At 62.2% G+C, this 110,261-nt stretch carries 106 protein-coding genes, 9 tRNA genes and 1 riboswitch (1 of these 116 only partly in view); of the genes, 60 read left to right on the forward strand and 55 right to left on the reverse strand.

What is annotated here, in order from left to right:
• The first annotated feature begins 32 nt into the window (after positions 1 to 32).
• The 3 genes from MM194_RS02660 to mdtD all read left to right on the forward strand — a co-directional run bounded on the left by MM194_RS02660 (position 33) and on the right by mdtD (position 4,153).
• Positions 33 to 1,439, forward strand: a complete 1,407-nt coding sequence (locus MM194_RS02660) for a D-arabinono-1,4-lactone oxidase (RefSeq protein WP_241342574.1) — start codon at positions 33 to 35, stop codon at positions 1,437 to 1,439.
• A 124-nt stretch (positions 1,440 to 1,563) separates the two neighbouring features.
• Positions 1,564 to 2,691, forward strand: a complete 1,128-nt coding sequence (locus tag MM194_RS02665) for a GTP-binding protein (protein WP_241342575.1) — start codon at positions 1,564 to 1,566, stop codon at positions 2,689 to 2,691.
• Positions 2,692 to 2,752: 61 nt separating this feature from the next.
• Positions 2,753 to 4,153, forward strand: a complete 1,401-nt coding sequence (gene mdtD, locus MM194_RS02670; protein ID WP_241342576.1) for a multidrug transporter subunit MdtD — start codon at positions 2,753 to 2,755, stop codon at positions 4,151 to 4,153.
• Positions 4,154 to 4,195: 42 nt separating this feature from the next.
• Here mdtD and MM194_RS02675 read toward each other — a convergent pair whose 3' ends face one another.
• The 3 genes from MM194_RS02675 to folB form a co-directional block, all read right to left on the reverse strand.
• Positions 4,196 to 4,684, reverse strand: a complete 489-nt coding sequence (locus MM194_RS02675) for a YbaK/EbsC family protein (RefSeq protein WP_033129496.1) — start codon at positions 4,682 to 4,684, stop codon at positions 4,196 to 4,198.
• 118 nt (positions 4,685 to 4,802) lie between these two features.
• Positions 4,803 to 5,312, reverse strand: coding sequence for a 2-amino-4-hydroxy-6-hydroxymethyldihydropteridine diphosphokinase (folK, locus tag MM194_RS02680; protein WP_241342577.1), 510 nt, complete (start codon positions 5,310 to 5,312; stop codon positions 4,803 to 4,805).
• A 43-nt stretch (positions 5,313 to 5,355) separates the two neighbouring features.
• Positions 5,356 to 5,727, reverse strand: coding sequence for a dihydroneopterin aldolase (gene folB, locus MM194_RS02685; RefSeq protein WP_033129494.1), 372 nt, complete (start codon positions 5,725 to 5,727; stop codon positions 5,356 to 5,358).
• Positions 5,728 to 5,898: 171 nt separating this feature from the next.
• Here folB and plsY point away from each other — a divergent pair, with 171 nt between their 5' ends.
• The 5 genes from plsY (at position 5,899) to MM194_RS02710 (ending at position 7,012) form a co-directional block, all read left to right on the forward strand.
• Positions 5,899 to 6,561, forward strand: a complete 663-nt coding sequence (gene plsY, locus MM194_RS02690; RefSeq protein ID WP_033129493.1) for a glycerol-3-phosphate 1-O-acyltransferase PlsY — start codon at positions 5,899 to 5,901, stop codon at positions 6,559 to 6,561.
• A gap of 47 nt (positions 6,562 to 6,608) precedes the next feature.
• Positions 6,609 to 6,684, forward strand: a tRNA-Phe gene (locus MM194_RS02695).
• A 52-nt stretch (positions 6,685 to 6,736) separates the two neighbouring features.
• Positions 6,737 to 6,812, forward strand: a tRNA-Thr gene (locus MM194_RS02700).
• 3 nt (positions 6,813 to 6,815) lie between these two features.
• Positions 6,816 to 6,891 (forward strand) — tRNA-Phe (locus MM194_RS02705).
• A gap of 45 nt (positions 6,892 to 6,936) precedes the next feature.
• Positions 6,937 to 7,012, forward strand: a tRNA-Asn gene (locus MM194_RS02710).
• 332 nt (positions 7,013 to 7,344) lie between these two features.
• Here MM194_RS02710 and MM194_RS02715 read toward each other — a convergent pair.
• Entirely contained in the window at positions 7,345 to 7,677 is a 333-nt protein-coding gene (locus MM194_RS02715; RefSeq protein ID WP_033129492.1) for a hypothetical protein, read from the reverse strand.
• Between the two features lie 526 nt (positions 7,678 to 8,203).
• Here MM194_RS02715 and ompA (MM194_RS02720) point away from each other — a divergent pair.
• The 3 genes from ompA (MM194_RS02720) (at position 8,204) to MM194_RS02730 (ending at position 11,890) form a co-directional block, all read left to right on the forward strand.
• Complete coding sequence (gene ompA / locus MM194_RS02720; protein WP_033129491.1) at positions 8,204 to 9,226, forward strand: porin OmpA; 1,023 nt, start codon at positions 8,204 to 8,206, stop codon at positions 9,224 to 9,226.
• Between the two features lie 375 nt (positions 9,227 to 9,601).
• Positions 9,602 to 10,945, forward strand: a complete 1,344-nt coding sequence (locus tag MM194_RS02725; RefSeq protein WP_241342578.1) for a potassium channel family protein — start codon at positions 9,602 to 9,604, stop codon at positions 10,943 to 10,945.
• A gap of 348 nt (positions 10,946 to 11,293) precedes the next feature.
• Positions 11,294 to 11,890, forward strand: coding sequence for a Yip1 family protein (locus tag MM194_RS02730; RefSeq protein WP_033129489.1), 597 nt, complete (start codon positions 11,294 to 11,296; stop codon positions 11,888 to 11,890).
• Positions 11,891 to 11,996: 106 nt separating this feature from the next.
• Here the strand turns inward: MM194_RS02730 and MM194_RS02735 are convergent, their stop codons facing one another.
• From MM194_RS02735 to treR, 4 genes are all read right to left on the reverse strand, one after another.
• Positions 11,997 to 12,554, reverse strand: coding sequence for a sugar O-acetyltransferase (locus MM194_RS02735; RefSeq protein WP_241342730.1), 558 nt, complete (start codon positions 12,552 to 12,554; stop codon positions 11,997 to 11,999).
• Between the two features lie 84 nt (positions 12,555 to 12,638).
• A complete protein-coding gene (gene treC / locus MM194_RS02740; RefSeq protein ID WP_241342579.1) occupies positions 12,639 to 14,300 on the reverse strand; it encodes an alpha,alpha-phosphotrehalase in 1,662 nt (553 codons plus the stop codon).
• Between the two features lie 95 nt (positions 14,301 to 14,395).
• Positions 14,396 to 15,826 carry a PTS trehalose transporter subunit IIBC gene (gene treB, locus MM194_RS02745; protein WP_033129486.1) on the reverse strand — a complete coding sequence of 477 codons (1,431 nt, stop codon included), beginning with the start codon at positions 15,824 to 15,826 and terminating at the stop codon, positions 14,396 to 14,398.
• Between the two features lie 191 nt (positions 15,827 to 16,017).
• A complete protein-coding gene (gene treR / locus MM194_RS02750; protein ID WP_033129485.1) occupies positions 16,018 to 16,965 on the reverse strand; it encodes a trehalose operon repressor TreR in 948 nt (315 codons plus the stop codon).
• A gap of 129 nt (positions 16,966 to 17,094) precedes the next feature.
• On the opposite strand from treR, the gene MM194_RS02755 reads away from it, so the two are divergent.
• Positions 17,095 to 18,045, forward strand: coding sequence for an AEC family transporter (locus MM194_RS02755; RefSeq protein ID WP_241342580.1), 951 nt, complete (start codon positions 17,095 to 17,097; stop codon positions 18,043 to 18,045).
• A gap of 4 nt (positions 18,046 to 18,049) precedes the next feature.
• Here MM194_RS02755 and MM194_RS02760 read toward each other — a convergent pair whose 3' ends face one another.
• The gene (locus MM194_RS02760; protein WP_241342581.1) at positions 18,050 to 19,345 is read right to left on the reverse strand and encodes a PTS transporter subunit EIIC; all 1,296 of its coding nucleotides are present in this window, start codon (positions 19,343 to 19,345) and stop codon (positions 18,050 to 18,052) included.
• A 264-nt stretch (positions 19,346 to 19,609) separates the two neighbouring features.
• On the opposite strand from MM194_RS02760, the gene MM194_RS02765 reads away from it, so the two are divergent.
• The 9 genes from MM194_RS02765 to ansB all read left to right on the forward strand — a co-directional run bounded on the left by MM194_RS02765 (position 19,610) and on the right by ansB (position 27,922).
• On the forward strand, positions 19,610 to 19,915 hold the full coding sequence (locus MM194_RS02765; RefSeq protein ID WP_033129482.1) for a PTS sugar transporter subunit IIB: 306 nt from the start codon (positions 19,610 to 19,612) through the stop codon (positions 19,913 to 19,915).
• A gap of 40 nt (positions 19,916 to 19,955) precedes the next feature.
• Positions 19,956 to 21,284 (forward strand): PTS sugar transporter subunit IIC, encoded by a 1,329-nt coding sequence (locus MM194_RS02770; RefSeq protein WP_033129481.1) that lies wholly within the window; start codon positions 19,956 to 19,958, stop codon positions 21,282 to 21,284.
• Between the two features lie 54 nt (positions 21,285 to 21,338).
• A complete protein-coding gene (locus MM194_RS02775; protein ID WP_033129480.1) occupies positions 21,339 to 22,724 on the forward strand; it encodes a glycoside hydrolase family 1 protein in 1,386 nt (461 codons plus the stop codon).
• A gap of 66 nt (positions 22,725 to 22,790) precedes the next feature.
• Entirely contained in the window at positions 22,791 to 23,102 is a 312-nt protein-coding gene (chbA, locus tag MM194_RS02780) for a PTS N,N'-diacetylchitobiose transporter subunit IIA (protein ID WP_033129479.1), read from the forward strand.
• Between the two features lie 11 nt (positions 23,103 to 23,113).
• On the forward strand, positions 23,114 to 24,043 hold the full coding sequence (locus MM194_RS02785) for an ROK family protein (RefSeq protein ID WP_033129478.1): 930 nt from the start codon (positions 23,114 to 23,116) through the stop codon (positions 24,041 to 24,043).
• Positions 24,044 to 24,243: 200 nt separating this feature from the next.
• Positions 24,244 to 25,383, forward strand: a complete 1,140-nt coding sequence (locus MM194_RS02790) for a carbohydrate porin (protein ID WP_241342582.1) — start codon at positions 24,244 to 24,246, stop codon at positions 25,381 to 25,383.
• A gap of 130 nt (positions 25,384 to 25,513) precedes the next feature.
• Positions 25,514 to 26,476, forward strand: coding sequence for a LacI family DNA-binding transcriptional regulator (locus MM194_RS02795; protein ID WP_033129476.1), 963 nt, complete (start codon positions 25,514 to 25,516; stop codon positions 26,474 to 26,476).
• A 64-nt stretch (positions 26,477 to 26,540) separates the two neighbouring features.
• Entirely contained in the window at positions 26,541 to 26,735 is a 195-nt protein-coding gene (locus MM194_RS02800; protein ID WP_033129475.1) for a heavy metal-associated domain-containing protein, read from the forward strand.
• Positions 26,736 to 26,863: 128 nt separating this feature from the next.
• A complete protein-coding gene (ansB, locus tag MM194_RS02805) occupies positions 26,864 to 27,922 on the forward strand; it encodes an L-asparaginase 2 (RefSeq protein WP_241342583.1) in 1,059 nt (352 codons plus the stop codon).
• Between the two features lie 100 nt (positions 27,923 to 28,022).
• Here ansB and MM194_RS02810 read toward each other — a convergent pair whose 3' ends face one another.
• The gene (locus MM194_RS02810) at positions 28,023 to 29,009 is read right to left on the reverse strand and encodes a sodium:calcium antiporter (RefSeq protein WP_241342584.1); all 987 of its coding nucleotides are present in this window, start codon (positions 29,007 to 29,009) and stop codon (positions 28,023 to 28,025) included.
• Between the two features lie 89 nt (positions 29,010 to 29,098).
• A riboswitch (yybP-ykoY riboswitch) is annotated at positions 29,099 to 29,207 on the reverse strand.
• A 170-nt stretch (positions 29,208 to 29,377) separates the two neighbouring features.
• Here MM194_RS02810 and MM194_RS02815 point away from each other — a divergent pair.
• Complete coding sequence (locus tag MM194_RS02815) at positions 29,378 to 29,965, forward strand: superinfection exclusion B family protein (protein WP_033129473.1); 588 nt, start codon at positions 29,378 to 29,380, stop codon at positions 29,963 to 29,965.
• 66 nt (positions 29,966 to 30,031) lie between these two features.
• Here MM194_RS02815 and MM194_RS02820 read toward each other — a convergent pair whose 3' ends face one another.
• The 4 genes from MM194_RS02820 to MM194_RS02835 all read right to left on the reverse strand — a co-directional run bounded on the left by MM194_RS02820 (position 30,032) and on the right by MM194_RS02835 (position 33,733).
• Positions 30,032 to 30,490, reverse strand: coding sequence for a methylglyoxal synthase (locus MM194_RS02820; protein WP_033129472.1), 459 nt, complete (start codon positions 30,488 to 30,490; stop codon positions 30,032 to 30,034).
• A gap of 88 nt (positions 30,491 to 30,578) precedes the next feature.
• A complete protein-coding gene (locus MM194_RS02825) occupies positions 30,579 to 32,684 on the reverse strand; it encodes a DUF885 domain-containing protein (RefSeq protein ID WP_241342586.1) in 2,106 nt (701 codons plus the stop codon).
• 202 nt (positions 32,685 to 32,886) lie between these two features.
• Positions 32,887 to 33,366, reverse strand: coding sequence for a bacterioferritin (gene bfr, locus MM194_RS02830; protein ID WP_042641191.1), 480 nt, complete (start codon positions 33,364 to 33,366; stop codon positions 32,887 to 32,889).
• A 160-nt stretch (positions 33,367 to 33,526) separates the two neighbouring features.
• Complete coding sequence (locus MM194_RS02835) at positions 33,527 to 33,733, reverse strand: bacterioferritin-associated ferredoxin (protein WP_241342588.1); 207 nt, start codon at positions 33,731 to 33,733, stop codon at positions 33,527 to 33,529.
• Between the two features lie 138 nt (positions 33,734 to 33,871).
• Here MM194_RS02835 and MM194_RS02840 point away from each other — a divergent pair, with 138 nt between their 5' ends.
• The 6 genes from MM194_RS02840 (at position 33,872) to MM194_RS02865 (ending at position 40,738) form a co-directional block, all read left to right on the forward strand.
• On the forward strand, positions 33,872 to 34,186 hold the full coding sequence (locus MM194_RS02840; RefSeq protein ID WP_033129469.1) for an HlyU family transcriptional regulator: 315 nt from the start codon (positions 33,872 to 33,874) through the stop codon (positions 34,184 to 34,186).
• On the forward strand, positions 34,183 to 36,255 hold the full coding sequence (locus MM194_RS02845; protein ID WP_241342590.1) for a GNAT family N-acetyltransferase: 2,073 nt from the start codon (positions 34,183 to 34,185) through the stop codon (positions 36,253 to 36,255). Before MM194_RS02840 ends, MM194_RS02845 begins: the two co-directional genes overlap by 4 nt.
• 254 nt (positions 36,256 to 36,509) lie before the next feature.
• Entirely contained in the window at positions 36,510 to 37,694 is a 1,185-nt protein-coding gene (gene coxB / locus MM194_RS02850; protein WP_277605015.1) for a cytochrome c oxidase subunit II, read from the forward strand.
• Positions 37,695 to 37,703: 9 nt separating this feature from the next.
• Entirely contained in the window at positions 37,704 to 39,290 is a 1,587-nt protein-coding gene (gene ctaD / locus MM194_RS02855; RefSeq protein WP_033129467.1) for a cytochrome c oxidase subunit I, read from the forward strand.
• 9 nt (positions 39,291 to 39,299) lie between these two features.
• Entirely contained in the window at positions 39,300 to 39,854 is a 555-nt protein-coding gene (locus MM194_RS02860) for a cytochrome c oxidase assembly protein (RefSeq protein WP_218389122.1), read from the forward strand.
• Positions 39,855 to 39,856: 2 nt separating this feature from the next.
• Positions 39,857 to 40,738 carry a cytochrome c oxidase subunit 3 gene (locus tag MM194_RS02865; RefSeq protein ID WP_241342594.1) on the forward strand — a complete coding sequence of 294 codons (882 nt, stop codon included), beginning with the start codon at positions 39,857 to 39,859 and terminating at the stop codon, positions 40,736 to 40,738.
• Between the two features lie 3 nt (positions 40,739 to 40,741).
• Here the strand turns inward: MM194_RS02865 and MM194_RS02870 are convergent, their stop codons facing one another.
• Positions 40,742 to 40,951, reverse strand: a complete 210-nt coding sequence (locus tag MM194_RS02870; RefSeq protein WP_218291548.1) for a DUF2909 family protein — start codon at positions 40,949 to 40,951, stop codon at positions 40,742 to 40,744.
• Positions 40,952 to 40,978: 27 nt separating this feature from the next.
• Here MM194_RS02870 and MM194_RS02875 point away from each other — a divergent pair, with 27 nt between their 5' ends.
• From MM194_RS02875 to cyoE, 4 genes are all read left to right on the forward strand, one after another.
• Entirely contained in the window at positions 40,979 to 41,695 is a 717-nt protein-coding gene (locus MM194_RS02875) for an SURF1 family protein (protein WP_241342596.1), read from the forward strand.
• Complete coding sequence (locus MM194_RS02880) at positions 41,692 to 42,180, forward strand: hypothetical protein (protein WP_241342597.1); 489 nt, start codon at positions 41,692 to 41,694, stop codon at positions 42,178 to 42,180. The genes MM194_RS02875 and MM194_RS02880 overlap by 4 nt, the downstream gene beginning before the upstream one ends.
• A gap of 79 nt (positions 42,181 to 42,259) precedes the next feature.
• Positions 42,260 to 43,270: a COX15/CtaA family protein gene (locus tag MM194_RS02885; protein ID WP_241342599.1), complete on the forward strand. Its 1,011-nt coding sequence runs from the start codon at positions 42,260 to 42,262 to the stop codon at positions 43,268 to 43,270.
• A complete protein-coding gene (gene cyoE, locus MM194_RS02890; RefSeq protein ID WP_241342601.1) occupies positions 43,267 to 44,172 on the forward strand; it encodes a heme o synthase in 906 nt (301 codons plus the stop codon). The genes MM194_RS02885 and cyoE overlap by 4 nt, the downstream gene beginning before the upstream one ends.
• A 97-nt stretch (positions 44,173 to 44,269) precedes the next feature.
• On the opposite strand, the gene MM194_RS02895 is transcribed toward cyoE, so the two are convergent.
• The 7 genes from MM194_RS02895 to nhaC all read right to left on the reverse strand — a co-directional run bounded on the left by MM194_RS02895 (position 44,270) and on the right by nhaC (position 52,483).
• Entirely contained in the window at positions 44,270 to 45,700 is a 1,431-nt protein-coding gene (locus MM194_RS02895) for a gamma-aminobutyraldehyde dehydrogenase (protein ID WP_241342602.1), read from the reverse strand.
• 28 nt (positions 45,701 to 45,728) lie between these two features.
• Positions 45,729 to 46,562: an ABC transporter permease gene (locus MM194_RS02900; protein WP_197720908.1), complete on the reverse strand. Its 834-nt coding sequence runs from the start codon at positions 46,560 to 46,562 to the stop codon at positions 45,729 to 45,731.
• A complete protein-coding gene (locus tag MM194_RS02905) occupies positions 46,552 to 47,520 on the reverse strand; it encodes an ABC transporter permease (RefSeq protein WP_033129458.1) in 969 nt (322 codons plus the stop codon). Before MM194_RS02905 ends, MM194_RS02900 begins: the two co-directional genes overlap by 11 nt.
• Positions 47,517 to 48,530, reverse strand: a complete 1,014-nt coding sequence (locus MM194_RS02910) for an ABC transporter ATP-binding protein (protein WP_033129457.1) — start codon at positions 48,528 to 48,530, stop codon at positions 47,517 to 47,519. Before MM194_RS02910 ends, MM194_RS02905 begins: the two co-directional genes overlap by 4 nt.
• Before the next feature lie 184 nt (positions 48,531 to 48,714).
• The gene (locus MM194_RS02915; protein WP_033129456.1) at positions 48,715 to 49,860 is read right to left on the reverse strand and encodes an ABC transporter substrate-binding protein; all 1,146 of its coding nucleotides are present in this window, start codon (positions 49,858 to 49,860) and stop codon (positions 48,715 to 48,717) included.
• 186 nt (positions 49,861 to 50,046) lie between these two features.
• Positions 50,047 to 50,970, reverse strand: a complete 924-nt coding sequence (locus MM194_RS02920) for a LysR family transcriptional regulator (RefSeq protein ID WP_033129455.1) — start codon at positions 50,968 to 50,970, stop codon at positions 50,047 to 50,049.
• A gap of 103 nt (positions 50,971 to 51,073) precedes the next feature.
• Positions 51,074 to 52,483 (reverse strand): Na+/H+ antiporter NhaC, encoded by a 1,410-nt coding sequence (nhaC, locus tag MM194_RS02925; RefSeq protein WP_241342604.1) that lies wholly within the window; start codon positions 52,481 to 52,483, stop codon positions 51,074 to 51,076.
• Between the two features lie 302 nt (positions 52,484 to 52,785).
• Between nhaC and MM194_RS02930 the strand changes: the two genes are divergently transcribed.
• A complete protein-coding gene (locus MM194_RS02930; RefSeq protein WP_241342606.1) occupies positions 52,786 to 52,995 on the forward strand; it encodes a hypothetical protein in 210 nt (69 codons plus the stop codon).
• A 14-nt stretch (positions 52,996 to 53,009) separates the two neighbouring features.
• Here MM194_RS02930 and MM194_RS02935 read toward each other — a convergent pair whose 3' ends face one another.
• The 9 genes from MM194_RS02935 to rsmC form a co-directional block, all read right to left on the reverse strand.
• Positions 53,010 to 53,276 carry a late competence development ComFB family protein gene (locus MM194_RS02935; protein WP_033129453.1) on the reverse strand — a complete coding sequence of 89 codons (267 nt, stop codon included), beginning with the start codon at positions 53,274 to 53,276 and terminating at the stop codon, positions 53,010 to 53,012.
• Between the two features lie 102 nt (positions 53,277 to 53,378).
• Positions 53,379 to 53,464: transfer RNA gene (locus MM194_RS02940), tRNA-Leu, on the reverse strand.
• 73 nt (positions 53,465 to 53,537) lie between these two features.
• A tRNA-Leu gene (locus MM194_RS02945) sits at positions 53,538 to 53,623 on the reverse strand.
• Between the two features lie 47 nt (positions 53,624 to 53,670).
• A tRNA-Leu gene (locus tag MM194_RS02950) sits at positions 53,671 to 53,756 on the reverse strand.
• Positions 53,757 to 53,801: 45 nt separating this feature from the next.
• Positions 53,802 to 53,887: transfer RNA gene (locus MM194_RS02955), tRNA-Leu, on the reverse strand.
• Positions 53,888 to 53,940: 53 nt separating this feature from the next.
• Positions 53,941 to 54,026 (reverse strand) — tRNA-Leu (locus MM194_RS02960).
• A gap of 116 nt (positions 54,027 to 54,142) precedes the next feature.
• Positions 54,143 to 55,603: a glycogen synthase GlgA gene (glgA, locus tag MM194_RS02965; RefSeq protein WP_241342608.1), complete on the reverse strand. Its 1,461-nt coding sequence runs from the start codon at positions 55,601 to 55,603 to the stop codon at positions 54,143 to 54,145.
• Complete coding sequence (glgC, locus tag MM194_RS02970) at positions 55,593 to 56,843, reverse strand: glucose-1-phosphate adenylyltransferase (protein ID WP_277605016.1); 1,251 nt, start codon at positions 56,841 to 56,843, stop codon at positions 55,593 to 55,595. The genes glgA and glgC overlap by 11 nt, the downstream gene beginning before the upstream one ends.
• Positions 56,844 to 56,949: 106 nt before the next feature.
• Positions 56,950 to 57,978 (reverse strand): 16S rRNA (guanine(1207)-N(2))-methyltransferase RsmC, encoded by a 1,029-nt coding sequence (gene rsmC / locus MM194_RS02975; RefSeq protein ID WP_033128950.1) that lies wholly within the window; start codon positions 57,976 to 57,978, stop codon positions 56,950 to 56,952.
• Positions 57,979 to 58,254: 276 nt separating this feature from the next.
• Here rsmC and dapA point away from each other — a divergent pair, with 276 nt between their 5' ends.
• The 3 genes from dapA to MM194_RS02990 all read left to right on the forward strand — a co-directional run bounded on the left by dapA (position 58,255) and on the right by MM194_RS02990 (position 61,601).
• Positions 58,255 to 59,127 carry a 4-hydroxy-tetrahydrodipicolinate synthase gene (gene dapA / locus MM194_RS02980; RefSeq protein WP_033128949.1) on the forward strand — a complete coding sequence of 291 codons (873 nt, stop codon included), beginning with the start codon at positions 58,255 to 58,257 and terminating at the stop codon, positions 59,125 to 59,127.
• A gap of 95 nt (positions 59,128 to 59,222) precedes the next feature.
• Positions 59,223 to 60,863 (forward strand): diguanylate cyclase, encoded by a 1,641-nt coding sequence (locus tag MM194_RS02985; protein ID WP_241342611.1) that lies wholly within the window; start codon positions 59,223 to 59,225, stop codon positions 60,861 to 60,863.
• A gap of 147 nt (positions 60,864 to 61,010) precedes the next feature.
• Positions 61,011 to 61,601, forward strand: a complete 591-nt coding sequence (locus MM194_RS02990; protein ID WP_241342612.1) for a beta-phosphoglucomutase family hydrolase — start codon at positions 61,011 to 61,013, stop codon at positions 61,599 to 61,601.
• Between the two features lie 131 nt (positions 61,602 to 61,732).
• On the opposite strand, the gene hfq is transcribed toward MM194_RS02990, so the two are convergent.
• On the reverse strand, positions 61,733 to 62,092 hold the full coding sequence (gene hfq, locus MM194_RS02995; protein ID WP_033128946.1) for an RNA chaperone Hfq: 360 nt from the start codon (positions 62,090 to 62,092) through the stop codon (positions 61,733 to 61,735).
• A gap of 180 nt (positions 62,093 to 62,272) precedes the next feature.
• On the opposite strand from hfq, the gene MM194_RS03000 reads away from it, so the two are divergent.
• The 3 genes from MM194_RS03000 to MM194_RS03010 are packed head-to-tail and all read left to right on the forward strand — an operon-like array spanning position 62,273 to position 65,752.
• The gene (locus tag MM194_RS03000; protein ID WP_033128965.1) at positions 62,273 to 63,544 is read left to right on the forward strand and encodes a paraquat-inducible protein A; all 1,272 of its coding nucleotides are present in this window, start codon (positions 62,273 to 62,275) and stop codon (positions 63,542 to 63,544) included.
• Complete coding sequence (gene pqiB / locus MM194_RS03005; RefSeq protein ID WP_033128945.1) at positions 63,537 to 65,183, forward strand: intermembrane transport protein PqiB; 1,647 nt, start codon at positions 63,537 to 63,539, stop codon at positions 65,181 to 65,183. The genes MM194_RS03000 and pqiB overlap by 8 nt, the downstream gene beginning before the upstream one ends.
• Positions 65,183 to 65,752, forward strand: a complete 570-nt coding sequence (locus tag MM194_RS03010; protein ID WP_033128944.1) for an ABC-type transport auxiliary lipoprotein family protein — start codon at positions 65,183 to 65,185, stop codon at positions 65,750 to 65,752. The genes pqiB and MM194_RS03010 overlap by 1 nt, the downstream gene beginning before the upstream one ends.
• A gap of 64 nt (positions 65,753 to 65,816) precedes the next feature.
• Here the strand turns inward: MM194_RS03010 and ompA (MM194_RS03015) are convergent, their stop codons facing one another.
• Positions 65,817 to 66,848: a porin OmpA gene (gene ompA / locus MM194_RS03015; protein WP_033128943.1), complete on the reverse strand. Its 1,032-nt coding sequence runs from the start codon at positions 66,846 to 66,848 to the stop codon at positions 65,817 to 65,819.
• Positions 66,849 to 67,132: 284 nt separating this feature from the next.
• Complete coding sequence (locus tag MM194_RS03020) at positions 67,133 to 68,140, reverse strand: SGNH/GDSL hydrolase family protein (protein ID WP_241342613.1); 1,008 nt, start codon at positions 68,138 to 68,140, stop codon at positions 67,133 to 67,135.
• A 243-nt stretch (positions 68,141 to 68,383) separates the two neighbouring features.
• Here MM194_RS03020 and MM194_RS03025 point away from each other — a divergent pair, with 243 nt between their 5' ends.
• Positions 68,384 to 68,764, forward strand: coding sequence for a NirD/YgiW/YdeI family stress tolerance protein (locus MM194_RS03025; RefSeq protein WP_033128941.1), 381 nt, complete (start codon positions 68,384 to 68,386; stop codon positions 68,762 to 68,764).
• Between the two features lie 74 nt (positions 68,765 to 68,838).
• On the opposite strand, the gene mltC is transcribed toward MM194_RS03025, so the two are convergent.
• The 5 genes from mltC to MM194_RS03050 form a co-directional block, all read right to left on the reverse strand.
• Complete coding sequence (gene mltC, locus MM194_RS03030; RefSeq protein ID WP_033128940.1) at positions 68,839 to 69,939, reverse strand: membrane-bound lytic murein transglycosylase MltC; 1,101 nt, start codon at positions 69,937 to 69,939, stop codon at positions 68,839 to 68,841.
• Between the two features lie 250 nt (positions 69,940 to 70,189).
• Positions 70,190 to 70,462, reverse strand: coding sequence for an oxidative damage protection protein (locus MM194_RS03035; protein WP_033128939.1), 273 nt, complete (start codon positions 70,460 to 70,462; stop codon positions 70,190 to 70,192).
• Positions 70,463 to 70,483: 21 nt separating this feature from the next.
• Complete coding sequence (mutY, locus tag MM194_RS03040; RefSeq protein WP_033128938.1) at positions 70,484 to 71,545, reverse strand: A/G-specific adenine glycosylase; 1,062 nt, start codon at positions 71,543 to 71,545, stop codon at positions 70,484 to 70,486.
• 87 nt (positions 71,546 to 71,632) lie between these two features.
• Positions 71,633 to 72,322, reverse strand: coding sequence for a GspB family T2SS assembly factor variant ExeB (gene exeB, locus MM194_RS03045; RefSeq protein ID WP_033128937.1), 690 nt, complete (start codon positions 72,320 to 72,322; stop codon positions 71,633 to 71,635).
• Complete coding sequence (locus MM194_RS03050; protein WP_241342614.1) at positions 72,322 to 73,965, reverse strand: ExeA family protein; 1,644 nt, start codon at positions 73,963 to 73,965, stop codon at positions 72,322 to 72,324. Before MM194_RS03050 ends, exeB begins: the two co-directional genes overlap by 1 nt.
• A 290-nt stretch (positions 73,966 to 74,255) precedes the next feature.
• On the opposite strand from MM194_RS03050, the gene MM194_RS03055 reads away from it, so the two are divergent.
• Positions 74,256 to 75,494: a multifunctional CCA addition/repair protein gene (locus tag MM194_RS03055; RefSeq protein ID WP_241342615.1), complete on the forward strand. Its 1,239-nt coding sequence runs from the start codon at positions 74,256 to 74,258 to the stop codon at positions 75,492 to 75,494.
• A 74-nt stretch (positions 75,495 to 75,568) separates the two neighbouring features.
• On the opposite strand, the gene MM194_RS03060 is transcribed toward MM194_RS03055, so the two are convergent.
• Positions 75,569 to 76,834 (reverse strand): inorganic phosphate transporter, encoded by a 1,266-nt coding sequence (locus MM194_RS03060; protein WP_033128934.1) that lies wholly within the window; start codon positions 76,832 to 76,834, stop codon positions 75,569 to 75,571.
• Between the two features lie 25 nt (positions 76,835 to 76,859).
• On the reverse strand, positions 76,860 to 77,540 hold the full coding sequence (locus MM194_RS03065) for a TIGR00153 family protein (protein WP_033128933.1): 681 nt from the start codon (positions 77,538 to 77,540) through the stop codon (positions 76,860 to 76,862).
• A gap of 168 nt (positions 77,541 to 77,708) precedes the next feature.
• On the opposite strand from MM194_RS03065, the gene MM194_RS03070 reads away from it, so the two are divergent.
• On the forward strand, positions 77,709 to 78,662 hold the full coding sequence (locus MM194_RS03070) for a CYTH domain-containing protein (RefSeq protein ID WP_347006475.1): 954 nt from the start codon (positions 77,709 to 77,711) through the stop codon (positions 78,660 to 78,662).
• A gap of 83 nt (positions 78,663 to 78,745) precedes the next feature.
• Here MM194_RS03070 and MM194_RS03075 read toward each other — a convergent pair whose 3' ends face one another.
• From MM194_RS03075 to hslR, 8 genes are all read right to left on the reverse strand, one after another.
• Positions 78,746 to 79,216 (reverse strand): glycine zipper 2TM domain-containing protein, encoded by a 471-nt coding sequence (locus tag MM194_RS03075; RefSeq protein ID WP_033128931.1) that lies wholly within the window; start codon positions 79,214 to 79,216, stop codon positions 78,746 to 78,748.
• A 131-nt stretch (positions 79,217 to 79,347) separates the two neighbouring features.
• A complete protein-coding gene (locus MM194_RS03080) occupies positions 79,348 to 79,800 on the reverse strand; it encodes a GNAT family N-acetyltransferase (RefSeq protein WP_033128930.1) in 453 nt (150 codons plus the stop codon).
• A gap of 92 nt (positions 79,801 to 79,892) precedes the next feature.
• On the reverse strand, positions 79,893 to 80,288 hold the full coding sequence (locus MM194_RS03085) for a nitrous oxide-stimulated promoter family protein (RefSeq protein ID WP_033128964.1): 396 nt from the start codon (positions 80,286 to 80,288) through the stop codon (positions 79,893 to 79,895).
• Between the two features lie 111 nt (positions 80,289 to 80,399).
• Positions 80,400 to 82,202, reverse strand: a complete 1,803-nt coding sequence (locus MM194_RS03090; protein ID WP_241342617.1) for an aminopeptidase P family protein — start codon at positions 82,200 to 82,202, stop codon at positions 80,400 to 80,402.
• 33 nt (positions 82,203 to 82,235) lie between these two features.
• Complete coding sequence (locus MM194_RS03095; protein WP_033128928.1) at positions 82,236 to 82,901, reverse strand: GntR family transcriptional regulator; 666 nt, start codon at positions 82,899 to 82,901, stop codon at positions 82,236 to 82,238.
• Positions 82,902 to 83,074: 173 nt separating this feature from the next.
• Entirely contained in the window at positions 83,075 to 84,700 is a 1,626-nt protein-coding gene (pckA, locus tag MM194_RS03100) for a phosphoenolpyruvate carboxykinase (ATP) (RefSeq protein ID WP_241342618.1), read from the reverse strand.
• A 149-nt stretch (positions 84,701 to 84,849) separates the two neighbouring features.
• Positions 84,850 to 85,734 carry an Hsp33 family molecular chaperone HslO gene (gene hslO / locus MM194_RS03105; RefSeq protein WP_033128926.1) on the reverse strand — a complete coding sequence of 295 codons (885 nt, stop codon included), beginning with the start codon at positions 85,732 to 85,734 and terminating at the stop codon, positions 84,850 to 84,852.
• Between the two features lie 107 nt (positions 85,735 to 85,841).
• A complete protein-coding gene (gene hslR / locus MM194_RS03110) occupies positions 85,842 to 86,240 on the reverse strand; it encodes a ribosome-associated heat shock protein Hsp15 (RefSeq protein ID WP_033128925.1) in 399 nt (132 codons plus the stop codon).
• A gap of 214 nt (positions 86,241 to 86,454) precedes the next feature.
• Between hslR and exeC the strand changes: the two genes are divergently transcribed.
• From exeC to exeN, 12 genes are all read left to right on the forward strand, one after another.
• Positions 86,455 to 87,312 carry a GspC family type II secretion system variant ExeC gene (gene exeC / locus MM194_RS03115; RefSeq protein ID WP_274518479.1) on the forward strand — a complete coding sequence of 286 codons (858 nt, stop codon included), beginning with the start codon at positions 86,455 to 86,457 and terminating at the stop codon, positions 87,310 to 87,312.
• 21 nt (positions 87,313 to 87,333) lie between these two features.
• Positions 87,334 to 89,403, forward strand: a complete 2,070-nt coding sequence (gene exeD / locus MM194_RS03120; RefSeq protein ID WP_033128923.1) for a GspD family T2SS secretin variant ExeD — start codon at positions 87,334 to 87,336, stop codon at positions 89,401 to 89,403.
• Complete coding sequence (gene exeE, locus MM194_RS03125) at positions 89,403 to 90,908, forward strand: GspE family T2SS ATPase variant ExeE (RefSeq protein WP_033128922.1); 1,506 nt, start codon at positions 89,403 to 89,405, stop codon at positions 90,906 to 90,908. Before exeD ends, exeE begins: the two co-directional genes overlap by 1 nt.
• 1 nt (position 90,909) lies before the next feature.
• Entirely contained in the window at positions 90,910 to 92,130 is a 1,221-nt protein-coding gene (exeF, locus tag MM194_RS03130) for a GspF family T2SS innner membrane protein variant ExeF (protein ID WP_033128921.1), read from the forward strand.
• Positions 92,131 to 92,315: 185 nt separating this feature from the next.
• Positions 92,316 to 92,747, forward strand: a complete 432-nt coding sequence (exeG, locus tag MM194_RS03135) for a GspG family T2SS major pseudopilin variant ExeG (protein WP_033128920.1) — start codon at positions 92,316 to 92,318, stop codon at positions 92,745 to 92,747.
• Positions 92,748 to 92,794: 47 nt separating this feature from the next.
• A complete protein-coding gene (gene exeH / locus MM194_RS03140; protein WP_033128919.1) occupies positions 92,795 to 93,352 on the forward strand; it encodes a GspH family T2SS minor pseudopilin variant ExeH in 558 nt (185 codons plus the stop codon).
• A gap of 20 nt (positions 93,353 to 93,372) precedes the next feature.
• Positions 93,373 to 93,732 (forward strand): GspI family T2SS minor pseudopilin variant ExeI, encoded by a 360-nt coding sequence (gene exeI / locus MM194_RS03145; RefSeq protein ID WP_033128963.1) that lies wholly within the window; start codon positions 93,373 to 93,375, stop codon positions 93,730 to 93,732.
• Positions 93,733 to 93,776: 44 nt separating this feature from the next.
• Positions 93,777 to 94,484 carry a type II secretion system minor pseudopilin GspJ gene (gene gspJ, locus MM194_RS03150; RefSeq protein WP_274518478.1) on the forward strand — a complete coding sequence of 236 codons (708 nt, stop codon included), beginning with the start codon at positions 93,777 to 93,779 and terminating at the stop codon, positions 94,482 to 94,484.
• 89 nt (positions 94,485 to 94,573) lie between these two features.
• Entirely contained in the window at positions 94,574 to 95,584 is a 1,011-nt protein-coding gene (gene exeK, locus MM194_RS03155; protein ID WP_241342619.1) for a GspK family T2SS minor pseudopilin variant ExeK, read from the forward strand.
• 116 nt (positions 95,585 to 95,700) lie between these two features.
• A complete protein-coding gene (gene exeL, locus MM194_RS03160; RefSeq protein WP_152598965.1) occupies positions 95,701 to 96,885 on the forward strand; it encodes a GspL family type II secretion system protein ExeL in 1,185 nt (394 codons plus the stop codon).
• Positions 96,882 to 97,373, forward strand: coding sequence for a GspM family type II secretion system protein ExeM (gene exeM / locus MM194_RS03165; protein WP_033128916.1), 492 nt, complete (start codon positions 96,882 to 96,884; stop codon positions 97,371 to 97,373). The genes exeL and exeM overlap by 4 nt, the downstream gene beginning before the upstream one ends.
• Positions 97,370 to 98,128 carry a GspN family type II secretion system protein ExeN gene (gene exeN / locus MM194_RS03170; RefSeq protein ID WP_241342621.1) on the forward strand — a complete coding sequence of 253 codons (759 nt, stop codon included), beginning with the start codon at positions 97,370 to 97,372 and terminating at the stop codon, positions 98,126 to 98,128. Before exeM ends, exeN begins: the two co-directional genes overlap by 4 nt.
• A 45-nt stretch (positions 98,129 to 98,173) precedes the next feature.
• On the opposite strand, the gene MM194_RS03175 is transcribed toward exeN, so the two are convergent.
• The gene (locus MM194_RS03175) at positions 98,174 to 99,016 is read right to left on the reverse strand and encodes a helix-turn-helix transcriptional regulator (RefSeq protein ID WP_241342623.1); all 843 of its coding nucleotides are present in this window, start codon (positions 99,014 to 99,016) and stop codon (positions 98,174 to 98,176) included.
• A 146-nt stretch (positions 99,017 to 99,162) separates the two neighbouring features.
• On the opposite strand from MM194_RS03175, the gene tyrS reads away from it, so the two are divergent.
• The 4 genes from tyrS (at position 99,163) to MM194_RS03195 (ending at position 103,773) form a co-directional block, all read left to right on the forward strand.
• A complete protein-coding gene (gene tyrS, locus MM194_RS03180; protein WP_033128913.1) occupies positions 99,163 to 100,428 on the forward strand; it encodes a tyrosine--tRNA ligase in 1,266 nt (421 codons plus the stop codon).
• Between the two features lie 199 nt (positions 100,429 to 100,627).
• Positions 100,628 to 101,236: an ADP compounds hydrolase NudE gene (gene nudE, locus MM194_RS03185; RefSeq protein WP_033128912.1), complete on the forward strand. Its 609-nt coding sequence runs from the start codon at positions 100,628 to 100,630 to the stop codon at positions 101,234 to 101,236.
• 43 nt (positions 101,237 to 101,279) lie between these two features.
• Positions 101,280 to 102,092, forward strand: a complete 813-nt coding sequence (cysQ, locus tag MM194_RS03190) for a 3'(2'),5'-bisphosphate nucleotidase CysQ (protein WP_033128911.1) — start codon at positions 101,280 to 101,282, stop codon at positions 102,090 to 102,092.
• Between the two features lie 412 nt (positions 102,093 to 102,504).
• Positions 102,505 to 103,773: an aromatic amino acid transport family protein gene (locus MM194_RS03195; protein ID WP_241342625.1), complete on the forward strand. Its 1,269-nt coding sequence runs from the start codon at positions 102,505 to 102,507 to the stop codon at positions 103,771 to 103,773.
• 68 nt (positions 103,774 to 103,841) lie between these two features.
• On the opposite strand, the gene MM194_RS03200 is transcribed toward MM194_RS03195, so the two are convergent.
• From MM194_RS03200 to metJ, 3 genes are all read right to left on the reverse strand, one after another.
• The gene (locus tag MM194_RS03200) at positions 103,842 to 104,180 is read right to left on the reverse strand and encodes a tRNA-binding protein (protein WP_218291589.1); all 339 of its coding nucleotides are present in this window, start codon (positions 104,178 to 104,180) and stop codon (positions 103,842 to 103,844) included.
• 79 nt (positions 104,181 to 104,259) lie between these two features.
• Positions 104,260 to 105,018, reverse strand: coding sequence for an AraC family transcriptional regulator (locus MM194_RS03205; protein ID WP_241342627.1), 759 nt, complete (start codon positions 105,016 to 105,018; stop codon positions 104,260 to 104,262).
• 34 nt (positions 105,019 to 105,052) lie between these two features.
• Entirely contained in the window at positions 105,053 to 105,376 is a 324-nt protein-coding gene (metJ, locus tag MM194_RS03210) for a met regulon transcriptional regulator MetJ (protein ID WP_033128908.1), read from the reverse strand.
• Positions 105,377 to 105,597: 221 nt separating this feature from the next.
• On the opposite strand from metJ, the gene metB reads away from it, so the two are divergent.
• Together metB and MM194_RS03220 are read left to right on the forward strand one after the other, a co-directional pair.
• Positions 105,598 to 106,767 (forward strand): cystathionine gamma-synthase, encoded by a 1,170-nt coding sequence (gene metB, locus MM194_RS03215; RefSeq protein ID WP_241342628.1) that lies wholly within the window; start codon positions 105,598 to 105,600, stop codon positions 106,765 to 106,767.
• Between the two features lie 106 nt (positions 106,768 to 106,873).
• Entirely contained in the window at positions 106,874 to 109,327 is a 2,454-nt protein-coding gene (locus MM194_RS03220; protein WP_241342629.1) for a bifunctional aspartate kinase/homoserine dehydrogenase II, read from the forward strand.
• Positions 109,328 to 109,394: 67 nt separating this feature from the next.
• Here MM194_RS03220 and MM194_RS03225 read toward each other — a convergent pair whose 3' ends face one another.
• Positions 109,395 to 110,084, reverse strand: a complete 690-nt coding sequence (locus MM194_RS03225) for an LrgB family protein (RefSeq protein WP_241342631.1) — start codon at positions 110,082 to 110,084, stop codon at positions 109,395 to 109,397.
• Positions 110,077 to 110,261: the end of a CidA/LrgA family protein gene (locus MM194_RS03230; RefSeq protein WP_241342632.1), read on the reverse strand. 217 nt of this gene lie beyond the right edge of the window; the window shows 185 of its 402 coding nt (coding positions 218-402); its start codon lies beyond the right edge, outside the window; the stop codon is at positions 110,077 to 110,079. The genes MM194_RS03225 and MM194_RS03230 overlap by 8 nt, the downstream gene beginning before the upstream one ends.

The following is a 110,261-nucleotide window of genomic DNA, read 5'->3' on the forward strand; positions in this document are numbered from 1 at the left end:
GCCGCTCATTTAGAAGTCAGATGAGGCGCGGTATGACGGTCAAGTTCCAGGCATTTCACAGCATCAAGGCGATTGGCAATCGGGAGGTGCTGTTCAACTGGTCCAGGACCAACCCCCTCGGCGCCCTGGATCAGGTGTGGCGCCCGAAGAATCGCGACGAGCTGCAGGCGCTGCTGCGGGAGTACCCGGCGCGCAAGCTGCGGCTGATAGGCTCGGGCCTCTCCTTCGAACCCATTCACAGCGTCTATGCCGAGGGCAGTCAGGCGCTGCTGGTGGACTTGCACCATCTGCGCGGCCAACTGGCGAAAACCGCCGATACCGTCACCTACCAGGCGGGCACGCCCCTCGATACCGTCTATGGGGATCTCATCGCCATGGATAGGATGCTGCCTGCATCCCCCGGCGTCATCGGCATCCAGACCCTGGGGGGCGCGCTCAGCACCGGCACCCACGGTCAGGGGCTGCACCAGTCCTCCCTGTGCGATGCGGTGGAAGCCCTGACGGTGATGCTGGCCAATGGGGACATCATTGAAGTGGATCGCACCGATCCGCGCTTCGGCGCCTTCGTGATGGGCATGGGCATGCTCGGCGTGCTGCTCGACGTGCGCCTTCGCACAGTGCCAAACCGCATCATGCGCTGCACCAAGTTCACCACCGACTACCCCTTCCTGCTGGAACACAACGAGCGGCTCAACCGCGAACACGGCTTCGTGAAGAGCTGGTGGTTCGCCTGGACCGGCGAGAGCCACATCTGGCTGGTGGATCCCGCCTCCGAGGAGGAGGTGGTCCGCTACCGCGCCGGGGGCAGCGAGCCACTGCTGCTGGAGGAGGGCGTTGACGGCGCCATTAACACCGCACTCAATGACACCATAGACGCCACCCTGCAGAAGATGGCGCGGGACACCAAGGACGAGGCGCGGGCCGGCGAGCATTTCGAGACGGTGCGCCGTTTCAAGGACGCCTCTGACTTAGTGGGCAACGTCTACCAGATCCTCTGCAAGGGGATACCGGCGCCCCAGATCAACTGCGAGGTGGCGGTGCCCCTCGAGCGCATGCAGGAGGCCCTCGAGATCCTGCAGCACTGGCAGGAGCGCAACCCGGGAGCGCTGCATTACCCCTTCATATTGCGCTGCACCGGCCCCTCCGAGGCCTGGCTTAGCGCCGCCTATGGCAAGTCGGTGTGCTGGATAGGGTTCCTGGTCTATCTGGCGGCGGACGGCACCTTCGTGGGCGGCTCCATGGAGCAGATGCGCGAGCTGCAGCAACTGCTGGTGCCGCTGGGCGGTACGCCGCATTTTGGCAAGCACCTGGCGATGGATCTCTACGACTTCCCGGCCCTGCTGCCGCGCTGGCACGACTTCCTGGCCTTGAAGCGCGAACTCGACCCCCATGGCCGCTTCGAAAACCGCTGGCTCGGCGAGCTGTTCGCCAACCGGTGAGGATGGCCTCTTGGAAAGGGGCTATATTTTTTGCTCCCTTCTCCCCTGGTGGGAGAAGGGCTGGGGATGAGGGGGAAGATATAGCCTCTTCAAGCCCCATGACGACAGGCTCTAAGGATTTGACATGACCGACCCGCAAGATACCCGCATCCCAGTGACCCTGCTGACCGGCTTTCTAGGCAGCGGCAAGACCACCTTGCTCAACCACTGGGTCAAGCAGCCGGAGCTCGGCGAGTGCGCCGTGCTGATCAACGAGTTCGGCTCGGTGGGGCTGGATCATCACCTGGTGCAGCAGGTGGACGAGCAGGTGGTGCTGCTCGATTCCGGCTGCATCTGCTGCTCGGTGCAGGGCTCCCTGGTGGAGGCGTTGCAGGGGCTCTTTATGAAGGCCATTCAACGGAAAATTAAGCCGTTCAAGAGACTCATCATCGAGACCACGGGCCTGGCGGATCCCGCGCCTGTGCTCTTTACCCTGAAGGAAGAGGGCTTCATCGCACAGCGCTACCGCTTCGATGGCACAGTGACAGTGGTGGATGCCGGTCATATCGAGCAGCAGCTGGCGGCTCAGTATGAAGCGGTGAAACAGGTGGCGCTGGCGGATCTGCTGGTGGTGAGCAAGGGGGATCTGGTGGACGCCGACACCCTGAACCGGGTGGAAGCCCAACTCGCCAGCCTGAATCCTGCCGCTCCCATCCAGCTCGTCGCCAACGGCGAGCTGTCGCCGGCGGTGCTGGAGAAGCTCGGCGCCTACAACGAGGCGGCGGGGCGCGACGTGCGCCAGCTGCTGGCCTGGCTGCGCACCGAGTCACCCCGGCAGGGGCTGGCATCTCCCATGCAGCCGAAGATGCAGCCCTTTGCCGCCAAGGTGGGCACGGCCGCACCGACTCATTTCGAGCATGGCAACATAGAGAGCTTCTCCCTGCGCATCGGCGAGCCGCTCAAGCCGTCCCGTCTGCTGGCCGCCATCGATGCAGTGCAGGGGCAGTATGGCGACGCCCTGCTGCGCCTCAAGGGGATCTTGCAGCTGGAGGGAGAGAGCCAGCCCGTGGTGATCCACGGGGTGCACGGCCAGCTCTATCCGTTGCAGGCGCTGGGAGACTGGCCCGAGGGCAAGGCCCAGTCCCGGCTGGTGTTTATCGTCAAGTGCCAGGATAGAAGCGGGATAGAGTCCCTGTTCCTCGAGACCCTCAAGGCCCCGGAGCCCAGTCTGGAAGAACAGCTCAGGGCCATGCTCGGCCAGCCGGATGCCTGATATCCTGATATGACCCGCTCTGATGCGGGTCTCTTTTTAGGTCAAGAGGAGGTGGTTGCTTATGTCCGATAGTTCACCGATGGTTACCCCGGCCCAGCGCAAGTGGCTGCCCTTGCTGACCGCGGTCGGCTTCTTCATGCAGACCCTCGATGGCACCATACTCAACACCGCACTGCCCAGCATGGCGGCGGCGCTGGGAGAGAGCCCGCTGCAGATGCAGTCGGTGGTCATCGCCTACATGCTGACGGTGGCGTTGCTGATCCCGGCCTCCGGCTGGCTGGCGGACAGATTCGGCACCCGCCGCGTCTATCTGGCCGCGATCCTGCTGTTCACTCTGGGGTCCCTGGCCTGCGCCGCCGCCAGCACCCTGCCCATGCTGGTGGCCGCACGGGTGCTGCAGGGGGTGGGTGGTGCGCTGCTGATGCCCATAGGGCGTCTTGCGGTGCTGCGGGTCTACAGCAAGCACGATCTGCTGCGGGTGATGTCGTTTGTCACCATCCCGGGCCTGCTGGGGCCGCTGCTCGGTCCGGCACTCGGGGGCTGGCTGGTGGAGGTGGCGAGCTGGCACTGGGTATTTCTCATCAACCTGCCGGTGGGTTTGATCGGTTTCATCGCCAGCTGGAGTTTCATGCCGGACCTGCGACAACACACCGCCAAGTTCGACTGGCAGGGTTTCGTGCTATTCAGTGCCGGTATGGTGTTGGTGTCCGTCGGTTTGCAGGGGTTGGGAGAGCATAGTATATCGACTGGCTGGGCCTTGTTTGCCGTCTTGTTCGGTCTCGCCGCCATGGCGAGCTACTGGCTCTATGCCGCCAATGCTGAGCAACCCCTGTTCAGTCTGGCCCTGTTCAAGACCTCGACCTTCGCCATCGGCATCTGGGGCAACCTGTTTGCGCGCCTCGGCAGCGGCGCCATGCCCTTCCTGACTCCGCTATTCCTGCAGCTGGGGCTGGGCTTCTCCCCGAGCAAGGCGGGGATGACCATGATCCCGACCGTGATCGGCGCCATGCTGACCAAGACGCTGGTGAACAAGCTGATCCCGCGCATCGGCTATCGCCGCATCCTGATCGGCAATACCCTGGCGCTGGGGGTGATGATCGCCAGCTTCTACTTCATCGACAACCAGGTGCCCCACGGAGTGCTGCTGGTCTGGCTGGCGGTATTTGGCGCCATCAACTCCCTGCAATTCTCCGCCATGAATACCCTCACCTTGCAGGATCTGAGCTCGGAGCATGCCAGCAGCGGTAACGGCCTGCTGTCGGTGGTGATGCAGCTCTCCATGAGCCTGGGGGTGGCCATCGCCGCCAGCCTGCTCGGGCTCTTCTCCGCCGGTCAGCCGATGGAGGAGAGCGAGCGCTGGCTCGGCGGTTTCCACCTCACCTACCTGTGCATCGGACTGATGTCCATGCTGGCGGCGCTGATCTTCGCCCAGCTGGCCAAGCAGGATAAGAGGAACGCCTAGGCTCCTCGACTCGGGTCAGGCAGGACAAGGGCAGTCTGCCGATCAGGGCTGTGCGCCCGGCAGGTAGCTGACCTGGCAGGGCAGTTGCGCCAGCACCTCGGCCAGATGAGCGGTGCTCAGCAGGAAGGTCTGCTCCGGGTGGCCCGGCGTCCAGGTGAAGGCCGCATGCGCCAGCAGGGCAGGGTCCACCAGCAGCGGTATGTCGGCGCGGGGGAGGAAGGGGCAGACGGCGCCCGGCAGGCAGCCAATCTCGGCCTGCATCTCCTCGGGAGTGCAGATGGAGGGTTTGGCGCCGAGGCTGGCCTTGACCGCCTTGTTGTCCAGCCGCCCGTCCCTGTGGGTCAGCAGCAGGGCGAAGCGGCCATCCTTGAACCTGAGAAACAGGGTCTTGCTGAACTCGGCCTGCCAGCCGAGGCGGGCCTTGACCTTCTCGTCGGTGGCGTAATCCAGAATGGGTTCGTGTTGATAACGCTGGTGGGGCAGCTCGGCCAGCAGCCGGCAGTTGAAGTCGTGGATGGTATCGAGTGGCATTGTGCTCTCCTGTGTCAGGCCCATATTGCCAGCCGCGTTGACTCGGGCCCAATCACCTTTTGATGGCGGATAAGCGGACGGCAGATAAACAACGAGGGCCCCTGTGGGCCCTCGTCGATCAATGATGCTGCAACTCGCAGGCTTTCCACTGGAAGGGTATGGGGCAAAGCTGCTGGGAGGCCTTGTCATAACACCGCCACAGCTCGCCCAGGGAGCGGCCATCGGTGGGATGGCGAAGCTCAGGCGCCAGCTCCGCCAGCGGCCAGAGCACGAAGGCGTTGGTGAGGATCTCGCCACGGGGCAGGGCGACCGGGCGCTCGCAGACCAGATCCCCGTAGAGCAGCAGGTCCAGGTCCAGGGTGCGCGGGGCGAACTTCTTGGCATCCGGCTCACGACCGTGGGCGAACTCCATGGCCCGCAGCCGTTGGCACAGGGTCGAGAGCGGCAGCGTCGTGTCGGCGCCCACCACCAGGTTGTAGAAGGGGCGGCCGGCAAAGCCCACCGCCTCGCTCTCGAACACCCGGGAGACCTCAAGCTCGCCGAATTCGGCCTGCAGGGCATCGAGCCCGGCCCGGATGTGGCGCTCCCGCTCGATATTGGATCCCAGGCTGATGTAGATGCGGATCATGCCATCACCTCCGAGACCCAGCCACCGTGGGTGTGAATGCCCATCACTGGGCGCTCGCGACCGGCGTGCGATGACGCAGGATCTCGACGCCGACACCGGCGGCGTTGGGCACGGCGCCCGGCTTGGTCAGCACCACCCTGACCCATTGCACTCGCTCGTCGGCCAGCACCAGGGCCGCGACCTGTTCGGCCATGGTCTCGACCAGCTCGACTATGGTACTGGCTGCGTGATCACAGATCTTGCGGGAGAGAGTGGCGTAATCCAGCGCCAGATTGATATCGTCGGTTGCGGCGGCGGGGCGGTTGTCAAAGCCCATCTCGAGATCGAAACAGAGCTTCTGGCGAATGCCTTTCTCCCACTCATATACCCCTATGGTGGTCAAAACCTCGAGTCCGCGAATAAACACCTTGTCCATGACAGTACTTCTTCTTTACTCTTGATGGGCTGTTAACACAGCGCAGGGATGCAGGTCTGGCAAGCAGATTGCCGCTGGCAACCGGGTTGGGTGACACGTTTTCGGGCAATCCCAAGCCGGAGAATGTGGCCCGCATCATACCCCATTCATATCGTGGTAAAAACGACCAAGATGACGGCCCTGACGATTTTGATGATTATTCTGGCCTATCTGGGCGGCTCGCTGTCCAGTGCCGTGCTGGTTTCCCGCATCACGGGCCTGCCGGATCCCCGTGACCACGGCTCCCACAATCCGGGGGCGACCAATGTGCTGCGCCTCGGTGGCCGGATGGCGGCGCTGATCGTCCTGCTGCTTGACGTGCTCAAGGGCATGGCCCCCGTCTATCTCGCCTGGTTTTTGCAGATCAAACCCGTTTACCTCGGCTTCATCGGGGTGGCCGCCTGCCTCGGTCACATGTATCCCCTCTTCTTCCACTTCCGGGGCGGCAAGGGCGTCGCCACGGCGCTCGGCACCATGCTGCCCATCGGCTTCGCCATGGGGGGCGCGGTGATCGCGACCTGGTTGCTGGTGCTGCTGGTGAGCGGCTATTCGTCGCTGGCCTCCATCGTTACCGTGCTGCTGACGCCACTCTTCACCTATCTGCTCAAGCCGGAATATACCCTGCCGGTGTCGTTGCTCTCCTGCCTCATTCTGATCCGCCATCACGAGAACATTACCCGCTTGCTGAAGGGGGAAGAGTCCCGGGTCTGGGGCAGGCGGAGGGCGGCTTCTGCGACGGAAGTGCCCAAAATGAGTGATGCTGCGCAAAAAAGAGACGAACGAGACGAAAAGTAAAATTTCCCGTTGACCACCTGCCTTAAAATCCGTTTAATAGCGCCCACGCCCAGATAGCTCAGTCGGTAGAGCAGGGGATTGAAAATCCCCGTGTCGGCGGTTCGATTCCGTCTCTGGGCACCAAGTTTTGGTGCCATGAAATAAAAGTTTGTTCATGCACAGTAGGTTAAAGTGTGCCGGCTTAGCTCAGTAGGTAGAGCAACTGACTTGTAATCAGTAGGTCACCAGTTCGATTCCGGTAGCCGGCACCATTAGCCCAGATAGCTCAGTCGGTAGAGCAGGGGATTGAAAATCCCCGTGTCGGCGGTTCGATTCCGTCTCTGGGCACCAAATAAAGGATGATGAGATAGCGATATCTGGTCTCCGAAGTACAATTCCTCCTTAGTTCAGTCGGTAGAACGGCGGACTGTTAATCCGTATGTCACTGGTTCAAGTCCAGTAGGAGGAGCCAATATAAAAGCCCAGCTGCAAAGCTGGGCTTTTTCTTTGTCTGTTTTTCACTGTCATGTGATCCGGATACCAGTCTATCGGGCGTGATGGCGATATATCCTGCCCCATCCCCGGTGGCAGCTGTCGGCTGTCGAGGCGTTCAGTGGCATGTTTCTGACTGTGCTCTTACTCGCGGGATATATGTCAAAGACCAGGCAATATTCATTGCCGTTCAAGTGCTCGCCGAGCCCCGGAACAGGTCTCTTTTTGCTGAATACCAGCATCGAAAGCCGACGCCTCACCGGTCGGGCAAGATCTTCCGGCCATCCTCTGTTGTGCTTCTATCGGGTGCCGTCAGGTCGCCGGAGTGATGCCCTGTATCTTGAGCCAGAACCTCTCCTGACAGGGGTTGTGGAACAGCTTGCGTGGCGGTGTGATGGGCATCGGGCTGGTGATGACCCGATAGCTGATCCAGCATTCGGCACACAGTTGCCGGGAAGGGGCATCGTCCTGCTCGGTCTGGCGAGAGATGATGACCCCATTGGCAAACCAATAGGTCGTTTGCTGGTGCCGGATCAGGGTGCCGCTCTCATCGTTCTCGTTATATTGCTCACGCTGCTGGCGGGTGATGGTGATTGGCACCGGCTGTTGATGAATGGCCTTGATATAGGTAATGAGCTGGTTCATGGCTGCTGCTTCGAATGCGGGCCTGTGAATACGCGAGCTTAGCGCGCGCAGCCGGGGGCAGCAATCCCGAGAGGGGACGGGAAGATGGGTTGGGGATCGAATCGGGCAATGGACTCTGGAATAGCTACCGGGATGATGGTGTCCCGGGAATTCAGTATTAATGGTATGTCTCCTCCTTGGTTCAGTCGGCAGCACGGCGGGCCGTTAATCCGTATATCACGGGTTTCAATCCAGCAGGAGGTGTCATAAAAAGGACCCTGGCCGCAAGACAAGGGTCCTTTTTATTGGGGCGAATATCAGATGGCTATTCACGCAGTTGCCACCATCAATATGGCAGAGCATAAGAAGCCCACTATCGAGCAAAAACGTTTGCTTGTTCGAAGCAGAGAAATGCATGAAAAAACAACAGTAAAATGAATGGAAAATAGTTCTTTGCTTAAGCTCCCGTACATGATTTCGCCTATAGAATGACGGCCATTCATAACAAGGGCGAGATGCCCACAATGCTATCGACGAGGCTATAACGATGAACTTAAGACTGAAACCTGTTTGGATTGCACTGGCACTGGCAAGCACCGCGGCTCAGGCTGCCGACGACATCTATTTCGGTGCCGGTATCGGTGCGACTCACTTCAACGGCCTGAACAAGATCGAAGGCGTAGAGAGCGGTACCGAAGACGCGTTTGCCGGTAATCTGTTCATGGGTTACAACTTCAACGAAACTTTCGGTGCCGAACTGGGTTATCAGTACGCCGGTCGTGGCAACACCAATAGTGGTATCAACAACAACGCTTACGAGAGCCAGGGTGGCACCCTGTCCGGTATCGCTCGTCTGCCGCTGGGTGAAGATTTCTCCCTGTTCGGTGAAGCCGGCGCCTACTGGGGTCATACCCATGGTCTGGGCGTAAGCGATTCCCGCGTATCCCCGATGGCAGGTGTGGGTTTGACCTACAAGCTGAACGATGCTTGGGATCTGCAGGCGCGCTACCGCTACATGTGGGACGTGGCCGATCTGACCAGCGACACCGGTATGCAGTACGAAGGCGACCAGAGCGTTGCTACCCTGGAAGCGGTATACCACCCGTTCCGCACCTCCTACGTGGCCCCGGTTGCCGCTCCGGTTGTTGAAGAAGCCCCGGCTCCTGTGGTTGTTGAGAAGAACTTTGCCCTGAACTCCGACGTGCTGTTTGCCTTTGGCAAGGCGGATCTGAAGCCGGAAGGGGTTGAAGCCCTGAATGGAATGTATCAGCAAATCGTTGAATTCCAGCCCAAAGATGGCAGCGCTGTCGTCGTCGGTTACACCGACCGCATCGGTTCTGAGGCTTACAACCAGCAACTGTCCGAGGCGCGTGCTCGCACCGTCGCCGACTTCCTGGTGAGCAAGGGTCTGGCTGCCAGCAAGATCTCCATCGAAGGTCGTGGCGAAGCCAACCCGGTGACCGGTAGCCAGTGCGATGGCATCACTGCCAAGGATCAGCTGGTCTCCTGCCTGTCCCCGGATCGTCGTGTCGAAGTCCGCGTCTCTGGCGTACAGGAAGTGCAGCAATAATCTGACTCTGTTCAGATGATGCAAAGAGGGGATGCCATGGCATCCCCTCTTGCTTTTTCGCCTTTCCGATCCGGGTCTGGTACAGGGGCTGGAATGGTACTTGCCTGGGCTGGGTTACCCAAACGACCGGAGGTTTTGGCCCTGGTCATCTGGTGTTCATTCTCTGCCCTTTCGGCGCCAAACTGTCGCTGTTCTCCCTTTTATATATTCCCTGTCAGTGACTTAGCTTATGCTTCTCGCCTAGTATGGTGGCGTGACGGACGTCTACAGTGCCGTTTCCCCTGCATCAGGCCAGCCAAACAGGCCAAGGCTTTCAGCACCATGACCCTCTCTTTGACCATGCCTGTCAGGACCTATTTGCTATCGAGGTAATGTATGAATGCAACCGAGCTTTGGCAGCTTTCCCCCGAGCAGTTCAATGCGTGGCGCCGGGAGAATGACTACCCGCATATCTGGGAGCTGCTGGTGACTTCGTTGCCCCATTTCGACGACTGGATGGCCGAGCAAAAAGTCGACAGGCAGGTGATCTTCCAGATAGGGATCGCTCGCTTCATCAGTTCACGTTGCGTGCTCAGCCTCTGCGTCTACATGAGCGATGACAAGACAAGGTTGTACGAGACCGCCTCAAGTGCGCTGGAGTCCCTGCGCAAGAGCGGCCTTATCCGCTCCGAATCGCGCTTCGAGCCTTACCTCATGTGGCTGACCGGCAAGTATGGGAAGGAAGCCGCCAAGCGGGTGCAGAGCCTGTTGTCAGTCACCGAAAACAACAAGGGAGAGGCGCAGGTGCTCGGCAAGCACCGCCTGCTCAATATCGGTGGCATCGAGCTCAAGAGCCCCATCATCTCCGGCCGCCTGCTCGATTTCACCTGCCTCGACGAACTCTCCCTGGATGGCGCCATCAACAACTCCAAGGTCTATCTGTGGCACTGCTCGGCCAAGGGCGTGCGGATAAACGGCGGTGTGATTGGTCTGGATCTGTTCGATTCCCTGCTGTGGGATCACAGGGCCTGGGCCAAGAAGCGGGAGCTGGCGCTGGAAGACGGGGTGTTCCAGGACTTCACCATAGAGTGCGAGGAGATACGATTTCACTCCTCCCGGGCGGTGCTGCAGAACTTCAATGTGAGTGCCAAGAGCTTCGATGCCACCATGGAGCACACCAATCTGGACAAGGTACAGGTCGTCTATAACGAGAATGGCCGGATCGATCACAGTGAAGCCAGCAAGCTGTACCGCAACGCCAAGCGCATCTTCTCCAGCGTGGGGGATACCGTCGATGCCGGTGAGTGTTACTACAAAGAGAAGCTGCATGAGATGAAGTCGCTGGCGAGCCCGCGGGAGCTGTTCAAGGAGCGCTGGCTGCGGGGCGGCATCTTGCGAAAAGGCGTGCTCTCCCTGCTGTGCTATCTCAAGTGTGGCTCCAAGTTCATCAGCTTCATCACCTGGGGCTTTGGCGAGCGGCCGATCAGAAGCCTGCTGCTGTCGATGCTGGTGATCATGCTGGCGACCCTGACCTATTTTCTGACGCCGGAGTCGGTCACCCATGGCCATCTCGGTCGCTCCCTCTACTTCAGCATCGTGACCTTCGTGACGCTCGGCTATGGGGATATCTCCCAGACCTCGTCGCCACTTCAACTGTTGTCGGCCATCGAAGCGTTTTGCGGCATGTTCCTGACCGGTCTCTTCCTGGCGGGCTTTGCCTCAAAGACCAAGCAGTATTGATGAGCACGCCGACTCTGCTGGTGTCCGCAAGGCGCCGGCCCTGAGGCGGGTGGGGCATAGCCCTGAGCCGGCGAAGGTAGGAGAAGATAATGGACGTTTGGTTCCACCATGGGGGGAAGCCCGGCGTACGACAATAGTTCCAAAGCCCGGCCTGCCGGGCTTTGTTGTTTCTGCGCTTCCCACACCCTTCCTTGACGCATGGGGTCTGGTGCGACTTTATTTAAAGCTATCAGCCAGGGGCGATGGATGGCCTGCCGGGCGATGCAAGAGAACAGACAAAAGAGAACAGACAGAGGAGCGAGAGCGGTACAGGAAGATCCACAATTCAAGCTGAGAAGGAATAACGCTATGATATTAAATCACTTATGGGGATTGTATGCCCATCCTCACACCGAATGGCATACCATAGACGAGAGACACGACAGTTTTAGAAACAGTCTGACTCATATCCTGATCGTGGCCCTTATCCCATCCGTCTGTGCCTACTACTCCGCCGTGCATATCGGCTGGAGCATTGGCGTCGGCGAGCCCATCACCCTGACCGCCAACAGCGCCTTCGTGTTGTCGGTGGCCATGTATCTCGCCCTCATCGTCGGCGTGTTCGCCCTCTCTTATCTGGTGCACTGGATGGGTCATACCTTCGGCTCGGATCCCAGCTACACGACGGCGCTGGAGCTCGCGGCCTATACCTCGACCCCGCTGTTCATGGTCGGCTTCTCCGCTTTCTTCCCGCACCTCTGGTTCGTGATGATCATCGGCCTCATCGGGCTCAGCTATTCGGTCTATCTGCTCTATATAGGTGTGCCTATCCTGATGCACATCCCCAAGGAGCAGGGCTTCATCTATGCGAGCTCTGTGGTCACGGTCGGCCTGGTGCTGCTGGTCTGCGTGCTGGCGACCACGGCCGTCTTGTGGGGCTCGGGTTTTGGCCCGGTGTTTACCTAGGCCGCCGGGATCCCTGCTCCATTCGGACTGATTAGCAGAAACAACAAAGGCGCCTCGATGGCGCCTTCTTTTATTCCTGTATTTCACCATTTTATGGTTGATTAATCTATTGCGTGCCCGCCAGTTCCTCGGCGGTCATGGGTCGCAGGACCTTGCAGGGGTTGCCGACGGCGACCACGTTGGCCGGAATGTCCCTGGTCACCACAGAGCCTGCGCCGATCACGCTGTTATCCCCTATGGTGACGCCCGGGCAGATGACGGTGCTGCCGCCAATCCAGACGTTGTTGCCGATGCGCACCGGCTGGCCAAACTCGACCCCGGCCACGCGCGGGACCACCGCCACCGGGTGGGCGGCGGTGTAGATCTGCACCCCGGGCGCCAGCAGCACATTGTCGCCGATATGCACCTCGCACACGTCGAGGATGGTGCAGTTGACGTTGGCGTAGAAGTTTTCCCCCAGATGGATGTTGGCGCCGTAGTCGCAGAAGAAGGGCGGGTTGATGGCGCAGCAGGTGCCACGGCTGCCAAGCAATTCTCGCAGCAGGGCATCGCGCTCTGGCTTCTCCTGCCACTGGGTGTTGAAGCTGTGGTAGAGGGCGCGGCAGCGCTCCCGCGCCGCCCTGAGCTCGGGATCGGCCGCGTCATAGGGCTGGCCCGCCACCATCTTGTGCCACTCGACCCCGCGCTCTTTCTTCTGCGCCGTGGCGCTCTGCTGGCGGGTCGCTGCGTTTGTCGTTGCTTCAGTCATCTATTCCACCAACCAGATCAGGGATTCGTAGGGACGCAATATGCAAGAGCGCGGTTGGGCCGGGCCGTCCGGGTAGTTGCCAAGCAACAGGCGTCCCTTGCCTGCCTGCATGCCGGCGGGCAGGGCAAAGTCCACTTTCTCGCCGTAGACGTTGCTCACTACCAGCAGGGTCTGACCGTCGGCACGGCGGGCATAGGCCCAGATCTGCTCATGCCCCGCCAGCAGCTCCTGATAATCCCCTTGCGTGAAAATGGGGTAATCCTTGCGCAGGCGAATCAAATCCCGATAGTGCCAGAACACCGAGTTCGGGTCGGCCAGCGCCGCCTCGGCATTGATCGCCGGGTAGTTGGCGGCAGGCTTGAGCCAGGGGGTGCCTGTCGTGAACCCGGCGTTGGGGGCCGCACTCCACTGCATGGGAGTGCGGGAGTTGTCCCGCGACTTGGCGGCCAGGATGGCGAGGATCTCGGCCTCGCTCATGCCCTCGCGCTGTTTGATGGCGAAGATGTTGCGGCTCTCCACATCCTGGTAGTCGTCGATGCTGCCATAGCCCGGGTTGGTCATGCCGATCTCTTCCCCCTGATAGATGTAGGGGGTGCCTTGCAGGCCGTGCAGCGTGCTGGCCAGCATCTTGGCGGCAACAACCCTGTGCTCGCCCTCGTCACCGAAGCGGGAGACGATGCGCGGCTGATCGTGGTTGCACCAGAACAGCGCGGACCAGGCCTTGCTGTGCATGCCGCTCTGCCAGTGGTCGAAGATGCGCTTGAGCTCGAGGAAATCAAACGGTGCCTTGGTCCACTTGTCGCCGTTCGGGTAGTCGACCTTGAGGTGATGAAAGTTGAACACCATGGAGAGCTCGGAGCCATCGAGAGCGCCATAGCGCTGGCAGTTTTCCAGCGAGGTGGAGGACATCTCCCCCACCGTCATGGCACCCACCGGGGCGAACACGTCGCGGCTGATGTCCTGCAGGAACTCGTGGATGCGGGGCCCGTCGGTATAGAAACGGCGGCCATCGCCCCTGTCATCGTTCGGGAAGCGCTGATCCTTGGAGATGAGGTTGATGACGTCGAGGCGGAAACCGTCGACGCCCTTCTTCGCCCAGAAGTGGATCACCTGCTTCACTTCTGCCCGCACCGCCGGGTTCTCCCAGTTCAGATCCGCCTGTTCGCGGGCGAACAGATGCAGATAGTACTGGCCGGTCGCGGTATCCAGTTCCCAGGCGCTGCCGCCGAATTTGGAGATCCAGTTGTTCGGCACACCGCCATCCACCGGATCCTTCCAGATGTAGTAGTCGCGGTAGGGGCTGTTTTTATCCCCGAGGGCGGACTGGAACCAGGCGTGCTCGGTGGAGGTGTGGTTGACGACGATGTCCATCACGATGCGGATGCCGCGCTCATGGGCGGCCGCCAGCAGGGCCTCGAAATCGGCCATGGTGCCGTAGGCGGGGTCGATATTCAGGTAGTCGGCGATGTCGTAGCCGTTGTCCACCTGGGGGGACACATACACCGGGGTCAGCCAGAGGGCATCGACCCCCAGGGTCTTGAGATAGTCGAGGCGGGCCATGATCCCCTTGAGATCGCCGGTGCCACGGGCGCCGGAGTCCTGAAAGCTTTTGGGGTAGATCTGGTAAATCACAGCGCTCTGCCACCAGGGTGTCTGTTTCATGGTCGGGTCGCTCATCTTGTTGAAACAGGCCTTGGGTTGAACAAGGCCAATAAAAAGAGCGGAGCCTGGGCTCCGCCTAAGTACTTTTGGAACTGTCAGGCGGCGGTCAGCTCCAGCTTGCCAGCGGCCTGTTGACGCTTGTAGAGCACCAGGGTCAGCACCATGGGCACGACGATGGCCACCAGCATGGCGATGGAGTAGATGCCCCAGAATTCCGGCTTGATGGTGAGGATGCCCGGCAAGCCACCCACCCCGATACCGTTTGACATGACATGGGCGAAGCCACAGATGAGGGCCGCACAGCTCGAGCCGATCATGGCGCACAGCATGGGGAACTTGTACTTGAGGTTGACGCCGTACATGGCCGGCTCGGTCACGCCGAGATAGGCGGAGATGGCGGCCGGGATGGAGATCTCGCGCTCGTTCTCCTTGCGGCTGATCAGGATGATGCCGAGCACGGCAGACGCCTGGGCGATGTTGGACAGTGCGATCAGCGGCCAGATCGGGGTGCCACCGATGTCCTTCATCAACTGCAGATCCACGGCATTCGTCGTGTGGTGGATGCCGGTGATGACCAGGGGCGCGTAGAAGAAGCCGAAGATAGCAGAACCAATGGGGGCGAAATCGCCGGTCATGGCGGCTCTGGCTGCATAACCCACGCCTTCACCAATCCAGCGACCGAACGGGCCAATCAGGGTGTGAGCCAGGATGACGGTCACTATGAGGGCAACAAACGGCACTATGACCATGTAGAGATAGGCCGGGATGATGCGTCTGAGGTTGGTTTCGAGCCAGGCCAGCACCACACCCGCGAGGATGGAGGGAATGACCTGAGCCTGGTAACCCACCTTCTGGATGGTAAAGAGCCCGAAGTCCCAGACATCGGGTACGGCGCCGCCGATGCCATAAGCATTCATCAACTGCGGCGACACCAGGGTGATCCCCAGCACTATCCCCAGGATCTCGGAACCGCCCATCTTCTTCACGGTAGACCAGCAGACGCCGACCGGCAGGAAGTGGAAGATGGCCTCACCGATCAGCCAGAGGAAGGAGTGAACTCCCGCCCAGAATTGGCTGATCTCGACGAGGGTGTGGGTACCATCATCGAACATCTTGATGTCGCCGATGACGTTACGGAAACCCAGGAGCAGACCACCGGTGATGATGGCGGGCAGCAGCGGGACGAAGATCTCCGCCATGTGGGAGATGGCGCGCTCCAGCGGGTTCATGTTCTTGCGGGCGGCCTGCTTGGCGGCATCTTTGCTCGCACCGCTGACACCGATCTCCTCGGTGAGCGCCTTGTACCACTGATCGACCTCGTTGCCGATGACCACCTGGAACTGGCCGCCCTGGGTGAAGCTTCCCTTCACCGCCGGTATGGCCTCGATGGCCTTGGGGTCTGCCTTGGCCGGGTCATTGAGCACGAAGCGCAGCCGGGTCAGGCAGTGGCTGACGGTCGCGATGTTCTCCTTGCCACCGATCTTGTCGATAAGTTGGGCCAGATGTTGTGCGTTGATCTTGGACATGAGTCTTCCCTCTGTGACTCCAGTGAGTTTGGTATGCATCACCCTGCAGGGCCAATCTGCCGACCCGAGTGTTCTTGGTATAGTTCCTATTTAGCATGCTACCAATTCTTCCCGATCAAAATGGGAACGTTCCCATTTCGTGGTGAATATCACAAAACGGGTGAATTTTGCTCAATGCGCAGTGATGGGGCTCACAGCAGCTGACAGGGGGCTATGGTGGCCTGCGGCGATCGGTTTTGCTCGATCTGGCCGAGCAGCTGGCGGGCGGCCTGTTCACCCGCGCCCTTGTAGCCGAGATCCAGGCTGAGGGCGTTGGGGAAGAGGAAGGTCAACAGGGGGTTGTTGCCAAGGCCGGTCACCAACACCTCGCTGCGCCCTTGTTCTTGCAGGTATTTGGCCGCGCCCATGGCGAGGGTATCGCTGGCACAGACCAGCGCCTGGGTGCTTGGGGTGAGCAGCTCGGCCGCCAGTCGATAGCCGCTCTGCAGGCTGAGATCCCCCAGCGCCGTGCGCGCCCTCAGTCCCCGCTCTGCGCAATGGGCCAGATAGGCATCGAGCCGGCGCTGGCCGGTGGTGAGATCCGAGGTATCGACCCCCAAATAGGCGATATCGCTGGCGCCGCGCTTCTCCAACTGGGCCAGCATGGTATGCACGGCGCCGGCGTCATCGAAGCAGACCGAGGAGAAGCCCGGATGCTCCCGCGCCATCAGCACCAGCTTCTCCTTGCAGGGGGCCATGGTGGCGTAATCGAGATCGTTGAAGGCGAACAGTATGATGCCGTCCACCCCGCGCCGCTCCAGCACGGCCAGGTGTTCGCTCACCTTGGCGGGGGAAAACTTGCTCTCCATCAGCACGGCGTCGTAGCCATGGCGGTAGAGGGTCTCCAGCATGCCGCGCACCGCCTGGTTCTCCGAGCTGGAGTCGAGTCGGGAGACGATGATGCCCACCACCTGCTGGCTCTGGCTGCGCATGGCCCGTGCCGACTTGCTCGGCACGAAACCGTGCTCGGCAATGATCTGCTCCACCCGCTCCCGGGTCTGGGACTTGACCTTGGGATCCTGATTGAGCACCCGGGAGACGGTCGACTTGCCGACGCCCGAGAGGCGGGCGATGTCGAGGATGGTCAGTTTCTTTTCCATATCGGGTGCTCAGGCAGGGAATTGACCACATTGTTGTGATTAACCCCTGTGAATACAAGCCCATGACGCTAGAATGGCCTCTTCATTCCGGCTGGCGGCCTGCCGCTCGCTTCGCACAGGACGCGCATCATGGATCTGTTGGCAAGTCTGCACTTCTCCCTCTCCATCACAGGCCCCATCTGCATGGTGCTGCTGCTCGGGATCTGGCTCAAGCGCCTCGGCCTGTTGCCGGACAGCTTCGTCGAATCCGCCTCGCGGCTGGTGTTCCAGGTCACCCTGCCGGCCCTGCTGTTTCTGAGCATGGTGCGCACCGATTTCTCCACCATGCCGAGCCCCTGGCTCATCCTCTACGGCCTGCTGGGCACCCTGGCAGGTTTTCTGGTACTCGAGCTGCTGGCGGCCCGTTTCATCAGCGAGCAGAAACTGCGCGGCATCTTCGTGCAGGGCAGTTTTCGCGGCAACATGGGGATCATGGGGCTGGCCTATGTGCAAAACGCCTATGGACCCGAGGGGATCGGCGCCGCGGCCCTGCTGGTGGGGGCAGTGACAGTGCTCTACAACATTCTCGCCGTCATCACCCTCACCCGCAGCCTGGGGGGCGGGCGGGGGATCAGGCCCATCCTGAAGGGGATCGTCAAAAACCCCCTCATCATCGCCATCCTCTCGGCGCTGCCATTCGGTCTGCTTGGCATAGAGCTGCCGCAGCTGGTCATCAACACCGGCAACTATTTCGCCAACATGACGCTGCCACTGGCCCTGCTCTGCACCGGGGCCAGCCTGAACCTCAAGGCCCTGCGAGGCGGTGCCACCCTGACCGGCTGGGCCACCGCGAACCGGCTGTTCTGCATCCCCGTGTTGCTGGTGACGGGAGCCTGGGCGCTCGGTTTCAGCACCCAGGCCCTCGGCATTCTGTTTCTCATCAGCTCCACCCCGACGGCGGCCGCCAGCTATGTGATGACCCGCGCCATGGGCGGCGACAGCGTGCTGGCTGCGAACATCATCGCCACTACCACCCTCGGCTCGCTGGTGAGCACCAGCTTGGGGGCCGCGCTGATGAACTATCTCGGGCTGATGGGATAGTTCTTCAGCCCAGCCGCTCGCGCTCCTGCTCCAGCACCATCTTCTCGTGGGCCAGGAAGAAGGGGCGGTAGAGCACATAGCCGTTGAGGATGCAGACCAGGCTCATCAGGCCGTTGTTCCAGCTGCCGTTCGCCGCCCAGGCGGCACCGAGCGGTGAGGGCATGGACCAGGGCAGCAGGGCGATGAACCTGTCGAGAAAGCCCCACTGGGTCAGCTGCCAGGCGATCACCGCATTGATCAGCGGAACGCCGATAAAGGGCAGGAAAAACAGCGGGTTCATTATGATGGGGAAGCCGAACAGCAGGGGCTCGTTGATGTTGAACATGGAGGGAATGAAGCCCAGTTTGCCCACCGACTGGATGGAGTGGCAGCGGCTGCGCATGGCCATAAACACCAGCGGCAGCGTGGTTCCAATGCCCCCGATCAGCAGGTAATAGTCCCAGAATCCCTGCAGGAAGATGTGGGGCAGGGGCTCCCCCGCCATCAGCGCCGCCTGGTTGGCACTCACCCCGGCCATCCAGAAGGGGGACAGCAGACCGGTCACTATCAGGGCGCCGTGGATCCCCATGAACCAGAGCAGATGGGCGATCAGCAGGGTGATCAGCAGGGCGGGCAGGGTGTCGGCCCCCACGATCAGGGGCCGGAACAGGGCGGCCATGAAGTCCGGCAGACTGATCCCGAACTGCTGTTGCAGCCAGAGTCGCAGCAGGCTCAGCGAAAGCATGGTGAACAGCAGCGGCACTATCAGCTGAAAGCCCCGCCTCGTCATCACCGGCACCTCCTCCGGCATCTTGATATACCAGCCACGACGATAGAAGAAGCGGGTCACCTCCACCGAATAGAACGCCATCAGCAGGGCCGTGAAGATCCCGGCCCCCCCTAGATAGCCAAACACCCCGGGTTGCAGCGACCGGAAGTCGATCAGCATCAGAAACGCCATGCAGCCCCCCAGGCCGCACAGCCGCTCCGGCATCTCATAGGCCTTGGCGAGGCTGGAGGCCGAGCCAAAGGCGATGATCAGCGCCACCAGCCCCAGAGTGTGGGAATAGACCGGAAACAGAAAAGGGTGCAGCTCCCGCGCCAGCCAGTGCAGCCACTGCCCGAAGGCGTGCGGGGTATCGGGAGATATGGGGGGAAACAGTATGGGTACCAGCAGGCTGCCGACGATGACAAAGGGCATGGCCAACTGAAAACCATCCCGTAACGAGAGCACATGGCGACTGCGGGTCAGCCAATTGGCAAACGGTACCATGCGCTGCTCAATCATGCCGACCAGCATTGCCATCCATTGCAGGTTCATCACTCTATTTTCCGTCCTTTTTCGCTTTTCATCCCCTGTCATCCCGGGGCTTTGGCTCCATTCTGACGATTTTGCTGCTCCGTTTCCGTAATATCCGCGACCATTTTGCCATTTCATTACTTCGCTCACACTTCCAGCCGCTCTTGACCGGAAATTACCGATCCCGCTCACACATCAATGGATGAATTGTGGAAACCGGTTTCCAATTTAAATCCGTTCGATCAAGAATGCCCCGTCCGTTACGAACCCCTGGAGAATCGGGAAATGAAAAAGATCATGTTGTGCTGCTCCTCTGGCATGTCCACCAGTCTGCTGGTCAAGAAGATGAAAGAGGAAGCGGACAAGCGGGGATTGAGCGCAGAGATACAGGCCTTCGGGGCGGCAGAGTTCGATCTGCAGATGCCGCACTACCAGGTCGTGCTGCTGGGGCCCCAGGTCAAATACATGCAGGCCGAGTTGCAGCAGCGGGCAGCCGCCCACGGCGTACCGGTCGACACCATCAACATGATGGATTACGGCATGCAACGGGGTGACAAGGTCCTCGACCACGCCCTCACTCTGATCGGCTGATGCGCAGACACCTACCAGTGAAAGTCACAAGGAAACCTTCATGAACACCCTTTACGAACGCTTTGTCAGTACCATAGAAAACCGGGTCAGCCCGCTGGCCGGGCGGATTGGCCAGCAAAAATATGTGCAGGCAATCCGTGATGGCTTCATCGCCGCCTTGCCCTTCATGATCGTCGGCAGCTTCATGCTGGTGTTCATCTTTCCCCCCTTCTCACCCCAGACCCAGTGGGGCTTCGCCCGCGCCTGGCTCGACTTCTCGGCCACCTATCAACCCCAGCTGCTATTGCCGTTCCAGCTGAGCATGGGGCTGATGACCCTGTTCATCTCGGTGGGGATCGGGGCCAGCCTGGCCCGCCAGAACGGGCTGGATCCGGTCACCACCGGTCTGCTCTGCCTGATGTCCTTCATGCTGGTGGCCGCGCCGGTCAAGGATGGTGCCATCTCCATGCAGTACTTCTCCGGCCAGGGGATCTTCACGGCCCTGATCACCGCCATCTATGCGGCCGAGGTCTACGCCTTCCTCAAGCGCAACAACATCACCATCAAGCTGCCGCCCCAGGTGCCGACCGGCGTCGCCCGCTCCTTTGAGGTGCTGATCCCGGTGCTGGTGATCATCTTGACCCTGCATCCCCTCAACCTGTTGCTGGAAAACACCACCGGCATGATCTTGCCGGAAGCCATCATGTCTCTGGTCAAGCCGCTGGTGGCTGCGTCCGATTCCCTGCCTGCCATGCTGCTGGCGGTACTGGTGTGCCAGGTGCTCTGGTTCGCCGGGATCCACGGTGCCCTGATCGTCACCGGCATCATGAATCCGTTCTGGATGGCCAACCTGGCCAACAACCAGGCCGCAATGGCGGCGGGTGAGGCACTGCCCCACATCTTCCTGCAGGGTTTCTGGGATCACTACCTGCTGATCGGTGGCGTCGGCTCCACCCTGCCGCTGGCCTTCCTGCTGCTGCGTAGCAAGGCGGCGCACCTGAGATCCATCGGCAAGATGGGCGTGGTGCCGGGCCTGTTCAACATCAACGAACCTATCCTGTTCGGTGCCCCCATCGTCATGAACCCGGTCTTCTTCCTGCCCTTCATCCTGGTGCCCATGATCAACGCCACTCTGGCCTGGTTTGCCCTGGACTTCGGCCTGGTGGAGCGGGTGGTGTCCCTCACCCCCTGGACCACGCCTGGGCCCATCGGTGCCTCCTGGGCCGCCAACTGGGCCATCAGCCCCATGGTGCTGAGCCTGCTGTGCATGTGCTCCGCCGCGGCCATGTACTACCCCTTCCTGAAAGCCTATGAGCGCACCCTGCTCAAACAGGAAGAGCAAGCCGACCGCGTGGAAGCGCGTCCGCTGGCGGCTGCCACCAGCCGTTGATTGTCTGCCGGGGCCGCCTGGCGGCCTCTCTTTTCAAGCCTGGAGTAACAACAGATGCAATACCGTTTTCCTGAACAGTTCTGGTGGGGCAGTGCCTCGTCCGCCGCCCAGGCGGAAGGCGCCAGCCAGCAAGGGGGCAAGGCGCCCACCATCTGGGATCACTGGTTCGAGCAGTCCCCCAATCGCTTCCACCAGCAGATTGGGCCGGCGCAGACGTCCGGTTTCTACCAGCATTTTCGCGACGACATCCGCCTGCTGCGCCAGCTCGGCCACAACAGTTTCCGCACCTCCATCGCCTGGTCGCGGCTGATCCCGGCGGGACGGGGAGAGCCGAACCCGGAGGCCGTCGCCTTCTATGACGCCATGATCGATGAGCTGGTGGCAGCAGGAGTAGAGCCCTTCATCTGCCTGTTCCACTTCGACATGCCCATGAGCATGCAGGAGCTGGGTGGCTGGGAGAGCCGGGAAGTGGTCGCCGCCTACGCCGCGTTCGCCGAGACCTGCTTCAAGTTGTTCGGTCACAAGGTCAAGCACTGGTTCACCTTCAACGAGCCGATCGTGCCGGTGGAGGGGGGCTACCTCTACGACTTCCACTATCCGAACGTGGTGGATTTTCGCCGCGCCGCCACCGTGGCCTACCACACCATGCTGGCGCACGCCACGGCGGTGCAGCGTTACCGCCTGCTCGGCCAGGATGGCCAGATCGGCATCATCCTGAACCTGACCCCCTCCTATCCGCGCTCGCAACATCCGGCGGATCTGAAGGCGGCCAACATCGCCGATCTGATGTTCAACCGCAGCTTCCTGGATCCGGCGGTCAAGGGGGAATACCCGGCCGAGCTGGTGGCGCTGCTCGAGGAGTATGACCAGTTGCCGGCCTGCGAGCCGGGGGACAAGGCCCTGCTGGCGGCCGGCAAGATCGACCTGCTGGGGGTCAACTACTACCAGCCGCGCCGGATCAAGGCGCGCAGCAACGCGGTCAACCCCGCCAGCCCCTTCATGCCGGAGTGGTTCTTCGATTACTACGAGATGCCGGGCCGCAAGATGAACCCGCACCGGGGCTGGGAGATCTACGAGCAGGGGGTCTACGACATCCTCACCAACCTGCGCGACCACTACGGCAACATCCCGAGCTACATCTCGGAGAACGGCATGGGGGTCGAGGGGGAGGCCAGGTTCAAGGGCGAGGATGGCCAGATCCAGGATGACTACCGTATCGGCTTCATCCGGGATCACCTCATCTGGCTGCACAAGGCGCTGGAAGAGGGCTGCCAGTGCCGGGGCTATCACCTCTGGACCTTCATCGACAACTGGTCCTGGAGCAATGCCTACAAGAATCGCTACGGCTTCGTCGAGCTGGAGCTGGAGAGCCAGACCCGGCGCATCAAGAAGAGCGGTCAGTGGTTCGCCACCGCAGCCCGCGAGAATGGCTTCGACTGATTATTCCGTCAGACCCGTATAGAGCGCGCGCCGGCCCAGGGCCGGCGCCATCACCAAGGAGTGTGTATGTTCGATCTGGAAGAGACAGTCATGGGTCTCATCATCAACGCCGGCATGAGCCGCAGCCTCTGCTTCGAGGCGCTGCGCCAGGCCAGAGTCGGCCAGTTTGCCGAGGCCGACGATCTGCTGCGCCAGGCCGCCGAGGCCGCCAATGCCGCCCATGCCGTGCAGACCCGGCTGATCGAGGCGGATGAGGGGGAGGGCAAGATCCCGGTCAAGCTGATCCTGGTACACGCCCAGGATCACCTGATGACCGCCATGCTCGCCCGGGAGCTGGTCACCGAGCTCATCGAGCTGCACCGCAAGCTGGCCGCCTGAGGGACACCATCATGTTGCGACTCGGACTCGACATCGGGGGCACCAAGATAGAGGCACAACTGCTCGATGATGAAGGCGTCAGCCTGCTGCGCAAGCGCATCCCGACCCCGACCACGGGTTACGCCGACTTCCTGGCCGCCATCACCCAGCTGGTGGAGGGCATACGCCAGGAGCTGGATCGACCCTTCAGCATCGGCATCGGATTGCCCGGGGCGGTCAGCCCGCAGACCGGTCGCATCAAGAATGCCAACTGCCTGTTTCTCAACGGTCAGGATCTCGAGGGCGATCTGATGCGGGCGCTGGGTCAGCCGGTTGCCATCGCCAATGACGCCGACTGCTTCACCCTGTCGGAGGCCGTCGACGGGGCCGGTGAGGCAGGGCGACTGGTGTTCGGCATCATACTCGGCACCGGCTGCGGCGGGGGGCTGGTGGTCAACCGCCAGCTCATGGTCGGCCCCAACGCCATCACCGGGGAGTGGGGTCACAACCCTTTGCCCGGCTACGATCCGGCCCTGGATGGCCCGGCTCAACCCTGTTACTGCGGCCGCCACAACTGCATAGAACGGTTCGTCTCCGGTACCGGTTTCAGCGCCCGCTTCAACCAGGCCCATGGGGTGAGCATGAGCACCCCGGAGATCATGGCGGCGGCGGCGCTGGGCAACCCCGAGGCCCACACCCACTACAGGCACTTCATCGGCGCCCTCGGCCGCAGCGTGGCCAGCCTGATCAACGTGCTGGATCCGGATGTCATCGTGTTTGGCGGCGGTCTCTCCAACCTCGATGCCCTCTATCGGGAGCTGCCAGCGGCGCTGGAGCCTTATCTGTTCTCGGATCGCTGCATCACCCGACTGCTGCCCGCCCGCTATGGGGACAGCAGCGGGGTGCGGGGCGCCGCCTGGTTGCCTAGCTGCAGCGAAGGAGTCGCGACATGGGCCCTCTGATCCCCGGCCGAAGGGAAAGGCGTCGATGCCCGCCCTGAGTTAGCACGCGGGCAGGGCCCCGCCCACCCGCACCCCCCATGTTCCTGGTCTCACATTGCCCTGCGATGGGGAAAAGGCATGCCCGAATTTGCCCTCTCTTCGGAGAGACAAATAAATAAACGCTTATATATCAAAATCATAAAACTCAAGGAATGATAATAATGAAACTGACGAACCTGTCCGCCCAGCTGATCGCCATCCTGGCCCTGAGCACTCCTTTCATGGCCAATGCCGTGGTGGAGACCAACACGGACTTTGGGCGCCTGAGCCTGGGGGGCGATGCGGAGATCAACCTCAATGCCTCCAACACCACCCGTGGCAACGTGCTGGGTCAGACCAGCGAGACCCGCAGCGACCGCTGGGACGAGGACGGTCGCCTGCTGCTGAACTTCCAGGGAGTGCGGGAGCTGGAGGATGGTCGCTACGGCCAGATCCAGATCCAGCCCACCATAGGCACCAACGGCGGCGCCGGTGCCGATGATGCTTATCTGGGCTTCGGTCAGCGCAGCAACTGGGGCATGAAGGTCGGTCGCTTCGAGGCCTATGACATGTTCCCGCTGGGTCAGGACATCTTCGTCGAGCATTCAGGGGACAGTGCCAACGATCTCTACTCCGACGGCAACGGTTACGTCTACATGCTGAAGGAAGGGCGCGGCCGGGCGGGCAAGGGGGGTCAGCTGCTGCTGAACAAGGAGACCGGCAACTGGTATCTGGAGCTCTCCAGCCTGATCGGGGATCGCACCAACCTGTTCGCCGGTCAGCAGTACCATGGCTATGCGCTGACCAAGGCCAAAGACTCCATCATGGTGCGTCCGGTCGTCGCCTGGAAGGGAGAGAACCTGAAGGTCGCGCTGGGGGCCGAGGGCAACGTGATCAACGACGCCATCGTGACCAATGACGATGTCTCCGTGTCCGATCGCATGGGCTACGGCATCACCACCAGTTGGACCCAGGATGCCCTGGTCATCAACGCCAACGCGGCCCGCATGGATGCCGAAGATGAAACCGATACCACCCTCGGCGCCAACCTCATCTGGCACAATGCCGGTCTGGGCTACATCTACGCCATCAACGACATCAGCAGCGCCAACCTGAACAACAACAGCGCCGACTTCAGCAAGATGATCGGCAAGCACAGCATCAACACCGTCTACGCCTCCTACAAGATCCCCAATGTGCTGGATCTGAGCAACTTCGACATCTATCTGGGGGCCTACTGGTCGCAGCTGAATGTCGACAGCAGCGAGGTGGACAACATCGACCGTTACGGTGGCCGCGTACGCTTCAAGTACTTCTTCTGAGTTGCAAGCCTGCATGACAGAGGGGAGCCCGGGCTCCCCTTTTCCGTCGGCGCAACGAGGCAACCCTTACCGGCCGGCATCGGCTTGTGCTAGGATGGAAACCTGTTAACCGGTTACCGTTGATGAAGCCATGGCCAATATTACCGACGTATCGCGTCTCGCGAATGTATCCAAAGCCACCGTTTCCCGCGTCCTGAGCGGCTCGCGCGGAGTGCGTGAGGAGAGCCGGCTGGCCGTGCTGCAGGCGGCGGAGCAGCTGAATTTTCGTCCCAATGCGACCGCCCGCTCCCTCGCCACCCAGGCGACCGATTGCATCGGCGTCATCCTCTCTCCCCAGCTGGGGGGACACCTTGCCAGCATGCTGCCCCTGATCGACGGCTTCCTCACCGGGGCCGGCAAGAGCATGCTGGTGCGTTTCGCCGAAGGGCTGGCCCAACAGCAGCAAGCGGTCGACGAGTTGCTGGGAGGGCGCTGCGATGGGGTGCTGGTGATCGGCGCCAAGCAGGCGCTGCAGGCGGATGACAGGCTGATCCAGCTCGATGGCGTCAGCGACTCGGACAATCTCAATCTCTGCTATGACCTGACCTTCGCCACCGAGAGCGCCTGTCGTTTCCTGCTCGGCAAGGGGCACCGCCAGCTGGTGTTGATGCTCGACGACAAACACTCTCCGGCCGGGAAGCATGCCATTCAGGGTTATCAGCAGGCGCTGCAGCAGCAGTCGCTGCCCTACAACGGTCAGCTGGTGATCGATGGCACCGGCAACCAGCAGGCCCTGCTCGGCCTGCTCAACCGCTATCTGCCTTTCACCGCGCTGGTGGTTCAGCACGATACCCTGGCCGCCGAGGCCATGCGGCTGCTGCGGGAGTTCAATCTCAACATCCCCCAGGATGTCTCCGTCATCAGCCTGGAGGGATCCCCGCTGGCGGATCAGCTGACGCCGCCGCTCACCTGCATCGAATACCCGAGCGAGCGGCTGGCGCAGGAGTGCGTGCGTCTGCTGCAGGCGCAGCTGGCCCAGAGCCTGCTTCCTGCCGACGAGCAGCTGAAGTTTCACGGTCGCCTCATAGTGCGTGAATCCGTGGTGGCGCGTTGAGGCTTGACCTTGCCGCTGGCGGCAGCTTTAGGCTGAGATCACACCCACAGAGAGGAGAGCAATCATGACTATCGAACTCACCGTATCCGGCATGTCTTGTGGTGGCTGCGCCGCCAGCCTGCAGAAGGCGCTGCTGGCCCAGAGCGCCGTCACCCAGGCCAGTGTCGATTTCGATAGCCGCAAGGCCGTGGTCGAGAGCGAGCTGAGCAAGGCCGAGATCGTCGCCCTGATCGAGGCCAAGGGCTTCTCGGTAGAGTGAACTAACACCATAGAGGTAAAAAACAGACTAATATTCTGTTTACTTGTTTTTAATGGTGAGAGTGATCACTTAAATTCGGTTTAAAAAGAATAAAAATGCTGCAATCAACCATCCAGAAGGATTGCAGCATGACCCTCCCTATCCGCAAGACCCTGCTCGCCACCGTACTCGGCCTGACCCTCTCCCCCCTGGCGATGGCGCTGCCCAGCGTGCACATCCTGGCGACCGGCGGCACCATCGCCGGGGCGGGTCAGTCTGCGACCCAGTCCAACTACGAGGCCGGCAAGGTGGCCATCGAGACCCTGATTGCCGCCGTGCCCGAGATGAAGAACGTGGCCGAGGTGCAGGGGGAGCAGGTGGTCAAGATTGGCTCCCAGGATATGAACGACGAGGTGTGGCTCAAGCTGGCCAAACGGGTGAATGAGCTGCTGGCCAAGGATGACGTGGATGGCATCGTCATCACCCACGGCACCGACACCATGGAAGAGACCGCCTACTTCCTGAACCTCACCGTCAAGAGCGACAAGCCGGTGGTGCTGGTTGGCGCCATGCGTCCCTCCACCGCCATGAGTGCCGACGGTCCGCTGAATCTCTACAACGCCGTGGTCACCGCCTCGGATCCGAGCTCCAAGGGCCGTGGCGTCATGGTCGCCATGAACGACACCGTGCTGGATGCCCGTGACGTCACCAAGACCAACACCACCGGGGTGCAGACCTTCGCGGCCCCGAACTTCGGCCCGCTCGGCTATATCCACAACGGCAAGATCGACTACCAGCGCAGCCCGGCTCGCCTGCACACCAGCAAGACCCCGTTCGACGTGAGCAAGCTCGACAAGCTGCCCCAGGTGGGCATCGTCTACAACTATGCCAACGCCAGCGATCTGCCGGCCAAGGCCCTGGTGGATGCCAAGTTTGACGGCATCGTCAGCGCCGGGGTGGGCAACGGCAATCTCTACCACAGCCTGTTCGATACCCTGGCCAAGGCGAGCGAGGACGGCATCCGGGTGGTGCGCTCTGCCCGCGTGCCGACCGGCGCCACCACCCTGGACGCCGAGATCGACGACGCCAAGTACGGCTTCGTGGCCGCAGGCACCCTGAACCCGCAGAAGGCGCGCATCCTGCTGATGCTCTCCCTGACCCAGAGCAAGGATCCCAAGCAGATCCAGCGCTGGTTCAAGGAGTTTTGATCCCGGGGCTCAGGGGCTGACATAACCCCATGAAAATAAACAAGGGCAGGATCTCATCCTGCCCTTTCTCATGGCGTCATGCACACAAACCAGCGTGCCCTCAGCTCACCCCCAGCCAGCCACAGAAAGCGAGATAGATAAGCCCCACCCAGGCCAGCCTGGCCGCCGTCATCCTCCCCCGGCGAAAGCCCCACCACAGCAACACCACCGCCAGCAGGGTCACCAGCGAGGAGACCAGCATGGTGCTGTCCAGCAGCCAGGGGGTGAACAGCAGGCAGAACGCCTTGGGAATGGTGCCCTGGATCATCATGGCGCCGGAGATGTTGGCCAGCGCCAGCCGGTTCTTGCCCTGGCGCACCCAGATCAGCACGTTCATCAGCTCCGGCATCTCGGTCGCCACCGGACTCAGCAACAGGGCCGCCAAGGCGGGGGAGAGGCCGAGCAGTTCGCCCATGCTCTCCAGCTGATGAACAAAGAGTTGAGCCGCCAGCGTCACCGCCAGCAGCGCCCCCAGGGTCTGCAGCAACACCTTGCCGCGCGCCGGGATCCTGGCCCCGGGATCCAGCTTGAGGGGGGCCGGCAACGAGACCTCATGGCTGTCGGTCTGCCTCAGCTCACGCCGCACATAGACCAGATAGATCAGCACGAACAGCGGCGCCAGCCAGGCCTTGCCGGTGAGGGTCACCATGCCGAGCGCCACCGCCACCAGGAAGATGCCGGCAAACCAGCGTTGATCCCGGCCTATGGCGCGTTGTACCTCGTTATCTATGACCCTCTGGTCAGGGTTCAGGCAGAGCAGCAGGGTCAGGCCGACGGCGGCATAACCCAGGGTGGAGAGCACCAGCGGACCGCCGAGGGCGGCGCCTATCCCGATCTGTTGCTGAGCAGAGGTATCCCCCATCAGCAGGGCGCTCAGGGTGACGATGCACTCCGGCAACGCCGTGCCGAGGGCGGCAAGCAGGGAGCCGGTGGCGCTCTGGGATAATTTGAGGTGATGACCGGTCCACTCGATGCCGTTGACGAAATATTCGCAGGCGAGATAGATGGTGACGGCGGAGAGCAGGAACAACAGCAGGGTGATCGGCATGATGGGCAACCGCCAGGCGAGCAGAACAACCGATGGACCCGATACGGCTCGCCTGGCTGGCTAGCATATCGAGGCCAAAGGTCTTGCAGAGCGATAGATGCTATCGCCGCTCATGCCATGGATCGGCAGATCCAAGAATGTTGACATGAGCCCTGCCCGGATCACGGGCGGGTTGCTACTCCCCAATGACAGTGCAGGTTTTTTACCAACCCGGTGGCCGTCTCACAAGGGAAATTAATAATAATGGGATCAACAAGTTGTAAGGGGATGTAACGCCCGGTCTGTTTCCTTGCCCACCTTAGCTGCGCATTGGCACAGCGATTGCTATCAGCTGAGTACTGTCCACAATGCTCTGGGAAGGATGAACGATGAAACGGTGGATCCAACATTTCTATCAGCTGAACCGCCTCAACTGGCTCATGGTCTGGTTGCTGCTCTGCTGCAGCATCATCTTGCTGTTTCCGGCCGGCCTGATGAAGGGGGCCGTCAGCCAGTGGGCCACGGTACATGCCGCCTGGCTCGGGGTTGGCATGCTGATCGCCATCTCCTACTTCTGCAGCCAGGGTTTCCTGATCGCCTGGGAGTGGGCCTGTGACGAGTGGCAGTCCCGCCGTCAGCAGGGGCTGCTGGCCCAGATGATCGGCTTCCTCGATTTCAACGAGAAGGCGGTGCTGCGCGAGTTCGTGCTGCAGCGTAAAAGCGTCATAAACTTGCCGATCACCGAGCCCGCCGTCAAAAACCTGATGGATGCCGGGGTGCTGACCTATGCCTACGGCAAGCCGGTGCGTGAGAAAGAGGACGAGAACCAGATCCGCGCCCTGATGATCGCCCTGCCGGCGCGGCCGCTGCTCACCTACAAGGTGTTGGGGCTCTCCCGTGGCAAGATGAGCGACGAGCAGGTGGAGCAGATCATGAACGCCAGGCCCAAGTTCGCCCAGAAGAGCCTCCAGCGCTAAGCCTGTCGTCATCCTGAAATAAACAGAGCCGGACTATGTGTCCGGCTCTTTGCTGTCTGGCGCTGGTTACTCGGTGCGTGCCTTGAGGTAACCGGCGTAGTCCGGCACCTGTATGCTGAAGGCGCGCTGCATGTGCGGGCTGTCCATGATGAAGTCTGCGGTCGCCTCGTTGGTGGCGACCGGGATGTTCCACACCGCCGCCAGACGCAACAGCGCCTTCACATCCGGATCGTGGGCCGCGGCATTGAGGGGATCCCAGAAGAAGATCATCACGTCGATCTTGCCCTCGGCGATCAGGGCGCCGAGCTGCTGGTCGCCGCCCATGGGGCCGGAGAAGAGGCAGGTGATGGGCAACTGTGCCTGTTTGCCGAGCAGGGTGCCCGTGGTGCCGGTCGCATAGAGGTGGTGGAGCTTGAGCTCCTCCTTGCGGCGCAGCACCCAGTTCAGCAAGGGGGTTTTCATGTTGTCGTGAGCCACCAGGGCAACCCGCTTGTGGGGGGCCATCTCACGTGCAATCAGTTCCATGGAAGTCTTCCGTAGCAATGTGAAGGAAATTGAGTCGTATCCTAATCGAAAGCGGCGCCCGCTGCCTTGCCGGGCGCCGTATCTGTGATCACTTCGACTCTTCTATCCACTGCCGGTTCTTCTGCTCCAGCACCGAGATGGGCAGCATGCCGTATTCCAGCACCTGGTGGTGGAAGGCCTTGAGATCGAAACTGCCGCCCAGGGCCTGCTCGGCGGATTCCCGCATCCGGATCAGGGCCAGCTGACCCGCCTTGTAGGAGGTGGCTTGGCCGGTGTAGGCCATGTAGCGCGGCACCTCCGAGCTGATGTCTCCCGCCCCCAGCGCCGAGTTCTCCTGCATGTAGCCGATGGCCCTGTCGTGGCTCCAGCCATACCAGTGGATGCCGGTGTCCACCACCAGTCGCATGGCTCTGAGCATCTCCTCGTTGAGGCGACCGAAGTACTGCAGCTGGTTGTTGAAGGCGGGGGAGCCCTCGACCTTCACATCCCCCACCGCAGGGTCGTAGAGACCGCGCCCCTGATAGAGCCCCAAGTCGTGATCCGCCAGATACTCGGTGTAGAGCGCCCAGCCTTCCGCATAGGCGGTGTAGGAGGCGTTCGCCACGTACAGCGGGAAGTCGGGATCCTTGGCCGCCAGCTCCTGGGCTATGGTGATCTGGAAGTGGTGGCCGGGCGCCCCCTCGTGGGCCAGCAAGGTGCTGATGTTCCAGCTCTGCAGGCCATAGGGGTAGTAGGTGTTGAGGAAGAACTGCCCCTTGCGACCGGTCTGGGGATTGCCATCCTGATACCAGGCGACCCCGCCGTAGGGCGCATCCCCGTAGGCGACGGGCACCACCTCGTAATCCAGCTTGGGAATGGTGCGCTCGGCATCGAAGAAGTCCGGCAGCACCAGCGCCGCCTTGCTCTTGAAGGCGTTGTACTCCCGCAGCGCCCGCTCATGCTCGGCCAGCGCCTGTTGCTGCGGCTCGCTCAGCGCAGCCCCGGCCGCGTTGCCCGGATTGAGGCCGGCAGACCAGGCCGACAGCGGATTCTGGTAGAAGAAGCCCGGCTCGTTCAGATAGCGGAAGAAGGCGTAGATCTGGCCGCTCTGCTTGCTCTTGGCCACCTCCTCGCTGTCGCACTGGCCGACGGTGTGGCACACCTTGACCATGGCGCCGAAGATCCGATCCACCTCGCTCAGCCCCAGCTCATGCACCTCCTCCGGCGTCATGTTGGTGGTGCTGTGTTTCTTCAGCAGCCAGCGGTACCAGTCGCGACCATCCGTCATGCCGCAGAAGCCGTCGTCGCACTCACCGCTGCCCAGGCGTACCGCATAGGCACCGCCATGCCGATAATCCAGATAGTCCCGCAGCGCCAGATAGCGGCCGTTGATGCTGTCCAGCACCCCCTTGTAGTCGGTGCGCAGCGCCTCGTCGGCCTCCCCCGGCAGTTGTTGCCAGCCGAGATAGGCGCCGGCGATCGCCTCGCCATCCAGCTTGCTGTTCAGCTGGGTCAGCAGCCTGTCCACCAGCTCACCCGGCAGGGTGTTGCCCCGGGCGCTGCCCAGTTCGAACTGGTGCTTCACCTCGGCCAGATAGGCGTCATAGGCCTTGAGCCAGGTCAGATGCTCCTGATACCAGGCCAGGGGGGCCGTCGCCGCCCGCGCCTGAGTGTCCAGCGCAGGCGCCGTGGCCGTGCGGTCGAGATCCCGCCGCCAGGCGGCATCACCCGGCGCCGCCCTATCTGCCGAGCTCTGCTCGAAATAGTCGAAGCCGCTGCCGACGGTGCGGGCGGCCCTGCCACTGGCGGGGGCTGCGCCGACCTCATCGGCCAGATCCACCACCCGGTTGCGGAAGTGATGGATGGGGATCTGGGATTGGGGCAGCCCATAACCTTCCAGGTTGATCCGCAGATCCCAGCGGATCATGTCGTAGAACAGCCGATCCCGTTCGCTCAGTACGGCGGGATCCAGTGCATCCAGCCGCTTGAGCAGGGAGGCGTCGAGCGCCTTGCGCTTTGCAATGCTCTGTTCATCGATGGCGAAGCCGTAGGGATCCAGAGCCTGGCTCTCGCGCAGGGCCTCGTCCATGGTTTGCATCAGGGTCGCCTTGGTGGCGACGGGATCCGCAGGTGCCTTGGAGCTGTTGTCGTTGCAGGCGGTGAGGGAGAAGGCGATGGCGCAACCCAGCGCCACCTTGTCGAGTGAGAAGTGCATGGTTTAGTCCTTTAATGCCTTGTTATTATGAGTCCCATTAAGGGGCTCCAATAGTGCACCGTCAGACCGCCGCCTTTTGCGACTCACTTAACAAAAATAGCGTTGAATTTCATATGGATAAGCCTGATGAAAAGCTATGCGTTCAAAGATGAAAAAACCCGCCGGAGCGGGTTGGGAAGCGGGTGTCTCACGGCATAACTATTCAGGATGATGCCGAGTGCAGCTGGGATTGCTGATAGTTTTCCAGACCGATGCGTTCGATGAGATCGAGCTGGGTTTCCAGCCAGTCCACGTGTTCTTCCTCGTCTTCCAGGATCTCCTGGAACAGGTCACGGCTGACGTAATCATGGACGGATTCGGCATAGGTGATGGCCACTTTCAGGTCGGGAATGGCATCCATTTCCAACGAAAGATCGCAACGCAGCATCTCCTCTACCGTCTCACCGATGCGCAACTTGCCCAGATCCTGCAAGTTGGGCAGTCCTTCCAGAAACAGCACCCGCTTGACCAGTTCGTCGGCATGTTTCATCTCATCGATGGACTCATGGTATTCCTTGTGCCCGAGCCCCTTGAGGCCCCAGTCATCGTAGATACGGGCATGCAGGAAGTATTGGTTGATGGCAACCAGCTCATTGGCCAGCACCTTGTTGAGGTGGGCAATGATCTTGGGATCTCCTTTCATCGACATTACTCCTTATGTTCGTGCCTGCGGCTATGTGAGCCTGAGGCATCGATCACTAGAGCTTAGTCCAGAAAGATGACCATAAGAGGGCCGACGATTTCGCTCGCCTGAGGGTGCGGGGAGCCCGTGAGGGATCTGCGTAGAAAATCAAATCGCGGTATCAGGCCACTTCGTAATAGAGCGGTTCCTGATCCGATTCCACCTTGTCGAGTTCGGCGGCGATGACCTCCATGGTCATGCGTACACACTTGCCGCATTGGGCACCCACTTCCAGCGACTGTTTCAGTTGACGGAACTCGGTCTTGCCTGCCTGTACCGCCTTGCGGATCTGGGTATCTGTGATGCCGCGGCACAAACACACGTACATAATTCTGACCTCATGCTGGATTGAGATGAAATCTAAATGAGAACCGTTCGCAATGCAAATAACGATTAGGAATAAGCTCACCCGCTTGCCAGCCACTCACCCCTTGGGGACAATGCTCCCATCAGAGAGGAGACTATTATGCTCAAGAAACTGTTCAGCACCCTGTTCAAAGGCCAGCCGACACCTGTTATCGAGGTGACCCCGACCGAATACGCCGGTTATCTCATCTACCCCGAACCCATGGCGGAAGGGGGGCAATACCGGCTGGCGGGCCGCATCACCAAGGAAGTGGATGGCGCCCTGCAGACCCACCGCTTCATCCGCTCCGATCTGTTCGCGAGCCCGGCCGATGCCGAGCGTTTCATGGTGCAGAAGGCGCATACCTTCATCGATCAGATGGGGGTGCGCATGTTCGAGCCCCGCGTCAAATCCGGCGACCACGGCGCCTCATGACCCCCGTCGAGTCGAGCACCCTGCGCCTAGCGCTCGCCCATGGTGGCGAGCGGCGTCTGATCTGGCTGGAAGGGGTGGAGGCGGATTGCATCGCCCGGGCCGAGCCCCTGCTCGGGGAGGCTGTCTTCTGGCTGGGGGAGGGGCCTGAGCGGTACGCCCCCTTGCCGGCCGCCAAGGCGTTGCAGCGGCTGGGTCAGGAGTGCGACACGCTCGTGCTAAACGCATTCAGCGGCTTTCATCCCGATGCCTTCGGCGCCTTGGCTGGCACGCTGCGCGCCGGCGGTCTGCTGTTGCTGCTGACACCGCCCCGAGCGCAGTGGCCCACTTATCCGGATCCGGACCGGCTGCGGCTGGTGGCCCAGCCGGAGGATGCGGGCCGGGCGGGGCACGGCTTTATCGCCCGGCTGGTGCGGTTGCTGGCGGGGGATCCTGCACTCTCCCTGAGTCCGCCGACCGGGGTGGAACCTTGGCTGCCTCTGGGACCCGGCCGGCCACTCAGTGCCGATCAGGCTCATGCCCTGCCCGCGATCCACAAGGTGTTGCATGGTCATCGCGGCCGCCCGCTGGTGCTCAGCGCCGATCGTGGCCGCGGCAAGAGCGCCCTGCTCGGCCTCGCCGCCGCCGATTTGCTGCGTCAGGATCCCGCCCTGCAGATAGTGGTCACGGCCCCGTCCCAGGCCACGGTCGCGACCCTGTTTGCCCATGCCGCCGAGGCGCTGGCGAGCACGCCTGAGCGGCTGGCCGGGCTGAGCTATGTGTCACCGGACCGGCTGGTACAGGGCAATCTTCAGCCGGCGCTGCTGCTGGTGGACGAGGCTGCCGCCATCCCGACCCCGCTGCTTGAGGCCATGCTGGCTCGCCACAGCCGCATCGTCTTCGCGACCACGGAGCACGGCTATGAGGGCACGGGACGCGGCTTTCATCTGCGTTTCAAGCGGGTACTGGATCGGCAGACCCCGGATTGGCAGGAGCTACACCTGGCCGAACCCATTCGCTGGAGCCAGCACGATCCGCTGGAGCCACTGGTATTCCGCCTGCTCGGCCTCAATGCCGAGGTTCTGCCACCACCACCCCCGACGGCGCCAGGCTGGCGGCAGATCGGGCAAGACAAGCTGGCGGAGGATGAGGCGCTGCTCGATCAGGTATTCGGCCTGCTGGTGCTGGCCCACTACCAGACCAGCCCGAGCGATCTCAGATCCCTGCTGGAGAGCCCGGATCTCGACATCCACCTGCTGGAGCAAGAGCAGAGCCTGCTCGGGGTCGCGCTGGTGGCACGGGAAGGCAACATAGCGCCGGCGCTGGCCCGCGATATCTGGGCCGGGCGGCGACGACCCCGGGGTCATTTGTTGCCTCAGTCCCTGCTCGCCCACGCCGGGTTCACCACGGCGGGTGAGCGTAGCTACGCCAGGGTGATGCGCATCGCCATCCACCCGTTGCTGCATCGCCACGGGCTGGGCTCCTTGCTGCTGGGCAAGCTGGAGGCTCATTACCGCGCACTGGGGCTCGATTATCTGGGTTCCGCCTTTTCCGCCAGTACCGACTTGCTCCCGTTCTGGCGCAAGGCGGGGCTGAGGGTGCTGCGCATCGGCCTGCAACGGGACGCGGCCAGCGGCAGCCATGCGGCCCTGCTGCTCAAGCCACTGAAAACGGCGCTGGAACCGGAGCTGGCCGGATGGCGACGGCGCTTTGTGCGCCAGCTGCCGACCCTGCTGGCGGGAGAGCTCAGGGGGCTGGACACCGAGCTGATCTGGCAATGTCTGAGCGGGGATATGGTCACCGATGTGGCCGAGCCGGATGAGTTTGAGCACCAGGAGCTGATGTGCTTTGCCCATCATCACAAGCCGTTCGAGCTGTGTCAGTCCAGCCTGCAACGCTGGCTGGCTGCCCGGGTGGCCGCACTGGATGAGCTGGTGCCCGGCGAGCGCCGGCTGCTGATCGCCAGCATCTGGCAATATGCCCCCTGGTCTGAGCTGGCCAGGGCGCTGAAACTGGCGGGCAAGCCTGCCCTGATCAAGTCCCTGAGGACCCTGGTGGCCCGGTTGCTGGACGGGGGCGAGGACAGGGGCTGAGGCAGGAGGGGACGGCCCGGGTCGGCAAACCGTCATGGTGAGTCAGCATAGATAAACAAGGGGCGCCATGCGCCCCTTGTTTATCTGCCACTCTTCAAGAGCGCGGCTCACCATCAGATTCGATGAAAATCGCTCTGATGAGTCCATCCTGATCGGCCTCATTTTGGCTTTTTCGGAATATGGACTAATACTTGATTGTGAAAGTGATTTTAATAAATGCATTATTTTCAGATGGTTAGTTATGTCAGCGGTTAATGCTCACCATCTTTTCTAGCGTGCACAGGGAGTGCCATGTGGGAAAAAATGCAATTAACCATGGTGCATGGCTGATATGTCTCGCTGGCGGCAGTGTTTCCGCCAGCGAAATAACATTCAACATGACGCGCGGGGCCACCGCTATCAGTCAGCGGGTCTATGACCTGCACATGACCATCTTCTATATCTGCTGTCTGATCGGGCTGCTCGTGTTCGGGGCCATGCTCTGGTCCATTATCCATCATCGGAAATCCCGTGGCGCCAAGGCCGCCCAATTCCATGAGAGTACCCGCATCGAATTGCTATGGACCGCCATTCCCGTGCTGATATTGGTGGCGATGGCCGCCCCAGCCACCTCGACCCTGTTGAAGATGGAAGATACCTCCAAGGCCGACTTGACCGTGCTCATCACAGGATCTCAATGGAAATGGCATTACAAATATCTCGAGCACCCGGTGGAGTTTTATTCCCTGCTGGCCACCAGCAAGAAACAGATCTCGGGTGAACAGCCCAAGAGCGACACCTATTTGCTGGAGGTCGACCACCCCTTGGTATTGCCCGTCGGCAAGAAAATCAGATTCCTGATGACCTCGGATGATGTCATTCATTCCTGGTGGGTGCCCGCCTTCGCGGTGAAGAAGGATGCCAATCCGGGCTACATCAATGAGTCCTGGACCAGGATAGATAGACCCGGTACCTATCGGGGGCAGTGTGCTGAGCTATGCGGCAAGGATCATGGCTTCATGCCCATAGTGGTGGTGGCAAAATCGGCCGAAGAGTTTGATGGCTGGATTGCCAAGACTGCAGATGATCAGGCTGCCGCCAAGGCCCAGCAGCAAGACCTGGCCAGTCAAACCATGACCCTGCCACAGGCCATGGAGCTGGGGGAGAAGGTATTCCTGGGTCACTGCGCCGCCTGCCATCAGCCCGCGGGTACCGGCTTGCCTGGCATCTTCCCCGCGCTGAAGGGCAGCAAGATCACCACCTTGGCTGATAACCGGGCCCAGCACCTGAACCTGGTCCTGCATGGCAAGAGCGGGACGGCGATGCAACCCTTCGGCAAGCAGCTCACGGTCCAGGAGCTTGCCGCCGTGGTGACCTATGAACGCAATGCCTGGGGCAACAATACCGGTGACCTCATTCAGGCTGCCGATGTGCAGTCCCTTCTGAAAAATGACAAGTGAGGAGCCGGCATGAGTGATGGAATCACGGATACCCTGCACGCAGACCACTCCCACCGGCCGGCATCGGGGCTGAGGCGCTGGCTCTATACCACGAACCACAAAGATATCGGCACCCTCTACCTGCTCTTCGCCCTGGCCATGTTCTTCACCGGCGGCACCATGGCCATGGTGATCCGGGCCGAGCTGTTCCAGCCTGGGCTGCAACTGGTCGAGCCGCTGTTCTTCAATCAGATGACCACGGTACACGGCCTCATCATGGTCTTTGGTGCCGTGATGCCGGCCTTCACCGGCTTGGCCAACTGGTTGATCCCCATGATGATCGGGGCGCCGGACATGGCGCTGCCCCGGATGAACAACTGGAGTTTCTGGATCCTGCCGTTTGCCTTCCTGATCCTGCTGTCGAGCCTGTTCATGGAGGGCGGCGGCCCCAGTTCGGGCTGGACCTTCTATGCCCCCTTGTCGACCAAATACAGCGGCAACAGCACGGCGCTGTTCGTCTTCGCCATCCATATCATGGGGATCTCATCCATCATGGGGGCCATCAACGTCATCGTCACCATCTTCAATCTGCGGGCGCCGGGCATGGGCTGGATGAAGATGCCGTTGTTTGTCTGGACCTGGCTGATCACGGCCTTCCTGCTCATTGCGGTCATGCCGGTACTGGCGGCGGCGGTGACCATGGTGCTGACGGACAAGTATTTTGGTACCAGCTTCTTCGATGCGGCCGGAGGAGGGGATCCGGTGATGTTCCAGCACATATTCTGGTTCTTTGGCCATCCGGAGGTGTACATCATGATACTGCCGGCCTTTGGCATAGTATCCAGCATCATTCCCACCTTCTCCCGCAAGAAACTGTTTGGCTATCGCTCCATGGTCTATGCCACCAGCAGCATAGCGTTGCTGTCCTTCATGGTCTGGGCTCACCACATGTTTACGACTGGGCTGCCGGTGGTCGCCGAACTGTTCTTCATGTACGCCACCATGCTGATCGCGGTGCCGACCGGGGTGAAGGTATTTAACTGGGTTGCCACCATGTGGCGGGGTTCCCTGACGTTCGAGACCCCCATGCTGTTTGCCATCGCCTTCATTACCCTGTTCACCATAGGGGGCTTCTCGGGGTTGATGCTGGCCATGATCCCGGCCGATTTCCAATATCACGACACCTATTTTGTCGTGGCCCATTTCCATTATGTGTTGGTCACCGGCGCCGTCTTTTCTATCCTGGCCGCGGCTTATTACTGGCTGCCGAAGTGGACGGGGCACATGTATGACGAGCGGCTGGGGCAGTGGCATTTCTGGTGCTCGCTGATCTCGGTCAACATGCTGTTCTTCCCCATGCACTTCGTCGGGCTGGCGGGCATGCCCCGCCGGATCCCCGACTATGCGCTGCAATTTGCTGATTTCAATATGTTTATCAGTATTGGTGGCTTTGCCTTCGGGCTGTCGCAACTGCTCTTCGTCTGGGGCGTGATCAGATGTATCAGGGGGGGAAAGCCAGCCACAGCCCAGGTGTGGGAGGGGGCGGAAGGGCTGGAGTGGACCTTGCCCTCTCCTCCGCCTTACCACAGTTTCAAGACCCCACCAGAAGTGCAGTAGGGAGGCCATATGACACAAGTGAATCACGGTCCCCTGCTCAGGAAACTGGCGCTGGTGATCGTCGTTATGTTCGGTTTTGCCTTTGCCTTGGTGCCGCTCTACGACGTCTTTTGCCGGATCACCGGCCTCAATGGCAAGACAGCCGCCCAGCCAGCCTCGGCCGAGCGTGCGGTGATCGACTCCAAACGCACTGTCCAGGTCGAGTTTCTGGCTCATGCAGACACTCAGATGCCCTGGCAATTCAGCGAGGAGACGAAGCGGCTATCGGTGCGACCGGGCGAGATGATGCAGGTCAACTATCGGGTGTTCAATCCGACCGACCGTACCATGATCGGTCAGGCGGTGCCCTCGGTCTCCCCCGGCCCTGCCGCAGCCTATTTGAAGAAGGTGGAATGTTTCTGTTTTAACCGTCAGGAGTTGCAGGCGGGGGAGAGCAAGTCGATGCCGCTCAAGTTCTATATAGATCCGGCCCTGCCCGAAGATATCAACACCATCACGCTCTCCTATTCGCTCTATGACATCACTCAGTCCAAGCCGGCCCCGGCGCTCGCACAGAGGAAATAATCATGGCCAAGGTGAACCAGCATTATTATGTTCCGGAGCAGAGTCGCTGGCCGATCATGGGTGCCATGGCGCTGTTCCTCCTGGCCTTCGGGGCTGGCCATCTGGTCAATGAAATCGCGAGCAAGCAAGCCGGCGTGGGCCCCTATCTGATGACGGCGGGGGTCGCCCTGCTGGTATACATGCTGTTTGGCTGGTTTCGCCACATCATCCACGAGTCCATGACAGGGTTGTACAGCGCCCAGATGGATCGCTCCTTCCGACAGGGCATGGTCTGGTTCATCTTCTCCGAGGTGATGTTCTTCCTGGCATTTTTCGGGGTGCTGTTTTATGCCCGCCAGCTCGCCATGCCCTGGCTGGATGGGGCAGGCAACAAGGCGATGACGGCCCAGCTGCTGTGGCCGGATTTCTCGGCGCACTGGCCCATGCTCAAGACGCCGGGAGGCACCACGACCCAGGCCATGCCCTGGCATGGGATCCCCCTCGTCAACACCCTGATCCTGCTCAGCTCCTCCGTCACCCTGCTGTTCGCACATATGGGATTGGAGAATGGCAAACGCAGTCGACTCAAGTGGATGTTGCTCGGTACCGTATTGCTCGGGCTGAGCTTCCTGTGGCTGCAAGGTTATGAATACATTCATGCATACCGGGGGCTGGGCCTGAAGTTTGACTCCGGCATCTACGGCAACACCTTCTTCATACTGACCGGGTTCCACGGCCTGCATGTCACCCTAGGGACTGTGTTCCTGCTGATCATCTGGCTGCGGATAGTGCTGAAGGATCATTTTACCGCCGATCGTCACTTCGCCTTCCAGGCCGCCGCCTGGTACTGGCACTTCGTTGACGTGGTCTGGCTCTGCCTCTTCGTATTTGTCTACCTGCTATGAGGCTTAATAGGGGCGAGGATTGGGCTCCAGCCAGCCCATCGCCAGCGAGAGCAGCAGGATGACGACCACCAGCAGGGAGAACAGCACGCGGCGACCCAGTGGGGCCGACATTTTCTGCCCGGCCTGGCCGGTACTCAGCATCAGCCAGAGGGCGTGAAACAGCTGCCCGATGATGAGCAGCAACATGAGCACCAGCACTATCTTGATCAACATGTTAGGGCCCTCCACAAGATGCGCGACATGGCGACATGGCATAAGCAGCGACCGTTCCATCACAGGCGCTGGTTTGTTCTGATATTCACTCTGGTTGTGTCGGCCTGTTTGTGCAAGCTGGCCCTCTGGCAATGGCAGCGGGCGGCCGAGAAGGAGGCCTGGCTAGGGCACGTGGCCACCATGCAGTTAGCAGCACCCTTGACGCTGGCGGAACTGGACTGGCGTCATCCTGAGCGCCTCGATGGGATGCCACTGCGGGGGCGGGTGGCGTGGGTCGCTCCCTATGTGTGGCTGCTGGACAATCAGCTGGTTGAGCAGCAAGTCGGCTATGACGTGATCATCCCGGTGCGTGCCGATGCCCACTCTCCCCTGCTGTTGGTCAATCTGGGCTGGCTGCCGGCCCCTGCCGAGCGGCAACGGCTGCCGCAGCCGGCGATTCCCTCCACCCTCGAACTCGATGGCCTGCTGCGTATCCGGCCCGGCGGCATCTTGCTGGGTCAGAACATCGAGGCCGGCCCCTATCCGAACCGGCTGCAGTCCATCAGGGTGGACGCCCTGAGCCAGGTCGTGGGCTCGCAGCTCGTCGATGCCGTGCTCTATCAGAAGGGTTCCCCGTTCCTCTATCACTACCAACAGAATGTCATGCCGCCGGAGAAGCACAGGGCGTATGCGCTGCAGTGGCTCGGACTGGCGCTGGTGATGCTGGTGGGCGGGCTGGTGCTGACAAGGAGGTTGTCCCCATGAACAGATGGTCAAGATGGAAGGTGCCTGCCCTCTTTGCGCTGGTGATCCTGCTGCCGGTGTTGTTGGCGGCGCTGATCCTGCGCCAGGGCTGGTATGAGCCCGGTACCCGCAGCAAGGGGCAGTGGCTGAGCCGGGACATCTATCTGTTGCAACCGCTTCCCTCGAGCCAGGTCAAATGGCGACTGGTGTATCTGGAGGCCGGGCGCTGTGAGGCCGAATGCCGGCAGGTGCCGGTCTTGATGCAGCGGATCCGGAGTGCCCTTGGCCGCAACCTGGACAAGCTGGCGCTGGTGCAACTGGCCGCCGAGCCCAGACTCGAGACCCGCGCCGAGATGCAAGCGGGGAATTTGATGCTGGTCGACCCACAGGGGTTGGCCATACTGCGCTATGAGGTGCCGGCCAGCACGACCGAGTGGCCGCTGTTTGGCAAGGGCGTGCTGTCGGATCTGCAGCAACTGCTCAAGTATCAGAGAGGCATCGAATGAACATAAAACAGAGGCTGGCATCCTCCACCATCGTTCTGTCAGCTCTGCTACAGCGGCTCAAGTATCAGCGAGGTGTGCAATGAGAGTGCAGAAGATGCTGGTGTCGGCCGCCATCCTCCTGGCGATGCTGGTCATACTGCTCGGCGCCTATACCCGGCTCACCGATGCCGGACTGGCCTGCCCGGACTGGCCCGGTTGCTACGGCTCCCTGGCCATCCCGCGGTCGGCCCATACCGAGCAGGTCGCCATGCTCTACCCGGACAGTCCGCTGGAACCCCACAAGGCGCGCAGCGAGATGGTGCACCGCTATTTTGCCGGGGCTCTGGGTTGCCTCATCACGGCCCTGTTCGTGTTGAGCTGGCGCAGCCGGCCGCGCCTGCGCCATATCGCCGGCGGCTTGCTCCTGCTGGTGATCGGGCAGGCGGCGCTGGGCATGTGGACGGTGACGTTGTCGCTCCATCCTCTGGTGGTGATGAGCCACCTGCTGGGGGGATTCGCGCTGCTGACCCTGCTGTGGCTCTATCGGATGGAGTTGACGAGCGAGAGCCGCCCCGTCCTCTACGGGCAGGGCCTGCCCTGGCTGGGCAATCTGGCCTGCGGCGTGCTGCTGGTGCAGATAGCGCTGGGGGGCTGGACCTCGGCCAACTATGCCGCCATGGCCTGTGTCGATCTGCCGGTCTGCCAGGCGGGCTGGCAGCAGCAGCTGGATTGGCAGGCCGCCTTCCACCTGCCGCTGGGTCATGCCAGCTATGAGTTTGGTGTGCTGGGCAAGGAGGCACGCCAGACAATCCACATCGCCCATCGCCTCGGTGCCCTGATGACGGCCCTGCTGGTCGGCGCCTTCGCGCTGGGGCTGATACGCCAGGGAGCCTCCCTGCGTCCCCTGGGGGGGCTCTTGCTAGCCCTGCTGCTGGTGCAGTTGGTGCTGGGGGTCGCCAACATCCACCTGGCCCTGCCGCTGGCCAACGCCCTCGCCCATAACCTGGTGGCGGCCCATCTGCTGGTGTGCTGCGTGTTGGCGCGCCGGGCTCTTTACAGGATCCCCTTCTCACCGCTGCGCTCGCCCGAGGCGATCAGGAGTCAGACATGAACGACAAGTCATTGAGCAAGAGGGGCGATCCCCGGCTGCTGCGGGACTATTACCAGCTGACCAAGCCCCGGGTGGTGGCCTTGCTGCTGCTAACGGCCTGGGTCGGCATGCTGCTGGCCGAGCCGACGGTCGCCTCGCTGGATCGCATGATGCTGGGCCTGGTGGGAATCGGGTTATTGGCGGCTGCGGCGGCGGCCATGAACCATACCCTGGATCGCGGCATCGACGCCCAGATGCGCAGGACGCGCTGGCGCCCGGTCGCCAGAGGGCGGATCGGGTCGCGGCAGGCGATGACCTTTGCACTCTGGCTGGCCCTGCTGGGCTTTGTCCTGCTCTATTGGGGAGTGAACCCGCTGACCGCCTGGCTGACCCTGGCCAGCCTGTTTGGTTACGCGGTGGTTTACACCCTGTTGCTGAAGCGGGCCACGCCGCAGAACATCGTCATCGGCGGGCTGGCGGGGGCCATGCCGCCTCTGCTGGGCTGGACCAGCATCACAGGGCAGCTCTCGGCCGAGCCCTGGCTGCTGGTGATGATCGTCTTCGCCTGGACGCCGCCCCACTTCTGGTCGCTGGCGATCCACAGGCGCGATGAGTATGCCGGTGCCAACATTCCCATGTTGCCGGTCACCCACGGCATAGAGTTCACCAAGACGGCGATCCTGTTCTACCTGCTGATCCTGAGCCTGATCTGCCTGCTGCCCTACCTGATCGGCATGTCGGGCCTGCTCTACCTGATCGGCAGCCTGATGCTAAACCTGCTGTTCTGCTGGCATGGTTGGTTGCTGAAGTACTCGGAGCGGCCCGGCCAGGCGATGCGCACCTTCCGCTTCTCCATCTACCACCTGATGCTGTTGTTCGGCCTGCTGATCCTGGATCATCACTGGTTATGGCGACTGTCATAAGGAACGGAGGTTGTGCTTGGGGGATGTCGTGCCGAGGGGAGGATGGGAATGCGGATCCATGCAACAAGGCTGGCCCCGGGGCCAGCCTTGTCGTTTGTCAGAGCTTGACCATGATATGGCGCGGCACCGTGTAATCCTCCAGCGCGTAGAGGGAGAGATCCTTGCCGTAGCCGGACATCTTCATGCCGCCGTGGGGCATCTCTGAGCAGAGCATGAAGTGGGTGTTGATCCAGGTGCAGCCATATTGCAGGTGGCTGGCCACCTTGCTGGCGAGGCCGAGATCCCGGGTCCAGACCGAGGAGGCGAGGCCATAGTCCGAGTCGTTGGCCCACTGTACCACCTGCTCGGCGTCGTTGAAGCGGGTCACCGAGACCACGGGGCCGAACACCTCGCGCCGCACTATCTCATCCTCCTGGCGGGCGCCGACGATCAGGGTCGGTTCGAAGAAGAAGCCGTTGCCGGGGCGGATCTTGCCGCCGGCCGTGACCTCCACATGGCCGCTGCCCACCGCCCGCTCCACGAAGCTGGCGACTCTGTTGCGCTGCCTGTCCGAGATGAGCGGCCCCATCTCCACCCCTTCCTCGCGCTGGCTGCCCACCTTGATGGAGGCCACGGCCTCGGTCATGGCGGCGACGAACTTGTCGTAGATCTTGCCCTGGGCATAGATGCGGCAGGCGGCGGTGCAGTCCTGACCGGCGTTGTAGAAGCCGAAGGTGCGAATGCCGGCCACCACGGCCTCCAGATCCGCGTCATCGAAGATGATGACAGGCGCCTTGCCGCCCAGCTCAAGATGGGTGCGCTTCATGGTGCGGGCGGCGCTCTGCAGTATCTTCTGGCCGGTGGCGATATCGCCGGTCAGCGACACCATGCGCACCAGCGGGTGCTCCACCAGCGGCGCCCCCACGCTCTCGCCCCGGCCACAGATGACGTTGATGACGCCGCGCGGGAAGATCTCGCTGGCGAGCTCGGCCAGGCGCAGGGCGGTGAGCGGGGTCTGCTCCGAGGGTTTGAGCACCACGGTATTGCCGGCGGCGAGTACCGGCGCCATCTTCCAGGCGGCCATCATCAACGGGTAGTTCCAGGGCGCTATGCTGCCCACCACGCCGATGGGATCCCGGCGGATCATGCTGGTGTGCCCCTCGATGTATTCCCCGGCCAGCGGCCCTTGCAGGCAGCGAGCCGCCCCGGCGAAGAAGCGGAAGCAGTCCACCACCGCCGGTAGCTCGTCATTGAGCACCGCCAGATAGGGCTTGCCGCAGTTGAGGGATTCGAGCGCCGCGAACTCCTCGGCGTGACGCTCTATGGCGTCGGCGAGGCGCAGCAGCAGGTTGCTGCGTTGGGCCGGGGTGGTGCGGCTCCACTGGGCGAAGGCGCGTTGGGCACCGTTCACCGCCCGGCTGACCTGCTCGAACGAGGCTTCGGGCACCGAGGCGAGCAGCTCACCGGTGGCCGGGTTGAGGATGGGCTCGGCCTGGCCGTCACCGGTGACAAACTGGCCGTCGATCAAGAGTTGGGTAGAGAGCTTCATGTTGCATCCTTGCACAGGCGTTGAGTCATTATTTGCCACTGCCGGCGACGTCCTGGCCGTCGCGGGTGAGGTAGTAGGCAAGCAGAATGGGGATAGTGGTGAAGGCCACTATGATGAGGGCCACCACGTTGGTGACCGGCCGATCGCGGGGGCGGATCAGCTCCTGATACATCCAGATGGGCAGCGTGGTCTGCTGGCCCGCGGTGAAGGTGGTGACTATCACCTCGTCAAAGCTCAGCGCGAACGCCAGCATGCCCCCCGCTAGCAGGGCGGTGGCGAGATTGGGCAGGATCACATAACGCAGGGTCTGGAAGCCGTCGGCGCCGAGGTCCATCGAGGCCTCGATCAGCGACTGGTTGGTGCGGCGAAAACGCGCCAGCGCATTGTTGTAGACCACCACCACGCAGAAGGTGGCGTGGCCGATGACGATGGTCCAGAAGCTGAACGGGATCTCCAGCAGGCCGTAGGCGGAGCGCAGCGCTATGCCGGTGACTATGCCGGGCAGGGCGATGGGCAGCACCAGCAGCAGCGATACCGCCTCCTGGCCGAAGAAACGGCTGCGGGCTATGGCCCCCGCCGCCAGGGTGCCGAGCACCATGGCCGCCAGGGTCGCGAGCCCCGCCACCTCCAGCGACAGCTGGATGGCGCGCCACACATCGGGTCTGTTCAGCGTCACCTCGAACCATTTCAGGGTCAGCCCGGGTGGCGGAAACTGGTAGCTCTTGCTCTCGCTGGTAAAGGCGTAGAGGAAGATGAACAGGATGGGGATATGCAGGAACAGCAGCCCGCCGATGGCGGCGTACTTGAGCAGGCCGGAGGGGCGCTGACCCTGATCCTGATTCATAGAGGGATTAGAGCGCATCGAAGGCTCCCAAGCGCTTGGCGATGGTGAGGTAGATGGCGATGATCAGGATAGGCACCAGCGAGAAGGCGGCGGCGAACGGCAGGTTGCCCGCCGTGCCCTGCTGCATGTAGACCACCTGCCCTATGTACATGGTTGAGTTGCCTATGATGCCGGGGATGATGTAGTCCCCGAGCGTCAGGGAGAAGGTGAAGATGGAACCCGCCACCACGCCCGGCAATGCCAGTGGCAGGATCAGGGTGCGAAAGGTCTGCGCCGGGGTGGCGCCGAGATCGCTGCTCGCCTCCAGCAGGGAGCGCGGGATCCGCTCCACCGCCGCCTGGATCGGCAGGATCATGAAGGGCAGCCAGACGTAGACGAACACGATGAAGGTGCCGAGCCGCGAGAACGACAGGGAGGGGCCGCCGATCATGGGCAGGGAGAGGATGCCGTCCAGCAGCCAGTCCAGCCCCAGGCTGTCCGCCAGCCAGCTGATGACCCCCTCCTTGGCCAGGATCAGCTTCCAGGCATAGACCCGCACCAGGTAGCTGGACCAGAGCGGCAGCATGATGCCGAGATAGAACAGGGCACGGGTCTTGCCGCTGGTGTAGCGCGCCATGTAGTAGGCGATGGGAAAGCCGAGCAGGGCGCAGGCCAGGGTTACGGCAAGCGACATGCCGGCGGTGCGGGCGATGACGTCCAGGTTTTCTGCCCGCAGCAGGGCGACGAAGTTTTGCAGCCCCAGCTCGTGGCGCACCTGGCCGCTGAACTCGTCCAGCCCGAAGAAGGCGTTGGAGAGCAGCATCAGCAGGGAGCCCACATAGATGATGCCGAGCCAGAGCAGGGGTGGGCCGAGCAGTATCCCCAGCAGCAGGCCGGGGCGGCCGTACAGCAGGGTGGAGAGGCGCCGCAACGGGCGGAGTCTGGTGTGGGTGGTGGCGTGGCTCATGGTCAGGCTCGCACTGTGGGGGAGGCTCATGATTGAGCCCCCGTTTCGGCGGTGCTCAGGCGATGGATCGCCTGCTCCGGCCAGCTGAGGCTGACTTGGGCGCCACGGGCCAGGCGGGCCTGCCCCTCGTTGGGGTGATTGACGATGATCTCGAGCTGCTCCCCCAGGTCGACTCTATAGCGCACGAAGGCACCCAGGTATTCCACCTCACGGATCTCGCCGGACCAGCCGGGGCTGCCGGCCTCGCTCAGCCGGATCCGCTCCGGGCGCACCATCATCTGCTGACTGTCGCCGCACAGCCGCCTGGCCTGCTCCCCCTCGAACAGGTTGACGGTGCCGACGAAGCGGGCGACGAAGGGGGTGGCGGGGGCGTCGTAGACCTGATCCGGGGCGGCGATCTGCTCGATCCTGCCCTGGCTGAAGATGCAGATGCGGTCGCTCATGGAGAGCGCCTCCTGCTGATCGTGGGTGACGAAGATGAAGGTGATGCCGAGCTGGCGCTGCAGCGCCTTGAGCTCGAGCTGCATCTGCTCGCGCAGCTTGAGATCCAGCGCCCCCAGCGGCTCGTCCAGCAGCAGGATGCGCGGCTGATTGATGAGGGCACGGGCGATGGCGATGCGCTGGCGCTGACCGCCTGAGAGCTGGCCCGGCCTGCGGTTGCCGACGCCGGGCAGGCGCACCAGCTCCAGCATCTCGTCCACCTTGCGATGGCGCTCCGCCTTGGGCACGCCCCTGATCATCAGGCCGTAACCGATGTTGTCGCGCACATCCATGTTGGGGAAGAGGGCGTAATCCTGGAAGACGGTGTTGAGGTTGCGATCGTAGGGCGGCACCCGGGAGCAGGGCTCGCCGAACAGGCGGATCTCCCCCGTGCTCGGGTATTCGAAGCCGGCGATCATCCGCAGGCAGGTGGTCTTGCCGGAACCGCTTGGGCCCAGCAGGGTAAAGAATTCACCGGAGGGGATCTGGAAGGAGATGTCGTCGACCGCCTTCACCTCGCCGTAGTGGCGGCTGACCCGGTCAAATTGTACGGCTGTCATGGTACATCCTTGTCATCGAACAGGGCCGGGTCTCCACCCGGCCCACAACGGCGTTGTCTCGGCGGGACTCAGCGACCGCCCAGGATGGCGATATAGTCAGACACCCAGCGATAGCGCAGAGGACACGCAGGTGTCCCGCTGCTGGCACAGGGGTACCGATGGATGCCGCCTCGCTCAATCTGCATCAGCGACCACCGAGGATGGCGATATAGTCAGACACCCAGCGGTAGTAGGGGACGCAGGTACCCTGGCTCTTGCACTGGGATACCGGGGTACGCCAGAAGTGCACCCGATCGAAGTTGTCTATACCGTTGGTCTTGCAGCCCCCGGCCCCCAGCAGGGCGTTGCCCTCGCAGGCGGCGGGTACCACGGGCACAGAGCCGAACCAGGAGGCGAGATCTCCCTGCAGCTTGTTGTTGAGGGAGTGTTCCAGCCACTGGTAGGCACAGGTCAGGTTCTTGGCCTCGCTGTGCACCATGCTGGTGTCGGCCCAGCCGGTGACCCCTTCCTTGGGTACAGTGGTGGCGATGGGCTGCTTGTCGGCGATCAGGGTGTTGGCCTGGAACGGCCAGGAGTCCGAGGCGACCACCCCCTCGTTCTTGAAGTCATCGATCTGGACGAAGGCGTCGTGCCAGTAGCGGCCGACCAGCTGACGCTGCTTGCGCAGCAGCTCGAGGGAGGCCTTGTACTGATCCTCGTTCAGCTCGTAGGGGTCCTTGATCCCCAACGCCGGCTGGTGGGTCATCAGATAGAGGGCGGCATCGGCGATGTGGATGGGGCCGTCGAACGCCTGCACCCGACCCTTGTTGGACTTGCCGTCCGGCAGGGTCTGCTCCTCGAACACCAGGCTCCAGGAGTCTGGCGCCTTGGGGAACACCTTGGTGTTGTACATCAGGATGTTGCCGCCCCACTGGTAGGGCACGCCGTAGTGCTTGCCTTCCACCGTGTGCCAGGGGGCGCTCTGCAGGCGGGGATCTATCTTGCCATAGCTCGGGATGAGCGCCAGGTTGAGCGCTTGCACCTTGCCGCCGGCGATGAGGCGCAGGCTGGCGTCGCCGGAGGCGGTCACCAGATCGAAGCCCCCCTCGTTCATCAGGGCCACCATCTCGTCCGAGGTGGCGGCCGTCTTGACGCTGACCTTGCAGCCGGTCTCCTTCTCGAAGCCGGTGACCCAGTCGTAGTTCTTGTCGGTCTCGCCGCGCTCGACATAGCCGGCCCAGGCCACGATGTTGAGCTGGCCTTCACCCTTGCCGAGTTCGGTCGGGGCGGCCTGGGTCTGGCCTGCCAGCAGCGCCGGGATCAGGGCCAGGGTCAGGGGGGTCAGTTTCATCTTGCTCTCCTTGCATCAACTTGAACCATGGCGATGCCACGATGGCATTAACATCCTGTTAACCAGTCATGAGCGTAGGAGAAGCGAGCAGTAATGAGAATTTCAATTTTTAATCGCCCAGGTATCTACTAAATCGATATCGAGTGCAGATGAATCTGAATTTTCGTGGCGTTCGGGGGGATGCTCCTAGCGGGAGGCCGTCTGGCGGGCCCGCAGCCGGCTCTGATCCCGCACTATGTCGATGAATTCACGGGCGGTCCAACTCAGGTGTGAGCCGCGCCGCCACACCAGGCCGATGTCTATGGCGGGGATGGGCTCCTTGATGGCGCGGGCCTCGACCCGCTCCTGTTCCAGCGACCAGGGGCGGTAGGCGAAGTCCGGCAGCAGAGCGGCGCCTAACTGGCTGGCCACCAGGCTGCGCACCGCCTCCACCGAGGCGGTGCGCAGCACTATGCGGGGCTGGATGCCGTAGCGGCGCAGGCCAGAGCCGATGATCTGATCCAGCTGATCGGCGGTGAGGGAGATCATGGGCTCCTCGCTCAGCGCCTTGAGGGAGAGGGTTGATTCGGCGCAGAGGGGGTGGTTGGCGGCGAGCCAGAGCCGCAGCGGCGAGCGGGTCAGCAGCTCGGTATCGAACGCCTCCTGACGGATGGTGCGGTTGGTCATCAGGATCCCCACATCCACCTCGCCGTTGACGATCTGATGCTCGAGAAACGGCTGCTCGTCCTCCTTCACCTCGATGCGCACCGCCGGGAAGGCGCGCCGGAAGCGGCCGAGCGCCTCCGACAGGTAGTAACCGGCCACCAGCGTGGTCACCCCTATGGTGAGTTGGCCCTGATCCTGCTGCGCCACCGCCTTGAGGGACTGGCCCGCCTCCGTCATGGCGCCCAGGATGCGTCTGGCATGGAGCAAGAACTGATGGCCCTGGGCGGTGAGGCTGACGCCACGGGGGTTGCGCTCGAACAGGGCGGCGCCGAGCTCGGTCTCCAGCTCGCGGATGGCGCTGGTGACCGCCGACTGGGAGATGTGCAGCTCGGCGGCGGCGCGGCTCACCGAGAAGCTGTCGGCCACGGCCACGAAATAGCGGATCTGGCGAAAGGTAAAGTTCATCTGGGCATCCTGCCACGAGCGACGAGGTTGGCTGCCAGCTTAACCTCGAATCCCGTCCAAACAAAAGGCGCCCGCAGGCGCCTTTGTCATTGTTTTTGAATGCTTAGCGAGAACTGGCCGCCTCGATCACCGGGATCCGGTTCACCGCCTTGCCCAGGTAGGCGAGGGTGATGGTCACCAGGATGCAGGTGAAGCTGAGCCACATGTAGGGCAGGTAATCCAGGGTCGCCACCCCCAGTACCCCGGCCATGAAGATGCCGTTGTCGCTCCAGGGCACCATGCCGCAGGTGAGGGTGCCACCGAACTCGGCGTTGCGGGAGAGGTTCTTGCGCTCCAGCCCCAGCCGGTCGTAGTTCTTGGCCATGATCTTGGGGGTCAGGATCAGCGACACATACATGGCCGAGCCGAACACGTTGGCCAGGAAGGCGGTGGCTATGGTGTGGCTGGTCAGGCTGCCGACGCTGTTGATGCGCTTCTCGAAGGCGCTGGCGATCACCGCCAGGATGCCGACCTTCTCCAGCAGGCCGCCGAAGCCCAGCCCGAAGATGATGACCGCCACCGAGCCCAGCATGGACTCCATGCCGCCGCGGCCCAAGATGTTGTCGATGAAGTCGACCCCCGAGGTGATGGCGAACGGACTGTAGGCGGAGTGCATGGCCTTGACCGGATCCATGTCCTGGAAGGCGATGGCCCAGACGAGGCCCAGCAGGGCGCCGAAGCTGATCACCGGGAAGGCGGGCTTGCGGTTGGCCAGCAGACCCAGCACCAGTATCACGGGCACTATGGCCAGCGGGGTGATGTTGAACTGCTTGTCGAGCGCCTCCATCACCAGGTTGACCTGCTCCAGGCTGACGTTGCCCGAGTACTGCATGCCGACCAGGGTGAACAGGGCCGCCGTGATGACATAGGAGAACAGGCTGATGGGCAGCATGCCTTTGATGTGCTCCACCACGTCGACGTTGGACATGGTGGAGGCCAGTACCACGGAGTCGGAGAGCGGGGAGAGCTTGTCACCAAAATAGACGCCGGAGAGTACGGCGCCCGCCACCAGTGGCGCAGGCACGCCCAGGCTGTGGCCTATGCCCATCATGGCGATGCCGGCGGTGGCCGCCGAGCCCCAGGAGGTGCCGGTGGCAAGGGAGGTGAGGGAGCAGATGATCAGGGTCGCCAGCAGGAAGATGGACGGGTGTATCACCTTGAGCCCGAAGTAGATGATGCTGGGGACTATGCCGCCCGCGATCCAGGTGCCGACCAGGGCACCGACGGAGACCAGTATCAGGATGGCGCCCATGCCCTTGGCGACACCGTCGACGGCGGCCTGCTCCAGAGATTTGTAATCATGGCCGAGCCGGATGCCGAGTCCCATGATGACGAACCAGGCGATGAACAGTGCCAACTGGATTGGCAAGTCGAGCACGCTGGTGAAGGAGAAGGCCAGGACCAGGAAAATGGCCAGGCAGGCAAACACCTGTGGCATGTTAGGCAGTCGAATGTGGTTATGTTGGTTTTGCATAGATACTTCCTAAACTCTTGCTCGCCAAGGTCGCTCCCTCTCGTCCTGTGGATACATGTATCCCGAGGGGGCAACCCAAAAAGAGGCCGCAATCTACCACAAACTCAGGGTCTAAAATCCCAACACATTTAGCAAAAATGCAGTTTTGATTGATAAAATTACAAATTAGTTGATCTCATGACCCATTTTTGAGTGCCCTGTTTGCCCCGATGAGACATTCGACTCCGATAGAAAAGTCCGATAGCACTATGCTAAAATACAAATGATAATCGTTATCTAATGATGCGAAAGGGATGTTCACCATGATCTGGATAGTGAGGTGCCTGCTGTTGGCGGGCTTGCTGGCGGTGCTGGGCTGGGGTCAGGACAAGGCGTACGGGGTGTGGAGCCTGGGTTTTCTGCTGGCGGCCTGGGTCATGCTGGAACCCCGGCTGAGACCGGCGCTGATCCTGCTGCCCGTCGCCGGCATGACGGGGGTAGTGGCCCTGCTCTGGCAGCAGAACTGGCTGTAGTGGGCGGACTGTCGTCAGCGAGAGGGGACTGCTTGAATCTTGTCGTGGGCCAGGCGCAGTGACTCGATCACCTTCTGTTCCATCTCGGTGCGCTGGGCGTCGCTGGTGAAATAGATCATGTCGACGTTGTGGCGGATGTAGTGGGAGGGGAGCTGGTTCAGGGTCAGGCAGCAGAGATCGGCCAGCTGATGGGACGTCAGCGTCTGCCCCAATCCCTGTTTTTCTATCTCCTTGAGCACCAGCTGTTCATAGAAGTTGTGAATGTCGGTATCCAGGATCATGGGGTCGTCCCTGTGGTGGCGTAGCGTTATCAAGAGCATAGCCATGACGCAGGCAAAAACAAAAGGCCCATAACTCGCGTTATGGGCCTTTCGCATAATAGATGGTGCGAAGAGAGGGACTCGAACCCTCACATCCGTGGGACACTAACACCTGAAGCTAGCGCGTCTACCAATTCCGCCACCTTCGCACACTGTTTTTTTCTCCAGCTTATTTTTAAATGCGGTTGGAACGCATCGCTCTGTTTTTACATGTCAGAATCATGGTGCGAAGAGAGGGACTCGAACCCTCACACCCGGGGGGCACTAACACCTGAAGCTAGCGCGTCTACCAATTCCGCCACCTTCGCACATCTTGGGTTATCAGTCTGGATTTACATGCTGTCTGATAAAAGCATGGTGCGAAGAGAGGGACTCGAACCCTCACATCCGTGGGACACTAACACCTGAAGCTAGCGCGTCTACCAATTCCGCCACCTTCGCACATTGGGTTATCAGTCTGGATTTACATGCTGTCCGATAAAAGCATGGTGCGAAGAGAGGGACTCGAACCCTCACATCCGTGGGACACTAACACCTGAAGCTAGCGCGTCTACCAATTCCGCCACCTTCGCACATTGGGTCATCAATCTTGTTTTACATGCCACCGATGAAGCATGTTGCAGTATGGTGCGAAGAGAGGGACTCGAACCCTCACATCCGTGGGACACTAACACCTGAAGCTAGCGCGTCTACCAATTCCGCCACCTTCGCATCACTGCGGTCGTGGATTCTATAGAGTTTTGGGGGGGCGTCAACAGCCAAAGGGGACTTTTTTCGCTGTTGACGGGTAAGGCCGTATTAAGGGCGCAAAACTTCAGCAATCGGCGTCAAACAGAGGCCAGCGCATCCCGGTACATCTGTTCGTACAGAGGGACGGAGTCCGCCCAGTTGAAACGGGTCTGCATGGCGTTGTGCTGCACCTTGGCGAAACGGGCGGGTTCTTGCAGGTAGTGGAGCAGGCTGCGGCGCATGGCATCGAGCAGGGTGCTGGCGGTGGGATCGTTGAAACAAAAGCCGGTGGCCCGCTCGGGATCGGCATCCCAATCCACCACTGTATCTTTAAGGCCACCGACGGCTCGCACCAGCGGCAGGGTGCCATAGGCCAGGCTGTACATCTGGTTGAGGCCGCAAGGCTCGAACAGGGAAGGCATCAGGAAGAAGTCGGCGCCAGCCTCCACCAGGTGGGCCAGTCGGTCGTCATAGGCGTTGATGAAGGCGAAGCGGTCAGGATGTTGCTGGGCGATGGCCTGCAGCTGGGCGGCAAGAGAGGGATCACCGGATCCCACTATCACCACCTGGACCTGATGCTGCAGGAACTTGTCCAGCACAGGGATCAGCAGGTGAACCCCCTTCTGCTCTGTCAGGCGACATACCATGCCATAGATTGGCAGATCTGCAGCAGGAAGACCTGCCTCTTGCTGCAGGATCTGCTTGCAGACACGCTTGCCGGCCAGGTTTTCGACATCATAGGTGGTCGGCAGCAGGGCATCGGTGGCGGGATCCCAGTCCTGATAGTCGCAGCCGTTGAGGATGCCGCGCAGGTCGCTCGCCCGTTGCTGGAACACGCTGGCCATGCCGTGGGCGCCCAGGTGGGTCAGCAGCTCGCTGGCATAGTTGGGGCTGACCGCATTGATCTTGTCGGCATACAAGACCCCGCACTTGAGCAGGTTGATGTGACCGTAGTCGTAGTTGATACGCTGCTCGTAGTCACCTATCTCCGGCACGGCCCAGAACTGGGCGCGATCGAACACGCCCTGAAAGGCCGCATTGTGGATGCTGATCACCGAGCGGGTGCGCTGGAAAAACGGGTTGCGGGCATGGCGGGTCTTGAGCAGCAGCGGCAGCAAGCCGGTGTGCCAGTCGTTGCAGTGCGCGATGTCGGGAGCAAAGTCGAGCTGCTCGCACGCGTGCAGTGCCGCCGCCGCCAGGAAGGCGAACCGCTCGCCGTTGTCGGGGTAGGCCTGATTGTTCTCGGCATAGAGCTGGGCGCGGTCGAAATACTGTGGACAATCCAGCAGGTAGACGCAGATCCCGTCCAGCTCCAGCTGATGGATGCGATAACTGATGTCGGCCTTGTCCGGCGGGGTAGGCAGCCAGCGCGAGGCGACGAGCTTGGCCTCGTCCCGTCGCTTGAGGGTCTTATAGAAGGGCAGGATGATGCGAACGTCGTGGCCCTCTCGGGCGAGGTACAGCGGCAGGGCCTTGGCCACATCCGCCAGGCCCCCGGTCTTCACCAGCCCCTCAACCTCAGAGGCAACAAACAGGATTTTCAGTGGGTTAATAGCCAACTCTTGCTCCCTTAGGTACCACGACGATACCGCCTTCAGATACGGTAAACCTCTCTCGGTCATGGTCCAGATTCTCACCGATCACGGTGCCGGGTGCAATTTCAACATTTTTATCGATGATGGCGCGTCGAATTGAGCAACCTTCCCCTATTTTTACGTCTCCCAGCAGCACGGACTCACTGATGTGACTGCAGGGGCCTATGTTGCAGCTAAAGCCCAGAATGGAACGCTGGATCTGGCTGCCTTGGATGAAACAACCGCCCGAGATCAAGGAGTTGGCGATCTTGACCTTGCAATCATCGGTGTCGATGAAGGTGGCGGGGGGCAGCGGCGGGTAGTGAGTGTGCAGCGGCCACTTGCGATTGTAGAGGGAGAAGGGGGCATCGTCGGCGACCAGATCCATATGCGCCTGCCAATAAGAGTCCAGCGTCCCCACATCGCGCCAGTAGACGTTGGGCTTTTCGCCCGGGATCCGGTTGCTGCTGTAGTCATAGACGTAGACAGGGGTGCGCGGGTAGAGGCTGGGGATGATGTCCTTGCCAAAATCGTGGCTGGAATTCTCCTCGGCGGCATCCCGTTTCAGCTCGCGATAGAGCGCCTCGGTTTCGAAGATGTAGTTGCCCATGGAGACCAGGGCCTGGGTGGGATCCCCCGGGATGTGTTTGGGGTGCTTGGGCTTTTCTTCAAAACCTATCATCCGCCCTTCCTGATCCACCTCGATCACCCCGAAGGCGCTCGCCTCCTCGATGGGCATGCGCAGAGCGGCGACCGTCATGGCAGCGGCTTTCTGCTTGTGGAAGGTCACCATCTGGCTCACATCCATCTTGTAGATGTGGTCTGAGCCGAAGATGCAGACATGCTCGGGGTCCGAGGTCTCGATGAAGCGCAGGTTCTGGTAGATGGCGTCGGCGGTGCCGTCATACCAGCGCTTGCCCATCCGCATCTGGGCGGGGATGGGATCGATGAAGCGGTCCGTGATGCCGACGATGTTCCAGCCCTTCTTCATGTGCAGATAGAGGGACTGGGACTTGAACTGGGTGAGCACATAAATACGCAGAAAGTCGGCATTGACGAAGTTGTTGAGGACGAAGTCGATCAGGCGGTAACTGCCGCCAAAGGGGACCGAAGGCTTGCTGCGGGTGGTGGTCAGCGGCTGGAGGCGAGTGCCTTCTCCTCCGGCCAGAATCATGGTCAATATGCCTGCCATCGTATTTCTCTCCCTGCGTGAAAAGGCTTTCATGTTGCTGCAAAAAAACACCCCTTAAGGGGTGGTAAACGTTTTCTTGGTACCTTATCAGATCCCGTATGGCACTCTCTACTCGTTTTATTACAACCGTTACATTTATTTACGCTTTGCTCAGATACACCTTGAATTTGGTGTCGCTGCCGATGATCTCGGTCCGTTTGAAGTGAGTGTCCAGTATAGGCTGATATCGCAGGAAGGCGTTGGCGACTATGGTCAGGGCGCCGTTGGCGGTCAGGAATTCGGGGGCCCTTGCCAGGAAGGTTTCGGTGGCGGTGTAGAAGGTCTTGAGCCCGGCATGGAAGGGGGGATTCGAGACAATATGTTGGAATTTTTCAGCCACATTGGAGTAGACGTCGGAGGCATAGACTCGCCCCTGCAGGCCGTTGACTGCCAGGGTGCGGCGGCTGGATTCCAGCGCCAGTGCGCTGATGTCCACCATGCTGACGGTCAGCGCCGGATTACGCTTGGCCAGCACAGAGCCGATGACGCCGGCGCCACAGCCAAAGTCGAGCAGCTTGCCCGCCATGGTTGGCAGGCTGGCCAGCAGCAGCTGGCTGCCGAGATCCAGCCCATCGGCGCTGAATACCCCGGGTAGCGCCATCACGGTCAGCGCCGTTTCGCCGGCCTGGCACTCATAACGGCTGAACCAGGCCTCCAGCTCGAACGGGGCGACCGGCTTGCTGAGCTCGCCGTGATAGAGGGAGCAGCGGCGTGCTGAGTCCCGCTTGATGGGCGGCTCCCCGTAGGGCACCAGCAGCTTGTCGGCGCCGTTGATGCCGCCCCGGTTTTCACCGGCCAGCAGCAGATCGGCTCCCGTTTCCAGCAGGGGGGCCATCATGGCGAGCAGGTATTGCGCCTCGGCCTTGGCCTTGGGCATCAGCAGCAGCAGGGCATCGAAGCGGGGGGCGCCGCCGAGCTGGTGATCGAACAGTATGTTGTCGCCCAGCGCCCCTTGCTGGCTGAGGTAGTAGCAATAATCGGTGGTGAAGACCGTCAGGGAGTCGGTCAGCTCGGCCAGCTGGCGGGGATAATCATCCTCCAGGGCGCCGCAGACCAACAGCCGCTTGCCGACGAAGAGGGCTTGGTTACGTTCCAGCATTTGGCTGACAGCACTGACAGGACGGCTCATTGGGACTCTCCACACAATTTTGGGCGGCCATTATACATGGCCGCTTTCGCCTTGACATTTATGCCGTGTTCCCGAAATATGCCAGACACCTTATTTAGCCAGAGATGATGCAATGCGGCTTCGCGTATCGAAACGAAAGCATAAACACAGCCTGAACCTTGGGCCTGCTGACGTGCGCGCGTAACCTCTCATCCCTGAGACGATTCAGCCCCGGTAGCGACCCTCGTACCGGGGCTTTTTATTGACCCATCCATCTATTCAGGAGAAGGAAATCCCATGTTTCAAGGTTCGATAGTTGCCCTGATCACCCCATTTCGACAGGGCCAGCTGGATGAGGCCGCACTGGCTCGTCTGGTGGAGTGGCACATAGAACAGGGGACCCATGGCATAGTGCCGGTCGGCACCACGGGGGAGAGCCCGACCCTGACCCACGACGAGCACTGCCGGGTGGTGGAGCTGGTGGTCAAGCAGGTGGCGGGTCGTGTGCCTGTCATCGCCGGTGCTGGCTCCAACAATCCGGTCGAGGCCATCGAATATACCCGTCACGCCGAGCAGGCGGGGGCGGATGCGACCCTGCACGTGGCCGGTTATTACAACCGTCCCAATCAGGAAGGCTTGTTCCATCACTTCAAGGCGGTGCATGACGCCACCACCAAGCCCATCATCATCTACAACATTCCGCCGCGCGCCATCGTCGATGTGCAGCCAGCAACCCTGGCCCGTCTGGCCGAGCTGCCACGGATCGCCGGGGTGAAGGACGCCACCGGCGATCTGGCCCGTCCCTGGACCGAGCGTCAGCTGATCAAGAAGCCGTTTGCCTGGCTCTCCGGTGAAGATGCCACCGCGGTGGCCTACAACATCGGCGGCGGCCAGGGCTGCATCTCGGTGACCGCCAACGTGGCCCCCAAGCTGGTGGCCGAGGTGCAGAACCTGACCCTGGCGGGTGAATGGCAGGCCGCTCGCGAGTTGCAGGACAAGCTGATCCCGCTGCACCAGGCCATGTTCGCCGAGCCGAGCCCCGCCGGCGCCAAGTATGCCGTCTCCCTGCTTGGCTTCTGCAGTGAGGAGTGCCGTCTGCCGGTGATGCCGCTGTCGGAAGCGACCCGCGAGCGGATCCGCTCCGCCATGCAGGCGTTGAATCTGTTGTAAAACTGGGCTCTGGATCGCGCTTTTGATTGTCCGCTCAGTAAATGGCCGGGCTTTGCCGATATACTCGCTTGGATACATTTCAAGGATGAGTTGGCATGCAAGAATGGGATCCGGAGCACTTCACCAGTTTTGAACAGCTCTGTGAGGTGACGCTGGCCGCGGTCAGAGAAAAGACCGAGGCCGAACAGATCTATCTGTGGCTGCGGGCGCCTGCGCCCCAGCTCTACTGTTATCGACCCGAGTTGGGGTTGCTCTGCCTGCATGCCGACGCCCTGACCAGCCTGGATCTCCCCCTTGCCTTCATCGAACGATCCCTCGTGCTCTGCCAGTTGCTGGTAGAGCCTGTCACGCCGGTCAATGGGCTCTGGGAGAGCGTCGAGCCCGAGGCGCCGCGTCTGCGCGCCAGTTTTCCCCTCAAACGCCATCAGGGGCTGGAAGCCGTGGTCTATCTGGAGACGAGGCGCCGCCTCGATCGCCTGCCAAGGCGCCACCAGCAGAGTATTCAACTGCTTATGCACTATCTGGCAGCGGAGCTGGATGGTAGAAGGCTCGCCAGCCAGGTGGATCTGGAGCGGGATCAGCGGCTCCACACCCAGGCCGATCTCGTCCGCAGCCAGGCCTTGCAGGATGCCTTCCTCAGCATGTTGCAGGCGCTGCATCAGGTCGGGGTCCGGCTGTCGCGCTGCGACAGCGAAGAGCGCTTGCTGCACGATGCGGTGGCCCTTGCCCGCCAGGAGCTGCAGTTCGATCGCATCGCCATCTTCCTGATCGACCATGAATGCAAGACCATGCACGGCACCTGGGGCACCAACGAGGCGGGTGAGCTGGTCGATGAGCGGCACTTCGTCAGCGCCATCCCGGAGCATCCCACTGTGCAGGAGGCGCTGCGGCGCAAGGACTATGTGCTGGTGCTGGAGGACGCCCCGCTCTATTACGAACAGCAGGAGGTGGGCCGTGGCTGGAATGCCATGGTGTCGCTGTGGGACGGGACCACGCCCATCGGCTGGATCGCCGCTGACAACCTGCTCTGGCGCCGCCCCCTCAAGGCCTATCAGAGCGAGATCTTCAAACAATATGCCGCCGTGCTCTCCCAGTTGCTGATCCGCCAGCGCACCCAGGCCACTTTGGAGCGCTTCAACCGTGAGTTGGAGCAAAGGGTGCAGGAGCGGACCCGGCAGCTGGCCGATACCAACCGGGCGCTGGAGGAGGCCAACCGGCGCCTCTCCCTGCTGTCGCTGGAGGATCCCCTGACCGGGATCGCCAACCGTCGCCAGTGGGATCTCACCATGGAGCGGGAGTGGGAGCGGGCGCGGCGTCATCAGGGGGTGTTGGCGGTGCTGATGATCGACGTGGATGAGTTCAAGTCCTACAACGATCACTTCGGCCACGGCAAGGGGGATCAATGCCTGCAACGGGTCGCAACCCTGCTGCAGGAGGCGGAGCGACGCCGCACCAATCTGGTGGCCCGCTATGGTGGTGAGGAGTTCGTGATCCTGCTGTGCGCCCCGCAGCCCGGGGAGGCGGAGCGGCTGGCGGAGCAGATCCACCGGGCGCTTGCTGAGTTGCAGATCGCGCATCCGGCCTCCCGGGTAGCGGAGGTGCTCACGGTCAGCATCGGCTTCAGCTATCTCATCCCCTCGGCAGACAAGGGATGGCAAACCCTGACGGAGCAGGCGGATCAGGCGCTCTATCACGCCAAGTCGCAGGGGCGGGCCTGTACTCTGGCCTATCGCTGACGCTGGCCGGCCCTCTCTCCTTTAGGACGGCGGCCCTCTTCCTCGGCATAAGTGTGGTCGCAAGCGTTTCTCGCCCCTTGATGCGTGGCGATGATCCCCGGGTCTGGCTAGAATGGGGGCCCATTTTCCACAGACAGATCCCGCACCATGACCCTATCCGGATTTCAAGGCCTGGTCTTTGACCTCGACGGCACCCTGGTGGACTCCATGCCGCTGCACCTGGCCGCCTGGGAGCATGCCGCCCGTGAGTTTGGCTTCCAGTTCGATGCCGACTGGTTCTATGAGCTGGGTGGCATGCCCAGCCGCAAGATAGCCCTGCTGGTGGCCGAGGTGCAGCAGATAGCGCTGGATCCCCTGATGGTGACGCGCTGCAAGACCGAGCACTATGTGGCCAACCTGCACAAGGCAACCCCCTTCCCCGCCATGCTGGAGCTGGTCAAACGCTTCCACGGCCAGATCCCCATGGGGATCGGCACAGGGTCACCTCGGATCAATGCCGAGGCCGTGTTGCGCAATACCGGACTGGATCGCTACTTCCCCGTGGTGGTGACCGCCGACGATGTGGATCTGCACAAACCCCATCCTGACACCTTCCTGCTGGTGGCAAGCCGACTGGGCATAGCACCTGGCAACTGCCTGGTGTTCGAGGATACGGGAATAGGTGCCCAGGCCGGGCAGGCCGCCAACATGCAGGTATGCATGATCAAGGAAGGAAAACCGGTCGGATTGAGCTATTGAGATTAGTCAGACGAGGTGGATCACTGGGTCGGGGCAGATAAAAGACCCACTCTCATACGGGACAGGCAATAAACATGAGAGTGGGGATGGCGTCGGTCAGCGGCTGGCGCAGGACGACGAGGGGGCGAGCATCATTGCTCGCTGCTACCGCCCTGATTGTCATCATAACGGCCCGGGGCGCCGTGGGGGCGCGGTGCCATGGAGACGCGTGGCTTGCGAGCCCGCTGGATGCTGACGGCAGGGCGACCGGAGTGCATGGCGATGGTGGAAATCTTGGCCTTGTAGACCAGTTGCTGATTGCCATGGGCGTCGGTCAGCAGCACGCTGTACTGGTCGAAGCCACTGATGGTCCCTTCCAGTTTGATGCCGCTCACCAGGAAGATGGCGACCTGACTGCGGTTCTTGCGCAACCAGTTGAGGGCAGAATCTTGCCCGTTCCCAAGGGAGAAGGCTTGCTCAATCGTAGAGTAGCTTGGGGATTCAGTTGTCATAAATTATTGTCCCGCGGAAAAAAGTGGCGTTTGATTGTGCTAAATGACCACTGGCTTGTCAAAGCCATTCTCTTTCGTTACTGAAGCTGAACGAGCTAATGAACAGGGCTGGTGGTTAGCGGCGGTGGCTGCAATAATTGGCGCCTCTGGCCGTTCGCGGCCTCCTGCTGGGGTCTTATCTTGCATTCGGTTTCACACCAACACCCAACCACCTATACCCATGACGCGACGGCCTGTGAAGAGTGCGACCTGCTGGTGCCGGCCACGACACTCGCGGTGGGGGAGGCGAGCGACTGCCCGCGCTGCGGTCACGTCCTGAGCCGTCACCTGCCGCAGCAGGAACGCAGGCCACTGGCCTACGGTTTTGCCGCCCTCATCATGTTCGGGCTCTCCAATGTCTTCCCCTTCATGGCGTTCTCGGCCAAGGGGCTCGGGCAGGAGATGAGTTTCCTGCAGTGCATCACCACCCTGGTGGATCAGGGCTACCTGTTTCTCGGGGCCGTGCTGAGCCTGACCCTGATCGGCCTGCCGCTGGTCTACATCGGCTCCATCATGCTGGTGCTGTGGCGGCTCGACAAAGAGATGCACAGCAACGCCTTGCGCTCCCTCGGTCGTTTGCTGTGCAGGATCAAGCCCTGGTTGATGGTGGATGTCTTCCTGATAGGGGTGCTTATCTCCCTGGTCAAGTTGATGGGCATGGCCGATATCAAGATGGGGCTGTCGTTTTGGGCCTTCGTCGGCTACACCCTGCTGCTGATCAAGATGATCTCGTCGCTGGACAGAATGTGGCTGTGGCAGCGGCTGTTCGGCCCGACCGAGGCGAGGGATCTGGCTCCCGAGGCCAGTGCCCTGCAATCCGGGCTGGTGGGTTGCCATATCTGCGGTGCCCTGAGCGAGGCCGGCGCCGACACCTGTTCGCGCTGTGGCGATCACCTGCATCAGCGCAAGCCAGGGGGCTTGAACCGCACCTGGGCGCTGCTCATCACCTCGGTGATCCTCTATATCCCCGCCAACCTCTACCCCATCATGGACACAGTGTTTCTGGGGGATGACAGCCCCTCGACCATATTGGGCGGGGTGATCCTGCTGTGGGCCATGGGCTCCTATCCCATCGCCGCCATTATCTTCTTTGCCAGCGTGGTGGTGCCCATGGTGAAGATACTGGCGCTGCTGTGGCTTTGCTTCATGGTGCAGCGGGGTCAGGTCAGCTCGCCTCTCGGCAAACTCAAGCTCTACCGCATGACCGAATTTGTGGGGCGCTGGTCGATGATCGATGTCTTCGTGGTGGCCATACTGGCTGGCCTCATCCGGCTCGACAATCTGATGACCATCTACCCGGGCCCCGCGGCCGTTGCTTTTGCCGGGGTCGTGTTGATCACCATGGTGGCCGCCATGAGTTTCGATTCCCGCCTGATCTGGGATTTACAACAAGGAGAGCGCGACCGTGAGTGAGCGTAAGAAAAGGTGGAAACCCGGCTCGGATTTTCTGAGCTCGGCCGCCGCTATCTGGATGGTGCCCATGCTGGCGCTATTCATCGGAGCCTGGATGCTGTTCCAGCACTGGTATTCGCAGGGCCCCAGCTTCACCCTGACCGTGGCCACTGCCGAGGGCATAGTGGCGGGCAAGACGGTGATCCGCTCCCGGGAAGTGGAGGTGGGCCGCATAGAGGCGGTGGAGCTCAGCGACGACTACAGCCATGCGGTGCTCAAGGCGCGACTGACCAATGCCGCCGCTGGCATGCTCAAGAAGGACAGCCAGTTCTGGGTGGTCAAGCCCAGAGTCGGCCGGGAAGGGGTCTCCGGCCTCGGCACCCTGCTCTCCGGCGCCTATATCGAGCTCTCCCCCGGCAAGAAGGGCCGGGCCCGTGGCGAATATGCCATGCTGGACAGGCCGCCGCTGGCGTCTCTGGATGCCAAGGGGCTGCGGCTCTCCCTCACCAGCAGCGATGCGAGTGCGCTGGGGGTGGGTTCACCGATCAACTACCAGGGCTTCACCATAGGTCAGGTGGAGGAGGCGAATTTCCTGCCGGAGAAGAGCGAGATGCAGTATCAGCTCTTCATCAACGCGCCTTACGACATCCTGGTGAGCAGCAACTCCCGCTTCTGGTTGACCCCGGGCTTTGAGGTCTCCATGAGCAGCGAGGGGATGAAGGTCAAGATGGACTCCCTGGAGAGTCTGATCAACGGTGGCATCACCATGGGCCTGCCTCCGGGCTGGGTGCCGGGGGAACAGGTCAAGCAGCAGGACGAGTTCGTGCTGTTCAAGGATGAGGCGAGCGTGCTGGCCGGTAGCCTGAACCAGTTCATCGATTACGTCTTCCTGTTCGAGAATGACGTCGGTGGCCTGCATCCCGGTGCCGCCGTGCAGTACCGTGGCATCCGGGTCGGCACCGTCATCTCGGCCCCTTACCTCATCGACGATCAGGGTGTACAGCTGTTCAAGAGCCGCCAGATCCCGGTGCTGGCGAGGATCGAGGTACAGCGTCTGTCCCATCGCTATGCCAACGCCGAGAAAGAGCAGTGGCGCGCCCTGTTCAGCAAGCAGTTCAAGGAGGGTCTGAGAGCCAGCCTCAAGACCTCCAGCCTGCTGACTGGTGGCAAGGTGGTGGATCTGAACTTCTACCCGGATGCCCCCGCCTACCAGCCGATCAAGCTGGCGGGTTATCCGGTGTTCCCGACCGCCCAGGCCGGGCTGGATCAGATAGAGCGCAAGGTGAACCTCATCCTCGACAAGTTCGTCGACATGGACATGGCCACCACGCTGACCCAAGTCAACAGCACCCTGGTGACCCTGGACAAGACGCTCAAACACGTCAGCGCCGTGAGCGCCAATCTGGAGCAGTTCACCGGCCAGAGTGCGACCCAGCAGCTGCCGGCGTCCCTCAATCAGAGCCTCAAGCAGTTGCAGGAGACGCTGCAGACCTATGATGCCGGCTCCCAGACCAACCAGGAGCTGCGACAGTCGGTGCAGTCCCTCAACCAGCTGATGAGTGAGCTGCAACCGCTGGTCCATTCCCTGAATGAGCAGCCGAGTTCGCTGATCTTCGATCGCTCCCGCCCCCGGGATCCTGAGCCCAAGCGAGGAAAATGATGAAAAAACGGATGATGACCCTGGCCATGCTGGGGCTGCTGGCGGCTTGCAGTTCGGCTCCCACCAGCTTGCACTACTACTCGCTCGATACCGGCAGCCAGCCGGCAGGCGCCACGGTGGCGCAGCCACAACACCAGCTGGTGCTGCGCCCCATCACCCTGTCCGGCCAGCTGGATCGGATGAGCCTGGTCTATCAGCTGGCGGGCAATGAGCTGCATTTTGCCGAGTACCATCGCTGGGCGGGATCGCTTGACGCCCAGTTGAACCAGCTGACGCTGAACGGCCTCTCCAGCCGCCTGCCGGGCTGGGTGGTGCGCCAGGATGGGGCCCGCAAGGGACCTGTGCTGAGCATCTCGGTGGAACGTTTCCAGGGTAGGGAGGATGGCCGTGCCCTGTTGAGCGGCCGCTGGCGGCTGCTGACGGAGGAGGGCACTGTGTTGCGGGATGTCCCCTTCCAGCAGGAGCGGGTGTTGCCTGCCGATGGTTATGGCGTGCTGGTGGACGAACTGGGGCAGGGCTGGCAGCAACTGCTCGACCAGATCGCTACGGAAGTGCGCAAGACGAGCTGATGACGCAATGAAAAACGGGAGGCCAAGGCCTCCCGTTTTGTTATCTGCTGTGGACGGATTCGGATTATTGCTGAACCTCCGAGACCCCCTGTACCTTGACCTCGACCCGACGATCCGGGGCCAGGCAGACGATCAGATCGCGCTTGGACGTGTTGGTGCAGCTGTCGCCAGTGACGGGTGACCCCTCACCGTGCCCTTCCACATTGACCTTGCCAGCAGGCAGACCCTTGCCAACCAGGTAGTCAGCCACGGTCTGTGCCCGTTGCTCGGAGAGTTTCTGGTTGTAGGCATCGGAGCCGATGCGGTCGGTGTAGCCGATGACGGTGGCGGAGCCATCCTTGGGTCTGGCTTCCTCGATCTGGTTGTAGAGGGTATCCAGTGCCTGACCGGCTTCCGGTTTGAGGGTGGCCTTGTTGAAGTCAAACAGCACGTCAGAGCTCAGGGTGAACTGCTTGTCGACGACCACGGGCTCGGGCGCCGGCGCCGGGGCGGCGACCGGCACAGCTGCAGCTACCTGACCGAAGCGGTAGACGGCGGCCAGCGAGAGCAGGCCGTTATCCATGCGCAGGCCAGTATCCTCTCTGCTGCCGTAAGGAGAGCTGTACTGGTATTCGAGGCGGGCCGCCCAATCCAGGTTGAAGGCGTATTCGGCTCCGAGGGCCCCGACGAAGGTGAAGTCATTGTCACTGTCCAGATTGTCGCTGCTGGTCCAGCCATAGCCGCCACCGATGCGGCCATAGAGGTCCAGGTTGTCTGCAACCGGGAAGCCCAGCTTCAGCGTGAGCTGGGCCAGCTGCGCCTCGACAGAGTCGTTGAAGACACCGGCATTTCTGGTGCCGTTGTACTTGAGTTTGCCAAGGTAGTCGTAACCCAGTTCGATTCCCAGATTCTGGTTGATTTGGTAACCAGCGAAGGCACCGGCACCCACTTCATCGTCGTCTTTGTCTTCAGTGATGATGGTGTTGCTCTCGTCGACGCCGTAGAAGTTGGACCAACCCAGTTTGGCACCGCCATACCAGGTATTGTCTTGTCCGGCCGCCTGAGCGTTGGCCGCAAGCAAGCCTGAGACCAGCAAGGTAATCAGTGTTTTTTTCATATGAAGCCTCTGCAATTTTATCTGTGGAGAGATCGAACTCGTATCGCCTCTTTGGGTTGAGCCTGTAACCAGTCACAACATGTTTAAACGTAGACCGTTTCTTTTTAATCACAAGCAACTGATATAAAACATATTGTGATAACTATTCGCATCATAGAGGAGTTAAAAGAAGAAGGGGCTAGTATGGCTCCAATTTGTGATGGGCGTCATATGAGTTATTTTTTTACAGACTGTCGTGGGGTTCAAAAAAGGCCGACGGATGTCGGCCTGTTGCAATGGGGTCATTACTGGGGGATGAACTCGTACTGTTGCTCGATGAAGGCTCCGGCCCGCTCGCTCAGGGCGGCGTGTACAAGGGTGGTGGGATGCACCTGATCCCAGAACATCTTGCCTTCGCAATTGAGCTCGCTTGCGCTGCGGCGGGCTATCGGGCTGGCGACGGCCTGGGCCAGCAGGGGGTTGCCGGTGATGGCGAGGCGCTCCTGCGGGGTGAAGGAGGCGAGTTGGCTGTCGGTGTTGGCATTGCGGGAGGCGAACGGCTTCCACACATAGCCGCCGTCGTAGCAGGCATTCTCGGTGTCACTCAGGCCGAAGTTCTGCGGCTCACGCAACATCTCGGCGAATTGCTTGTCGATCTCGAACAGCTTGACCAGGCCGGTGGGAGCCAGCTGGCGTGCCAGGTTCAGCAGTAACTCGTTGTGGTAGGCCGAGACATGGCTGGCTGCCTCCACCACCTTCTGGCTGCGGGCCGACGGGTTCTGGCCCAGATCCGGCAGGTTGAACAGCAGGATCTGCTTTGCGCCGTTCAGCACCAGGCGGTTGGCCGAGTCGCTGATGACGTCGCGCACCCGCTTGGCATCCTGCTCGGTGTTCCAGCCATAGGCCAGATAGTCGTTGGCGCCGACCCAGAGGATCACCAGATCGTCCGGCTTGAGGCTGTCTTTTGCCAGGAACTGGGTGATCTCGTAATCCAGGTTGTTGATGACCTGATACTTGGGGTTCCAGGAGATCTTGTTGTAGGCCACCGCGGTGGCGCCCCCTTCCGCCTCGTTGGCGATCTTCAGCCCCGGGAACTGTTGTGTCAGTTGCTCCAGCCAGACGGGCCCGTTGGAGAAGCGGCCCTGGTAGTAGGGCGGGCTGGAGGGGAGATAACCGCGCATCTTGTCGTACATCTTGCCGGTATCGGACAGGCTGTCACCAAACATCACTATACGGGAGAAGGCGGGGCGACTGTCGGCTGCCTGAACGCTCAGCGCGAAGAGTCCCACTACACATAGAAGCCATTTTTTCATATTGTCGTTCTCATTGAATTGGAAGCAGGCGGTACCTGCGGGCTGTTCCTCGATGGGACAACGCGGGCTGGGTACCCGTTTTGCCATGTTGCAGGGTATTTAGCCGAATAAAATTCTGCAGCATGGGATGTCGATTAAATCGATTACGGTCACACTCGACTCCCCCAGATGGGGGCCGCTTCACGTTTGTTTCACGGAGGAAGGGGCAAGATGAGCTCATACCGCAACGAACAGGAGCATGAAATGAACAAAGCAAGCGTAATCGGCCTGGTGGCCCTGATGTCCGTATCCTCTTTCGCCATGGCGGCCTACACAGGCCCGCAGGAGCAGAACAAGGTATCCGTCGCGCAGCTGAAAGACGTGGCGGATGACCAGTGGGTCACCCTGGAAGGCAAGCTGGTCAAGCATCTGGGTGGCGAGAATTACCTGTTCAAGGACAGCAGTGGCGAGGTGGAAGTAGAGGTGGATCAGAAGGTGTGGCGGGGCACCGAAGTAGGCCCGGACGATCTGATCCGCATCCGTGGCGAGGTTGACCACAGCTGGAACAAGACCGAGGTGGAGGTCGAGAGTCTGGAGAAGGTGGGCGCGGCGGCGCAGAGCCAGGGTGGCTTCATCGCCAAATAAGGCCAATCCCGGCACCAGCTGGCCAGATGTGAAGAGGGCGCTTGATATCAAGCGCCCTTTTTCATGCTGTCAGCCTAACCCGCCCGGCTGGCGACGGTACGCTTGAACCCCTTCTCGGCCTGATTGACCTTGTAGAGGTAGCGGCGCGCCTCCGCCTTGGGGTGTTGCTCGGTCAGCACCTGATAGACCGCCTCAGGGGAGAGCCGGTTGATCATGTCCGGTGCGGCCTTGCGGTTGCTGGAGAAAGTGTTGAGCACTCCACCGGCGCCGCCGTTATAGGCGGAGATCACCGCATAGCGACGGGACTGGGGATCCTGGATATCCGCCAGGTAGACGGTCTGCAGCAGGTGCAGATAAGCCGTCCCCACGTCGATGTTGTAGGCCGGGTTGAACAGGTCTTCCCGGGTCGGCTGGCCATTCTTGCCCTTGACCCGCACATAGACGTCCCGTCCTGCGGTAGCCGGGATCACCTGCATCAGACCATAGGCGTTGGCGTGGCTGACTGCATAGGGGTTGAAGCTGCTCTCGGTCTTGATCACCGCGTAGATCAGGCTCTCGGCGACCCCGTACTTGCGGGAGGCATCGCGGATGATGCTGGCGTACTTGTAACCGCGCCTGTCCTCATGGTTCGCCACCATGGGCATGTCGACGAAGAAGATGGTGCGGATGCCAAGGGTGCGCTTCTTCATCGCCGTGCTGAGCAGGTAGTCGGCATAGCGCTCGGCGCGCCAGTCGGAGCGGATCGGCTGACCCTGATTGTCCAGCACCTGGCCATAGAGGAAGGGCTCGCCGCCGGGCATGATCTCCCGATCCGAGTAGAGATCCACTTCCGCCGGATCGTCCGGGGTCAGCAGGGTCTCTATGATGGCACGGCGCAGATGGGCGCGGGGATCGATGCCAGAGACGGTCTCCACCATGATGTGGCCGTTGGAGAAGTCGATGTGGGCCCGGCTCTTGTACTGATCCGTGTATTTGACGTAGTCAAACTTGCCTGCGAACAGCGCCTCACGCCCCCAGATCTCGTTCACGTTATGGGAGAGCGCGCTGATCATGTGTTCAAAACCGCGCACATCCTTGCCGTCGACCAGATCCTCCTCCTCTCCACCGGATTCGGGAGAGGAGGAGCAGGCAGAGAGAAACAGCAAGGCGCACAGCAGCCAAAAAATTCGACCCATAAGATCCTCAAGCTGGGCGGTGGGGCCGCCCGTCATTCAACGGCTGTGGGCCAGGGGAGATGGGCCATTGATGGCCCGGTGTGAGAATGCGTCCCCTGCTCACAGATAAAATTCACTGGCCGCGGGTGAGGAGAGGGATTGCCGTCCATAGCCACAGCCTGGCGTTTTCACCGCTCATCGGCTGCGCCTGGAGCGGGATGACGGTTCACGGCCACGTCTTGGATCCCTCAGTCTTGCCCGCCGATAGCGCTTATTGGCTGGGAGGGGTGTAGCCGTCGATGGCCACTTCACCCGCTTCGAACAGGTAGCTCACCATCTCCTTTTCCAGCAGTTGACGATGCTCGACGTTCATCATGTTCAGCTTCTTTTCATTGATCAGCATCACCTGTTTTTTCTGCCATTCGGTCCAGGCTTCCTTGCTGATGTTGTCAAAGATCCGCTTGCCGAGCTCACCGGGGTAGAGTTGAAAATCCAGACCCGGCGCCTCTTTCTTCAGACGCTGACAAAATACGGTACGGCTCATGTTGACCTCTATGGTTGCAACTCAGGGTTGTAAGTCCGGGTAGGCGAGCAGGCGGGCCGTGGCGGCCGCCAACCCCACCTCGGCAGGATGGCGTAAGTTATACCAGAGTCGGGAATCCGCTTCCATGAGCAGCGGGGGCGGGGGCGCAGCCATTTCGATCAGCAAAGGCCGGATATCGAGGTGAAAGTGACTGAAAGTGTGGCGAAAGCCAGTCAATTCCCGATAATCGGTCTCGCCCAGGCCCAGCGAATGCAATCGTCCCTCCACCTCGGCCAGCGACTCCACCTGCGGGAAGCAGTAGAGCCCGCCCCAGATCCCCTGAGGTGGCCGTTTCTCCAGCAGCAGCTGATCGCCGTGGCGAATGAGCAGCATGATGCCGGCGCGGGCCGGAATGCTCTTCTTCGGCTTGCTGTTGGGATAGGCGGTGGGATTGCCCTGCGACAGCCCCTGGCAATCGGCCTGCACCGGGCAACGCTCGCAGGCGGGCTTGCTGCGGGTGCAGACGGTGGCCCCCATGTCCATCATGGCCTGATTGTACTGGGCCACCCCGAGCCGCGGGGTGAGGCGGGTCGCCAGCTCCCAGAGATCGGTTTCCACCTGCTTCTGACCGGGCCAGCCCGGCAGCGCCAGCCAGCGGGTGAGCACCCGCTTCACGTTGCCGTCCAGAATGGCGTGGGGCTGGCCCAGGGACAGGGAGAGCACGGCACCCGCGGTGGAGCGGCCTATGCCGGGCAGCGCCATCACCTCATCAAGTTGTTCCGGAAACAGGCCGCCGTGCAGATCGCGGATAGTCTGGGCGGCCTTGTGCAGGTTGCGGGCCCGGGCGTAGTAACCGAGCCCGGTCCAATGGTGCAGCACCTCGTCGACGGGGGCGTCGGCCAGGGCCAGTACATCGGGGAAGCGGGCCATGAAACGTTCGTAATAGGGGATCACAGTAGCGACCTGAGTCTGCTGCAGCATGATCTCGGAGATCCAGACCCGGTAGGGGGTCTTGTCCTGCTGCCAGGGCAGGGTCTTGCGGCCGTGGATCTGGTACCAGTCCAGGATCCTGGTGGCGAAAGTCGCGTTGTCTGAGTTGCTCACATTCTGCTCATTTTTGTCGATTAAAAAGGGGAGCTCTCGGGCTCCCTCTTGCAATAGGCGACTGGCCAGCGAGGCCGGCCAGTCGGATTATCCGCGCCAGTCCTGCAGTGCCTTGAGGCTGGCGTGCTGGTTGCCGACCTGCAGGATGATGTAATCCTGGGCGATGGCGACCAGGGTCACCCCGGGGGCGACCTCGCTGCCCTCGTGCAGCTCCCGCCCGTTGATCACCACGGCTCGCTTGGCCGGGTCGGAGGAGTAGTTATGAGCCCCGTAGGACAGGGGCGGCACCTGCTGTTTCAGGGCAGGATCCAGGGCGCTGAGGGGCATGGCCTGCGGGCTGCTGGCCGCCGGTGCCGGGCTGGACTCTTCCTGAAGTGGCGTGTTGTTGAGCGCCTGCATGATGCGTTCGGCCAGGCTCTGGCCATCATTGCTGGCAGCCGGGGTCGCCTGGGCCGGTGCGGCGGCTTTGGGAACGACCACGGGCTCCGGCAGCGGCGGGGGCAGGGGGCGCGTGACCATGGGTTTGGGCTCGACCCGCACGAAGGGCGGTGTCACCAGCTCCTTTATCTCGACCCTCTGCTCTATGGGTTTGAGGTGATAGAGGTGCCAGCCGTAGTTGGCGCCCGCGCCCATGAGCAGGGCGAGGGGGGCCAGCAGCCACCAGATCCAGCGGCGGTTCGGCTCTTCCTCCTGGCTCACGGGCAGGCCCATGAGCGGCATGTGGGGAGTGAACTGGGGTTGATCGGCCCGGCGCAGGGCTTTGAGCAGGGTAGACATCAGGAAGCCTCATCCACTTGGGGATCCATGGGCTCGGCGGCCATGGTATCCAAATCGACCGGGACGCTGTTGCGCAGGGCATCATCTTCCAGTCTGGGCATGGGTTCACCGGCCTGCACGTTCAGCCGCAGCAGGGTATTGCTGCCGGCGATCCCGTCCGGGGTCAGCCCCTGCTCGCGCTGAAACTGCTGCAGCTTGTTCTTGAGTTGGGCATCGAAGCGACTCACCTTGCGATCCGGCTGCTGCATGGCGCGGCTCAGCGCATTGTCCAGCCACTGCACCTGGGTTGCACCGGCATTGTTGCCGATCAGGGTCACCCCGCCCTTGGGCATGCGCCACAGCAGGGTGTAGCTGCCCCCCCAGACATCGGACAGCCACTGCCGGTCTACTTGCCAGCTCTGGTTTCCGATGAGCAGGTTGGCCTTGTCCGGACCGAGGTTCACCAGGGTGGCGTAGTAGAGGCCGCCGGTCTCATCGGTCAGGCTGACCAAGGCCGGGTGTTGCAAGGCTTGCAGCTCCGCCAGGGAGGCGTCGCCCTCCTGACAGCGCAGGCCGGCGCGCGGTGCATTGTCACAGGTCGCCTCCTCCGGCTCGGTCTGGTAGCCCCACACCTTGTAGAGATTCTGCATGGCGCTATCGGGTTCGAGCGCCTGATTGATGGCGCGGGTCAGCTGTTCCTGCTGCTCCGGGGTCTCATCCACCTTGACCGGTACCTCCACCTTGACCAGGGGCCGGGCGGGGAAGACCCCGAACAACTGCCAGCCCCACCAGCCGGCGGCGACCAGCAGGGCCCCCACCAGCGCGACGGTCAGGCCGGACTGCCAGGTGCCCTCGTCGCGAATGCCGCTCACCTCATAGGCCGCCTGGCTGATGTCGCCGTGCACTATCTTGTGGCTGCCACGGGCGAAGGCGGCGATCAGGGCGCGATCACAGATGAGGTTGATGAGCCGCGGGATACCGCCGGAGAGGCGATGCAGGGTCAGTATCGCCTTGGGGCTGAAGATGGGCTGGATGCAGCCTGCCACCTGCAGCCGGAAGCGCACATAGGCGTCCACGTCCTGGCGTGACAGCGGCAGCAGGTGATAGCGGGCGGTGATGCGCTGGGCCAGCTGGCGCAGCAGGGGCTGGCGCAGCATCTGCTGCAGCTCGGGCTGACCGATGAGCACCACTTGCAGCAGTTTCTTCTCGTCGGTCTCCAGGTTGGTGAGCAGTCGCAATTGCTCGAGCACGCCGGGCAGCAGATGCTGGGCTTCATCCACCAGCACCACGCTGCGCTTGCCCGCCGCCAGGTTGGCCAGCAGGTGATCGCGAATGAGATCGAACAGCAGCTTGAGGCCGGCGTCCTTGTCGTACGGCAGCTGGAACTCGTCGCAGATGGCCGCCAGCAGATCTCGCTCGGTCAGGGAAGGATTGAGGATGTAGGCGATCTCGGTGTCGGCCGGCAACTGCTGCAACAGGCAGCGGGAGACCGTGGTCTTGCCCGTGCCTACTTCACCGGTGAGCAGCACGAAGCCTCCTCCGTCCTGCAACCCGTAGTTGAGGTGGGCAAGGGCCTCCCCGTGACGTTCGCTCATATAGAGGTATTTGGGGTTGGGCGAGATGGAGAACGGCGGCTCCGACAGACCGAAGAACTGTGTGTACATAAGGATCCATTCCATTGTTATGGCGGCAGGTTAAAGCCTCCCCACAGGGATGTCAAAGACCCGGATACCATAAGAGGAGTCTCCTGCCCGATGGCTGAAACGGCGGGGGTGGTCGGGATCGAATTATGGCGAGAAAAAGTGGCTGGCCAGGGGGCGCTGTCCCTCTGCCATGGCCCGGTTCGCCAGCCTGATCTGAGGGGGGGATGAGCGAGGGGATCGTCGTGTATGGCGGTCAAAAGCGGTATCATGGAGGCAAGTTATCGAGGCCGATTTATCGAGGGAGAGTGCGCGTGCAGACTTATCTGGTTGGGGGGGCGGTCCGGGATCGCCTGTTGGGATTGCCACAGGGGGACAGAGACCATCTGGTGGTCGGTGCCACAGTTCAGCAGATGCTGGCGCTCGGCTTCACCCAGGTCGGTCGCGACTTCCCGGTATTTCTCCACCCCAGGACCCAGCAGGAGTACGCCCTGGCGCGCACCGAGCGCAAGCAGGGGAAGGGTTATACCGGCTTCGTGTGCCACGCCTCGCCCGAGGTGACGCTCGAACAAGACTTGTTACGCCGGGATCTTACCATCAACGCCATCGCCGAAGACGAGCATGGGCAACTGCACGATCCCTATGGCGGCATCCAGGATCTGGAGGCGCGGCTGCTGCGCCACGTCTCCCCGGCCTTTGCCGAGGATCCCCTGCGCATCCTGCGGGTCGCCCGCTTCGCCGCCCGCTTTCATGCCCAGGGTTTCACCGTGGCGCTTGAGACGCTGGCGCTGATGCGGGAGATGACAGAGGCCGGTGAGCTCGCCCACCTGACCCCGGAGCGGGTCTGGAAGGAACTGGAGAAGGTGCTGCTGGGGCAGACCCCAGCGGTCTTCTTCGAGGTATTGCGCGAGTGCGGCGCCCTCAAGGCGCTGTTCCCCGAGCTGGATGCCCTGTTCGGGGTGCCGGCACCCGCCAAGTGGCACCCGGAGATCGACACCGGCATCCACACCCTGATGGTGCTGGAGCAGGCCTGTCAGCGCTCCCCCGAATTGCCGGTGCGCTTCGCCGCCCTCTGCCACGACTTCGGCAAGGGGCTGACCCCGCCCGCGTTCTGGCCGAGCCATCATGGCCACGGCCAGAAGGGGCTGCCGCTCATCCGCGATTTCTGCGAGCGTTTCCGGGTGCCGAACGACTGCCGGGATCTGGCGCTGCTGGTGAGCGATCTGCACACCCATATCCACATCGCCTTCGAGCTCAAGCCGGCGACCCTGCTCAAGCTGTTCGACAAGGCGGATGCCTGGCGCAGGCCCGAGCGGTTTGCCCAGCTGCTGGATGCCTGCCGTGCCGATTTCCACGGCCGTACCGGCTTCGAGGAGAAGGTCTACAGCCAGCCTGACTACGTGGCCCAGGCGCTCGAGGCGGCCCAGGCCGTTCCGGTCAAGGAGATAGTGGCGGCTGGCTTCAAGGGGGAGGAGATCCGCGAGCAACTCGCCAGGCGGCGGCTCGATGCCATCAGCCGGGTGCGCGATGACTGGACCTTTATCGAGGAGTGATGCCGGTCTCGAATGCCACGCATAAAAAAGCCCGAGTCAGTGACTCGGGCTTTTTGTCATCGGGCGCTTGGGCTTTAGGAGAAGCAGGCCTGCAGCACGTAGAAGATGGCGATGGCCAGGATGGCGCCGGCGGGCAGGGTGATGACCCAGGAGATCACTATGTTGCGCAGCACGCCGAGGTTCAGGGCCGCGATGCCGCGGGCCAGACCTACCCCCATCACGGCACCCACCAGAGTCTGGGTGGTGGAGATGGGCAAGCCGGTGCCAGAGGCGATCACCACGGTAGCGGCGGTGGCGAGCTGGGCGGCGAAGCCACGGCTCGGGGTCAGGTGAGTGATACCCGTCCCCACGGTCGCCATCACCTTCTCACCCATGGTGGCGAGGCCGATGACGATGCCGATGCCGCCGAGCGGCAGGATCCACCAGGCGATGTGGGAGTTGCCGGTGATCTGGCCGGCACTCTCGACTGTGGATACCACGGCGGAGAGCGGACCTATGGCGTTGGCCACGTCGTTGGAGCCGTGAGCGAAGGCCATGGCACAGGCGGTGATCACCATCAGGATGCCGAACACCTTCTCCACGTTGGCGAAGTGCATCTTGTTGTCATCCTGCGGGTTGTACTGCTGACCGCGAATGTAGAACCAGCCACCGATGGAGAGGGTCACCGAGATGGCGATGGAGAGCAGTATGCCCTCGCCGTCGCTCAGGTGCAGACCGACGTGGGTCAGCCCCTTCTTGATGGTCACCAGGCAGATGACCAGCGCGGTCAGGAACATGTAGAAGGGGACATAGCGCTTGGCGTTGGCCAGCGGGTTGTCGGTGTTGAAGATGAGCTTCTGCACGCTGATGAACATGAAGTAGGCGATGATGCCCGAGATGGCCGGGGTGACCACCCAGGAGCCGACGATACCGCCAAACTTGCTCCACTGTACCGCTTCCGGGCCGACGCTCACCACGGCGAAGCCGACGATGGCGCCGATGATGGAGTGGGTGGTGGAGACGGGCCAGCCGAAGTAGGAGGCCAGGATCAGCCAGAGGCCGGCCGCCAGCAGGGAGGCGATCATGCCGAGCACCAGCAGATCCGGGGTATCGGTGAAGGCATTGGTATCTATGATACCGTTACGGATCGTCGCCGTGACTTCGCCACCGGCCAGATAGGCACCGGCGAACTCGAAGATCATGGCGATGATGATCGCCTGACGTATGGTCAGAGACTTGGTGCCGACCGATGTGCCCATGGCGTTGGCGACGTCATTCGCCCCTATGCCCCAGGCCATCAAAAAGCCGAACAAGGCCGCCACGAGCACCAGGGTGGTGCCGTAATTTGCGATAATGTCCATTAGTAGTGTTTACCCAGTCAGTCGATTACGAACGAGCCAGCATCAATTCCAGACGGGCGCCAACGCGCTCGGCCTGATCAGCCAGGTCACCTACCCATTCGAGGATCTTGTAGAGGAACATAACGTCGATCGGATTGTATTTCTGCTCAACGGCTTGCAACTGTTGGCGCAGCCCGATCTGCATGGTGTCAGTATCGTCCTCGATGAGATCCAGCTGGTGGATCATCTCGGCAACCATTTCAACTTCACGTCCTTTAAAGCCGGTTTCGAGCAGCTCATCGAGTTCTCCGATGGCTTTTTCGGCTTGGGCGGTCGCATCGATACAACGTTTGAGATAGGCCATGAAGTCGGCACGCATCTCGGCGGGGAATTCCATTCGACGACCAAGCATGCGGCCGGAGATATCCTTGGCACGGTTGGCAATCTTGTCTTGCTGGGTCAGCAGCTCCAGCAGGTCGGTACGGGCGACCGGCAGGAACAGGCCACGAGGCAGTTTCAGACGAATTTCACGTTTGAGGATATCCGCTTCTTTTTCCAGCTGGGCGATCTGCTGCCGGATCTTCTCGGCATCTTCCCAACGGTCTTCGGCAACGGCATCAAAGAAGGGAACCAACTGCTGGGAGCACTGGTGAACCTTGACGATATGCTTCTGCAGCGGCTTGATGGGGGACTTGGCGAAAAGCCCCAGAATAGTATTTACTGGCATGGCCAAACCTGTGTCGGTGAAAAAACACTCGATACGATTTTAGGAGGGGCGCAGGATAACCGAACTATGCCCTTAATAAAACCGTGAATTAATCTAGATGATTCGCTGGCATTATATCCTCGCGATCGAGATCATGCCCCCCAAAGTTGCCTGCCGCCCGGAATAACTATGCAAACTGAGATCGAGATAAAATTTTTTGTCGTACGGGACATTCAAGAGAAAACATCCAACTTGCTGAATAAACTCGACATTATATCTTCTGGTCGACTCGATCTCGGCAATGTCTATTTCGACACGCCTGATCTTGCCCTGCGTCGGCTCGACATGGGATTGCGGATCCGCCGCAGCGACAATTTTTCCGAGCAGACGATTAAATGTCGGGGTCAGGCGGTGGGTGGATTGCACGCCCGCCCCGAGTACAACGCCCCCGTGATGGGGGAATTACCGACCTTGGCTAGCTTCCCGGCCGACATCTGGCCGGCTCTTGCCGTGCGTGACGAGATCCAGTCCAGGCTGGTGGCCCAGTTCAGGACCGACTTTGTGCGCCAGCACTGGCTGGTGGCCTTCGAGGGCGCCGAGATTGAGCTGGCCTGGGATCGGGGGGAGATCGTCGGCTCCCTGGGTCGTACCGCCATCGACGAGCTGGAGCTGGAGCTCAAGACCGGAGACGCCCGCGCCCTGTTCGGGTTGGCGACCCGGCTGGCGGAGCTGGGCGGCATCAGGCTGGGGGCGCAATCCAAGGCCCAGCGCGGCTACCGGCTGGCGGGGCTTGGCAAGGCGCTGGCGCCGTACCCCCTGCCGGATGTGAGCGGGCTCGACGCCAGCGCTTGCATCAGTCTGGGCCTGCAGCACTGGCAGCATCACGAGCAGCTCTGGCTGGAGAGCGAGGGGTCGACGCGGCGACAGGCCCGCCTTGGGATCCTGCAGGCTTGTGCTCTGGTGGCGGAGGCGGCAGGCACTCTGGCGGCCGTTCCCTTCTGGCTGCCAGAACTGCTAGCCCAGCAGGCCTCGCTGGTGCAGGCGGCTGAGGGGGGAGACGAGCAACTGCTGGGGCTGTTCCAGCAGGCGGCGTTCGTGCGACTGCAACTGGCGATCGCGGCCTGGTTACATCTAGACGCCTGAGACCCGAAACCATCGGGTGACGGAAATGAAAAAGGTGAGCTCGGCTCACCTTTTTTGTGCTCGAAAGGAACCGCTAACTGAGGTCAGTTCACCACGGCCACGTTGATGCTGCCATTGCCCTGGGTCATGCGCACCCGGGCGCCCGGCACGAAGGTGGGGCTGGCTTTTTGCACCACCACGATCGCCTCACCGTTCTCTTTCTTGATCTCGATCTCGACCCCGTCGACCTGATTGAGCTTGTCCCCGGCAGCCTTGCCGGCCGCGGCGCCGGCGATGGCGCCCCCGGCGGCGGCGATGTCGCTGCCCCGGCCACCGCCTATGGTGCTGCCGAGCAGGCCGCCGACCACGGCGCCACCTATGGTGCCGAGAATGGCGTTGTCCTCACCCTGGATCTTGACCGGGCGGGTGGAGACGATGGTGCCATAGCTGACGGTCTGTACCTGCTTGGCGCGATCCTTGGTGTAGACGTCGCCGGAGTAGACGTCGCTGTTGGCACAGCCCGTGATAGCGGTGGTAGCGGCCAGCAGGGTGACGAGAGTTATACGTTTCAACATGATGAGCCTCCTGGGCGGGCATCGGGTTAATCTGGTTGTTGCGTTCAACTCTACGCCAACCGGATTGCGCATTAAACCCGCAAAGTGTAACCAATTATAAAATCTCGGAGTCGAGAAGGTCCTTAATGGAGTCAGGCCAGGGGTTTTTCCAGCAGCAGGCGATCCTCCCCCGGACCGAAATAGCCCGGCTCCTCGGCCAGCAACCCATAACCGAGGCGGAAGTAGAGGCGCTGGGCGGGGTTGGCGGGATCCACCGTCAGCCTGACGCGCGCCGTCTGCAGCGCACTCAGCCCCTGCTCTACCTGCAGCATCATCCGCTCGGCCAGGCCGAAGCCACGCGCCTCGGGCAGCACGGCGAGGGAGAGCAGCCAGCCCTGCGACCGATCCTGTCCCACTCCCCCCAGGGCATAGCCCAGCAGCCTGCCCTCCAGCTCCGCCACGATCAGCAGCTCGGGCCAGAGATCCATGGCTTGGCGGAAGAAGAAGGCGGGATAGACCTGCTCCCCGAAGACGTCGGCGTCGAGTCGCCCTATGGCGTGCATGTCGGCGTGGCGGGCCACTCTCAAAACGGGGGGCGGGTGCATCCGGGCTCCTGTCATTGGATAGGGACTGCCGGTTGGCAGTCAAAGGAGCCACAGGGTAGTGAGCGAGGCGGGTCGATGCAAGGGGGGATGACTCAGGGCGGGAGTGGTCTGCCCTGGGGTCGCCTGGGTGCCTTGCGGCGGCCATCCAGCAGGTGGCGCAGGGCGAGCCAGGGGTGATGCCACAGCATGCGCGGACCGCTCCAGCTCATGATCTGCTGGATCTGCTTGCGCATGGCGGGGGCATAGCAGTGGATGTCGCAGTTGGCGCAGGTCGGCTTGTTGGCCTGACCGTAACGGCAGCGGCGCAGCCGCTGGTGGGCGAATTCGCGTAACTGCTGGCAGTGCCGACAGTCGGGATCCTGATGATGGTGGTCACAGTAGAGGCGGATCATGGCGCTGACCGTCCGCTGCTCCCGTCTGAGCCTGGGGTGCTCGGGTGCCTGGCTGGCACGGGCACTGCGACGAGTGCCGGGTCGTTCGATGTTCATGGCGGTCATTGTCCTGACCTGAGGGGCAGGGGTGTTGATACAGGTCAAAGGCCGGGACAAAAAACAGGGCCCTTGGGCCCTGTTTCAGCGGACAACCTCGATTGTCTGCGATTAGATGAGGCTGGTCGCCTGCTCCAGCCAGGCGAGATCCTCGCCCTCCAGCAGCGGGCTCAGACGGCGGAACACCTCGACATGGTAGTCGTTGATCCAGCGGAACTCGTCCTGGCTCAGCAGGCTGCGATCGATGAGGCGAGTATCGAACGGCACATAGGTCAGCCGTTCGAAGCCCAGCATCGGCAGCTCGCCGCGCGACTCCTGCTCGGTCACTATCACCAGGTTCTCGCAGCGGATGCCGAACGCATCTTCCCGGTAGTAACCCGGCTCGTTGGAGAGCACCATGCCCGGTTGCAGTGCCACCAGGCTGCCCTTGGGGGCGATGCGCTGGGGACCTTCGTGCACGCTCAGGAAGTGGCCGACGCCGTGGCCGGTGCCGTGGTCATAGTTGTACCCGGCCTGCCACAGCGGCATGCGGGCCAGCACGTCGAGCTGGATGCCGGCGGTGCCGCGGGGGAAGCGAGCCTGATCCAGGGCGATGTGACCCTGCAGTACCCGGGTAAACATGGCCTTGTGTTCTTCGCTCACCTCTCCGACCTTGACGGTGCGGGTGATGTCGGTGGTGCCGTCCAGATACTGGGCGCCGGAGTCCACCAGATAGATGCTGTCCTGGCCGAAGGTACGCGGCACACCGTTGGTGTGACGGTAGTGGCACATGGCGGCGTTGGGGCCCAGCGCCGAGATGGTGTCGAAGCTCGGCTCCACATAGTGAGCCTGCTCGTGGCGGAAGGCCTCCAGCCGATCTGCCAGGGTGCCTTCATCCACCCCTTGGTACTCGCCGCTGGCGACCAGTCGGTCCAGCCAGGCGAGGAAGCGGGTGACGGCGACACCGTCGCGCAGGTGGGCGGCACGCATGCCGGCCAGCTCAATCTCGTTCTTGCAGGCCTTTGGCAGCATGGTCGGATCCTGACCGGCCACCAGGATGGCGCCCGCCTCCTCCATGATGAGTTGGGTCCAGGCGTTGGCGGTGTTCGGGTCGGCCAGCACCTTTTGCTGATCCTCACCGATGCGCCGCAGCACGTCACCCAGCTTGTCGATGGGGTAGACGGAGACATCCTGCCCCACGTGACGACTGAAGGCGATGCAGTCGACCTTGTCGGTGTCGACGAAGAAATCCATGCTGGTGTTGGCGTAGAGCACCGCAAAGCCCAGTACCACCGGCAGACGCTCCACGTCGCGGCCACGCAGGTTGAGCAGCCAGTTGATGGGCTCAGCCTGGGTCAGCAGCACCGCATCCAGCCCGCGCTTGCGCAGATTGCTCGCCAGCAGCTCGCGTTTGGCCTGGCTTGATTGGCCTGCCAGCTCTTCGCTGTAGAGGATGACCGGGGTCTTGGTGGGGACGGGGCGATCTGTCCAGTGCAGATCGATGGGGTTCTGCGCCACTCGCACTAGTTCGATGCCGCGATCGGCGAGGACGGCGTTGGCATTCTGATACCAGGCCAGGCTGTGCAGACGGGCGTCGAAGCCGACCCGGGCACCGGATGGCAGCTGTTCCGCCAGCCACTGCACATGGGGATCTTCGTTCAGATGGAGAAACTCAAACAGCTCGGCCGGCGCCTGCAGGCGGGCCTGCACAGTGTAACGACCGTCGATGAACAGGGCCGCCCGCTGCGCCATGATGATGGCGAGCCCGGCGGAACCGTTGAAACCGGTGATCCAGTCCAGACGCTCGGCATGGGCGGGAATGTACTCCCCCAGGTGCTCGTCGTCGTGAGGAACGATGAAGGCGTCCAGTTCTTGACTGGCCAGAGTGACCCTGACCTGGGCGACGCGGCTTTCAATAATCTCGAGATGATTCATGTCGTTACTGCCAGATTGTGGTGATGTGAGTGTTCACTGATGGTGGCTGCCTGCCAGGATCTGTCGGATCGACTGGCCGGCCGCCTCGATATGTTGTTTGAGCAGGACCACCGCCTCGTGCTTGCGGCGGGCGCGGCACAGCTCCAGCAGCTTGGCGTGTTCGCGCTCGGCCTTGTCCACCCCGTCCTGGGCAAACAGCAGCTCGAAGCGCACATAGCGATCACAGCTCAGATTGATCTGGGCGATCAGCTCCAGTGCCTGAGGGCGATTGGCAGCCTGATAGAGGGTGGCGTGAAAACGGTGGTTCAATTCGGCCCAGTGTTCGATCTGGGTGCCGGACTCGAGCGCCAGATCAAACTGGGCCAGGATGGCTTGCGCCTGGGCGAAGGTTTCCTCCGTCATCAGATCGACGGCGTGGAACAGGGTATCGGCTTCCAGCAAGGCTCGCAAATAAAAGAGCTCCTCGATGGCCGAGGCGTCCAGCATGGTGACCACGGCACCGCGATGGGCCTCGAACTTCACCAGCCCCTGGGCCTCCAACTGCATCAGGGCTTCGCGCACCGGGATGCGGCTCACCGCCAGCGCCTTGGCGATGGCGTCCTGGCGCAGGGGGGCGCCGGCGGCAAACTCGCCGCGCAGGATCCGGCTGCGGAGGTTCTCCATCACCATTTGGGTGCGGGTCTTGTAGGGTGGGTTCATGCTCGGGTCACGGGGCAGGTTGCAAAATTGTATATTGTATAAAGTTTGGCTGAATCTATCGCGCAACCGCCCGCAAGGCAAGGCTTGGGGGGAGCCATATGCCGCGTATCGGCCAAAAAAATACCGGCCAGCAGGGCTGACCGGTATGCAATGCAACGAAATGGCGGGTCGGATTAGAGCTGCGGACCCGCAGCGACCAGCGCCTTGCCTTCGTCGTTGTCGGTGAAGCGTTCGAAGTTCTTGATGAAGCGTCCCGCCAGATCCACCGCCTTGGCATCCCACTGTGACTTGTCGGCGTAGGTGTCGCGCGGGTCGAGGATGGCCGGGTTCACGTCATGGAGCTCGGTCGGCACTTCCAGGTTGAAGATAGGCAACACCTTGGTGGGTGCCTGCTCGATGGAACCATCCAGGATGGCGTCTATGATGGCACGGGTGTCCTTGATGGAGATGCGCTTGCCGGTGCCGTTCCAGCCGGTGTTGACCAGATAGGCTTCGGCGCCCGCTGCTTCCATCCGCTTCACCAGCTCCTGACCGTATTTGGTCGGGTGCAGGCTGAGGAAGGCTGCCCCGAAGCAGGAGGAGAAGGTGGGCGTCGGCTCGGTGATGCCACGCTCGGTACCGGCCAGCTTGGCGGTGAAGCCGGACAGGAAGTGGTACTTGGTCTGCTCCTTGGTCAGCTTGGCGACCGGGGGCAACACCCCGAAGGCATCCGCGGTCAGGAAGATCACCTTGGTGGCATGACCCGCCTTGGAGACCGGCTTGACGATGTTCTCGATGTGATAGATGGGGTAGGAGACCCGGGTGTTCTCGGTGCGGGAGCCATCGTCGAAGTCGATGGTGCCGTCGGCCGCCACCGTCACGTTCTCCAGCAGCGCATCGCGACGGATGGCGTGGTAGATGTCCGGCTCGGCCTCTTCGGAGAGCTTGATGGTCTTGGCGTAGCAGCCCCCTTCGAAGTTGAACACGCCGTTGTCATCCCAGCCGTGCTCGTCATCGCCGATCAGCTGACGCTTGGGATCGGTGGAGAGGGTGGTCTTGCCGGTGCCGGACAGGCCGAAGAAGATGGCCACATCACCGTCCTGACCCACGTTGGCGGAGCAGTGCATGGAGGCGATGCCGCGCAGGGGCAGGAAGTAGTTCATCATGGAGAACATGCCCTTCTTCATCTCGCCACCGTACCAGGTACCGCCGATGAGTTGCATCTTCTCGGTCATGTTGAAGGCGACAAAGTTCTCGGAGTTGAGACCCTGTGCCTGCCAGTCCGGGTTGGTGCACTTGGCACCGTTCATCACCACAAAGTCCGGTTTGAAGCTCTTGAGCTCCTCCTCGCTCGGGCGAATGAACATATTCTTCACGAAGTGTGCCTGCCAGGCTACCTCGGTGATGATGCGCACCGCCAGGCGGGTATCCGGGTTGGCGCCGCAGTAACCATCCACCACGAACAGGCGCTTGCCGGAGAGCTGTTTGGTCACCAGGGATTTCAGATGTGACCAGACTTCCGGGGTGATCGCCTTGTTATCGTTTTTACCCTGGTCAGACCACCACACAGTATTCTGGGTAGTTGCGTCTTTGACGATATATTTATCTTTCGGAGAACGACCGGTGAAGATACCGGTATTGACGTTAACGGCACCGAGCTCGGTGACGACGCCACGTTCGAATCCTTCCAGGTCGGGACGGGTCTCTTCCGCGAAGAGCTGCTCGTAGGAGGGGTTTCGAATGATTTCCTGGCTGTTTTTGATGCCGTACTGGTCCAGTTTCAATTGTTGGGCCAGGGCGGGTTCTACCACGATAGTCATTATATTCTCCCGGGTTCAGAGGTTTGTAGGGTTCTATCTGACGTCCATACTACTACCTAGGTGGTAGTTTTTAGCGATCGCCATCAAACTTTATAAAATAGGGTATTTTTTTGTTATTTAAGTTAAAGGCGGGTTTTGCCCGCCTTCATTTAGTGTAACTTGTTTGCATCATTATCGGGAGCCCTGCTGAACAGGGTTTCGATGTCGGTCCCATCGAATTGGTACTCGGCGCCGCAATAGTCGCAGTGCATGTCGATCTTGCCGAGTTCCTGCACCATGGCCACCGCTTCTTCCTTTTCTATCTGTAGCAAGGCCCCTTCGCAGCGGGCGCGGGAGCAGGTGCAGCGGAACTCGATCGCCTGGGGATCGAACACCCGTACCTTGTCCTGATGATAGAGACGATAGAGGATCTCTTCGGCTTCCAGGCCGAACAGCTCTTCGTCCTTGATGGTGCTGGTGAGCTGGATCAGGTGGTCGAAGTCGGCGCCGTGATCCTCGCTCCGGGCGGGCAACTCCTGCAGCAGAATGCCGGCGGCGCGGGGCTGGCCCTCGTGGTGGCCTGTGCGGATCCAGAGCCGGGTGGCGAGTTGCTCGGACTGGGCGAAATACTGCTCGAGGCAGGCCGCCAGGGTGTCGGCCTCGAGGGCGATGATGCCCTGATAGCGTTCACCCTCTTCAGGGGTGATGGTGATCACCAGCTGGCCATTGCCTATCAGGCTCTGCAGCTTGCCGTCGCTCGGCAGTTCCCCTTCATAGCGCGCCACGCCGCGCAGTTGCTGGTTGTGATCGCCGTTGATCACTGCCAGGCGCACGGGCCCGTCCCCTTGCAACTGCACGGTGATCGAGCCTTCAAACTTGAGGGTGGCGGTCAGCAGGCTGGTGGCGACCAGCAGCTCACCCAGCAGTTTTTGCACCTGTACCGGGTAGTTCTGGGCTTCGACTATGTGACGGTAGGTGCTGTCCAGCTGGACCAGCTCCCCCCGCACTTCGTACTCTTCGAACAGATAGCGATACAAGAGATCTTGGTTACTCATCATGCATTCCTAGGGTTTTCTTGGGGGAAATAGACAAATACATTGTTTAACAGCTAGTTAGGAACTTATCCCCCCAGCTGTCGTCATAAAATGGCCACTTGGGCGAGTCAGTATTGTTTGACCTTGAGCAACTGGCGCCGTTCCTGCTTGTCGGGGCGACGCTCGGGACTTGGGGCAAACTGGCTGTTGAAGCGCCGCGCTTCGCTGTTCTCGGCCCGCTTCTTCAGGCTCTGCTCGGTCTCTTCGTAGAGCCGTTGGGCGAGGGGAGCGGACTTGCGCTGCTCGCTGACCTGCAGCACTCTCACCTCTCGCTCGTCCTGACCTTGCCAGAGACGGATGAGGGCGCCCGCTTCGACGATCTTGCCCGGTTTGCTGCGCTGACCGTTGTAGTGCACCTTGCCACCGTCGATCTGATCGCGGGCCAGGCTGCGGGTCTTGTAAAAACGCGCCGCCCACAGCCATTTGTCGAGGCGGACCTGAGTGCTGCTTTCTGCTGGATTCGGCATGAATCGGCTCCGGGATGGCTAAAAGGGGAGCCTGATTATACCAGAGGCGGGCCCCGGGATAGAAACAGGGGGCCTGATGGTGTGACGGGATCTGGATTTTCGCCGCTTCATCCCATCCGGTTGGTTGTCTCTGGGGGGATTGCCGTACACAATAGCCAACCGATTTGGATGCCAGAACATGTTGATAACCATGCCGCTACCGTTCAGGGATGACTTGTTGAGCTCCCTTCTGGCCCGTTGCAAGCGCGTGCCACTCTCCCGTTTCAGCCAGCCTCTGTTCTGGCTATTGTTGTTGCTGCTGGCTCACCAGTGCGCCGGGCTGACCTGGCGCCTATTCAGTCTGACCCAAACCACCCAGAGCCAACCCTGGCAGCCGTCGATCGCGGCCAGTCAGGGGGCGGGTTCCTCCCGTCTCGATCTCAGCGGCCTCAGTCGTCTCTCGTTGTTTGGCAAGGCGCAACAGTTGCAGGCCGAGCAGGTGGCCCAGGCGGTCGCGGCCGATGCCCCCAAGACTCAGCTCAGTGCCCAGCTCAACGGGGTGCTGGCGAGCTCGGATCCTGCCAAGTCTATCGCCATCATCGCCCACAACGGGTTGCAGAATTCCTACGGCATCGGCGATTACATCGACGGTACCCAGGCCAAGATCCGCCAGGTATTTGCCGACCGGGTCATCATACAGCGCGATGGTCGTGACGAGACCCTGATGCTGGACGGGGAAGAGTACGGCAAACCCTTGCCCAAGGTGGCACCGCCGAAGGAGAACAAGCTCTCCTCGGTGCGCGGCGAGCTGATGGGCAACCCGGGCAAGATCACCGATTACCTCAATATTTCCCCGGTCCGGGTGGATGGTCGCATGGTCGGCTATCGCCTCAACCCGGGCAGCAATCCTGAATTGTTCAATCAACTCGGGCTGGTCGCAGGGGATCTGGCGATCAGCATCAATGGTTTGGATTTGCGAGATAACGCCCAGGCCATGCAAGCCATGCAACAGATGGCTGGCGCCACGGAAATGACCGTCACCGTAGAGCGGCAAGGACAGTCCTATGACGTTTATATCGGCTTGTCAGAATAATGAATTGGAGTAGCACCAAGAATGAGAAATAAAGGGAAGGGCTGGCGCTTTGCCACGGTCGCGGCGGCCTTGATGATGGCAGGCTCAGCCTGGGCCACGGAGTATGCCGCCAGTTTCAAAAATGCCGACATCGAAGAGTTCATCAACACCGTCGGCAAAAACCTGAACAAGACCATCATCATCGAGCCCTCGGTGCGCGGCAAGATCAACGTCCGCAGTTACGATCTGCTCAATGAGGATCAGTACTATCAGTTCTTCCTGAGCGTGCTCGATGTCTATGGTTTTGCCGTGGTGCCCATGAACAATGGTGTGCTCAAGGTGGTGCGCGCCAAGGATGCCAAGACCTCCGCCATCCCGGTGGTGGATGACAGCAACCCCGGCGTGGGCGACGAGATGGTGACCCGGGTGGTGCCGGTGCGCAACGTCTCGGTGCGCGAACTGGCGCCCCTGCTGCGCCAACTCAACGACAACGCCGGCGGCGGCAACGTGGTGCACTACGAGCCCTCCAACGTGCTGCTGATCACCGGCCGTGCCGCCGTGGTGAATCGTCTGGTCGAGGTCGTGCGCCGGGTAGACCGGGCCGGCGATCAGGATATGGATGTCATCAAGCTGAGATATGCCTCGGCCGGCGAGATGGTGCGGCTGGTGACCAACCTCAACAAGGATGGCAGCAACCAGGGCGCCAACGCCTCCATACTGCTCTCTCCCAAGGTGGTGGCGGACGAACGCACCAACTCGGTGGTGATCAGCGGTGAACCCAAGGCGCGGGCCCGGATCATCCAGATGGTGCGTCAGCTCGACAAGGATCTGCAGAGTCAGGGCAACACCCGGGTCTTCTACCTGAAATATGGCAAGGCCAAGGATCTGGTGGATGTGCTCAAGGGGGTCAGCTCCAGCATCGCGGCCGACAAGAAGGGCGGTGGAGCGGCGGCTGCCACCGGTGGCGGTGCCAGCATAGGTGGAGGCCAGCTGGCCATCTCCGCCGACGAGACCACCAACGCCCTGGTGATCACCGCCCAGCCGGACGTCATGGCCGAGCTGGAGCAGGTCATCGCCAAGCTCGACATCCGCCGCGCCCAGGTGCTGGTGGAGGCGATCATCGTCGAGATCCAGGACGGTGATGGCCTGAACCTCGGGGTGCAGTGGGCCAATGCCAACGGCGGTGGCACCCAGTTCACCAACACCGGCTTGCCTATAGGCCCTGCGATCATCGCGGGCAAGGACTACAAGGACAACGGCAACACCGACGGGCTCGAGAACCTGCTTGGCAACTTCAGCGGCATGGCTGCCGGCTTCTACAAGGGCGACTGGGCCATGCTGGTGACGGCGCTGTCGACCAACACCAAGAACGATATTCTGTCGACCCCGAGCATCGTCACCATGGACAACAAGGAAGCCTCCTTCAACGTCGGCCAGGAAGTGCCGGTGCAGAGCGGCTCCCAGAGCTCCACCACCAGCGATCAGGTGTTCAACACCATAGAACGCAAGACGGTGGGCACCAAGCTGGTGGTGACGCCCCAGATCAACGAAGGGGACTCCGTCTTGCTCAATATCGAGCAGGAGGTCTCCAGCGTGGCTCAGGCCCAGGCGGCCGGTACCGCCAACCTCGGCCCCACCTTCGACACCCGTACCGTCAAGAACGCCGTATTGGTCAAGAGTGGCGAAACCGTGGTGCTGGGCGGCCTGATGGACGAACAGACCAAGGAGCAGGTCTCCAAGGTGCCCTTGCTCGGCGATATCCCGGTGCTGGGCTATCTGTTCCGTTCCACCTCCAACACCACCTCCAAGCGCAACCTGATGGTATTTATCCGGCCGACCATCTTGCGTGACGCCAACGTCTACTCTGGGGTCTCCAGCAACAAGTACACCCTGTTCCGGGCCGAGCAGTTGAACCTGGCCGCCGAGGAGGGCTATGCCACCTCGCCCGCTCGTCAGGTGCTGCCCGCCTATGGTCAGGACGTGATGATGTCCCCCGAGGTGCAACAGCAGATCGAGAAGATGAAGGCGCAGCAGCAGGCGACCGCCAACGGGGTCAAGCCCCAGGTGCAAAGCCAGGCCCCGGTGCAACCCTTCGTACAGGGGCAGCCCTGATGGCCGCCTATCAACTCGACGACAGCGAGCTGCCGACTGAGCTGCCCGAGCTGCCGTTTGCCTTCGCCCGCAACTTCGGGGTGATCCTGACCGAGCGGCAGGGGGCGCCCGTGCTGCTGTGTCGCCAGGGGGTGGCACCCCAGGCCCTGCTGGAGGTGCGGCGGGTGGCAGGTTGCGGCTTTGCCATCGAACAGATGGACGGTGACGCATTCGAAGAACTGCTGATGGCTCACTATCAGCGCGACTCCTCCGAGGCGCGCCAGCTGATGGAGGATCTCGGCAACGAGATGGATTTCTTCGCCCTGGCCGAGGAGTTGCCCCAGAGCGAGGATCTGCTCGACGCCGACGACGATGCCCCCATCATTCGCCTCATCAACGCCATGCTGAGCGAGGCGATCAAGGAAGAGGCGTCCGACATCCATATCGAGACCTTCGAGCGGGTGCTGGTGATCCGCTTCCGCATCGACGGCGTGCTGCGGGAGATACTGCGGCCCCATCGCAAGCTCGCCTCCCTGCTGGTATCGCGCATCAAGGTCATGTCCCGCATGGACATCGCCGAGAAGCGGGTGCCCCAGGATGGCCGCATTTCCTTGCGCATCGGCGGCCGCGCCGTGGATGTGCGGGTATCGACCATGCCGTCCAGCTACGGCGAGCGGGTGGTGCTGCGGCTGCTCGACAAGAACAACGTGCGGCTCGAGCTCAAGCAGCTCGGCATGACGTTGCCCAATCGCAACATCATCAGCGAGCTCATCCGCAAGCCTCACGGCATCATCCTGGTGACGGGCCCGACCGGTTCGGGCAAGTCCACCACCCTGTATGCGGCGCTGTCCGAGATTAACTCGCGGGATCGCAACATCCTGACCGTCGAAGATCCCATCGAATATGACCTGGAAGGGGTCGGCCAGACCCAGGTCAACGCCAAGGTCGACATGACCTTCGCCCGCGGCCTGCGCGCCATTCTGCGTCAGGATCCCGACGTGGTGATGGTGGGGGAGATTCGGGATCTTGAAACCGCCCAGATCGCGGTGCAGGCGTCCCTCACCGGCCACCTGGTGATGTCGACCCTGCACACCAACACCGCCATCGGTGCCATCACCCGGATGCGGGACATGGGGATAGAGCCCTTCCTGCTCTCCTCATCCCTGCTCGCCGTGCTGGCCCAGCGGCTGGTGCGCACCCTCTGCCCGGATTGCCGCGCCCAGCACCCCATCACGGAGCAGGAGCGGATCGCCATGGGCATGGAGCTGGCGCCGGATCAGCAGATGTGGCGCCCGGTCGGTTGCGAGCAGTGCAACCACACCGGTTATCGCGGCCGGACCGGCATCCATGAGCTGGTGGTGATCGACGATGCGGTGCGCGAGGCGATTCACGGCGCCAGCGGCGAGCTCGCCATCGAGCGGCTGATCCGCGGCCATACCCCCAGCATTCGTCGTGACGGCATCGACAAGGTGCTCAAGGGCCAGACCAGTCTGGAAGAAGTGCTGCGCGTGACCCGGGAAGACTAAGATGGCAGCGTTCGAATACAAGGCCCTCGACGGCCGGGGCAGAAACAAATCCGGGGTGATGGAGGGCGACTCCGCCCGCCAGGTGCGCCAGTTGCTGCGCGAGCAGGGGTTGACCCCGCTCGAGGTGAACGAGACCACCGAGAAGGCGAAGCGGGAGGCGAATCGCTTCGTGTTGTTCAGGCGTGGTGCCTCCACCTCGGAGCTGGCGCTGATCACCCGCCAGCTGGCGACCCTGGTCGGCGCCGGTCTCACCATCGAAGAGGCGCTCAAGGCGGTGGCCGAGCAGTGCGAGAAGGCCCATCTGCGCAGCCTGGTAGCGACGGTGCGCAGCAAGGTGGTGGAGGGTTATTCCCTTGCCGATTCGCTCGGTGCCTTCCCCCATGTGTTCGATCAGCTGTTTCGCTCCATGGTGGCGGCGGGGGAAAAGTCCGGCCACCTGGAGAAGGTGTTGAACCGGCTCGCCGATTACACCGAGCAGCGCCAGCACATGCGCACCAAGCTGCTGCAGGCGATGATCTACCCCATCGTCCTCACCTGTGTGGCCATCGGCGTCATCTCCATACTGCTCACCGCAGTGGTTCCCAAGGTGGTTGCCCAGTTCGAGCACATGGGCCAGCAGCTACCGGGCACAACGCGCTTCCTCATCGGTACCAGCGAACTGATGCAGCACTACGGGCTCTGGTTCCTGCTGGCGCTGGCGCTGGGAGTCGTCGTCTGGCGTTGGTGGCTCACCGACGAGACGCGGCGCCGCCACTGGCACGGCATACTGCTGCGCCTGCCGGTCATAGGGCGGGTCAGTCGTGGCCTCAACACCGCCCGCTTTGCCCGCACCTTGAGCATCCTCAATGCCAGTGCTGTGCCGCTGCTGGAGGGGATGAAAATCTCGGGGGAAGTGCTCTCCAACGACTTCGCCCGTACCCGCATCGGCGAGGCCAGTGAGCGGGTGCGCGAGGGCACCAGCCTGCGCAAGGCGCTGGCTGAAACCAAGATTTTTCCGCCCATGATGCTGCACATGATCGCCTCCGGCGAGCAGAGCGGCGAGCTCGACAGCATGCTGGAGCGGGCGGCGGACAACCAGGACAGGGAGTTTGAAACCCAGGTGAACATCGCTCTCGGGGTATTCGAGCCCATGCTGGTGGTCTCCATGGCCGGGGTGGTGCTGTTTATCGTGATGTCGATCCTGCAGCCGATCCTCGAGCTCAACAACATGGTGAATTTGTGATGCAACTTGTAGTCGTCATGAGCCGATCGATCCTGCAGTCAACTCACTCGAGCTCAACAACATGGTCAATCTCTGATACAGATCGCGGCTGTCATCCTCGGGGTGAACCTGCTGTCGGTTTGAATTCAATAACATGGTCAATTTTCGATGGCCTGCGCCATCTCATTCGTTAGGGAGTCATAGCAATGCACAAGCGTCGTCAAGCCGGTTTTACCCTGCTGGAAGTCATGGTGGTCATCGTGATCCTGGGGATCCTGGCCAGTCTGGTGGTGCCCAACCTGATGGGCAACAAGGAGAAGGCGGATCAGCAGAAGGCGGTCTCCGACATAGTCGCGCTGGAAAATGCCCTCGACATGTACAAGCTGGACAACAACCGCTACCCGACCACGGAGCAGGGGCTGGATGCCCTGGTCAACAAACCGACCGCGTCACCCGAGCCACGCAGCTACCGGGAAGGGGGCTACATCAAGCGTCTGCCGCAGGATCCCTGGGGTAACCAGTATCAACTGCTGAGCCCGGGTCAGTTCGGCAAGATCGACATCTTCAGCACCGGGCTGGATGGCGAAGCCGGTACCGACGATGACATCGGCAACTGGAATCTGAAGGACTTCCAATAAGTGCTTGATCGCACTCTGGTCCATCGCCCCTTGCAGGGCCTGCCTTTATGAGGCGGGCCCTGTCTCGCCAGTCCGGCTTTACCCTGCTGGAAGTGTTGCTGGTCGCCATGCTGATGGGGCTGGTGGCCACCGCCGTCGTCCTCAGCATGGGGGGCGTCAAGGGCGATCGGGAGCTGGACAAGCAGGCGCGCCGCTTCATGGCGACTCTGCAGCAGGCGCAGGAGTATGCGGTGATGGATGGTCGTCTGCTGGGGCTGCGGCTCGAGGATCACGGCTGGCAATTTATGTCCCGCGCGGCCAAAGACAGAAAATGGCAGGCGCTGACCGGTGACAAGATCCTGGGGCCGGTCGAGCTGCCGGAGGAGATGACCCTGAGCGTCGAGCTGGAGGGCTTTAGCTGGCGTACCGACTCGGACGAGAAGACCGAGCAGGGACGTGACGAGAAGGAGCGTACCCCCCAGATCTTCATCTTCCCGGGGGGAGAACTCACCCCCTTCGTGCTGAGCCTGACCCAGCAGGATGACGAGACCCCCTACCTGCGCACGGTCAAGGGGGACGAGTTCGGTCGCCTGACCCTGCTGCAAGATGAAGAGGAAGAAGAGTGAGCGGCCGCGGCATGGGAGCCATGAACGCCCGTGGCATGACGCTGCTGGAGGTGATGGTGGCGCTGGCGGTGTTCGCCATCGCTGGCCTCGCGGTGATGAAGACTGCCAGCGAGCACCTGTCCGGCCTCAACTACCTGGAAGAGAAGACGCTGGCAACCTGGGTGGTGGAGAACCAGCTGGTGCAGCAGAAGCTCGAAGCCAAGTGGCCGGGGGACAGCTGGGTGGAAGGGGAAGAGGAGCTGGCCGGGCAGACCTGGTACTGGCGCTATCGTGGCGTCGCCACCAGTGATAACAACTTCAAGGCCCTGGACATGGAGGTGCGCACCGCACCCAAGGCAGAGAGCCCCGTGACCATGATCCGGACCTATATCAGTCGATGAACGGGACCTTGCTTGTGCTTAAAATTCGGAGCCTGTGTCAGTCGATGAGAGCTTATTTGATTTCAGGCACCCGTCAAGCGGACCTTACCCCGCTGGAGACGCCGACGAGGCCATCGCTGGCACAACGACAGCGCATTCGTCAGGCGGGCTTTACCCTGCTGGAGATGCTGGTGGCGATCGCCATCTTCGCCAGCCTGAGCATGGGCGCCTATCAGGTGCTGCAGGGGGTGCTCACCAGCGACGAGGTGGCCAAGAAGAAAGAGGCGCGTCTGTCCGAGCTGCAGCTCGCCTTCAGCCTGCTGGAGCGGGACGTCAGCCAGATGGTGCCCCGCAGCGGCCGCATCGACGGTGAAAACAACAAGGTGTTGCTGGCGGCCTCCCGCTTCGGCCAGCAGAGCGATGACTGGGGCATGGCCTTCATTCGCGGTGGCTGGCTCAACCCGGACGGTATCTTGCCGCGCTCCGGCTTGCAGCGGGTCGGCTGGCGGCTCAAGGAGCAGACCCTGGAGCGGATGAGTTACCTCTATCCGGATCCGGTGATCGGCACCGAGCCCCGCATCCAGCCCGTGCTGACGGGGGTGACGGCGCTGCGGCTCTATTTTTACGACAAGGGGCAGTGGAAGGAGGAGTGGACCCAGCGCGACTTGCTGCCCCATGGGCTGGCGGTGGAGCTGGATCTGGAAGACTACGGTACCATACGCCGGCAGTTCTTGATCGGGGCCGGTGGCCAGAGGGCTGAGAATGGTAGCTGATCGTCGTTTTCCCCTGACCGTCACGGAGGATGACGGTGCCCTGCGTCGTCATCAGTGCCTGATCGGGGCCAGTGGCCAGAGGGTCGAGAATGGCAGCTGATCGTCGCACTCGCCCCGGCCGGCAGGGGGGCATGGCGCTGCTGGTGGTGCTGCTCATCTTGTCGGTGATGGTGATCGTCGCCAGCAACATGAGCGGCCGGCTGCAGCTCGAGCTGCGCCGCACCAGCAACCTCACCATCGGCAAGCAGGCCTGGTGGTATGCCATGTCGGCGGAGGCGCTGGTGATCAAGGTACTCAACCAGGACTTCAAGGACGACAAGGACGTGGTGAACCTGAATCAGAACTGGGCCCGTGAGGACGGGGTCTTCCCGGTGGATGACGGCATCCTGTCCGGGCGGGTGCGGGATCTGCAGTCCTGTTTCAACCTCAACAGCCTGAGCGTGCCCCTCAAGGAGGGGGAAGACGGCGACGATCTTGAGAAACAGCCCTATGCGGTCAAGGCATTCCGGGCCCTGCTGGGCGCGCTGGAGGTCGAGGATTACGAGGCGGTGCAGCTGACCGATGCCATCCGCGACTGGACCGACAAGGACACCCAGCTGGTCTCCAGCAACGGGGCCGAGGATGCCTACTACGAGGGGCTCAATCCCCCCTATCTGACGGCCAACCAGTGGATGCTGGGGACGGATGAACTGAGGGCGGTGCGCGGGATGAGCGGTGAGCTCTACGCCCGGTTGGCCCCCTACGTCTGCGCCCTGCCAAATGACAAGCTGGTGGTGAACATCAACACCATCAAGCCGGAGCGGGCGGCCCTGCTGGTGGGGCTCTATCAGGGCAAGATATCCCTCGACGATGCCAAGCAGGTGCTGACCAGCCGCCCCAAGAAGGGGTGGAAGGAGAAGAAGGAGATGACGGATGAGCTGCCGGTGCAACCTGGTACCATCACCGGACTCGAGGCCGCGCTGGATATCACGAGCAACTACTTCGAGGCCAGCCTGCTGGCGGAAGTGGGGGATGCGCGGGCCCGTCTGAAGACGGTATTCCAGCGTGGCAAGGACAACAAGCTGGTGATGCTGCGCCGTCTGAACGATGGCGCCGAATAACAGGGAGACGGCCGGCCCAAGGCCCCGCCTGTCCGCCCCCTTATCTGAATAGCAGCCCGAGGCTGCGACCCCGCCCATCGACATGGATGCTGGCGGCCATGGCAGGAGAATTATTTGTGAGCGAGAGTCTGGTCATCCGGCTGGGGACCAATGCGCAGCAGCCGGTGCAGTGGCTGGTGTGGTCGACGCAGGAGCAGGAGATCATCGCCTCCGGCACCCTGGCCTCGGCCCATGCCCTCGGCGAGCTGCAGGAGCGTGCCGGTGGTCGCCCCGTGGTGACCCTGGTGCCCGGCAGCGATCTTATCTTCCGGCGGGTCAGCCTGCCGGGCAAATACAGCCGTCAGGCCGCGGCGGCGCTGCCCTATCTGCTGGAAGAGCAGATAGCCTCCGACGTGGACGCCCTGCATCTGGTGGTACTGGGCCACCAGGGCAACGAGGTGGATCTGATGGCGGTGGACAAGGCGAAGATGCAGATCTGGCTCGGCTGGTTACAGCAGGCCGGTCTCAAGAGCCTGCAGCTGCTGCCCGATGTGCTGACCCTGCCGCTGGCCAGCGAGGGTTGGTCTGCCTTGCAGCTCGGTGAAGAGTGGCTGCTGCGCCAGGGCCCTCGCCAGGGCATAGTGGCCGAGGAATCCCTGCTGGCCATGCTGCTGGCGGCCCAGCCCGAGCCCGTCACCATCCACAGCCATACGCCGCCTCCCGCCATGGCCGGTGCCAACTGGCAGGCGGCGGATCCCGAGCTACCCATGCTGCTGCTGGCCAAGGGGGCGCTCGGCTGTCATGCCAACCTGTTGCAGGGGCCTTATCGACCCCAGACCGAATACTCCCGCTACTGGTTGCAGTGGCGCAAGGTGGCGGTGGTGGCGGGGCTCTTGCTGCTGGTCGCCCTGACCCAGCGCGGCGTGCACCTCTATCAGCTGGCGGAGCAGGACAAGGCGCTCAAGACCGAGATCCGGCAGGTCTACACCCGGATCTTCCCGGGGGAGACCCGCATCGTCAACGTGCGCAGCCAGATGACCCAGCACCTCAAGCAGCTGGGCCAGGCGCCTCAGGATGGGGTCCTGCTGCTGCTGACCGAGCTGGCGCCGGTGTTTGCCGAGGTGCCCGGCCTCAAGCCAGAGGTGCTGCGTTTCGACGCGGCGCGTGGGGAGCTCAGGCTGCAGGTCACGGCGCCCGGCTTCACCGAGATAGAGCGTTTCCGCGAGCTGGCGGGCAAGCGCTTCGAGGTGCAACAGGGGGAGGTGCGCAGCACCGAGGGCAAGGTCGAGGGGGCGCTGGTGCTCAAGGGTAAATCATCATGATGGACAAACTGCAAGGCTGGTGGCATGGCATCAGCATCCGTGAACAACGGCTGGTGGCGGTGGGCGGTAGCTGCCTGCTGCTCGGGCTCTGCTACTGGGCCATCTGGCAGCCCGTCGCCAATCGCATCGCCGAGCGGGAGCGCCAGGTTGTCAATCAACAGCAGACGCTCGCCTGGCTGAAGGAGAAGGGGCAGGAAGTGCTGGCCATGCAGGGCAGCAGCGGACGCCAGATAGACACCAGCGGCACCCTGGATGGGGTGGTGAATCGCACCGCTTTCAACCAGAAGATCAAGATCGCCCGCCTGCAACCCCAGGGGCAGGAGCTGCAGGTATGGATCGACACAGTGCCGTTCGATGCGCTGCTGCTCTGGCTGGCGACCCTCTCCGATCAGCACGGGGTGCAGGTTCAAGTCATCGAAGTGGCCCGCGAGAATCTGGCACCGGGTCTGGTCAAGGTCAGACGTTTGCAACTGAGTCGTCCCCAATGAAGCGTAACATTCTGATAGCAATCCTGTTTTTGGTGGCCTATCTGGGTTTCCTGCTGGTGCAGCTGCCCGCCTCCCTGGTGGTGCGCTATCTGCCGCTGCCCGCCAATATGGTGCGGCTGGAGGGGGTGAGCGGCACCCTCTGGAGCGGTCAGGTGGCGCGCCTGCAATACGCCAGCGAGTCGCTGACCCAGGTGCGCTGGGATCTCAACGGTTGGTCGCTGCTGCGTCTTGCCCCGGAAGCCTCGGTGCGCTTCGGTGAGCGCAGCGGCCTCAACGGCCTGGGGGTAGTCGGCTGGAATGGTGCGGCCTTCGGCCGGGACATCACCCTCAATGTGCCCGCGCCCTGGCTGCTGGAGCGGGTACCCATGGGTCTGCCGTTCCCGCTGCAGGCGGCGGGCCAGCTGCAGCTCAAGGTGGATCAGTTCGCCCAGGGCAACCCCTGGTGTGACAACCTCTACGGCAACCTCTACTGGTATGGTGCCGAGGCCGATACCCCGGCGGGCAAGCTGACGCTGGGGGATCCCGAGGTCAAGCTGACCTGCCTCGACTCCAAGCTGGTGGCCGAGCTCAAGCAGGGCTCGGAGGCGGTGCAGGTACAGGGCAAGCTGGAGCTGCAGAGCAACCGCCAGTACCTGTTCCAGGGCACCCTCAAGCCGGGTCCCGAGTTGCCGGAACAGATGAAGCAGGGGCTGCCCTTCCTCGGCCAGCCCGATGGTCAGGGTCGCTTCCCGCTACGCTATCAGGGCCGGATCTGAGGCCGACTTGAATAACAAAACACCCCGCTTTGGCGGGGTGTTCTGTTATTGGGAGGGGGGGCGGTCATCAGGGGCCGTGGCACTGGCGGGCGCGGTGATCAGGTGATTGAGGAACAAGCCAAACAGCTCGGCCTGTGAGCCGACACGCAGCTTGCCATAGAGGTGTTTGCGGTGGTTCTTCACGGTGCCGCCGCCAATCCCCAGCGATGTGGCGATGGCCTCGGTATCCAGCCCCTGCAGCAGCAGGCTGGCCACCTGCCGCTCCCGGCGGGTCAGCAGATCCCCACCGACGCTGGCCATCGCCTGCGCCACCCTCTCTTTCAAGCCGCCCCCTTCCAGTCCGGCGGCGTCACTCTCCGCCAGCAAGGGCCGGGTCTCCGCTGAAGGCTGGGCCTGCAGCCAATGCTGGCGACAGAGGGAATGTACCAGCGGGAACAACTCCTCCAGCCGGGTCCGTTCGCTCGGGCTCAAGGGGCGGCGCTTGCCGAGGCGCCCCAGAAACAGCACCAGGGTCAGCCCGGCTCGAATGGGCAGGATCAGCCCCACCTCCTCCTGCCAGCCGGTAGCCTGATAGAAGCGCCTCTGGTAGTCCGGATCCAGCGGGCCGACCTCTGCCTGGGTCCAGACCCCGGCGGTCAGCCCATTGGCTAGCGCTAGCATAAAGGGATCCTGACCGAAGTCGCCGGCGAGGTAGCGATCGAACAGCAGCGCCCGCTGATGGCTCAGGTTGTCGTAGAGATAGACGGGACGCTGACCGACCCCGAGCAGCAGGGCGCAATCGAAGGGGACCTGCTGCTGGATGAGCCGCACCAGGGTGGCCGGAAAGGCGCTGCCGTGCAGGGCATCGACGGCAGCGGTCAGGGCGCGGGTGAGCGAGGGGTTGGACATGGTGGCTTGGCTCCCGTCGAGGGGCGGCATTGCCCCCAGAGCGGGAATGCTAGCACGAAGGTGGCAAAACTGTCCCCGGAGGGACATGGCCGTGGGACGGCCCCAACGGGAATATGGGGGCTTTTCCCCCGCACCCCGGAGAATCCATGACAGACCCCCAGTTGCTCGATGAGCTGACCCAGCGTGGCCTCATCGCCCAGAATTCCGATCCCCAGGCCCTGGCCGCCCACCTGAGCGATCCGCGTACCCTCTATTGCGGCTTCGATCCCACCGCCGGCAGCCTGCACATCGGCCATCTGGTGCCATTGCTGATGTTGCGCCGCTTCCAGTTGGCGGGCCACACCCCTGTGGCCCTGGTGGGCGGAGCCACCGGCCTCATCGGCGATCCTAGCTTCAAGGCGACCGAGCGCAGCCTCAACAGCGCCGAAACCGTGCAGGGCTGGGTGGCCAGCCTGTCTGCCCAGATCCGGGCGCTGCTGCCCGCGAGCGAGGGGCTGGCGGCCCCTGTGCTGGTCAACAACGCCGACTGGATGGGGCAGATGTCCGCCCTCGATTTTCTGCGTGACATAGGCAAGCACTTCTCGGTCAACGCCATGCTGGCGCGGGAATCGGTGCGCCAGCGGCTGGCCCGCCCGGATCAGGGGATCTCCTTTACCGAGTTCTCCTATGCCCTGCTGCAATCCCAGGATTTCGCCGTGCTCAACCAGCGTCTCGGCTGCACCCTGCAGATCGGCGGCAACGATCAGTGGGGCAATATCACCAGCGGCATGGATCTCACCCGCCGGCTGCATCAGGCCCAGGTCCACGGCATGACACTCCCCCTCATCACCAAGGCGGACGGCACCAAGTTCGGCAAGACCGAGGGGGGCGCCATCTGGCTGGATCCGGCGCTCACCTCGCCCTACGCCTTCCATCAGTTCTGGCTCGGTACCGCAGACGAGGATGTCTACCGCTTCCTGCGCTACTACAGCTGTATGCCGCTGGCCGAGATTGCCGCGCTGGAGGCGGAAGATGCCAAGCGGCAGGGGCGCAAGCAGGCCCAGCAGGTGCTGGCGGACGAGCTGACCGAACTGGTGCACGGCAAGGGGGCACTGGCGGCGGCGCGGCGCATCGGCGAGCTGCTGTTTTGCGGCCGGGTGGGGGAGCTTGACGAGGCGCAGCTGCGGCAGCTGGCGGGCGGCGGCCTGCCGACCACCTCATGGCAGGGGGAGGGGGGTCTGGTGGCGCTGCTGGTGGCGACCGGTCTCGCCGGCTCGAAGCGGATCGCCCGCGAGCTGCTGGCCGCCGGCGCCATCAACCTTAACGGCCGTTTGGTCGAGGGGAATGAGTTGGCTGAGACCGACTGGCGCTTCGGCCGCTTCCTGCTGCTGCGCCGGGGCAAGAAGCAGTACCACCTGGTGCAACGTCCCTGATAGCCAGCGCCCCCTGCCGGAGGGCGCCGCTTGGCGGCTGGTCGGGAAATGAGTAGATCGCCTGGCGCCCTGAGTCATCGACGGGGAGGCGGCATTCCAGCGGATCTTTAAGACCGCTTTCCCGCCCCGGCCCCGTGGTGTTCGTGGTGGGAGTCGTTTACTCTTGAAGCACGATTTTTTAACGAGCAGTCAGCCCCTGATGAGTGACCCCCACAAGCGCAAACCCGTACACCTCAGTGTCGAGACCCTGGCTCAGGACAAGAGCAAGCCGGAGATCCTCAAGGCCGAGATCGTGGCCGAGAGCCGCCTGTTCAAGGTGGAATCCCTGCATCTCAAATTCAGCAACGGGGAAGAGCGGGTGTACGAGCGGATGCGGGGGGGCAACCGGGGGGCCGTCATGGTGGTGCCGCTGTATGACGCCCATCACCTGCTGCTGGTGCGCGAATACGCGGCGGGCACCCACTCTTATGAGCTGGGTTTCCCCAAGGGGCTGATCGATCCGGGCGAGAACGCCTTCGAGGCGGGCAACCGGGAGCTGATGGAGGAGGCGGGCTTCGGTGCCAACAGCCTGATCCCCCTCAAGCAGGTGTCGCTGGCGCCCGGCTATTTCTCCAGCCGGATGGACATACTGCTGGCCCGGGATCTCTACCCGGAGCAGCGCATCGGGGACGAGCCGGAGCCGCTCGAGGTGATCCCCTGGCCACTGAACCGCATCGACGAATTGCTGGCGCGTCCGGACTTCACCGAGTCGCGCAGCATCAGTGCCCTGCTGCTGGCCCAGAAATGGCTGGCGGAGCAGGAAAAATAGCCCCTCGAGGGCGCAAAGATAATCAAAGACAGAGGGTAGCAATATGCAGGAGTTGTTGGCCTGGGTGCCTGGGGTCAAGGAGATAGCCCGCGAAGCGGGGCGGATCCTTCACGAGATCTATCACGGCGGTCAGTTCGAGCGTCAGCTGAAGGAGGATGCGACCCCGGTCACCAGTGCCGATCTTGCTGCCGATGCCTACCTCAAGCAGGCGCTGTCGGCGCTCACTCCCCATATCCCTGTGTTGACCGAAGAGGCGGCCGATGTGCCCTTCAGCCAGCGCGCCAACTGGCGGCAGTACTGGCTGGTGGACCCTCTGGACGGCACCGGCGAGTTCATCGCCGGCAGCGGCGACTTCGCCACCCTGATCGCCCTGGTGCAGGACAACGTGCCGGTGCTCGGGGTCATCTACGCCCCCGAGTCCGACGTGCTCTACTGGGCGGTGCGCGGTCACGGCGCCTTCAAGGAGGCCGCCGGCGAGATCTATCCCATCAGCGCCATGCATCACGAGCATGATCAGCCGGATGCGCTGGTGGTGGCCATCAGCCGGCGCCAGAAGCTGGAGATGCTGACCCGCCGCCTCAACCCGGCCATCAACTACGAGCTGATCCCGCTCGGCTCCAGCTCGCTGAAGTCCTGCCTGGTGGCGGAGGGGGCTGCCGACTGCTATGTGCGCCTCGGCCCCACCGGCGAGTGGGATACCGCCGCCGCCCAGTGCATCGTCGAGGCGGCCGGTGGTCGCATCCTCAGCCTGACCCTGCAGCCGCTGAGCTACAACGAGACGGAGTCGCTGGAGAACCCTGACTTCATCGTGATGGGGGACCCGGATCTCGCCTGGGGCAAGATCCTGACTCACTGAGCAGGCTGACATTTCATTGTCCCGACATCATAGGGCGGCCTCAGGGTCGCCTTATTGTTTGGTGTTATCCGCTGGCCTTGTGGAGGTGGATAGGGATATCCGCTGGCAAGGCGCGACATCCGCAGTGGATCATCGTCGTCAGCCTGCTTCGCACAAGATGATTAATCGTGTAATTCTGATAATTACACCTCTTCCAAAATAAAAAATTAACCAGCAATGATATTTTGGTTTTATATATCATAATACTGCCAATATGCAGATTTTATGAATTAGGAGGGCAAGATCCTGTTCCCAATCTCACTGGTCGACGCGAGCTTTGGCAGTGGGATCTGCCAGTGTCGATTTTTGAGAATTAAATGCTGAGATAGCACAATGACTGCAGATTTAAATACTGACAAAAAGTGAATTAACGATGAGTTTATCTGCAGAGGTCACCCGGGAGCTGTCCGGTTCCCAATCCGTCATCGCCCACACCGGCTGGCGTCGTCACGACACCCACTGGGTGATCAGCCTGTTTGGCACCGCGGTCGGCGCGGGCATCCTGTTCCTGCCCATCAACCTGGGTCTCGGCGGGATCTGGCCCCTGCTCATAGTGGCCGTGCTGGCCGGTCCCATGACCTTCCTGGCGCACCGCGGGCTGGCCCGCTTCGTGTTGTCCTCCTCCCGTCCCCAGGCCGACTTCACCGAGGTGGCGGAGGAGCACTTCGGCAAGATGGCCGGCCGCCTCATCTCGGCGCTTTACTTCCTCTCCATCTTCCCCATCCTGCTCATCTACGGGGTAGGGCTGACCAACACGGTGGAGAGCTTCATGGTCAACCAGCTCGGCATGGCGACCCCGAACCGGGTGATGCTCTCCGGCCTGCTGGTGTTTGCCATGATCGCGGTGATGATGGCCGGCGAGAAGGCGATGCTGCGGGCCTTCGCCTTCATGGTCTACCCGCTGGCGGCCATCCTGGCGGCGCTCTCCTGCTACCTGATCCCCCAGTGGCACTGGCCGGAGGTGACCGCCTTCGACGGCGCCGGCTTCCTCAACACCGTCTGGCTGGCGCTGCCGGTGACCGTCTTCGCCTTCAGCCATGCCGCCGCCATCTCCGGCTTCGCCAACGTGCAGCGCCGTGAATATGGCGAGCAGGCGGAGGCCAGGAGCGGCCTGATCCTGCGCAACACCACCGTCATGCTGGTGGGCTTCGTGCTGTTCTTCGTCTTCTCCTGCGTGCTGAGCCTCTCCCCGGTGCAGCTGGCCGAGGCCAAGGCCCAGAACGTCTCGGTGCTCTCCTATCTCGCCAACATCACCGACAACCCGGTGATCATCACCCTGGGGCCGCTCATCGCCTTCATCGCCATCAGCTCCTCCTTCCTCGGCCACTTCCTGGGGGCGCGGGAGAGCCTCAAGAGCCTGATCGCCAAGCCAACAGGGCTGTCGCTCGCGAAGGCGGACCGGCTCGGCATCGCGCTGATGTTCTTCGCCATCTGGGGGGCGGCGGTGATCAACCCCGGCATCCTCGGTCTGATGGAGACCCTCTCCGGCCCCGTCATCGCCATGATCCTGTTCATCATGCCGGTGGTGGCCATCTACAGGGTGGAGGCGCTGGCCCGCTTCCGTCAGGGCTGGGTGAACGGCTTCATCCTGTTGACCGGGTCGCTGGCGGTATCGGCGCTGATCTTCAGCCTGCTGAAGTAACAGCAGCGCTGCGGCCAAAAAGAAAAGAGGCGATCCCGGGGTCGCCTCTTTTCATTCTGCTTGCGCGCTCAGCCCAGCTTGGCGCCGTTCTCCACCGCCTGCTCCGGGATGGCCATCACCACGGCGCCGTCGGCCCGGTAGAAGCCGGTCAGCAGAAACTCCGACTGGATGGGACCTATCTGCTTGGGCGGGAAGTTCACCACCGCGACTATCTGGCGCCCCACCAGCTCTTCCGCTTGGTAGAGATCCGTGATCTGGGCGCTGCTCTTGCGCACCCCGAGCTCTGGCCCAAAATCGGCCCACACCTTGTAGGCGGGCTTGCGCGCCTCGGGGAAGGGCTCGACCCGCACCAGGGTGCCCACCCTCAGCTCCACCATCTCGAACTCTTGCCAGCTTATGGTCTGCATCTGCTCTCCTCGCGTGTTGTCCATGTCCGCCAGCATGCCCGATCTCGCCACGGCTTGTCTTCGGCGCAGAGCCGGCGCGTTACGGCAACCGGCCGTTTTGCTGGCGCCAGGCCGAGGGGGTCAGCCCGGTCTCGGCCAGGAAGCGCTCGGCGAAGGCCCCCTGGTTCTGGTAACCGACCCGGCAGGCGACGTCGCCTATGGGCAGGGTGCCCTGGCTCAACAGGGTGCGCGCCAGCGCCATGCGCCGCCCCCGGATGTAATGGGAGACGCTCATGCCGAGCTGCTGGCGAAAGGCGTGCTTGAACTGGCTCTGGCCGAGGCAGGCAACGCCGGCGAGTCGCTCGTTGTCGAGCGGCTCGGCGAGGTGGGCCTCGATATGGCGCTGCACCCTCGCGATGCGGGGGGCTATGGGAGGAGCCATGGCGGGGCCCACGCCCTGTGACTCGGCCAGCAGCCCGAGCCAGACCTGCTCCATGCCGGCCACCTGCCGACCCTCTGCCACCATCCGGTGCAGGAAGGCGAGGTAGTGGCGCTGGGGTTCGTCCAGTTCGATAAAGGGGCGCTCGCCGAGGGCAGACGGCAGCCAGGGGCTCTCCTGCACCAGGAAGGAGAGGGCCGGATCGGCCGCGAAGTCGTGCCGCTCTCCGGGAGCTATCACGCAGGCGAAGCCGGGGAGGAGGCGCTGGCCCTTGCCCTGCACCTCTATCTCGATGGGGCCGTCGAGGGGGATCACCAGCTGGGCGAAGTCGTGGCGATGGCTGCTAATGTCGCTCTGGTAGCGGCGCAGGCTGAAAGGGGGTGGGGCAGATGGCAATGACGCGGCCCGGGGCCGCGTCATCGAAGAAGGATCACTCTTTGCCATATAGCGAGGATTATTCGACGTCGAAATCTTCGATCTCTTTGCCCAGCGCTTCCATGATGGCGCGCGCCTCGGCAGGGACGCTGTCCGGATGGTCCTTGCGCAAGTCGTCGTCACCGGGCAGCGGCTGGCCGGTAAACGCGTGCAGGAAGGCCTCACAGAGCAGCTCGCTGTTGGTCGCATGACGCAGGTTGTTCACCTGGCGACGGGTGCGCTCATCGGTCAACACCTTCAGCACCTTGAGCGGGATCGAGACGGTAATCTTCTTGACCTGTTCGCTCTTCTTACCGTGTTCCGCATAGGGGCTGACGTAGTCGCCGTTCCACTCTGTACCCATGATTCACCTGTTCTCATTTGGCCGTGAGCGCGGATTTTAACCCTTAAGGTATTCAATGGCAATCCAACGGCAAAGCCATTTAGACGTCTAGAAGTGTTGACGGCTTTTTTGCACTGGCGTAAGGTGATTCACCATAGGCCAGCAATATGGCCAGCAATGGCGGGGGATGCCTGCCGGGCTGTCTGCCCGGCGCGACCCAAGAGAGATTCAAGGAGAGAATAATGACCCACAAGGCCACCCTGGCGGTACGTACCGGGATTGAGACAGACCAGCAACACGGTGCCGTGGTGCCGCCCATCTACCTCTCCAGCAACTACACCTTTGCCGATTTTGGCGAACCCCGTCAATACGATTATGCCCGCTCCGGCAACCCGACCCGCTCCAACCTGGCGGACGCGCTGGCGGCGCTGGAAGGGGGAGCGGGCGCCGTGGTGACCGGCACCGGCATGGGCGCAGTCCATCTGGTGACCACGGCCCTGCTCAAGGCCGGTGATCTGCTGCTGGCCCCTCACGACTGCTACGGCGGCACCTGGCGCCTGTTCGAATACCTGGCGGCCAAGGGCCACTACAGGGTGCAGTTCGTGGATCAGGGGGACGAGACGGCCCTGGCCGAGGCGCTCGCCCAGAAACCGGCGCTGGTGTGGGTGGAGACTCCCTCCAACCCGCTGCTGCGGGTGGTGGACGTGGCTGCCATCGCCGCCGCGGCCCACGAAGTGGGCGCCCAGGTGGCGGTGGACAACACCTTCCTCTCGCCGCTGTTGCAGCAGCCGCTGGCGCTGGGCGCCGATGTGGTGGTGCATTCCACCACCAAGTACATCAACGGCCACTCCGACGTGGTGGGCGGGGTCGCCATCGCCAAGGAGCCCGCACTGGCCGACTCCCTGGTGTGGTGGGCCAACTGTCTGGGGCTGACCTCGGGTGCCTTTGATTCCTACCTCACCCTGCGCGGGCTGCGCACCCTGGCGCCGCGCCTGCGCACCCACCAGGAGAACACGGACAGGATCCTCGCCTTCCTGCAGCAGCAGCCGCTGGTGAAAACCATCTATCACCCCAGCCTGCCGAGCCATCCGGGCCACGAGATTGCGCGCCGTCAACAGTCCGGCTTCGGCGCCATGCTAAGTTTTGAGCTCGATTGCAATGAGGCGGGGCTGCGCGCCTTCCTGGATGCGCTGCGCCTCTTCTCGGTGGCGGAATCCCTCGGCGGGGTGGAGAGTCTGGTGGCCCATCCCGCCAGCATGACCCACAGGGCCATGACCCCAGCGGCGCAACAGGCGGCGGGCATCAGCGCCCAGCTGCTGCGCCTGTCGGTGGGTATAGAACACGGTGACGACCTGGTGGCCGATCTGGCCCAGGCTTTTGAACAGGCGCAGTTGGCGCAACAGGCAAACTAATAACGGCACGGCAGCCAGCCGCACGGGAGAGGGTATCGGCAGGTTCGCCGACCCACGGACAGGGCGTGCTGCCGGCAGCAAGACGCAGGAACAGGTGGTGATCTAAATGGAACAGCAGCAAGGAGAGGTAGCAGTGGCAGCAGAAGCGGTACTGAAGCGGCGCCATGTGCACAAGTTTGGCGGCAGCAGTCTGGCGGATCCGGTCTGTTATCGCCGGGTCGCGGCCATCGTCGAGCAGCAGGTCGGCGGCCATGAACTGATCGTGGTCTCCGCCGCCGGCAAGACCACCAACCGGCTGATCCAGCTGGTGGAGCTGGCGGAAGCCGGGGACGAGGCCGCCGGTGAGGCCATCACCGCCCTGCACGCCTATCAGCAGAGTCTGATCGACGGCCTGCTAGAAGGGGAACTGCAGCTCGATTTGAGCAAGCAGCTCGCCGACGATACCCAGCTGATCGCCAAGACCCTGGAGGGGCAGTTCGATCGCTTCGAGCGCAACGGCCTGCTCGCCTTCGGCGAGGTGTGGTCGGCGCGCCTGTTGGCCGCCCTGCTCAGCAACCGTGGCGAGCCCGCCATCTGGCTCGACGCCCGCAGCTTCCTGCGCGCGGAAGACGGCGCCCTGGTCAAGGTCAACACCGCCATCTCCAGCGAGTTGCTCAAGGCCCGTCTGGCGGAACATCCCGGCCGCATCGTCGTGACCGGCTTCATCGCCGCGGATCTGGAGGGGCGCTCCTTGCTGCTCGGCCGCAACGGCTCCGACTATAGCGCGAGCCTCTTGGCGGCGCTGGCGGATGGGGAATCCACCACCATCTGGAGCGACGTGGCCGGGGTCTACAGCGCGGATCCGCGCCGGGTTAAGGAGGCGCGCCTGCTGGAGCGCCTGAGCCTGTCGGAGGCCAACGAGCTGGCTCGTCTCGGCTCCTCTGTATTGCATTCTCGCACCCTGCAGCCGGTGGCCGACAGCCGCCAGCGCCTCACCCTGCGCTGCAGCTACAACCCGGACGAGGGTTGCACCCACATACTACGCCGGGCACCGCGCTCCGGCGGCGCCCGCATCGTCTCCTCGGTGGATCAGATAGCGCTCATCGAACTCAAGGTGCTGCCCCAGACCAGCTTTGATCAGACGGTGGCGACCATCGAGGCCCATCTGGCCCGCCATCGCCTCCACCCGCTCACCCTGCAACGCCAGCCGGATCGGCGGGTGCTGCGTCTGGCCTACACCCTCGAGGTGGCGGAAGGGGCCTTCGAGGTGCTGCGGGACTTCCAGCTGCAGGGCAGCTTCACCGGCCTGATCCAGAAGGAGGGCTTCAGCCTGGTGGCCCTGGTCGGCGCCGGGGTGACCGACAATGCCGAACAGTGCCACCGCTTCTATCAGCTGCTGGCGGATCAACCCCTGGAGTTCGTGCAGGTGGCCAGAGACGGCCTGAGCCTGGTGGCGGTGCTGCGCCAGGTGGTGCTCGAGCCCCTGCTCATCGCCCTGCACGGCGCCCTGTTCAGCCGCCCGACCCGGGTCGGGTTGGTGGTATTTGGCAAGGGCAACATCGGCGGCCACTGGCTGGCGCTCTACGCCCGCGAGAAGGCGCGGCTCGAGCACGAGCTCAATCTGGCGCTCACCCTCTACGGAGTGTTCGACTCCAAGGGGGGCGTGCTGGACGAGGAGGGGCTGGATCCCCTCAAGGTGCGTGACAACTTCGATCCCAGGCCGCTGATCTGGCCCGAGCTGCTGGGCCAGCTGGAGCAGCACGGCTTCGACAGCCTGATCGCGCTCGATCTCACCGCCAGCGAGACGGTGAGCCGCTATTATCCTGACTTCGCCCAGCTCGGTTGCCACATCATCGCCGCCAACAAGTTTGCCGGCGCCGCCGAGAGCGAGTTCTACCAACGCATCAAGCAGACTTGCCGCGATCACCAGGTGCAGTGGCGCTACAACGCCACCGTCGGCGCCGGTCTGCCCATCCAGTCCAGCATCCAGATGCTGCGTCAGAGCGGCGATCGCATCCAGGGGGTCTCCGGCATCTTCTCCGGCACCCTCTCCTGGCTGTTCCAGCAATATGACGGCACGCGCCCCTTCTCCGAGCTGGTGGACGAGGCCTGGCAGCACGGCCTGACCGAGCCGGATCCCCGTGAGGATCTCTCCGGCCAGGACGTGCGCCGCAAGCTGCTGATCCTGGCGCGGGAGGCGGGCTTCGAGCTCGACTCCGCCGATATCGAGCTGGAGAATCTGGTGCCTGTGGCCCTGCGCAAGGTCAGCACGGATCAGTTCATGGACAGGCTCAAGGAGCTGGATGATCCCATCCAGAGCGCGTTCGAGGGGGCACGCCGGGTCGGCAAGGTGCTGCGCTACGTGGCCCGCTTCGAGCATGACGGCAAGGCGCGGGTCGGGCTTGAGACCCTGGAGCCGCACCATCCGTTCGCAAACCTCTTGCCCTGTGACAACGTGTTCGCCATCGAGAGCGACAGCTATCGCACCAACCCGCTGGTCATTCAGGGGCCGGGGGCGGGGCGCGAGGTGACGGCGGCGGCCATCCAGTACGATCTGTGGCAGATCTGCGCCAGCCTCTGAGGGGCTAGTCGATAGAACAAAGAAGAGGCGCCCAGGGGCGCCTCTTCTCGTTGGTGGTCACAATGCCTTACCAGAGCAGCTTGCCCAGCAGGGGGGCGAGCAGCACTGTGGCCATGCCGGCTATCATCATCACCATGCTGGAGACCACCCCCTCCTCGTTGCCCATCTGGTAGGCCCTGGCGGTGCCCGCGCCGTGGGCCGAGGCACCGAAGCCTGCCCCCTTGCCGAGGCGGCTGCGGATGGCGAGCACCGTCAGCACGCTCTCGCCGACCGCCATGCCGATCACCCCGGTCAGCACCACGAACAGGGCGGTGAGATCGGCATTGCCGCCGACCGAGCGGGTCGCCTCCACCGCGAAGGGGGTGGTGATGGATCTCATGGCCATGCTGCGCTGCAGCAGCTCTGAGAGGTGCAGCCAGCGGGCCAGCAGCACAGTGCTGCCCACCGCCATGAGCACGGAGGCGAGCACCCCCACCGACAGGGAGAGCCAGTGGCGGCGCATCAACTGGCGGTTCTCGTAGACCGGCACCGCGAAGGCGACGGTGGCCGGGCCCAGCAGCCACAGCAGCCAGTGCGACTGGGCCATGTAGTCCTGATAGGGGATGTGGAACAGCATCACCACCGCCACCAGCAGGGCCGGCGCCAGCAGCAGCGGCATCAGCGGCAGTATGCGCTTGCGGCCATAGAGCCACTTGCTGGCGTAGTAGAACAGCAGGGTGAGGGCGAAGCAGAGCAGGCCGAGCAGGGTGTCAGACATGGCGGCGGCTCCGGCGGGCCAGCATCAGTTCGAAGCGATAGACTCTGTCCACCACCAGTGCGGTAGTGCCAAGCACCAAGATTGTGCTAATAACCAGCACCAACATGATGCGCCACCCCTCTTGAAGCAGCAGATCCTGATAGTTGATCACGGCCACCACGGCGGGCACGAAGAACA

The sequence above is a fragment of the Aeromonas sp. MR16 genome (assembly GCF_022549315.1).
In the GTDB taxonomy this organism is placed as follows: domain Bacteria; phylum Pseudomonadota; class Gammaproteobacteria; order Enterobacterales; family Aeromonadaceae; genus Aeromonas; species Aeromonas aquatica.

Excerpts from the sequence above, each read along its gene's own strand:
- MM194_RS03085 (WP_033128964.1), bottom strand. The coding sequence starts at position 80,288 with ATGAACATCGAACGACCCGGCACTCGTCGCAGTGCCCGTGCCAGCCAG.
- exeK (WP_241342619.1), top strand. The coding sequence starts at position 94,574 with ATGGCAGCTGATCGTCGCACTCGCCCCGGCCGGCAGGGGGGCATGGCG.
- MM194_RS02920 (WP_033129455.1), bottom strand. The coding sequence starts at position 50,970 with ATGAACTTTACCTTTCGCCAGATCCGCTATTTCGTGGCCGTGGCCGAC.
- MM194_RS02935 (WP_033129453.1), bottom strand. The coding sequence starts at position 53,276 with ATGATCCTGGATACCGACATTCACAACTTCTATGAACAGCTGGTGCTC.
- treC (WP_241342579.1), bottom strand. The coding sequence starts at position 14,300 with ATGAAACAGACACCCTGGTGGCAGAGCGCTGTGATTTACCAGATCTAC.
- exeI (WP_033128963.1), top strand. The coding sequence starts at position 93,373 with ATGAACGCCCGTGGCATGACGCTGCTGGAGGTGATGGTGGCGCTGGCG.
- MM194_RS03095 (WP_033128928.1), bottom strand. The coding sequence starts at position 82,901 with ATGAACCCACCCTACAAGACCCGCACCCAAATGGTGATGGAGAACCTC.
- MM194_RS02790 (WP_241342582.1), top strand. The coding sequence starts at position 24,244 with ATGAAACTGACGAACCTGTCCGCCCAGCTGATCGCCATCCTGGCCCTG.
- MM194_RS03220 (WP_241342629.1), top strand. The coding sequence starts at position 106,874 with ATGGAACAGCAGCAAGGAGAGGTAGCAGTGGCAGCAGAAGCGGTACTG.
- MM194_RS03025 (WP_033128941.1), top strand. The coding sequence starts at position 68,384 with ATGAACAAAGCAAGCGTAATCGGCCTGGTGGCCCTGATGTCCGTATCC.
- MM194_RS02860 (WP_218389122.1), top strand. The coding sequence starts at position 39,300 with ATGACACAAGTGAATCACGGTCCCCTGCTCAGGAAACTGGCGCTGGTG.
- hslO (WP_033128926.1), bottom strand. The coding sequence starts at position 85,734 with ATGAGTAACCAAGATCTCTTGTATCGCTATCTGTTCGAAGAGTACGAA.
- exeH (WP_033128919.1), top strand. The coding sequence starts at position 92,795 with ATGAGGCGGGCCCTGTCTCGCCAGTCCGGCTTTACCCTGCTGGAAGTG.
- MM194_RS02795 (WP_033129476.1), top strand. The coding sequence starts at position 25,514 with ATGGCCAATATTACCGACGTATCGCGTCTCGCGAATGTATCCAAAGCC.
- ctaD (WP_033129467.1), top strand. The coding sequence starts at position 37,704 with ATGAGTGATGGAATCACGGATACCCTGCACGCAGACCACTCCCACCGG.
- exeG (WP_033128920.1), top strand. The coding sequence starts at position 92,316 with ATGCACAAGCGTCGTCAAGCCGGTTTTACCCTGCTGGAAGTCATGGTG.
- folB (WP_033129494.1), bottom strand. The coding sequence starts at position 5,727 with ATGGACAAGGTGTTTATTCGCGGACTCGAGGTTTTGACCACCATAGGG.
- MM194_RS02730 (WP_033129489.1), top strand. The coding sequence starts at position 11,294 with ATGATATTAAATCACTTATGGGGATTGTATGCCCATCCTCACACCGAA.
- MM194_RS02665 (WP_241342575.1), top strand. The coding sequence starts at position 1,564 with ATGACCGACCCGCAAGATACCCGCATCCCAGTGACCCTGCTGACCGGC.
- exeB (WP_033128937.1), bottom strand. The coding sequence starts at position 72,322 with ATGTCTACCCTGCTCAAAGCCCTGCGCCGGGCCGATCAACCCCAGTTC.
- MM194_RS03200 (WP_218291589.1), bottom strand. The coding sequence starts at position 104,180 with ATGCAGACCATAAGCTGGCAAGAGTTCGAGATGGTGGAGCTGAGGGTG.
- MM194_RS02900 (WP_197720908.1), bottom strand. The coding sequence starts at position 46,562 with ATGCGCTCTAATCCCTCTATGAATCAGGATCAGGGTCAGCGCCCCTCC.
- MM194_RS02915 (WP_033129456.1), bottom strand. The coding sequence starts at position 49,860 with ATGAAACTGACCCCCCTGACCCTGGCCCTGATCCCGGCGCTGCTGGCA.
- MM194_RS02880 (WP_241342597.1), top strand. The coding sequence starts at position 41,692 with ATGAACAGATGGTCAAGATGGAAGGTGCCTGCCCTCTTTGCGCTGGTG.
- MM194_RS02820 (WP_033129472.1), bottom strand. The coding sequence starts at position 30,490 with ATGGAACTGATTGCACGTGAGATGGCCCCCCACAAGCGGGTTGCCCTG.
- MM194_RS03020 (WP_241342613.1), bottom strand. The coding sequence starts at position 68,140 with ATGAAAAAATGGCTTCTATGTGTAGTGGGACTCTTCGCGCTGAGCGTT.
- MM194_RS02870 (WP_218291548.1), bottom strand. The coding sequence starts at position 40,951 with ATGTTGATCAAGATAGTGCTGGTGCTCATGTTGCTGCTCATCATCGGG.
- MM194_RS02910 (WP_033129457.1), bottom strand. The coding sequence starts at position 48,530 with ATGACAGCCGTACAATTTGACCGGGTCAGCCGCCACTACGGCGAGGTG.
- ansB (WP_241342583.1), top strand. The coding sequence starts at position 26,864 with ATGACCCTCCCTATCCGCAAGACCCTGCTCGCCACCGTACTCGGCCTG.
- exeF (WP_033128921.1), top strand. The coding sequence starts at position 90,910 with ATGGCAGCGTTCGAATACAAGGCCCTCGACGGCCGGGGCAGAAACAAA.
- exeN (WP_241342621.1), top strand. The coding sequence starts at position 97,370 with ATGAAGCGTAACATTCTGATAGCAATCCTGTTTTTGGTGGCCTATCTG.
- MM194_RS02760 (WP_241342581.1), bottom strand. The coding sequence starts at position 19,345 with ATGAACCTGCAATGGATGGCAATGCTGGTCGGCATGATTGAGCAGCGC.
- plsY (WP_033129493.1), top strand. The coding sequence starts at position 5,899 with ATGACGGCCCTGACGATTTTGATGATTATTCTGGCCTATCTGGGCGGC.
- tyrS (WP_033128913.1), top strand. The coding sequence starts at position 99,163 with ATGACAGACCCCCAGTTGCTCGATGAGCTGACCCAGCGTGGCCTCATC.
- MM194_RS02675 (WP_033129496.1), bottom strand. The coding sequence starts at position 4,684 with ATGCCACTCGATACCATCCACGACTTCAACTGCCGGCTGCTGGCCGAG.
- chbA (WP_033129479.1), top strand. The coding sequence starts at position 22,791 with ATGTTCGATCTGGAAGAGACAGTCATGGGTCTCATCATCAACGCCGGC.
- MM194_RS02735 (WP_241342730.1), bottom strand. The coding sequence starts at position 12,554 with ATGGTGGCGGGCCAGCCCTATGACGCGGCCGATCCCGAGCTCAGGGCG.
- MM194_RS02990 (WP_241342612.1), top strand. The coding sequence starts at position 61,011 with ATGACCCTATCCGGATTTCAAGGCCTGGTCTTTGACCTCGACGGCACC.
- MM194_RS03195 (WP_241342625.1), top strand. The coding sequence starts at position 102,505 with ATGAGTTTATCTGCAGAGGTCACCCGGGAGCTGTCCGGTTCCCAATCC.
- MM194_RS02985 (WP_241342611.1), top strand. The coding sequence starts at position 59,223 with ATGCAAGAATGGGATCCGGAGCACTTCACCAGTTTTGAACAGCTCTGT.
- MM194_RS03050 (WP_241342614.1), bottom strand. The coding sequence starts at position 73,965 with ATGTACACACAGTTCTTCGGTCTGTCGGAGCCGCCGTTCTCCATCTCG.
- ompA (WP_033129491.1), top strand. The coding sequence starts at position 8,204 with ATGAACTTAAGACTGAAACCTGTTTGGATTGCACTGGCACTGGCAAGC.
- metB (WP_241342628.1), top strand. The coding sequence starts at position 105,598 with ATGACCCACAAGGCCACCCTGGCGGTACGTACCGGGATTGAGACAGAC.
- MM194_RS03225 (WP_241342631.1), bottom strand. The coding sequence starts at position 110,084 with ATGTCTGACACCCTGCTCGGCCTGCTCTGCTTCGCCCTCACCCTGCTG.
- exeE (WP_033128922.1), top strand. The coding sequence starts at position 89,403 with ATGGCCGCCTATCAACTCGACGACAGCGAGCTGCCGACTGAGCTGCCC.
- nhaC (WP_241342604.1), bottom strand. The coding sequence starts at position 52,483 with ATGCAAAACCAACATAACCACATTCGACTGCCTAACATGCCACAGGTG.
- MM194_RS02660 (WP_241342574.1), top strand. The coding sequence starts at position 33 with ATGACGGTCAAGTTCCAGGCATTTCACAGCATCAAGGCGATTGGCAAT.
- MM194_RS02755 (WP_241342580.1), top strand. The coding sequence starts at position 17,095 with ATGGATCTGTTGGCAAGTCTGCACTTCTCCCTCTCCATCACAGGCCCC.
- MM194_RS02885 (WP_241342599.1), top strand. The coding sequence starts at position 42,260 with ATGAGAGTGCAGAAGATGCTGGTGTCGGCCGCCATCCTCCTGGCGATG.
- MM194_RS02715 (WP_033129492.1), bottom strand. The coding sequence starts at position 7,677 with ATGAACCAGCTCATTACCTATATCAAGGCCATTCATCAACAGCCGGTG.
- ompA (WP_033128943.1), bottom strand. The coding sequence starts at position 66,848 with ATGAAAAAAACACTGATTACCTTGCTGGTCTCAGGCTTGCTTGCGGCC.
- rsmC (WP_033128950.1), bottom strand. The coding sequence starts at position 57,978 with ATGAGCCGTCCTGTCAGTGCTGTCAGCCAAATGCTGGAACGTAACCAA.
- dapA (WP_033128949.1), top strand. The coding sequence starts at position 58,255 with ATGTTTCAAGGTTCGATAGTTGCCCTGATCACCCCATTTCGACAGGGC.
- metJ (WP_033128908.1), bottom strand. The coding sequence starts at position 105,376 with ATGGGTACAGAGTGGAACGGCGACTACGTCAGCCCCTATGCGGAACAC.
- MM194_RS03090 (WP_241342617.1), bottom strand. The coding sequence starts at position 82,202 with ATGAATCATCTCGAGATTATTGAAAGCCGCGTCGCCCAGGTCAGGGTC.
- folK (WP_241342577.1), bottom strand. The coding sequence starts at position 5,312 with ATGATCCGCATCTACATCAGCCTGGGATCCAATATCGAGCGGGAGCGC.
- MM194_RS02835 (WP_241342588.1), bottom strand. The coding sequence starts at position 33,733 with ATGTACGTGTGTTTGTGCCGCGGCATCACAGATACCCAGATCCGCAAG.
- MM194_RS03060 (WP_033128934.1), bottom strand. The coding sequence starts at position 76,834 with ATGGACATTATCGCAAATTACGGCACCACCCTGGTGCTCGTGGCGGCC.
- MM194_RS02840 (WP_033129469.1), top strand. The coding sequence starts at position 33,872 with ATGCTCAAGAAACTGTTCAGCACCCTGTTCAAAGGCCAGCCGACACCT.
- MM194_RS03065 (WP_033128933.1), bottom strand. The coding sequence starts at position 77,540 with ATGCCAGTAAATACTATTCTGGGGCTTTTCGCCAAGTCCCCCATCAAG.
- MM194_RS02770 (WP_033129481.1), top strand. The coding sequence starts at position 19,956 with ATGAACACCCTTTACGAACGCTTTGTCAGTACCATAGAAAACCGGGTC.
- glgC (WP_277605016.1), bottom strand. The coding sequence starts at position 56,843 with ATGAAAGCCTTTTCACGCAGGGAGAGAAATACGATGGCAGGCATATTG.
- MM194_RS03075 (WP_033128931.1), bottom strand. The coding sequence starts at position 79,216 with ATGTTGAAACGTATAACTCTCGTCACCCTGCTGGCCGCTACCACCGCT.
- coxB (WP_277605015.1), top strand. The coding sequence starts at position 36,510 with ATGCTCACCATCTTTTCTAGCGTGCACAGGGAGTGCCATGTGGGAAAA.
- MM194_RS02800 (WP_033129475.1), top strand. The coding sequence starts at position 26,541 with ATGACTATCGAACTCACCGTATCCGGCATGTCTTGTGGTGGCTGCGCC.
- MM194_RS02905 (WP_033129458.1), bottom strand. The coding sequence starts at position 47,520 with ATGAGCCTCCCCCACAGTGCGAGCCTGACCATGAGCCACGCCACCACC.
- MM194_RS02785 (WP_033129478.1), top strand. The coding sequence starts at position 23,114 with ATGTTGCGACTCGGACTCGACATCGGGGGCACCAAGATAGAGGCACAA.
- MM194_RS03010 (WP_033128944.1), top strand. The coding sequence starts at position 65,183 with ATGAAAAAACGGATGATGACCCTGGCCATGCTGGGGCTGCTGGCGGCT.
- MM194_RS03035 (WP_033128939.1), bottom strand. The coding sequence starts at position 70,462 with ATGAGCCGTACCGTATTTTGTCAGCGTCTGAAGAAAGAGGCGCCGGGT.
- hfq (WP_033128946.1), bottom strand. The coding sequence starts at position 62,092 with ATGACAACTGAATCCCCAAGCTACTCTACGATTGAGCAAGCCTTCTCC.
- MM194_RS03070 (WP_347006475.1), top strand. The coding sequence starts at position 77,709 with ATGCAAACTGAGATCGAGATAAAATTTTTTGTCGTACGGGACATTCAA.
- exeD (WP_033128923.1), top strand. The coding sequence starts at position 87,334 with ATGAGAAATAAAGGGAAGGGCTGGCGCTTTGCCACGGTCGCGGCGGCC.
- MM194_RS02875 (WP_241342596.1), top strand. The coding sequence starts at position 40,979 with ATGGCGACATGGCATAAGCAGCGACCGTTCCATCACAGGCGCTGGTTT.
- bfr (WP_042641191.1), bottom strand. The coding sequence starts at position 33,366 with ATGAAAGGAGATCCCAAGATCATTGCCCACCTCAACAAGGTGCTGGCC.
- cyoE (WP_241342601.1), top strand. The coding sequence starts at position 43,267 with ATGAACGACAAGTCATTGAGCAAGAGGGGCGATCCCCGGCTGCTGCGG.
- MM194_RS03175 (WP_241342623.1), bottom strand. The coding sequence starts at position 99,016 with ATGTCCAACCCCTCGCTCACCCGCGCCCTGACCGCTGCCGTCGATGCC.
- pckA (WP_241342618.1), bottom strand. The coding sequence starts at position 84,700 with ATGACTATCGTGGTAGAACCCGCCCTGGCCCAACAATTGAAACTGGAC.
- cysQ (WP_033128911.1), top strand. The coding sequence starts at position 101,280 with ATGCAGGAGTTGTTGGCCTGGGTGCCTGGGGTCAAGGAGATAGCCCGC.
- MM194_RS02775 (WP_033129480.1), top strand. The coding sequence starts at position 21,339 with ATGCAATACCGTTTTCCTGAACAGTTCTGGTGGGGCAGTGCCTCGTCC.
- mltC (WP_033128940.1), bottom strand. The coding sequence starts at position 69,939 with ATGGGTCGAATTTTTTGGCTGCTGTGCGCCTTGCTGTTTCTCTCTGCC.
- MM194_RS02815 (WP_033129473.1), top strand. The coding sequence starts at position 29,378 with ATGAAACGGTGGATCCAACATTTCTATCAGCTGAACCGCCTCAACTGG.
- hslR (WP_033128925.1), bottom strand. The coding sequence starts at position 86,240 with ATGCCGAATCCAGCAGAAAGCAGCACTCAGGTCCGCCTCGACAAATGG.
- MM194_RS02895 (WP_241342602.1), bottom strand. The coding sequence starts at position 45,700 with ATGAAGCTCTCTACCCAACTCTTGATCGACGGCCAGTTTGTCACCGGT.
- MM194_RS02725 (WP_241342578.1), top strand. The coding sequence starts at position 9,602 with ATGAATGCAACCGAGCTTTGGCAGCTTTCCCCCGAGCAGTTCAATGCG.
- mdtD (WP_241342576.1), top strand. The coding sequence starts at position 2,753 with ATGTCCGATAGTTCACCGATGGTTACCCCGGCCCAGCGCAAGTGGCTG.
- nudE (WP_033128912.1), top strand. The coding sequence starts at position 100,628 with ATGAGTGACCCCCACAAGCGCAAACCCGTACACCTCAGTGTCGAGACC.
- MM194_RS03205 (WP_241342627.1), bottom strand. The coding sequence starts at position 105,018 with ATGACGCGGCCCCGGGCCGCGTCATTGCCATCTGCCCCACCCCCTTTC.
- treR (WP_033129485.1), bottom strand. The coding sequence starts at position 16,965 with ATGGAAAAGAAACTGACCATCCTCGACATCGCCCGCCTCTCGGGCGTC.
- MM194_RS02825 (WP_241342586.1), bottom strand. The coding sequence starts at position 32,684 with ATGCACTTCTCACTCGACAAGGTGGCGCTGGGTTGCGCCATCGCCTTC.
- MM194_RS02765 (WP_033129482.1), top strand. The coding sequence starts at position 19,610 with ATGAAAAAGATCATGTTGTGCTGCTCCTCTGGCATGTCCACCAGTCTG.
- MM194_RS02930 (WP_241342606.1), top strand. The coding sequence starts at position 52,786 with ATGATCTGGATAGTGAGGTGCCTGCTGTTGGCGGGCTTGCTGGCGGTG.
- MM194_RS02865 (WP_241342594.1), top strand. The coding sequence starts at position 39,857 with ATGGCCAAGGTGAACCAGCATTATTATGTTCCGGAGCAGAGTCGCTGG.
- treB (WP_033129486.1), bottom strand. The coding sequence starts at position 15,826 with ATGTCCAAGATCAACGCACAACATCTGGCCCAACTTATCGACAAGATC.
- MM194_RS02845 (WP_241342590.1), top strand. The coding sequence starts at position 34,183 with ATGACCCCCGTCGAGTCGAGCACCCTGCGCCTAGCGCTCGCCCATGGT.
- gspJ (WP_274518478.1), top strand. The coding sequence starts at position 93,777 with ATGAGAGCTTATTTGATTTCAGGCACCCGTCAAGCGGACCTTACCCCG.
- MM194_RS03080 (WP_033128930.1), bottom strand. The coding sequence starts at position 79,800 with ATGCACCCGCCCCCCGTTTTGAGAGTGGCCCGCCACGCCGACATGCAC.
- exeM (WP_033128916.1), top strand. The coding sequence starts at position 96,882 with ATGATGGACAAACTGCAAGGCTGGTGGCATGGCATCAGCATCCGTGAA.
- MM194_RS02810 (WP_241342584.1), bottom strand. The coding sequence starts at position 29,009 with ATGCCGATCACCCTGCTGTTGTTCCTGCTCTCCGCCGTCACCATCTAT.